Origin of the sequence: Pseudoxanthomonas sp. PXM02 (assembly GCF_014851805.1) — a bacterium.
Taxonomy (GTDB): Bacteria; Pseudomonadota; Gammaproteobacteria; order Xanthomonadales; family Xanthomonadaceae; genus Pseudoxanthomonas_A.
In genome coordinates this window covers 741349-856691 of record NZ_JACVAK010000002.1, presented here as the reverse complement: position 1 = coordinate 856691, position 115343 = coordinate 741349, and the positions used below count along the sequence as shown (strand labels likewise).

The window sequence follows — 115343 nt, the reverse complement described above, 5'->3', positions numbered from 1 at the left end:
TCCAAGCTGGTACTACAAATATGACCCAAGCCCTAACGATGTTGGGTTTAATGAGAGAGCCAAAGGAAAGATAGTAAAGACAGAGCTAGCCATACGGGATGTATGCGAAGGCTGCAACAGCGGAGCGCTATCAGACTTGGACTCGTATGGTAGAGATCTTTTCTTCTCCAGCCTAGTAAATTACGTCTATGTAGATAGCAAGACTGAACTTTCATATGACTACAGTCTACTTGTTCGCTGGCTCTTGAAGATCTCTTACAACTCAGCCAGAGCCCATAACAGCGACACTGAAATTCTCGGCCAGTACAAGAATGTTGTGCTTGGCAACCAAGCAATACCAGAACACCTAATTCTCAGACTCCGGACCATCGCACCAACTACTGGCGGCGTGTACGACATCGCCCCAGCAAAAAAACAATCACCGATTGTTGATCACCCCGACTGGTTTAGGGTTGGCGTCTTTAGACCCAGAAGCTTCGACAGCATGTACTGGTCATTCCGCCAGATAACCATAAACTCCTATAGCTTTCTGCTCTTCGTCCCTGACATATCCGAATCGTCAGAAGCTATTGAAGACATTGTCAGCATTCGCAGAGCGATAGATCAGGAAGCCGATGAATCAATTCTCGTCGACCATAGTGGAAGTATGGCAGTCCCGGAACCTATCACCAGCTCCATCAATTACAACTTGACCCATCTCGGCAACTTTCCATTCACGTACGACCTTGTCGAAAGTGACACGATCAAGGCTGCGCTGGAAGAAAAAGATAGACTTATCAACTACTGGATAGACCGCTCGGACATTGAAGCCCAGACCATTGGAGACACTCTATCTTTTCTCAATGACCTGGTTTCATCCAGAGAAGTTTGTATGGGGCTGGCTGAGCGGCTCGAAATATCGATCCACGGCTACAACGATGATCCGAGAGAGCTCTATGAGATTCCGGAAGTGGTTTCGTTCCTGCAAGCGCTCGACAGGGAGTGGTCATATTGGATGCTTTTTCAGCACCCGGAATGTCGGTGGATTCAGATGTTGTTCGTGTGCCTGAGCAATCCAGTTAAAACTGAAGCTGGACGGGTCGAACTGGATCCAGAGTTGATGAGACATCACATGGATCGCTGGTTCACTTCTCTCAACGAACTTAGCCATCAGTTTGCTATCAGCCTCACTGTCAACAAGCGCGTGTCCCTGAAAGCAGCCGAAATACTTATGAAGGGTTCCGAGGACTCTTTGTGATCGTCGCCAACTAAAGCCACGCTTCAAGCCAACACCAGCAGGAAGACCAATGGTCCGCAATGCCTGAATCCGTACCGGTGCATCGCCTTAAATGAGTAGCTGACACGCCTCGGCACTAAACGCGTTTACTAAACCCTGAACGCACTTGACGCCTATCACATTCGGGCGGAGGATCAGCTTGGGCGCTTGAGGGTGTGAAGGCGCAAATGTTGCTGGGGAGCAACCATGCAGTCAACTATTCCACAGTGGCTTTCTATTGCCCTGCTAACACTCTTAGCCGGAGGGTTCTGTTACCTGCTTTATCAGGGCAACACACTAATCGACGAATTACTTCGACTGAAGCAACGCAAGGTCTTCATGGAAGATCTGACGCTAACCCTTATTCATAAGGGAAAAGCTCTGTCACTTCAGCAAATTCAACAAGTCGCCGAAACGCGTGGCGTTACGCAGCATGACATTCAGCGCTGCCTGAAGATCTTACTGAGGGAAGTTCTGGCGCAACGTAACCTTAGCCTTCAAGAGCACCAACCGCACATAGAGGGACTCATCAAGGAGATGAAGATTCGCGAGCCATTCGATGGACTTCCTAATGAGCTTCGCATTCATCTAGAACGACTACGCGACGACCTGCACCAAACCCCGGAGCGGCTGGAACCGCTGACGATCCAGATTCGTGAGCTTGTAGCCGTCAAAAGCAGGGAGTATCGCGTCCAGAAGTACTACTCAGTCGGCGGTTTCGCACTAGGCGTTCTTGGCCTAGCTTTCGCAGCTTACGCCTACTGGGTTCCAGTCGGACATGACAAGGGCGTCGATGTCGAAAGACCCGTGGCTTCCACGAAAGCTCTGCCACCGAGCAGTTCGCCCTAAATTCGGCGAGAACGACCGCCTAAGTTCAAACACCACACTGGGCCCACCCCAACCCTGCCGCGCACACCATCATACGAGAAGAGGTTCTCGGCCACATCATGCTCTACACCTTTCCCATCGTTATCGCTGTCGCGATGTTCTTTGCCACGAACTGGATAGGAAAACATTCGATAAGTTCTGGCTATTTCCAACTTGGCCAGTTCTCGCAGATATCCGGGTCATATGCATTCAGCGCGATGTACCGGATATTTGCGCCAATCGCTTTTCTATGCGTCATAGCCATCATCCTGTACTGGACGAATCACGATGCATTCGTCCAGACCCTACCGTACGCCCTGTATCTATACTTTGCGCTCAGGCTTGTCTTCAATTTTGCGACAGATCGAATCGAACTAGTGAATTTTCCAGAGTTCATCCTTACATCGGTCGCCTCCGTCATCACGTATCTTGCTCTGCACGAACTTGTAGTTACAAAGAAAGATCTATTCATACCTGACCCTCAAGATGTCGGCACGGCGTTGTGGCTATCTCTTGCCGCTTTCATCTATAAGACGATCAACAGCATTGAAACATCCGAAGTCAAAGCACGCAGAAGGAGAGTACTGTACGTAACGAAGCAAGCCAGCAAGTACACAGAACGCTACGCGAAACAGATACGCCAGTACGCCATAGACGATGATGAATACAATCTGGTCATGGCCGTCCTCATCTACGAGGGCTTCAACAGACCCGCGATTGTTCGTCGATTGGAGCCAATCCTGCTCCTCTTCAAGACTCGCGTGACAATGGGCCCTATGCAAGTGGCGACAACCACGCCAATTAGCGATGAGACCAGTGTTTCTATCGGCGCAGAAAGACTACTCTCGTCGTACCGTGAATTCCTAGGGAGTCACGAGCAGTCATCGAGCTGGCAAGCCATCAACTACGCATTGAGTGAGTACAACGGACATCAATATGCGGCGGAGGTCGAAGACATCTTGGCTCTCATTCCCAGGAAAGCGGATAACTGATGCCTTGTCGCATGCCTGTATGGAGTGCCCCTACCCCGCCCTCCACTTCGGCTCGCTCGGAGCAGCGTTTCCAGCACAGTTCTAGGACTTCCATGCCCGTAATGCGGATAACCCGCATTGGGGTCGTGTCGGGGAGCGGCGCATTGACCATGCGTCGCCCCTGTGGCTGGGTCCGACACTGATCCCCTTGCGGATCAAGCACTACCGTAGCGACCCAGCGCCCCTGCCCGTCTTGGGTGACATCCCTTAAGCCGGGACCGACTTATCTCCACAGCTGCGAGGGACGCTGCCTGGCTGGCTCCCCGGTCAACCGCTAGGCTGACAGCGCAGAAGCGTCCGAGACTCACCAGGCGTCATTGAGAGCGCCTGGTGCACAGCCTACTTCTTCGCCTTAGCCACCGTAGCAATGGGCTTCCCTTCGTAGCTGCAATAGTGGTCCCGAGCAGCATCTCCCAATGACACGACACCCGCCTTGTCGATCTCCAGCAGCCCGCAGTCGTAGAGCGCATGCAGATCCTTCCGTAGCAGAAGACCGTCGCTGGCTTTGTTGTGCCCCTTGCGCCAATCCCTGCCCTTGATATGAGCGGCATCAAGAGCGCGCGGAATGCTGCACCCGCTGACCGTACACATGCCATTGCTGGCAAGGAAGACACGCTTCCGGAAAGCCACTTGTTCCGGGCGAACAGCCTGCCTAGAAAACTTGCTCGCACGCTGCCCTAGCGAATTGTCTTCGGGCTCAAGGTCGGTCATCGACGTATCTGGGGTTCGACGCCAGTACTGGTAAAGCCTTTGACGCTCAGCATCGTCGTCAACCACGCCAAACTCTCTTTCAAGGCCGGCAGAACAACGTCTTGTGGCCGCATTGACCACCAGCGCCGTAAGGATCGGCTCGCCCCTTCGATGCGCTTCGTGCCCAAGTGCGCCCAATGCCGCGCGAAGATTGAACCGATCCAGGGAGAAACCAGCCATCAAAGCACCATAGGTCGTTGTGTCGGCTACACGTGCAACTTCGATCAGCCACTGCCGCATCGCTGGGAGCTTCGCGTGATATGGCGCTATGGCATTCGGTTCAAGCAATTTACGTAGCTTCGGCATGACCCGAGGACCCACGTTGGCTTGAGGAGCGAGCCCCTTCAGCCACGGCCGACCCATATCAGATAGCACAGCGGATATGTTCTGCATCCTCCGCTCGAACGCGCCGGCATCACGCCCGAACGTAGCCCCCAAGTCTCTATAGACCTTGCTCTTGTTGTACGAGACGCCCGATGCATCAAGCTCCTGCATCTTTCGATAGGCAACAACAGCTGCAGCAAGCTCGCGGTCGTTCCAGCCAGTTCCCGCTTCTGCCATTACGTACCCCTCCAAGTGGACTCCAGAACGATACCGGGGGAGTTCCTCGTCGTCACCTTCAGCCCCCTTGTCGCAGTTAATGTGACTAGGCCACGTACGATGACCGCATGGACGAAGAACCCATGGGCTGGACCTACTTGGAACGGTACGACCAGCATTGGTTGAAGATCGACGGCCGCGAGGTAGCCCTGATATCCAAGCGTGTACCGGGAGACTGGCTGGTCCATGTGAATCGACACAGGGAATGGAAACCCGGGATGCGCTGTACTGGCGTATCCCCTACCGTTGCACACGGCAAGCGGATGATCGAGCGATGGGCCCGGATGAACTTGGATCGATTGCGGGCCGAGATAGCCGCATTGCCTCGACGAGCTGGATTGCCCGCGCTGCCTGTAGGCGAACCCAGGGTTTGGGTTGCTGAGCCACCGGAACCGCCCAAGCATCCCGGCAAGCCAAAGCGACGCAAGCGTCGCAGGTAAACTTTAGGACGTGACAGACAACGCCGCTTGTGTAAGGCGAAACACGGCCTAGCACTTCATACAGGACCGAGTGTTTCGGGCAGAGCTTGACCGGCTTGGCTGCCACAGCAAATGCTGCCGCATAGTCAAGTTGCAACGTTGCAGCATGCTTCCCGCAAGCATGGGGTTCCTTTGGGCTTGGTATGGGTATCCGTCAGGCTCAAAACCCGCCCGAGAACTTTATATCTAGAACGCAATATCCGGCCCTCTACGCGCGACACGAGAAAACGCGGACGCATTCAGCTTGAAAAGCCGCATTGAGCTCCTAGAGCTATTGGGTGCGTTTTTGACGGCATCCCGGAAGTAGACATCAAACTCGGAGCCGGCTGTGTTCCCAATTGATGTGATCCCGGGATATGGTTTTATCAGTTGCGGGGGCAAGGCCCCCGCATGCACAGCCGAGAGGTGTCGAAGGGGCCGAAGGCCCCGATGACACCGAAGGCTGTGCGCCCCCATTGTTTTGGGATGAGGTTATCTTTCTCATCACCGGTACCGGTATAAATACTTCGCGCCGAAGGCGCGAACACGGACCGAAGGGACGAGGGCCGAAGGCCCGAGAACCGATGGTCCGTGCCACGCTTTACGGAGCCTCGCCGTATAAGATTTATATCTTCTGCGAAGCAGAGGATGTAGATCTTGCTTGGTTTACGCTTTTAAGGGGTGCGTGACAGCACCGTTGCGAAGGCCTTCTCGACGCTTGCGTTGGCGCTCGCGATCCAACTGGCGACGGCGCTCAAGCCTTGGGTCACTGGTGCCGGTCTTCTTGCGCAGCGCGTGAGCTACTTTGATCTTGTAAGCCTTGCACTCATTGGTGACAGGACACTTCCCGCAGATATCGGGAAGTTCGGGGTTTCGGTTCCCGAAACACTTGGGGCGATATTCAACAACATCATCAGTCGGCTCAATCGGCGCCTTCACCAACTTTAGTGCCTCGTCGACGAGATCACCATTGTCAGCAAACACGCTGTGTGCACTCCAGGTGCTAAGTAGCCCGCGTTGACCTAGATACTTTGCAAGCCGATCTTTCGGCGAAGGTGCCATCAACACGTCGATCCGCAGTAGCTTCATGGCCGCCGCCTGCACGGGGTCGTCCTGATCCCTAGGATGGAAGAACCGCCGATCCCACGATGGACCTAGAAGGCGTTCAGAGACCTGCTGATGGTTAGGTAAGCAGCGAAGTCGCGGTTCCATCAACTTGTCGGACAGAAGCTGATTGGGCCGCGGCAGATGCAGTTCCTGCTTGGTACCTACTTTGCGAGCCATCAGTGCATCTAGGAACAGGTCATACGGTATTCCACGCTCATCGGCAGCCTGCCGCGCCTTCCAGAGGCAATTCATATCGCCAATATCGTTTCCCCCGAGGTTCGGATACAGAGGCTTCGCCTTCCTTGCTTGGTGAGGGTCTGTAAGCGCCCATTGGCGACGATAGGCCGCAATGTACTCTTGACCAAAGCGATGCGTGCGCTCCAGTGGCGTCATGTATCCGTATTCGGGCCAAACGGTCTGCTGTACGGACGGCTCCTTCGCCAGTAGGTCCTTATTGATGTAGGTTCGTTGGAACATTGCGTCTGCCAGCTGCCGTTCGGGGGAATCCGGCATCCACAGGATTGCCGAAAGTTCACCTGCCCGCTTGACGGCCGCCTTTATTTCCTGCGCGGACTTCCTACGTGGGCGACCTTGCTTCTTTGGCTTCTTTGGCTTGGTTACTTTGGTTTTCATCGATGTTCAATCTTTCATAGGCCCGCGATCAACGACGGACTCCGGTTGGTCCAGAGGAATGGGCGGGAAGAGAAGGAACCGATAGGCGCCTATCGGTCGTTTTCAGTTCGTAGCGATCTGCGCAAATCAGCTACGGACCCAATACAACGGGGTTAGCTACGACCTGCCCATTCACGGGCAACGTGGGCGATCACGTCACGGTGCATCAGCTGGGACAGGCGGGGAGCTCGCCCCTTGGGCTTGCCAACGTAAGCTGCTGCAGTAGCCACATAGAGCTCATAAGGCAGTCCGAGCAAGTCAATCAACTGACGCAACTTCCACAGATCGATGACAGTGCGTGTCGGCGCAAACTTCGGGTCATACTTGCCCTTGTATTCAACCGGCAGGTACTTTTCCAATGCCTCGCCCAGCACCTCGGCAGCTTGGAAGGGCGTCAGCGACTTTGAGTCGGGATGCGCGTCATGCCGACACTCTTGATCTTTCAGTACCAGATCGGCAGGAATTAGCTCGCGGGCAATCGTTTCTTCTGCCAGCATCCCAACAGCTGGAGCGATGGCGCGAGCGTCCATCAGGCACTTGAGACGGGTGATATCAAATTGTGTAGTCACTGGAAATTCCTCGTGGTGTGTGACGACGACCCTGTGGTCGCCGGTCCGGCCGCGTGATTGCTGCCGGCGAGGAAATGGTGCGCGCCTGAAATATGGTGGAATAGTTGAATTCAAACTATCATGCGAGCCATGACAGTCCGCGCCGAACACAGTGACCTCGAAAGCCTGTTCCTGTTCTACAACCGGCTGCACCGGGACATGGAACGCAGGCTCAAACCACTTGATCTGACCCTGACTGGGTTGCAGGCGCTGATTGGCATATCACGGGCCAAGCATCCGATAGAGCGCACCCGTGCTCGCCTTGGCGAGCAGCTGGGGCTCACCAATGGTTCGATGTCGGTACTGATGGGTCGACTGGTTCGAATCGGCTACGTCGAGCCAGATCAGGACCAGTTGGACAGCAAGGCGGTTGCCATGCACCTGACCAAACTAGGCACACAAGCGATGTATCAGGGTTTGGTCGGTTGGGATGACATCGCTGATGTCTGGTTCGGGACCGTGTCCAGCAAGCGGCGCGCTGACCTGTTCAGCGCGCTGGGGGCATTGAACGATAAGTTCGATCAGCGCGCCCTAGATGCAAGGGCCGAGCAGTATCTGAAGTCGCTGCGCCTGCACAAGACGCGTAGCTTGGCGATCAAGTATCGAGGTCAACCGGCGAAGTAGCGGCCCTACTTGCCTCGTGCGGCACGTTCCGCATCTTCCGCAGCCTTCGCCAGCGCCCTGTAGGAATACTTTCGGTCGCCCTGCCCGGCATCGTTGGCCGGGTAGTCTGGATCGGAATCTATTGGCTGCAGTTCGGCTCCACAGTGCTTGCAGACGACAGCAGCCACTCGCACGGATTCGGCACACTTGGGACATGTGCGGGTCGCAGGGGTAGCACCACCAGCTGCGAAGATGATGCCCAGCCCCAGCACCGCAGCGATGGAGCCTCCGATCATCCACAGCTTCATCGTGTCTTTGTCGTCGCGCAGGGATAGACCGAGCACCTGCTTCTCCATCCTGTCATACGGGTTGTTGGCGAGGATCGCGCCGACACTGGCGTACGTTGAGCGACCGTCCAGCCGCATCCAGTTCATGCCGGCACCGGCAGCGATGACGAATCCGACCAGGAACAACACCAAGCCGAGCTTTCCGAAGTTCACGGCATGTCCCCTTAGAAGCCCGTAGGCGTGATCTGGTACAAGCCCTGCTGCGTGATGGACAGGCGCATCTTGGCTTGGGTGGCAGCTTCGACCGTGTGGGCTATCTCACGGCGATGGGCTGCTTCGTTGCTCCACGAGCACATGCCACTACCCGACGGACCGGCTCCGATGACGTGCTGACCTGGTGTCAGGTGGACGGTCAGCACTTCGGAAGTCCGGAAGTGGGCTGCGATGACCCCGTCCACGTACAGGGCGATGGGACAAGGAGCACCGAATGCGCCCTGATCGCGCACGACGACCAGCTGTCCGCTGGGACCTTCGATGGGCTGCCCGTAGGCGAACACACGATCAGCTGGGACCGGCTTGGCATCGGTCAGGGCGACAGGGCTGGTGGCACAGGCTGCAACCAGCACAGGTATCAAGCAGAACACGGCGAAACGCTTCATAGGCAGACCCCCTTGGTCGACGGATCAAGGGCTTAGCCGGTCGTCGCAGCATCCCCTTGCGACCGGTTGCACCCCCATGGAATGCTATATACCGATACGGTAATGGATGTTACCAGCGGAGTACATGGGTCATGCTTTCGAAGGTTCATACACCGTTACCTCCGCTTGTCCCACCCCGACACGATCACGGCGACATTCGCCAAGCGCTTGAAGGAAGCCCGTGCAATGCGGGGCCTTTCGCAGCGCGCGCTGGGGGCTCTGGTGGATAAAGATCAGGCCAAGAACAAGGGTGCGGTTCGGGTCAATCGATACGAACAGCAGGTCAACCGTGCTGACATGGAATCAGCTGCCGAAATGGCAAAGGCGCTTGATGTGCCCGTGGCGTACTTGTTCGCTGATGACGATCAGCTGGCCAAGCTGATTCTCGACTATTGGAAGCTGCCAGCCGAACGGCGTGCTGTGCTGGGCAAGACGGCCGCAGCGCTGAACTTGGGGAAGGACGAGGATCTTCCTGACACGTCGAGTTCGTGACGCGGTGACTACTGGTGCCCTAACAAGGCAGTATTGATTCGTCACTGGAATGGCGACAGCTCTACTTACCTGATCGCTGAGTGCGTCCAAACGCCAGCGGTCAGATTCACTTATTTACCTGGCCGCAGTCGCAATCCCCGAGCGTTAGCCGGGTCGTGGGCCCTCGTTGAATCGACCAATCGCCGACTCCTTGGCGTCCACCTTGTACCCGGGAGGGGTGGACCATGGTTACAAACGTTGAAGTGCCCTTGGGCCTAACTGGCTACCTGAGCAAAGCAGAGCCAATCGGCTTCTGCATGGATGGTGTAACGCACCTAATCCACACGCTCACAGGAGCAACCAGGCTCAAACCGCGAAACAAACAGGCCGACGAACAACTCAAAGCATACGAAGACGGCAAGACACCGGTCACTGTAATGGGGATCACCGGCTGGGGGCCGGAGTGCATGCATCTCTCGGTATATAGCGTCGAGCCGGCAACTACGTATGTAACACAAGCCGGACCCATAGACAGTTGGCCTCGGTAGACCTTGAAGATCACGACTCAGAGGGAGAACGAAATGAAAACTGGCATTTCCGTTCCAAGCGGGGTATCTGGCTATCTAGCAAGGCTGGGAGAGCTCAGCTTCTGCATGGATGGAGCAACCCATCTTATCCATACAACGACTGGCGCCACTCGGCTTAAGGCCCGCAACAAAATGGCGGGAGGGCTCCTAGACCGCTATGACGACGGAAAGACAATGGTCACCGTTATGGGCGTAACTATCTGGGCGGGTGAATGCATGCATCTATCGGTGTACAGCGTGGAAGAGACGAACACAGTGATGGAGCTCGCCGGGCCCATCGACCATCTACCTTGGTAAGGGAGAAAACTCTATGGCAGCACGATATGTTCTTAGTCGGTCAGGCACGCAGTTCCGATTCGTCTTGAAAGCGGGAAACAACGAGACCATCCTCACCAGCGAGTTGTATACAACAAAGGCCGGAGCCCAAGGGGGCATCCAGTCCGTTAAGAACAACTCGCCGTACGACGAACGGTACGAACGCAAGAACGCGTCAAACGGCAGCCCGATGTTCAACCTGAAAGCAGCCAATGGTGAGCGGATCGGCACCAGCGAGACATACTCGACTACGGCGGCTCGCGAAGGTGGCATCGCGTCCGTCAAGGTGAATGGACCGACAGCACCAGTAGACGATCAGACCTAGCTGCACGCTGGACACTGGCTGACGGACTCCACTGTCAGCCAGTCTCTACGCAGCAAGCTTCTCGACCGCTGCTGCTAGATGTTCCGGCCCCAAATGGGCATAACGCAGGGTCATCGTGATGTCCGAATGGCCTAATAGCTCACGGACCGTGTTCAAGTCCACGCCAGCCATGACCAACTTGCTGGCGAAATGATGCCGCAGGTCATGGAACCGGAACCCCGTGATCTTGGCTGCTGTCAGCAAAGCACCCCAGCCCTTCTTGACGTCCTGCGGTTCGAACACCTGCCCCAGCCCTTCGCATTGCTCGCGCCACCGGGTCACGACACGTAATGCCTCGGCGTTCAGGGGGATATGACGCTGCTTGCCGCTTTTGGCTTTGCGGGCTTGTACCGTGATGATCTTAGCCCCAAGGTCGATATCAGACCATTCCAACGAAAGCAGTTCACCCCGACGCATGCCGGTGTTCATCGCAAGTAGTACTACAGGCGTCAGATGGTCCGTGTACCCGTTCTGGGGCAGATCGGGCAGTACTGCTTGTCCGTAGCGCCTACGGTCGGCATTTGCGTTCGCCCTGCCCTGCACACCCCGCTTATCGCGCGCTGTAAGCGCAGCCCGTAGCCGGGACTCTTCATCAGGCGACAGGAATCGGACCACCTTGCGGCCCTGTACCGACTTCTGGCGCATCCCCAGCAACGGGTTGCGATCCAACAAGCGCCATTCCACTGCGTATGACATTGCAGCCCGTAGCGTCGAAAAGTCCCGATGGGCCGTGATGCGTTCAACGGCACGCTTGCCGTCTACGGGCGTCAGGCGATCGGACCACCAGCGATTGATCGTCGCTACGTCGATGTCGGACATGGAGCGGTCCAATAGATCAGCAAAGTGCGTCTTGATCCGCATGACGTACTTGCTACCCCGGCGTAGCTCAGTAGCAGCCCAAGGGGCGTAGTGGTCGTCAAGGAACTCGCGCAGGGTGCAGGCCCGTTGCTTGATAGTCGCCAGGGCTGGCAAACGCTGCTGAACGGCCTCAGCGACGGCCTGAGCCGCGTGCGCCCGAGCTTGCTCCAGCGTGAGGTGTTCAATCGAACCGAGCGTACGGCGCTTGCCATGCTGCCAGGTGACGACCCACGCTTTGTGCCCACTGGGCTGGACACGCAGGATCAATCCCCTAACGAGGATGTCCCGCATCTCGTAGGGTTTGGGCTGGGGCTGCGCTTGGGCGACTAGACGCTTTGTCAGGGTGATACGCATACTGGGCACCGATGTAGGGTCGATGCCCAGAGCGTAGGATGGCCCGGCTTACGGTGATTGGATACGGATGGTCCGCATCCAGAAGCGGCCAAAATCAGTCGTAGCTGGGCGCCCTTGACTCCCAATGAGGAGCTTCCAGAAGAACCGCAATGTTTGCATCCTCCTTACCCCATATAGGCCGTTCTTTACGCCAATAGAAAAAATGGGCGTCTACTCCACTTTTCAACCTCTTTACGCTTGGGTTTCCGGCCCTTGTGTAAACAACAACCAAATCTCCCTTATTAATTGTAACGTCCGGAAACCAAAAGGCGCTCTTTGGACCTGAAGTCGCATCCCCACTCAGATTCTTTTTAGAGCGCATCAAAACATAGTCACCAATATCCACTTCATCATTGGCTCGTATAAGAATGCGCTCATTCTTCAAGTCCCCCTCACCCGTGAAGGATTCAATCGACAGGCTCATTTCCGGGACCTCCTTTTAGAACTGACGCTTCCAAGCACCAGTGCTCCGCCCAGAATCACTGCGAGCGAAGCATACAATTCATTCCCCCAGAGCGCAGGAAGAAAACCAACAATTAACGATCCGAACGCAAGCATTACCGATTGCAACAGATCTGCTTCCAGAAGGTGATCCACCCTCGCCTCTTCCTTAGCATGCTTAACGCGCAGATCATTGAAACCAACGGCTGTTTCCTCCAGCACCCTTATTCTCGACTCTGCCTTGTTAAGCCGATCAAGAACTAGCTTCTGTACGCCAAGGTGCTTCAAGTCCGTAAGCTTCACCTCAAGGTCGAGTGAAGACAACGCATCCTTCTTCGGCTTCTCGGCCGCATCGACTGGCTGTGCGCCCACATCGTCAGGCGCCTGATCTTCCTGAGTCATGTCCTTCCACCCACAGATTTGATAAAACAAGCACACGTACGTCCACATGCAATGCGATGAGCCGTATCTCCCAACGGAAGAAAACGCGATTGCCTTTCAGTCCGCCAGCATGACGAGGAAACTACAGCTAATCTTGTTTGCGCCAGAGCGCGGCAGCAACGGATGACGTCCTCTCCTAGGACAAAGTGAAACGGGACAGAAGCGCCATCCCATCCATCGCCACATGACTATGGGACCATCGATCCATAGACGTACGCTGCAAGCTGGTGGGCTGCCTCAAGGTTTGAAGCATCATAGTAGCCTTCCATACACTCGAACTTCTTGACCTCTATCACCTCGTATCGACGTGCGTACAAAGCTAGCACGCCCTCGATCTCGCCTTTAGTTCGCGCTGCGCATACGATGATGCGGCAACTATTCGACTCAAGTTCCGACATGAAGTCGTCAAGGTCCTCGGCAACATCTCCCCGACTTACAATACCAACACGGTTTCCTTTGAAATCTATGATGGTGGAGAAGTCCAGCTTGTGACCGTACTTCTGAAACTTCACGGTCTTTGCCGTTGGCTCTGACAGAAGCAGCCGATTCAAATTATGCAAAGCCGTGGTCTTCCCGACATTACTTTTCCCCCGCAATGCAATTAGGCGCTTTCTCATACTGGTTGCCTCTAGACTTTTATCCTGGGAACTTCGGAAACTTCTCGTTGGGATGCTTTGCCTTCCATTCCTTGTAGGCTGCCGTCCCTTCCCAAGCCGTGAACGCGCGGGGCGGACGTCCGCGTCCGGTCCATGTCTCCCCAGAGTGCGGCAGCCAGTACTTGGGCGCGACCTCCTTGGTCACAGCAGCCTTCTTGGGTCGACTTGGGCTGCTCGCACCGATGGCCGCAATGATCTCGGCCTTTTGCTTGGCTGTGAACAATGCCCCGTATTGGGCCAACAAGCCCATGATCTCGGTATACGCGTCAGCTGACTGTTGCTGCCGTAACTGCACTTCCTGTTCTTCCAGCTTGCGGAGTTCCTCCTCCAATTTGGCCTTAGCCGTTGCGATGGAGTCGAGGGTTGGTTTGGTCATTCAGCTGATACCTTGTGCTATTGCGAACTTGAAAGGTGACTCTCGGGCAGATTCTATCGGATCGCAAGCGCCAGCCACCGGCGTCCTAAGCGATAAGGCCTTGTCGGGTCCCGCCTCGGACGATTACGCCATGAGGCGCCAGCCAATGCTCCGCGCTTCCCTACTCCACCGCCGGCGCCAAGTGGCAGGACAGTCCTCGCACTCGAACACTTCAAGCACCGCCCCACTGTCATCCCGACCCGCGACAGTTCGATTCATATGCATAGGCGGCCAGTTCCGGCCGGGGTCGGTCTCGATGCTGTTGCAGCGATCACAATGTCCGTTAGCCATCGGGTCGACGCCTCCCCACCACTCAACGACAGAAGCGTTCCGCCTCGACACTCCCAGATCTGTTGGCTCGATCAGCTCGCCAATCGCCTGCGAGCCAGAAGCGGACATCAAGCATCGTCTGAGTTAAGCGGCGCCACGGAGTGGAGTCTGTTTGGACGAATTGTTAGACCAGTATTGCGTTAAGGGGCTCAAGGAGCAGATTCTGGAAGTCTGGATGATGAGCCGTGGCTGGCGTTAGTACGGCACAAACCTTATCTGCCAATTCGTTCTTCGTGTACGAAATGCCGTTCTTGGAAATTATGTCGCCAGAAATCTGTAGTTCGCCGCCTATGCCGTAAACGGACTCGATGATAGATGGCGGGTAGTAGTACTCAATGCCGTTGAGGGGCCACTTAACGACGTTGGCGCGCTCAATCCCCATTTGCTGTAATTGCTCGGGGAGTCCAGCCCCATGAACTGCATCAAGAACCACGAAGACGCGATCCTTGTACGGGCTCTTCTGCAGGTCTCCGAAAATTCCCTTCGCGATGTTAAGGACTTCCTTAATTCGCGAATCGGAGTTGGCCTGGATGACGCTGATCTGTGCAGTAGGAAACCTTAGGGCCGCAGTTCTCTCAATGAACTTGTGGTCAGTTTTTCCCTCGACGAGGACGATTGCCGAAGGCAAATACAGAGTCTCGAATCGGTTGCCGAGCAAAAAGAAGTGAATTTTGTTTAGTTCTGCCTGTGTCGCGACTCGATCAACGTCAATGATGTCGCCAACCTTCGAAACCATGTAGTTATTGCTCACGTTTCGACGGTCTAGGAAGACAGTAGAATGGGTGGCAAAGACAATCGTGCGGATGTGCGAGAAGAAGCGTTCACGGTGCTGGCGATCAAACAGGAAGTCGGCAAGCACGCCCTGTGCTTCTGGGCTAATGCCAAGTTCCGGTTCGTCAATGAGAAACGTGTCGTATTCCGTGTCAAGAAGACTCGTGAGTAGAGTAGCGATAAGTCGAAAGCCAGAGCTTGTGTACGAAAGATTGTGGCCGTTGCATGAGATGTACTGCTGGGACATCGAGTTGCCAGCGACGGTATGCAAGATCTCTAGCTTTGCCCCCAGCAAGAGGTCGACAATCTCTATTAGTTTGGCGCGTTGGACATCGGACAGCTCGGCAACTGCTTGCTGAAGGTTGATCGGCGAGTTGTCCATGTTCTGCTGTTGCTGCGTGAACATGTTCAAGAACTGGCTGTATCGCTCGTTCAACCGATTCCGGTTCGGCGCGTAGCTTCCGAGTACATTGAAATTCTGGTAGCGGGCCGGCCCTATGTACGACGCCTTGACTCCCCACTGCTGAGCCAGATTCTTGAGAAAGAACGATTTGCCGCAATTGTTGCGACCAACGAGCACCGAGTACTCCGACTCGCGAATTGCCTGAATGCTCGCCTGAGCGGCGTCAGAAAACTGGGTGTTCGGCTTCTGATCGTACGAGTACACACAATCTCCAATGTAGTGGTCCGACACCCGGATTAAGCCGAGCCCCTAAACGGGCTCGGCTTGAACTAATAGTTAGACCTACAACGAGTAGTCGAAGTATCCACTGCTGCCATAGTCGTAGAGTGATGTGGATGTGCCGTTGACTGTTCCGCTAAAGTGACACGACGATCCATAGTCATATCCCTCGTAGTTGTTGCCGCTGATCTGAAGATCGATATGGTGTGAGTGGCCATAGTCGTACAAGCTAAATCGGCCGCCGGACCCATTGCCGCCGAAATGCGCGCCGCGGCTGTAGTCGTATACGTCAACGTTTGTTGCTGTAATCGGCCCATCAATGCTGACGTACCCGGAGACAGAGTAGTCGTAGACAGCCGACGCGTCGCGGCCCGAGATCAGTCGCATTGCGACGTATGCGGCACAAGCTCTTACATCTGATCTCATGATCTCTCCTTGTAGGGCCACTACCTAATAGCCAGATCCCTGCGTCCGGTTGTGCGAGTTACCCTTAGCGCACCGTGTGATGGGCTATCCCCTTGATGCAGATCGATCTTAGGGCCGCTCGGTCCGACTAACAAGCCGATGTATAACCGGACCCCGCAGGGTGCAGAGCGTGCGCCCCCGACGGATGTCCGCTTTGGGGCCGGAAGCAGTCAAGTGGCCGAAGCCGGAACTAAGCCAACTTACGCCCCAAACGTCGATTCTGCGCTTGGACGCATATCATCCGTATTGACTGGAAACACCTGAAAAAACAAAGGCCCGCATTTGCGGGCCTTGTGCAATCTAGCAATTTTCGCCGATTCGGGTGTATTCCCGGAAGTGTTACGAATGCGCCGCTCTACCAACTGAGCTATTCCGGCGGAGCCGCGAATTTTAGGGGTTGGGGTGGGGGCGGGTCAATGCGGGGGTGTTGCGGATGGGGCGATAAGCCGTTGGGAAGCCCGGGGGTGGGAAAGCTGGGGTTTGGAGGGGACACCCCCACCCGCCTAAGAGTCGCCTTAGCAAGAACTCACAAACAAGCTTCACCCTCATCGTTGTCAATTCTCGCCGCACGACAAGTCGGGGTGAACGACGCAACCCCCGACATCGCATTTCTTCCGACGCCCCAACGTTGGAGTTCGCAGGCTCACTCCAACCCATGGTCCTAGATGGTTGGCGCGCAAAGTACATGAACACTATCCGCCGTGCGTTCGGACTTCACTATCACCGCGGTATTCATCAGTTCTCGGCATACGCCAAGCGGGACGAAAACGGAATATGCAGAGGCTCCATCGAATCCGAGCGAATATGAGTTGTTATAGCTATCCGTCGTTGCCCTGAGCAGCAAGTACCGCTGCGACGGGTCCACATCCGATCCGCTGCGCGGAAGCAACTTCACCAGCTCACGCCCCGTCAACGACAGCGACTGCCTGGACGTCAATAACTCAATGGCACGCAGCCTATCCGCATCGTCGACTCTTTTGATTGATTCAGCGTCAAGCCACTCCAACCGCATTTGAGCATGATCGCGCGCGAGAGGTTCCACCCAAGAGTCTTGGGGGCATGCGACTACCGGCGATAGAGAAAGAAACATGCAGAGAAGGGCCAACCTCATCATTCGATCCTCGTCACTTCTTTGGACATGCGCAGTTACAACCCACCGCCTCTGCAGACCATAGGTTGGGGTGAGCAAAGCGAACCCCAACATCGTCATCCTTCAGTCGACTGTAGAGCCTGATACAACCAAGCCACCCAGTCTCACGACGCCAGACCGAGCGCTACGCCGACACTCCGTGGCGCACCATCATCACGGCATGCTGGGATTCGCAGGCTCATCCCAACCTATGACCTGGGAAGTGCGTCCACCGACTCACGCGTCAACGCGTTACGGGAATCATCTCACCGTCCACGAAAATGCTGTTCGGCAGTTCCCCAGAACCAAAATCAATCAAGTCAAACCTGGTGTCGGAAGACTGGACGCGAACATGATTGCCAACAATGTCAATCTTCTTCGGCGCCGTCACTCGATACGAGCCCAAGTATCTGCCGCCCACGCGAAACACGACCAACCTGTCTAAACCTCGTTCGCCAGACCCGGCCACTGCCTTGTAATGGAAAACACAAACGCGTGGTCCGTTAGATTCAACGCCTCCTAACTCACTCCACTGGCCACCCTCGACCAGATTCCAGGAAGCGCTTTGAGAGATCGCCCTAGCAAGAGCATCCTTCGTCAGATGGCAGTCCCCACTTCCACCTTGCGCATCGCAGGCTGGCGCCAAGGAAATAGCGAATAGAAATAGCCATAACCTCATTCCATGCCCCCTCTCAACTCAGACCACAGGTTGGGGTGAGCAAAGCGAACCCCAACGTCCTCAGCCTTCACCTGCATGTAAAGCCTGATTCACCTGAGCCGCCCAATCCGCTGGCATCAGGCCACGCGCGATGTAGCGGTGGATCGAACTGTACGGCCAGTCCGATGCCTGCGCCATGCGCCCATGCTTCACCGGGTTGATGTGCACGTACATCATCGGCAACCAGGCGTTGCCAGAACCGGCCCGTGTGTTGGGGTTCGCTTCGCTCACCCCAACCTATGGCCTGATCCCGCGATCCGCCCGCCGCTTGCCACCCTACCGCGCCAACGCATGGCTCCGCCCACACGTGGCGCACTTCCGATACACACCAAACCGTCCCTGCCGTTCACTGCCCAGCAGTCCACCGCACAGGCAGATCAATGCATCGCCGGTTTCCCAGCGCAGCAGGCGGACGCTGGCGATGACGCCCAGCAGTGCGGCCAGTCCCAGCAGGCCATACGGGATCCAGCGCAGCGTGTCGCCGAGCGGTGCAAGGAACGTGGTCGGTGGCGCGCTGGTCAGCAGCCACGTCGACACGAACGCCAGCAGCAGACAGGCCAGCGTGGGCAGGTACATCCTGAAAGCCATCCAGTGCATGCGCGTCATCGGTGCTCCCCTCGGTCCGTGACGGACAGTGTGGTCGGGGGGCGTCGCGCGGGATGAGACGGAGCAGATCAGCGAACCGCTACGTGCGGTTTCCTGAGACCGGAAGACCGTGACCTGACGTCCCGGTCGACGCGCTCAGGTGAGATGACGAGGGGAAATCGCCGGGCACCCCACCTCTATTGTGAGATTCCGAACCAGAAAGGTGCGCGCGCAAGGTTTTTTTGTTCGATGGCGAAGTAAATAACCTCGATGCCAAGCCCCGGAGGCTCGACGCCGACCCTTTCTGCTTCGACCGCATCGCTTTCTGCTTCGACGTCGAAGAAAAAAGGTTCGCGCTCAAGGCCTCACCGGTCTGATGCCGAGGAAATCCGCCTCGGCGTCGACGCGTTACTGTGCGATGACGAAGCTATTTTCCTCGCGCGCGCACCAGTCTGGTTCGGCATCGAACTTATCTGCTTCGCAAGCGAGGAAATTTTCTTCGACCGGGCTATTCGCCGGAATCAGTGCGACGCAGACATCGTCGCCAGCGGACTCACTTTCAAATCACGCCAGGCGGCGCGAAGCACGCGCGCGGACGAGCGCAGGAACATCACCAGCAGCGCGGCCGCGATCAGCAGGTCGGGCCAGCCGGCCCCGAAGACCCACACCAGCGCCGCCGCCAGCAGCACCGCGCCGCCTTCGAAAATGTCGTTCCGCGAGCATTCCCAGGCCGAGGCCATGTTCACGTCGCCCGTGCGGTGCGGGGTCAGCAGCCACAGACAGACGGCATTGGCCGCCAGGTTGAGCGCGGCGGCGATGCCCATGCCTTCGAACAGCGGCACCGCGGGGTTGGCCAGCCGCCACGCGATCTGCACGCCCACCGCCACCGCCGCGCCCAGGATCAGCAGCCCCTTGAAGAAGGCGACCTTCGCCTTGGCCTGCAGCGACGCACCCACCACCGCCAGGCTGACGGCGTAGGTCAATGCATCGCCCAGGTTGTCCAGGCTGCCCGACAGCAGCGAGGACGAATGCGAGCGCCAGGCCGCGAACAGCATCATCGCGAACGTCACCAGGTTGATCGCCAGCACGATGCGCAGCACGCGGCGCTGCTTCGCCTGCAACGCGGCGACATCGACAACCTTCCCGCAGCCACAGCATTCGGACATGACGCCTCCTCCACCAGCCCCCTGATTCTATCCCTGCCGCCGTCAAACGACCGGACATCGCGACCCGGCCGGGGATCATGCATGATGGCGCCCGGGTAGCATTGCGGCCCATGCGGCCGCGACGCGCGCGCAACGCCACGTTCATCCACAAGGCACTCAAGGGGAGACACGCCATGGAACAGGCACAGGGGACTTCATGCATGCGCGTGTCACGCTTGCGATGGCTGGCACGTGGATTACTGGCCGGCATCGCCTGCCTTCCGTGGTCGTCCGTATACGCGGCCACGCCGATCATCACGACCATTGCTGGCGGCGGCAATCCCGCTTCAGGCAATGGCGATGGCGGTCCAGCAACACAGGCCCGACTGGTAGAGCCCATCGCCGTGGCGGCCGATCCGCTGGGCAATGTCTTCGTCGCTGAACGCTTCACCTTCAAGGTGCGCAGGATCGGCGCCAACGGGATCATCACCACGGTGGCCGGCAACGGCCAGCAGCTCTACGACGGCGACGGGAAGCCGACCATCTCCGCCGGCATCGATGTGAGTGGTCTAGCCGTAGACGCGGCAGGGAATCTGTACATCGCCGATCGTGGCAATCGCCGGATCCGCAAAGTGGCGCCCAATGGCGTCATCACCAGCGTGGTCGCCAGCGGGCTGGCATCTCCCACCCACCTGTCGGTGAGCCCCACTGGCGAGGTGTATGTCCTCGATCAGTTGCGGATATGGAAGGTCGTTACGTCCGGCCTCCAACTCGTGGCAGGCACAGGCGAGTATGGGTCGGCGGGCGATGGCGGCCCCGCTACCGCCGCCCAGTTGGCCAATCCCAGGGCCTTGGCCTTTGACCGTAGCGGTCGGCTGTACATCGTCGACAACACTGACCGCATCCGGCGCGTCGGTCTCGATGGCAGGATCTCGACCATCGCTGGCGCGGGACCCTTCCGGATCGACCCCGTGGCCCTCAGCTCCAGGATTCACATGGCCACGGGCGCCGCCGTGGATTCGCGAGGCAACACCTACATTGCCCTGAGCGGCAATCAGGTACGCGTCGTCAGCCCTGCCGGCATCATTGGCGATGCCGTGGTCAGGACCATCGACGAGGGCGGCATGGTGACCGGTGCCCCCGCCGGATTCAGGGGGGATGGTGGCCCCGCACTCGACGCCCTGCTCTACGAGCCGGAAGCCATCGCGATCGATGGGCAGGACAATCTTTACATCGCGGACACCCGCAACCACCGCATCCGGAAAGTCACGCGCATTCCGACGCCCCGGACACCCGCCGGCTTGAATGCCTTCGCACCACAAAAGATCTACGGTGTCGGCAGTTTCGTCAGGCACGTGGCCATCGGCGACATCACCGGCGATGGTCGCCAGGACGCACTGCTTACTACCTCAAGCTGGTCAGGGCCTTACGTCGAGCCCGACAAGGATCTCCGGGTCTGGCTGTTCGTGCAGCAACCCGATGGCACTCTGGCGTCTCCAAAAGGCTACCCGTTCGAAGGTGATGCGAACGGAGGACGGACTGGCAGCGGCCTGGATACCGGCGACTTCAACGGCGACGGATTCGAAGACGTGGTGGTCGGTACGCTGAGCGGGATTACCGTTTTTCTCGGCTCATCCTCCGGCTTGGGGCCCGGCTTGGCCTATCACTCGCAGACCGCTGGTGCGCAGGCCGTACAGAGTCTTACGGTACTGGATGTGGATCGCGACGGCCGCCTGGATGTGGTCACGCTGAGTGCAGGCAAGAGCGAAGGCGGCACCGGCCCGGACGACAAGGTAGGCATGCTGATCTACTTTGGAAATGGCAGGGGTGGCATTGCGCGCCAGAGCTTTCGTGCGCGTCCAGCGAACGTGAATTGGGGCCAGTTGCGTGCGACCGATGTCAACAATGATGGCTTGCTTGACCTGACGAGTCCCTGGAGCGACTTCGTCGGTGGTTACCCACGCGGCGGATTCGAGATAACGCCGCATGACACCGGATCGAACTTCGGGCCGGTCCAGCGCTGGCATCCCGCCGAGACGCTTTTCTGGGGGCCCGGCTATGCTCTGGGCGACTTCGACGGTGATGGCAGGAAGGACGTCGTGGTGGCGCATTCATACAATACGCCCTTGGCCAAGTATGCCCAGTTCAAACAGACGCCAGATGGCGGGTTCCTCGAAGTGGCGACGTGGCCCGGCTTCGATGTACCGGCAGAACTGTTGAGCGCCGACATGAACAACGACGGTCGCGATGATCTGCTGGTCATCCACGACGGCTGGAGTTCCATCGGCTATATGCAGCAATTGCCGACGGGCGGCCTGGATGTCGAGATCAAATACGAAGTGGAGCAATCCGGTAATTCAGCCATGCCCGCGCTGGCCGTAGGCGACCTCAATGGCGATGGTTGCCGCGACGTGGCGATGTCCGACCGGAATTACGGCCTGGTGGTGCTTGAGGGTCGCAACTGCATGATTCGCGCCAACGGTTCGCAGCCATTGATCTCCGGCGGCTGGGGATCACTAGCCGCGACGGGCATTGCCCGGCAAGCTTGGAACGGACAGGAAAACGGCTTGGTTCCACCGCTGGGAATGGGTAGCCGAGCCGGTGCTGCCTCCTTGGCAGACGCTCGACATGACGCCCGCTCGCGGGAAGATGCGGAAGTCAGCCCCGCGTTGCGACATCGCGTCTTACTCAAGCTACTAGCGCTGCTTGGCCTGCTTGGCGGCCTGAGCTGGTTCTTCGTGGTGCGCAAGGCGCTCTGACGCCTTGCGTGATGCCGCGGCCTCAGCTCACCAGCTGCAGCCGCAGTTCCTTCGGCAGGGCGAAGACCATGTTCTCGGGTTCGCCGTCGAGTTCGCTGATGCCGGCGGCGCCCAGGTCGCGCAGGCGCTGGATGACGCCGTCGATCAGCACGTCGGGGGCGGAGGCGCCGGCGGTGACGCCGATGCGCTGCTTGCCGTCGATCCAGCGCGGGTCGATCTCGTGTGCGCCGTCGATCAGGTACGACTCCACGCCATCGCGCTCGGCCAGCTCGCGCAGGCGGTTGGAGTTGGAGCTGTTGGGCGAGCCGACCACCAGCACCAGGTCGCACTGCTTGGCCAGATCACGCACGGCGTCCTGGCGGTTCTGCGTGGCGTAACAGATGTCGTCGTTCTTCGGCCCCTGGATGGCCGGGAAGCGCTGCTGCAACGCCTGGATGATGCCCACCGTGTCGTCGACCGACAGCGTGGTCTGGGTGGTGTAGAACAGGTTTTCCGGCTGGCTCACTTCCAGCGTGGCGACGCCGTCGATGTCTTCCACCAGGTAGATGTGCCCTTCCCCGCCCTCGCGGTTCCACTGGCCCATCGTGCCTTCCACTTCCGGATGCCCGGCGTGGCCGATCAGCACTACGTCGCGGCCGGCGCGGCAGTGGCGCGCCACTTCCAGGTGCACCTTGGTGACCAGCGGACAGGTGGCGTCGAACACTTTCAGGCCACGGCGGTCGGCCTCGTTGCGCACCGACTTGGCCACGCCGTGCGCGCTGAAGATGACGGTGGCGCCGTCCGGCACTTCGTCCAGTTCTTCCACGAACACCGCGCCGCGCTGCTTCAGGTCATCGACCACGAAGCGGTTGTGCACCACCTCGTGCCGCACGTAGATCGGCGCGCCCAGCGTTTCGATGGCGCGCTTGACGATCTCGATGGCGCGGTCGACACCGGCGCAGAAACCACGGGGATTGGCGAGCAGGACGTCCATAGGATCGAATTCTACCGAAGGCGGGAACGGAGGGAGATGAACCGGCATCCGGAGACAGACCCGCCTGACACCTTCGCCCCTCGCCCGCTTGCGGGAGAGGGGAACGGGGTGAGGGCTGGCCGCCGCGATGCCACCCGACTCAACCGCCTTTCTTCTTGCCGTCGAACAACCCGAACACCGCGATGCCGATGGCGCCGCCCACCACCGCGCAGTCGGCGATGTTGAACGCCGGCCAGTAGTAGTCGCGCCAGTGCCACTGGATGAAGTCGATCACGTGGCCGTGGATCTGGCGGTCGATGACGTTGCCCAGCGCGCCGCCGATCACCAGCGCGTACGGCAGCGCCTGGCGCCAGTCGCCGCGCGCGGTGCGCGACAGCCAGAAGCCCAGCAGGCCGCTGATGCCCACCGCCAGCGCGGTGAAGAACCAAAGCTGCCAGCCGCCGGCATCGGCCAGGAAGCTGAACGCCGCGCCGGTGTTGTAGGTGCGGAACCAGTTCCAGAAGCCCTCGATCACGGGGATGGCGGTGTACTCCGGCAGCGAGGCCAGCACCCATGCCTTCGACCACTGGTCCAGCGCGATGACGACGACCGACAGCAGCAGCCAGACCAGCGCGTTGGGTTTCGGCTTGGCGACCATCAGAACCACACCCGGTCTTCGCCGGCGCCGTCGATGTTGCTGACGCAGCGGCCGCACAGTTCCGGATGCGCGGCGTGCTGGCCGACATCGGCGCGGTAATGCCAGCAGCGCACGCACTTGGTCTTGGTGGTGGGCGTGGCCAGCACGAAGATCTCGTCGGCGCTGACTTCGCTGACGGTGACGTCGCCGCTGATGAAGAAGAAGCGCAGTTCCTCGGCCAGCGGCTGCCACTTGGCGGCGGTCAGCGCGTTCACCGACACGGCGATCTCCGCTTCCAGCGCGGCACCGATCAGGCCGTTGGCGCGCATCGGCTCCAGCACCTTGGCGACCTGCTCGCGCAGCGCCAGCAGCTGGTCGAAATCGGCGGCGTTCAGCGCGGCGCCTTCCGGCAGCGGCGCCAGGCCGTCGTACCAGGTGGCGAACAGCACGTTGCCCGTGCGCTCGCCCGGCAGGTAGCCCCACATTTCATCGGCGGTGAAGCTGAGCACCGGGGCGATCCAGCGCACGAAGGCTTCGGCGATGTGGAACATGGCGCTCTGCGCGCTGCGACGGCCGCGCGAATCCTCGCGCATGGTGTACAGGCGGTCCTTGGTGACGTCCAGGTACAGCGAGCCCAGGTCGACGCTGCAGAAATTCAGCAGCGCCTGCACGATCTCGGCGAAGTCGTAGCGGTCGTAGGCGGCCTTGATCTTCTCCTGCACCTCGTAGGCGCGGTGCACGATCCAGCGGTCCAGCGCGACCATGTCGCCCGGCGCCAGCAGGTCGCGCGAAGGATCGAAGCCGTTGAGGTTGCTGAGCAGGAAGCGAGCGGTGTTGCGCAGGCGACGGTAGGCGTCGGCATTGCGCTTCAGGATTTCCTGCGACAGCGACATCTCGTTGCTGTAGTCGGCGCTCGCGATCCACAGGCGCAGGATGTCCGCGCCGAGCGTCTTCATGATGTCCTGCGGCTCGATGCCGTTGCCCAGCGACTTGGACATCTTGCGGCCGTGCTCGTCCACGGTGAAACCGTGGGTGAGGCACTGCTTGTACGGTGCGGCCTTGTCGATCGCCACGCCGGTCAACAGCGAGGACTGGAACCAGCCGCGATGCTGGTCCGAACCTTCCAGGTACAGGTCGGCCGGCTTGCCCAGGCCGCGCTCCAGCAGCACGCCTTCATGCGTCACGCCGGAATCGAACCAGACATCGAGGATGTCGGTGATCTTGTCGTAGTCCTTGGCTTCGTCGCCCAGCAGTTCGGCGGCGTCCAGCGTGTACCAGACGTCGACGCCGCCCTGCTCCACGCGGTCGGCCACCGCGCGCATCAGCTCGACGCTGCGCGGATGCGGTTCGCCGGTTTCGCGGTGCACGAACAGCGCGATCGGCACGCCCCAGGTGCGCTGGCGCGAGATGGTCCAGTCCGGACGGCCATCGACCATGCCGGCGATGCGGGCTTCGCCCCACTGCGGGAACCAGCCAACGTGCTTGATCGCTTCCAGCGCATCGGCGCGCAGGTTGGCCTGCTCCATCGAGATGAACCACTGCGGCGTGGCGCGGAACGCGATGGGCGTCTTGTGGCGCCAGCAGTGCGGGTAGCTGTGTTCCAGCTTGCTGAAGGCGAGCAGCGCGCCGCTCTGCTTCAGCACCTCGATGATGGTGTCGTTGGCCTTCCAGATGTGCAGGCCGGCGAGTTCGACGCCATGCGCGGCCGGCGTGGACGGCAGGTACACGCCGCGGCCATCGACCGGATTGAGCTGGGCGGCGGTGTACTTGTCGAGCAGGCCGTACTGCTTGCTGACGACATAGTCCTCCTGGCCGTGGCCGGGCGCGGTGTGCACGGCACCGGTACCGTCCTCGGCCGACACGTGGTCGCCGAGCAGCACGGGGATGTCGCGTTCGTCGTAGAACGGATGCGCGAAATGCAGGCCTTCCAGCGCGGCGCCCTTCACGCGCGCATGCACGACGACATCGGTGACGCCGTAGCGCTGCAGCGCGCGTTCGGCCAGCGCATCGGCCACGACCAGCCAGCGGCGCTTGCCGTCATGCGCGGGACCGTCGACCAGCGCGTACTCCAGCTCGCCGCCCATCGAGATGGCCAGCGATGCGGGCAGCGTCCACGGGGTGGTGGTCCAGATCGGCACGGCGATCTCGACACCGTCAGGCACGGCCACGCCGAACGCCTTCGCCACCGCCTGCGCATCGCGCGCGGCGTAGGCGACGTCGACCGCCGGCGAGACCTTGTCGGCGTATTCGATCTCGGCTTCGGCCAGCGCCGAGCCGCAATCGAAGCACCAGTGCACTGGCTTCACGCCGCGCGTCAGGTGGCCGTTGGCGACGATCTTCGCCAGCGCGCGGATCTCGTTGGCTTCGAAGCGGAAGTCGAGCGTCTTGTACGGATTGTCCCAGTCGCCGATCACGCCCAGGCGCTTGAAGTCCTTGCGCTGGATGTCGATCTGCGACTCGGCGTATTCGCGGCACTTCTGCCGGAACTCGACGGCGTCGAGCTTCACGCCGACCTTGCCGAACTTCTTCTCGATGGCGATTTCGATGGGCAGGCCATGGCAATCCCAGCCCGGGATGTACGGCGCATCGAAGCCGGCCAGGTAGCGCGACTTGACGATGATGTCCTTGAGGATCTTGTTGACCGCGTGGCCCAGGTGGATCGCGCCGTTCGCATACGGCGGGCCGTCGTGCAGCACGAACAGCGGGCGGCCCTTGGCGTTGTCGCGCAGTTGCGCGTACAGGCCCTGGCTTTCCCAGCGCGCCAGCGTGTCCGGCTCGCGCTTGGGCAGGTCGCCGCGCATCGGGAATTCGGTGGCGGGCAGATGGAGGGTTGCTTTGTAGTCCTGGCTCACGCCGTCGCTCGTCGTTGGTGTTCGGAAAGGAGTGCGCGCGCCTCGGCGGCGTCGCGGTGCATCTGCTCGGTGAGGCTGGGCAGATCGGGGAATTTCAGTTCGTCACGCAGCTTGGCGACGAATTCGACATCGATGTGGCGCCCGTAGAGGTCGCCGGCGAAATCGAACAGGTGGGCTTCCAGCAGCGGCTCCACGCCATCGACCGTGGGACGCGTGCCGAAGCTGGACACCGACGGCCACGGCTGGTCGCCGACGCCGTGCACCCAGGTGGCGTAGATGCCGGAGAGCGCGGGCGTCTTGGGGAAACGCAGGTTGGCGGTGGGGAAACCCAGCGTGCGGCCGAGCTGCTTGCCGCGCACGACGCGGCCACCGATGGCGTACGGCCGGCCGAGCAGGCGCTCGACGGTGGCGAAGTCGCCGCCTTTCAGGGCTTCGCGGATGCGCGTGCTGGAGACGCGCTCGCCCTGCGTGTGCACGGGCTCGATCTCGCCGGCACTGAAGCCGAGGTCGGTGCCCATCGCCTGCAGCAGCGCGAGGTCGCCGCCACGCCGGTGGCCGAAGCGGAATTCCGGGCCGATCCACACTTCACGGGCGACCAGGCGACGGACCAGCAGCGCGCGGACGAAGTCCTCGGCGGAACGGGCGGACAGCCTGGCGTCGAAACGCAGCAGGCCGACGTGGTCGGCGCCCATCGCCAGCAGGCCTTCGACCTTGGCGCGGGCCAGGGTCAGCCGCGGCGGCGGATTGTCCCGGGCGAAGAACTCGCGCGGGAGGGGTTCGAAGGTGACCACCACGGCCGGCACGCCCAGCGCACGGGCACGCGCCACGGCATGCCGCACCAGCGCGCGGTGACCCGTATGCAGGCCATCGAAGGCGCCGATGCAGACCACGCTACCGTGCGGGCACAAAAGCCCGCCATCGACGTCACGGAACAGCCTGCTCATGAATCCTTGATGTGTGGGCCGGCGGGTGCCGCCGGCGCGGAACGACGGCGTCGCTCCGGAAACTTTCGTTAGAGTATAGCCGCCCGGCACATTCTCAATGCCCGCGTAGATCACGCGGCCGGATGCCCTGCAGGTACAGCAGGCCGCCATACAGCGCGCCGCCCGCACCGACCATCACCGCCAGGCGCCAGCCCCGCTCCCACCAGGCCCACGGGGTCCAGTCGACCCAGACGAAGCGGAACGCCAGCACCACCAGGATCATCGCCACCGTGGCCAGCAGGATCTGGCGAAGGAACCGCGCCCAGCCCGGCTGCCGGCGATAAACGCCGGCCTTGCGCAGCAGCCAGGCCAACTGCAGCGCGTTGACCCAGCCGGCGATCGCGATGGCCAGCGCCAGCAAGGCGTGCGCGCCCTGCACGGAGCCCAGGGCCACCTTCAGATCGCCGCCCGCGGCCTGCAGCGCCTGCCGGCCCGGTTCGGTGCCATAGAGCATCGCCGCGAAGAACAGCAGCGTGCACAGCGCATTGGTCAGCACCGCCACCACCGCCGCCTTGACCGGCGTGCGGGTGTCCTGGCGCGAATAGAACGCCGGCGCCAGCACCTTCACCAGAAGGAACGCGGGCACCGCGATCGACTGCGCCATCAGGCTCCAGCTGGCCATCTGCACGTCGGTGGCGCCGAAGCGGCCGTACTGGAACAGCGTGGCCAGCAGCGGCTGGGCGCACAGGATCAGCCCGGCGCAGGCCGGCAGGCCGATCAGCAGGCAGAGCCGGAAGCCCCAGTCCAATCCCTTCGAATAGCCGTCCGGGTCGGTTTCGGCATGGCGGCTGGACAGGTGCGGCAGGATCACCGTGCCGATGGCGACACCGAACATGCCCAGCGGAAATTCCAGCAGCCGGTCGCTGTAGTACAGCCAGCTGACGCTGCCGCTGACCAGCAGCGCGGCGACCCAGGTGTTCAGCAGCAGGTTGAACTGGGTGACCGACGAGCCGAACAGCGTGGGCACCATCAGGGTGAGGATCTTGCGCACGCCGGCGTGGGCGACATCGAGCTTCGGCCGCGGCAGCAGGCCCAGCCGGAACAGCGACGGCAACTGGAAGGCCAACTGCAGGACGCCGGCGACGAACACGCCCCAGCCCAGCACCATGACGGAGCTGTCGAACCAGGTGTTGGCGGCCAGTGCGGCGGAGATCATCGCCACGTTCAACAGGACCGGCGACAGCGCCGGGATGGCGAAACGCTGGTAGCTGTTGAGGATGGCGCCGACCAGCGAGGCCAGCGAGATGAACAGCGCGTAGGGGAAGGTGACCCGCAGCAGGTCGGTCAGCATCGCCATCTGCGCGGCGTCGAAGTTCGGCGCGATCAGCCCGGCGATCGGCCGGGCCAGCAGGATGACGAGGGCCGTCAGCACCAGCAGCACCGCGGCCAGGGTGCCCGCGACGCGATCCACCAGGGCCTTGACCTCCTGGGCGCTGCGGGTGGCCTTGTACTCGGCCAGCACCGGCACGAAGGCCATCGAGAACGAGCCCTCGGCCGACAGGCGCCGCATGAAGTTCGGGATGCGGAACGCCACGAAGAAGGCGTCCATCATGCCGCCCGCGCCGAAGACGTGGGCGTAGACCTGGTCCCGGACCAGACCGGAGACCCGGGACAGGAAGGTCATGGAGCTGAAAACCGCGGCGGACCGCAGGAGCCGGCCGCTCATCGCCACCCCTTTGCCCGGGACGGACCCAGGTTGACGCAACCCATTGAATGCCCCATAATTTCCGGCTCAATTACCCGTCTTCCGTTCACCGCCTGAATTCTCTCAGGTATTCACCAGGAATCCCACCGTGGCCAATATCAAGTCCGCCAAGAAGCGCGCCAAGCAGACCGTCGTGCGCAATGCGCGCAATGCCGGTCAGCGTTCGATGCTGCGCACCGCTGTCAAGAAAGTCCTGAAGGCGCTCGACGCCAATGACGCCGCTGGCGCCCAGGCCGCGTTCGTGTCGGCCCAGCCGATCCTCGACCGCCTGAGCTCGCGCGGCCTGATCCACAAGAACAAGGCTGCCCGCCACAAGAGCCGCCTGAACGCCCGTATCAAGGCCCTGCAAGCGGCCTGATTCACGGCGGCACGCAACGCGAAGACACTGGAACCCGCCGAAAGGCGGGTTTCTTTTTGCGCTCACCCCATTGACGCATGCTCCCCGCCCCGGTTCTGATGCGCACGCCTCGCCAACCGGCGAGGCAGGGGGAATTCAACAAAAGGGGACATCATGAAGTTGCTTCGCGCGACGGCGCTCGCCGTCCTGTTGGTCACCGCGTCGATGTCGGCACACGCCGGCAAGATGGCCAAATCCAATGAACCGCTGACGCTGGAACCGGACAAGGCCGCGATCGTCTTCATGCGGCCAGGCAAGTTCGTCGGCGCCGCCGTCGCCGTGCCGCTGTTCGACGTGACCGGCGACGACACCCGCTTCATCGGCATCCTCGATGCCGGCAGCAAGGTGGCCTACCAGGTGCCGGCCGGCGAGCATGTCTTCATGACCACGGTCTTCGGCGGCGATGGCGGTGTGCGCTTCTACAAGGCCAACGTGGAAGCCGGAAAGACCTATTACTTCCGCGCCCATATCATCGACGGCATCTGGGGGATGTCGCCGGTGCACCAGGAGGCGTTCGCCGGCAAGGACTTCGCCGGATGGGACAAGGGCACCCAGCTGACGATCAACAGCCCCAAGTCGCTGGAATGGGGCCAGGCCAATCTGGAAAGCGCCACCCAGCGCCACAAGAACCTGGAGCCGCAGGTGATCGCCGATTCCGCGTCGCTGCGCGTGGAGGACGGCCGCTGAGGTACCGCTGCTTCCGGTAACGGAAAAACCCGCCGACCGGCGGGTTTTTCTTGCCTCAGCCCTCGCGTGCCGCCTCGTCCGCCTCTTCCTTCTGGCGATCGAAGAAGGCCATCACGTCCTTCATGATCGGCCAGGTGCCTTCGCGTGAAATGGCGGAGACCTGGAACCACGGCTGGGTCCAGCCGAGGCTGGCGATGATCTGCTCTGCGCGCTCCTTGGCCTCGTCCTCGAACATCAGGTCGGCCTTGTTGAGCACCAGCCAGCGCGGCTTCTGCAGCAGCTCGGGGTCGTGCTTCTCCAGCTCGCGCTCGATGGCGCGGACCTGCTCGACCGGATCGACGTCCTCCACGCCGCCTTCCATCGGCGCCATGTCCACCAGGTGCAGCAGGATGCGGGTGCGCTGCAGGTGGCGCAGGAACGTCGCGCCGAGACCGGCGCCATCGGCCGCGCCTTCGATCAGGCCGGGGATGTCCGCGATCACGAAGCTGCGGTGCGCTTCCACGCTGACCACGCCCAGGTTCGGATACAGGGTGGTGAACGGATAGTCCGCGACCTTCGGCGTGGCCGCCGACACGGCACGGATGAAGGTGCTCTTGCCGGCATTCGGGAAGCCGAGCAGGCCGACGTCGGCCAGCAGCTTCAGCTCCAGCTTCAGCAGACGCTCCTCACCCTCGTCGCCCGGTGTCGCCTTGCGCGGCGCACGGGTGATCGAGCTCTTGAAGTGCATGTTGCCCAGGCCCCCCTTGCCGCCCTTGGCCACCAGCAGGCGATCGCCATGCTGGGTGAGGTCGCCGATGACTTCGTCGGTGCTGACATTGGTCACCACGGTGCCGACCGGCACGGTGATGGTCAGGTCGTCGCCCGCCTTGCCGTACATCTGCCGGCCCATGCCGTTCTCGCCGCGCTGCGCGCGGAACGTGGTCTGGTGGCGGAAGTCGACCAGCGTATTGAGGTTCTCGTCGGCCAGCAGCCAGACGCTGCCGCCGTTGCCGCCGTCACCACCGTCGGGGCCACCCAGCGGAATGAACTTCTCGCGACGGAAGCCCACGCAGCCGTTGCCGCCATTGCCAGCGGTGACCAGGATTTCAGCTTCGTCTACGAGTTTCATGGCGGGGATTCAATTCAATCGGTGGATTTGCGGAACGCGGAGCCACGAAGGTCTCCGCAAACGAAAAGCCCCGCACGCGGCGGGGCCCTTCGCTCAGCGTGTGCGAAAGCCTCAGGCTTCCGTCACCACGCTCACGGTGCGGCGCTTCTTGGCGCCCTTGATCGAGAACTCGACCTTGCCGTCGACCAGCGCGAACAGCGTGTGGTCGCGACCCAGGCCGACGCCCGGACCCGGATGGAACTGGGTGCCGCGCTGGCGGATGATGATGTTGCCCGCATCGATCGCCTGACCACCAAAGACCTTGACGCCCAGCATCTTCGGATTGGAGTCGCGGCCGTTGCGCGAGGAACCTACGCCTTTTTTGTGTGCCATGACTTCTTCTCCTTACTTCGTGATGCCGGTGATTTCGATTTCGGTGTAGTGCTGCCGGTGACCCTGGCGCTTCATGTGGTGCTTGCGGCGGCGGAACTTGATGATGCGCACCTTGTCGGCGCGGCCATGGCCGACGACCTTCGCGGTGACGCTGGCGCCCTTCAGGGCGTCGCCCAGGCTGATGGTCTCGCCATCGCCCAGCATCAGAATGTTATCGAAGGTGATCTCGTTGCCGGCTTCGGCCTCGAGCTTCTCGACGCGGAGCGTCTCGCCCTTCATCACGCGGTACTGCTTACCGCCCGTGACTACGACTGCGTACATGTGGATTCCTTGGTTTCTGTAGTTATTTTCTGGAGCCTGCCCGCCATCGAGGGCGAACAGAAGCGGAATTGTAGTGGATTCATGGAGTTAGGGTCAACCCTGCCCTGACTCGCCCTTCCCGGGCGTCAGCGCCCCCGCGCCTTTACGGACAGGTTTCGTCCGCATTGCGGCGCAGACTGTCCTCGATGGCGCCCCTCGTCGGCGCTTCCCACCGGGGCGCTCCATTGTAAATCAATGACTTGACCGGGCTCTTGGGGGCTACGTCCCGCCTGGACGATGTCCCCGACGACCCGTCTCCGGGACTGACCGCCCGCCTACCAGACCCCGCTGCTTCGCTGGCAATGGCGCTATTTGCCCCCACCTAGGCAGATCGCTACGCTTCCTTGTTCGCTTTCCGGATCCCCCACCCGATGGCCATGGACTTCATCCGCATCCGCGGAGCCCGTACCCACAACCTCAAGAACATCGATCTCGACCTGCCGCGCGACAAGCTGATCGTGATCACCGGCCTGTCCGGTTCCGGCAAGTCGTCGCTGGCGTTCGACACCATCTATGCCGAAGGCCAGCGCCGCTATGTCGAGTCGCTGTCGGCATACGCGCGGCAGTTCCTGTCGGTGATGGAAAAGCCGGATGTCGACCACATCGAAGGCCTGTCGCCGGCGATCTCGATCGAGCAGAAGTCGACCAGCCACAACCCGCGCTCGACCGTCGGCACGATCACCGAGATCTACGACTACCTGCGCCTGCTGTACGCCCGCGTCGGCCTGCCGCGCTGCCCGGACCACGGCTATCCGCTGGAAGCGCAGACGGTCAGCCAGATGGTCGACCAGGTGCTCGCGCTCGACGGCGAGCAGCGCTACATGCTGCTGGCGCCGGTGATCCGTGAGCGCAAGGGTGAGCACGCGCAGGTGTTCGATCAATTGCGCGCGCAGGGCTTCGTGCGCGTGCGCGTCGATGGGGAGCTGTACGAGATCGATGCGGTGCCGCCGCTGGCCCTGCGCCAGAAGCACACCATCGAAGCAGTGATCGACCGTTTCCGTCCGCGCGAGGATCTCAAGCAGCGCCTGGCCGAAAGCTTCGAGACCGCGCTGAAGCTCGGCGATGGCATGGCCCAGGTGATGTCGCTGGACCAGCCCGACGCCGCGCCGCTGCTGTTCTCGTCGAAGTACTCGTGCCCGGTCTGCGACTACTCGCTGCCGGAACTCGAACCGCGCCTGTTCTCGTTCAACTCGCCGGTCGGCGCCTGCCCGACCTGCGATGGCCTGGGCGTGGCGCAGTTCTTCGACCCGGCACGCGTGGTGGTGCATCCGGAACTGTCACTGGCCGCCGGTGCCGTGCGCGGCTGGGATCGCCGCAATGCCTACTACTTCCAGCTGATCGCCTCGCTGGCCAAGCACTACCAGTTCGACACCGATGCGCCGTGGCAGTCGCTGCCCGAAAAGGTGCAGCAGGCCGTGCTGTACGGCAGCGGCGAGGAGGTCATCACCTTCACCTATCTCACCGAGTCGGGCGGCCGCACGCAGCGCAAGCATCGCTTCGAAGGCATCGTGCCGAACCTGGAGCGCCGCTACCGCGAGACCGAATCGCCGGCGGTGCGCGAAGAACTGGCCAAGTACATCAGCGACCGTCCCTGCCCCGACTGCCAGGGCGCGCGCCTCAATAAGTCGGCGCGCAACGTGTTCGTCGCCGACCGTCCGCTGCCGTCGCTGGTCGTGCTGCCGGTGGACGAAGCGCTGGCGTTCTTCCGTGGCCTCGACCTGCCCGGCTGGCGCGGCGAGATCGCCGCGAAGATCGTCAAGGAAATCGCCGAGCGCCTCGGCTTCCTGGTCGATGTCGGCTTGGACTACCTGACGCTGGAACGCAAGGCCGACACGCTGTCCGGCGGCGAAGCGCAGCGCATCCGCCTGGCGTCGCAGATCGGCGCCGGCCTGGTCGGCGTGATGTACGTGCTGGACGAACCCAGCATCGGCCTCCACCAGCGCGACAACGAGCGCCTGCTCGGCACACTGACGCGGCTGCGCGATCTCGGCAACACGGTGATCGTGGTCGAGCACGACGAGGACGCGATCCGTCTGGCGGACTATGTGCTCGACATCGGTCCCGGTGCTGGCGTGCATGGCGGCGAGATCGTCGGCCAGGGCACCTTGCAGGACCTGCTCGACGCGCCGCGCTCGCTGACCGGCCAGTACCTTTCGGGCAAGCGCCAGATCGAAGTGCCGAAGTCGCGCCACAAGGCCAACCCGAAGATGACGCTGCACCTGCGCGGCGCCACCGGCAACAACCTCAAGGATGTGGATCTCGATATCCCGTCCGGCCTGTTCACCTGCATCACCGGCGTGTCCGGTTCCGGCAAGTCGACGTTGATCAACGACACGTTGTATTCGCTGGCCGCCAACGAGATCAACGGCGCGTCGCACAAGCCGGCGCCGTACCGCGAAGTCACCGGCCTGGACCTGTTCGACAAGGTCGTCGACATCGACCAGTCGCCGATCGGGCGCACACCACGCTCCAATCCGGCGACCTACACGGGCCTGTTCACGCCGTTGCGCGAGTTGTATGCGCAGGTGCCGGAAGCGCGAGCGCGCGGCTATTCGCCGGGCCGTTTCAGCTTCAACGTGCGCGGCGGTCGCTGCGAGGCCTGCCAGGGCGATGGTCTGATCAAGGTGGAGATGCACTTCCTGCCTGACGTCTACGTTCCTTGCGACGTCTGCCATGGCAAGCGCTACAACCGCGAGACGCTGGAGATCCTCTACAAGGGTTACAACATCAACGACGTGCTGGAGATGACGGTCGAGGATGCGCTGGCCCTGTTCGAACCGGTGCCATCGATCGCACGCAAGCTGGAAACGCTGGTGGATGTCGGCCTGAGCTACGTCAAGCTGGGCCAGAGCGCGACCACGCTGTCCGGCGGCGAAGCGCAGCGCGTGAAGCTGTCGAAGGAACTCTCGCGCCGCGATACCGGCCGCACGCTGTACATCCTCGACGAGCCGACCACGGGCCTGCACTTCCACGACATCGAGCATCTGCTCGCCGTGCTGCACAAGCTGCGCGACGATGGCAACACCATCGTGGTGATCGAGCACAACCTGGACGTCATCAAGACGGCGGACTGGGTGGTGGACCTGGGCCCGGAAGGCGGACATCGCGGCGGCCAGATCCTGGCGACCGGCACGCCGGAGGACATCGCGGCGCATCCGGATTCGCATACGGGTCGCTTCCTCGCCAAGCTGTTGCCTGCCACGAAGACGCCCAAGCCCACCAAGCCGGCCGCCGTCGCCAAGCCGGACGTGCTGCCGCCGCGCAAGTCCGCCACGAAGGCGACCAAGACCACCACGCCCACGACCAAGAAGGCCGCACGATGAGCGACACCCCCGATACCGGCCGCAAGCTGCTGGCGAAAGTGCCGATCAGCGTGCGCTGGCGCGACATGGACAGCATGGGCCACGTCAACAACGCCAAGTACATCTCGTACCTGGAAGAAGCGCGCGTGCGCTGGATGCTGACCGTGCCGGACGTGTCGATGACCGACCGCATCGCACCGGTCGTCGCCGCCAACAACATCAACTACAAGCGTCCGCTGACCTGGCCCAACGACGTGGTGGTGGAGCTCTATGTGGACCGCTTGGGCACCAGCAGCGTGACGATCGGCCATCGCATCGTGTCGGCCAAGGACGACAGCGTGCTGTATTCGGATGGCAACGTAGTGGTCGTCTGGATGGACACGCAGACCGGCCACAGCGCACCGCTGCCGGCGGCGATCCGCGCGGTATCGGAGTAACCACAGATAGCGTTGTGAGGTTGTGGGAGCGACGTAAGTCGCGAGTTCTTCTTTCAGCCTCGGGAAAGCTCGCGACTTACGTCGCTCCCACACCACAGTCCGCGGACATCAGGGGGCGCTCTTGCGCACCTCGAACACCACCGGCAGCGAGCGGCCATCGGCCAGCTTCAGGGTGATCACCGGCTTCTCGCCCGCGACCAGCGGCTGGTAGGGGCCATGCAGCATCAGGTGCAGGCCACCCGGCTTCAGCTCTGCGGCCTTCCCCGGCGCGATGGGCAGCGCGTTCACTTCGCGCATGCGGCTGACGCCGTTCTCCTCGCGGGTCTCGTGCAGCGACACATCGTCGAAGGCGAGGCTCTCCGCGCCCACGATGCTGACCGCCACCTTGCACGGATTCTCGATGCGGGCGAAGCCGGCCATCATTGGCATGGCGACCGGCGGCAGGCGCACCCACGCGGCCTTGGCAACGGGCACGCACTCGGCGGCGCTGGCAGTGCAGGCACCCGACATCAGCAGAGCGGACAGGCAGAGCGTTTCGATGCGACGGTTCATGCGCCTATGATACCGGTCTGACCTCATGGAGCGGATGAATGACCGGACTCATCGAAACCACCGACCACGGCGACATCCGCGAGATCCGGCTGGCGCGCGCGCCGGTCAACGCCCTCAACACCGAACTGTGCCGCGCACTGATCGACGCGCTCAATGCCGCACTCGACCACGGTGCACGCGGCATCGTGCTGGCCGGCAACGAGAAGATCTTCTCCGCCGGCATGGACGTGCCCTATCTGCTGTCGCTCGGCGACGATCGTCACGCGCTGCTCGATGCCTGGCAGGCGTTCTTCGGCGCGGCGCGTACGCTGGCCGAATCGCGCGTACCGGTCGTCGCTGCGATCACCGGCCATGCGCCCGCGGGCGGCTGCGTGCTGGCGCTGTGCTGCGACTACCGCGTGATGGCGCGCAGCGCGGATCCGGCGCGCCCCTTCGCGCTGGGCCTCAATGAAACCCAGGTGGGGCTGGTGGTGCCGGAAGGCATCCAGCGCCTGATGCGCCGCGTCGTCGGCCCCTACCGTGCCGAGCGCCTGCTGGTAGCCGGCGAGATGGTGCCTGCAGAGCGCGCGCTCGACATCGGACTGGTCGATGAACTCGTCGACCAGGACAACGTCACCGCGCGTTCCATTACCTGGCTGCAACAGCTGCTGCGCCTGCCGCACCATCCGATGCTGCAGACGCGCACCCTTGCCCGCCGCGATCTGGTGGAGGCACTCGATCCGGCGCTGATCCAGTTGGAGCGCTTCGTCGATGCCTGGCATGCGCCCGATACGCAGACCGCGTTGCGGGCGCTGGTGGACAAGCTGAAGAAGTAGGCCGCGTCAGCGCAGCCAGACTTCCACACGCTCGTTGCGCGCCCGCGCATCGATACCGCCCGCCGCGGCCAGCGGACGCGCATCACCCAAACCCAGCGACCGCGCGACCGGAATGCCCTGCCGGACCAGGTGATCGGCCACGATGTCCGCGCGCTCGTTGCTGAGCATGGTCGGCAGCAGGCGATTGCCCGGTGCATGGTCCGCAAAGCCCACGACGACCAGCGACCGGCCCTTGTTCTCCGGCAACCGCATGAAGGCGACCAGCCGATCCATGTCCGACGCGCTGCGGCTTTCGAACAGCGAACTCAGCGACCCCATGTTGAAGCGCACACCGAGCGGAATGCGCGTCGCGCCTGCGACGGCGTCGCGGTAATCCGCTCCGCCCTGGACCTGCCCCGGCTGGACCGCGGGACGCAGCATCATCGACTGCAGACCCGTCGAATCCACGGCGCGCTGGCCGTCGCGTCCTATCGCGTACAGGGCCAGGCTTCGACCCAGCGCGGACATCATCGGCGCGCCGTACAGGCGGTAACGGCGCAACAGCGGGTAGTCCTCGCTGGCGACGTTGAGCCGCGTCGGCTGCACGGCCACGCCGCCATCGGAAACGGCCAGCGTGCGCGTCCCCGGAGGAATGCGCGTAGACAGCTCCACGATCGCAAGTGCGCCACGATCCTCCGCCACCGCGTGCGCCGCTTGCCACAGGCGCGGGTGCGCGAGGGCGGCTGTCGCGGGCTGCCCGGCCATCACGCGCTGTTCGATGAATTCGCGACTGCCACCGCGCGCGGGGCCCGCATGCACCCGGATCGGCGCATCGGCACCGCCGAGTTGCGCCCAGTTGCGGATGCGTCCGGCCGCGATGTCGCGCAACTGCGCCACGCTGATCGCACGCACCGGATTGCGTGCGTCGACCACCACCGCCAGTCCATCCAGCGCAATGGAGAACTCCTGCTCGGGCGACGACAGGTCGCCCAGTTGCCAGCCGGCATTGCGTTCGGCAGCCGTCGGCGCGCGCGTCATCATCGCGAGTTCGGTGTCGCCCTCCACCAGCGCCTGGAAACCGGCCGCGGATCCGCGGCGATCGATGTCCACGACAAGCGGTTCGCCATCGCGGACGGCGGCGATCTCGGTGCGGTCCGCACGGATGTTGCGCTGCTCGATGCGCGTGTAGCCGATGGAACGCAGCCATGCCGTGACGATGCGGGGCATGACCTCCGCACCAACCGTATTGGAGCCATGGATGCGCAGCCGTTCGGCCTCCGCTTCCTGGGCATCCGCGGAAGCCGTCATGCAGGACAAGAGCGCCGCCATGGAGGCAGCGCTGATCAGACGTTGGAACACGTGTCACCCCCTGAAGAAACCGCGGGAGCGTGACGTGTGGCGATGACAGGGCCATGACGGCCCGGCCGGATCAGTCGCCGCGTGCGACCGGGCGCGATGGATCGCTGATCCAGCCACTCCACGAATCGGCGTAGACGCGTGCGCCGTGCAGGCCGGCGCGCTCGAACGCCAGCAGCAGATGGCAGGCCGTGACGCCCGATCCGCACATCAGTACGGTATCGACCGCAGAGCGGTTCCCCAGCAGTTGCGACAACTCGGCATGCAGTTCGTCGGCCGGCTTGAAGCGACCGTCGCGCAGGTTCAGCGCGAACGGTCGGTTGACTGCACCGGGCACATGTCCGGCCACCGGATCGATGGGTTCAACATCGCCCCGGAAGCGCTCGGTCGCCCGTGCATCGACCAGCCAGCCACTGTCGTTGCCGAGACGCGCGCTGATGCTTGCCGCATCGACAACCTGGCCGGCATCGAAGTGCGACGGATATGCCGGGAGGGATGGCAACGACGGGACTTCTCCCGTTTCCACGCCACCCATTGCGCGCCATGCCGCCAGTCCACCGTCGAGGACAGCCACGCGGGAGTGCCCGAGCAGCTTCAACAACCACCACAGGCGCGCGGCTGCCATGCTGCCGTCGCCGGCGTCGTAGACCACCACCTGATGCGACGGCCCGATACCCCACTCGCCCAGCCTGCGTGCGAACACATCGCTGTCCGGTAGCGGATGCCTACCCTGTCCGGCCTTCGACAGGTCAGAGAGGTCGAGATTGAGATCGGCATATACCGCGCCAGGCAGATGCGACTCGGCATAGGCCTGGCGACCCGCGTCCGGCGGCGCATTGAGCATCACGAAGCGCGCATCGACCACGCGCAACGCCGGATCGCCCAACGCAGCGGACAACGCGGTGGTGTCGACGAGGGTGGTCCAGTTCATGCAAGCCGCTCCAGCCGTTCCCGCAGGTTGAACAGAATGGCCGCCGTCGCGCCCCAGATGCGCTGGCCCGGCCATGCGTACTCGAGCACCACCCGCCGCCGCCCGCGATAGTCGACCTCGACACGACGCAGGTTGTCCGGCGAGAGCAGGTAGTCGAGCGGAACTTCGAACACATCCGCCACTTCGTTCGGCTCGGGCACCGGCACGAACGCGGGATCGATCAGTGCGACCACCGGCACCACGCGGAATCCGCTGATGGTGGTGAAGGGGTCGAGAAAACCCAGCGGCGTGACCTGCGATGCGGGCAGCGCGATTTCCTCATGGCTCTCGCGCAATGCCGCGGCGACCGCGTCGGCATCCGTCGGCTCGATGCGGCCGCCAGGGAAACTCACCTGTCCTGCGTGGTGGCGCAGGCCATCGGTCCGGCGCGTCAGCAGCACCTGCGTGCCTTCCTCGCGCGGCACCAGGCCCGCCAGCACGGCCGCCTCGGCCAGCGGACCGGGCGGCAGCAGATCGATCAGGTCGTCATGGTTCCAACCCGCATCGACGGGCATCGAGCTCAGCGGATGCAACGCGCGGCGCAGGGCGCCGCCTTCGCGCAACCGCAGTTCCAGTGGAACGCGCGCGTGTTCGCGCGCAGGCAGCACGTGCTCCATCAGGCGCAGACGTTCGTCATCGTTCATCTGGGACCAGCGCGCGATTTCGGAAGTGGTGCGGAGACAGCCTTCGCACAGCCCGTCGTCGTCCAGCGTGCAGACGCCGATGCACGGGCTGAGCACGGCGCGGAATGCGGTATTCATTTCTTCAGGCACCTGCGGAGGGTAGCGCGGAAGCACTGCCCTGCGCCGGAAAGCACTGCGCCGGCACTAGGCCGGCGCAGGGTGGAACGATTGCGGGAGTTACTTGACGCTGACCAGCTTGATCTCGAACACCACCGCCACGTTCGGCGGGAAGCCGGTGCGCGGGTCGGCGCCGTAAGCCTGGGCCGGCGGCAGCGCCACTTCCCACTTGGAACCGGCCGGCATCTGCAGCAGCGCTTCGCGCATGGCCTGCATTTCCACGGCGCTGATCTTCAGATCCTTCATCGACTGCGCCGGACGGGCTTCCGCCGGACGCTGGCCGAACGGATACGGACCGGACACCAGCAGTTCGACGGTGCTGGCCTGGGTCGGCTTCGCACCGGTGCCGTTCTCCATCACCTTGTAGGGCACACCGCTGGCGAGCGTCTTCACGCCGGCCTGGCCCTTGAACTGGGCGATGAACTGGTCGCTCTTGGTCTTGTTCTCGGCCGCGACCTTGTCGTACTCGGCCTTGGCCTGCTGGGCGCGGGTCTGCTCGCGCTTCTGGAAGGCTTCCAGCGCCGGCTTCAGCTGATCGGCGGTCAGGGCGGGCTGCTTCTTGCCATAGGCATCCTGCAGGCCCTTCACCACGGAATTGATGTCCAGCTGCTCACCACGTGCGGTCAGCTCGGCAAGGTTGTTGCCGTAGTCGTAACCGAAGTAGTAGCTCAGCTTGCCTTTCTCGGACGAGACGTCCTGGGCCAGGGCGCTACCGGCCATGGCGAATGCCGCAACAGCGACCGCAATCGAACGCAACTTCATCAACACACTCTCCGAAGATATGGCGACGGCGGCATACCGCCTGGAATGGACGCGCTAGGATAGCCGCCGTAGCGCTTAACCGCCACTGACGACAGGCGGGTCTGACCGGACCTTGCCCGAAGAGTTCCGATTTCACTCAAAATTTACAAAATCCCGCGAAAAACGCCATGCCCGAACCTCTTGTCCTTGTCGCCGATGACGCCGGCATCCGTCGCCTCACCGTCAACCGCCCCGACAAACTGAACGCCCTCAATGCCGCCACGCTGGACGCCCTGCAGGTGGCCTTCGATGACGCCGCTGCCGATGCGAACGTTCGGGTCGTCGTGCTCACCGGTGCCGGTCCGAAGGCCTTCGTGGCGGGCGCCGACATCGCCGAAATGGCGGACCTGCGTGCCACCGACGGGCGCGACTTCTCGTTGCGCGGGCAGAAGCTGATGCGCACCATCGAGACGCTGCCCAAGCCGGTGATCGCGATGGTCAACGGCTTCGCGCTGGGCGGCGGGCTGGAACTGGCCATGGGCTGCCACCTGCGCATCGCCGCGGACAGCGCCAAGGTCGGCCAGCCCGAGATCAACCTGGGGCTGATTCCGGGATTCGGCGGCAGCCAGCGGCTGCTGCGCCTGGCCGGGCGCTCCGCCACGCTGGAGCTGTGCCTGCTCGGCGCGCCGATCACCGCCGAACGCGCGCTGCAGCTGGGCATCGTCACGCGCGTGGTCCCGGCAGCGGAGCTGGACGCGGAAACGATGAAGATCGCCGCCCAACTGGCGGGATCGGCACCGCTCGCGCTGCGGGCGACGCTCGATGTCATCAACATCGGCGGTGAGTGCGGCATCGAAGAAGGCCTCCAGTACGAGAGCGCGCAGTTCGGCCTGATGTTCGCGACCGACGACATGCGCGAAGGCACGCGCGCGTTCACCGAACGTCGCAAGCCTGCGTTTACCGGTCGCTGAGGCACGGCGCTCCGCGTGTCCTCGCTGCCCTGCCCCTGCTGTGACCAGGCGTGCGCACTGCATGCGCGACTGACGGCCGACGACCTTGATGGCGCCATCGACGCGGGCCTGATGACCTTCCAGCCTTGCGCCTGCGCAGACGAGAGCACTGTTGCCCTGGTGCTGCAGGCCCAACAGCGCCTGCGCACGGCGTGGGACGCGCGTGAGCGTTACCGGCAGCGCGAGGCACGGCTGGCACGCCGCGCCGCGGAACGCGACGCGCGCCGGCTGAAAGCACCCACCGTCGCCACCACCGAAACCGCGCGCCCCGCCCTGCCATCCAGCGCCGCGGAGATCCTGGCGCGCGCCAAGGCCAAGGCTGCGGAGAGGATGAAGCGATGACGCCTGCTCCCAGGCGCAGCGCCACGCTGACCCGCGCCGACGTCGTCGAACTGTTCTCGCGTCTGCGCGAACTCAATCCGAAGCCGACCACCGAACTGGAGTACAGCACCCCGTTTGAACTGCTGGTCGCGGTGACGCTGTCGGCACAGGCAACCGATGTGGGCGTCAACAAGGCGACGCGGCGGTTGTTCCCCGTAGCCAACACGCCCGCCGCCATCCTCGCGCTGGGCGAGGACGGGCTGAAGAAATACATCGCGACGATCGGCCTGTTCAACGCGAAGGCCAAGAATGTCATCGCCACCTGCCGCATCTTGATCGACGAGCACGATGGTGAAGTGCCGCGCTCACGCGAAGCGCTGGAAGCGCTGCCCGGCGTCGGCCGCAAGACCGCGAACGTGGTGATGAACACCGCCTTCGGCGAACCGACCATCGCCGTGGACACGCATATCTTCCGCGTCGCCAACCGCACGGGGCTGGCGCCGGGCAAGGATGTGCGAGCAGTGGAAGACAGACTGCTGAAGGTGGTGCCGGCGGAGTTCATGCAGGATGCACATCACTGGCTGATCCTGCATGGCCGCTACGTGTGCAAGGCGCGCAAGCCGGACTGTCCGCAGTGCGTGATACGTGATCTCTGCCGATTCAAGGAAAAGACAGCCGCTTGATGCGGCATGACCATCTGCCGCCGGCGCGGCCTCATTGCAAAAGGCGCCAACCGGCTGTTGCGGGCCGGCTCATCCTGCACGGCCGCTACGTCTGCGAAGCCCGCAAGCCGGATTGCCCGCAATGCGTGATCCGTGATCTCTGCCGATACAAGGAAAAGACGGCGGCCTGACGCCGCCGTCGTCCTGCGCGCGAGCGCTTACTGCGCGTCGCGTTCGATGAAGGGCTTGCGCGGCAGCCGCTCCTCGCGCATCGCGGCGTGGTAGGCGAACGAGGCGATGATCGCCGCGGCCTGCTTCAGGTCTTCCGGCACCACGTGGTCGTAAGTGTCTAGGTGCGTGTGGTGGACGTGGGTGAAGTAGTCCGCCGGATCCTGCACGAACTGGAAGCCCGGCAGGCCGACGCGATCGAACGAGATGTGGTCGGTGCTGCCGGTGTTGCGCGTGGTGACGATGGTCGCGCCGATGTCGTTGAACGGCTCCAGCCACGCCTTGAAGATCGGCACGGCGGCGTGGTTTTCCTGCGCGTAAATACCGCGGATGCGGCCGGTGCCGTTGTCGAAGTTGAAGTAGGTGGAGAACCGGTCGTAGCCGCGCTGGCGCTGCAGCGGGCCGGTGCCGCGCTGGTATGCGCGCGGCAGCGCCTTCTGCTCGGGATCGGTCGGCGCGGGATAGTCCGCCAGGTGTTTGGCGACGTAGCCTGCCGAGCCGTGCAGGCCTTGCTCTTCGCCGCCCCACAACGCCAGCCGGATCGTGCGACGCGGTTTCGCACCGACCGCCTTGAGGATGCGCATGGCTTCCATCATTACGACCACGCCCGCGCCGTTGTCGCTGGCGCCGGTGCCGGTGTGCCACGAATCGAGGTGCGCGCCGATGATGACCACGTCGTCCGCCTTGCCGCTGCCGGGAAGCTCGGCGAAGGTGTTGGTCGCAGGCAGGTCCTGTTCGCTGGTGAACGCGGAATCCACGTCGATGCGCAGGCGCACCGGCTGCTTGCCCTGCACGGCGCGCACCAGCGGGTTGTAGTGCTCGGCCGGCAACACGAGTTCGGTCACGCCCACCGGCTCGCCGGCCTTGCGTGCACCACCGCCCGTCACGCGGATGATGCCGTTGTCCCAGGAGCTGATCGACAGCGTGGCCAGCACGCCCTCCTCCGCGAGGAACGTGTTCAGCGCCTTGCTCAGTTCGGTCCGCTTGCGGTACTCGTCCAGGCGCTTCTGCTGGGCATCGGGCGCGGCGTCTTCCGGCATCGGGAACGTCTGCAGTTCGCCCAGCTCCGCCTCGCTGTAACGGCGGAAGTCGGTCTTCTCCGAGGGCTTGTTGGCGCGCACCTCGTCCACCAGCACGATGCGCCCGCGCAGCTTGCCGCGCTGCTTTTCGATGTCTTCCAGCGTCTTGAACGACGCAAGTACCACCTCGCCCTCGACCGGGCCATCGGTGCCGCGGGTCCAGGCCTTCGGCAACGCATGCACCGGCTGCTGGCGCGGCGACAGCATTTCCACGCGCGATGCACGAAACGCCCAGCCACGCCCGAAGGCCGGGTCGTACACCTCGTCATGGACGTTGGACAGGCCCCAGCCGGACAGCTTGCCGCGCGCCCAGGCGCTGGCCTGCGTGTAGTTAGGCGAGTTGGTCAGGCGTGGCCCGACGGTTTCGGTCAGTTCCTTCAGGTTGGCGGCCGCCTGGGAGCGGTGGAAGGCCTCGCTCCGGATCTTCGCCACCATGTCCAGGTCGACCGGTTCGGCGGCCCGCGCCGGCCCCGCCATCGACATTCCCACCCACAACGCAACGCCTGCCACAAACGCCGAATGCTTCACCACGCCCCCTGGTTCTGAAAGGATCCCCGTCCCTGCGCCACCGGGACAGGTCCCGGGGCCGCCTTCCAGTGTCTCTGCGTGGCGCGCGACGGACCCCTGCCAATCGTCATGGTCGCCGGGACCCGGGTTCCGGAAACGACAGGGCCCGGGAGACGATCCCGGGCCCTGCGTTCACGCGATGGCGGCACGCGGCCGCGCGTCGTGGATTACCAGCTGAACTGCGTACGCAGCGCGTACTGCGCGGTTTCGTCGCCGGTGACTTCGTTGTCGCCCTGCGTGTAGTTGAACATGAAGCGCAGGTTCGGGTTGACGTAGTAGTTCATGCCGAGGATCCAGCTGGTGACCTCGCGGTTCAGCGTCTCGTTCTCGACGTAGTCGTAGCGACCGGTCAGCTCCCACAGGCCCTTGTCGGCGACCTTCGGCGAACCGAACACGCCGGTGCCGCCCTTGTACGGCTTGTGACCGCCGTTGAGCATGAAGCTGCCCTGCACGTAGTACGTCTTGACGTCCTGGTCGCGACCCAGCGGCTGGCCGTAGGTGGCGTCGGCGTACTCGGCCTGGAAGAAGGCCGGGCCGAACGAGCCGGCGGCTTCCACCGCCATCACGTCGACGGTGTTGCGGCTGGCGCCGGTGGTGGTGGCGATGACCTGCGACGGACCGCGACGACCGGCGTAGTTCGAGGTGGCGACCAGGTCGGCCGAACCCAGGTTGTTGTCTTCGAAGCTGTACCACGCGCCGAAGTGCAGGGTGTTGTTGTCGGTGTTGATCGGCGCGAAGGTCACGCGACCGGCGGCACCCATGCCTTCGTTGCGCGTGCCGGCGGCACCGCGCAGGTTGAACACGCTCAGGCCGGCGGTGTAGTTCTCGCCGGCGCGCAGGTAGCCCACGCCCTGCTGGAACTGGCGACCGGAGAACAGACCGGTCGCCGAAGCGAACGGACGCTCCATGGTCAGCAGTTCGTTGGAGCTGGTCAGTTCTTCCATCGCGCGGTAGGGCTTGAAGTGACCGATGGTGAACTTGCCGCCCAGCGCGGACTTGGCGATGTAGACGTCACGGAAGCCGTCCAGGCCGCCGCCGGCGCCGAAATCGTTCTCCATCTTGTATTCCCAGCCGTAGGCCTTGCCCTGCAGGGTCAGGCGTGCGCGACGGAACTCGGTGGTGCCGGTGGTGCTGGCCAGGTCGCGGTCGAAGGCATAGGTGTCGAAGTGGATGCGGCCACCGACGCTGGCTTCGAATTTGCCGTCGGCCGACGTGATCTTCAGGCCGCCCTTGGTGTCGACCTTCGGCGAGCCGGTGGTGATCTTGTCCAGCTGCGCGGCGGTGTCGATGTTGACGTCGGACTGCGCGTCGCTGCGCTCTTCCAGCTCGGCCACCTTGGCCGACAGCGCTTCCAGCTGCGCCTTCAGTTCGGCGATCGTCTGATCGCGGGAGTCGGCGGCGGACGCCGAGAAGCTGGTGCTGCCCATGGCGACGGCAAGCGCGGCGGCCAGGAGGGAATAACGCATGGTGACTCTCCGAGTGGAAAATGGGTAAAAGCGCAGGCTTCGCGGACGCGGCGTTTCCCTTCGGAAATCATTAAGCGCCCGTCAAAGATGCGCTAAAGGATGGGAGTGAAATCTTTCAGTCACATGTGAGTTTCATGACCGACATGTGACAGCGCATCGAGGAATACGGCGCGGACGGGCCGAGCACGCAAGACGCGCTCTATATGTATGTGCCGAACGACGGCCAGCCGGATCCGTCACAGGCAACCCGAGGCGTCCACCCTCTTTCTTCTTCGCCATGCGGCCACGGACTGCCGGCGCGCATGCGCGCCCGGCGTCACGGGACTGTCGCAATGCCGACACGGGGCTGTCACACAAACGTCGTGGAATGGCCACCCAACGGGCATGCCCCGTCCTTCCACCCTGCCTTCTCCCAGGAGATTTCCGTGCTCAACTCGATCAAATCCCGCGTCGCGCTGCTCGCGCTCGCCTCGGCCTTCTCGGCGCAGGCGTTCGCCGCCGACGTGACCGGCGCCGGCGCGTCGTTCGTGTATCCGGTGATGACCAAGTGGTCCGCCGACTACGCCAAGTCGACCAACAACCGCGTCAACTACCAGTCGATCGGTTCGGGCGGCGGCATCGCGCAGATCAAGGCCGGCACGGTGGATTTCGGTTCGTCCGACGCCCCGCTGAAGCCGGAAGAGCTGGCCAAGTACGGACTGGCGCAGTTCCCGTCGGTGATCGGCGGCGTGGTGCCGGTGCTGAACGTGGCCGGCCTGAAGCCGGGCCAGCTGAAGCTGGACGGCCCGACGCTGGCGAACATCTTCCTGGGCACCATCAAGACCTGGAACGACCCGGCCATCGCCGCCCTGAACCCGGGCGTGACCCTGCCGGCGCAGCGCATCACCGTCGTGCGCCGTTCGGACGGTTCGGGCACCACCTTCAACTTCGTCAACTACCTGTCCAAGGTCAGCCCGGAGTGGAAGACCAAGGTCGGTGAAGGCACCACCGTGCAGTGGCCGACCGGCGTGGGCGGCAAGGGCAACGAAGGCGTTGCCGCGTACGTGAAGCAGATCAAGGGCGGCATCGGCTACGTCGAACTGTCCTACGCGCTGCAGAACAAGATGGCCTATGCCAGCCTGAAGAATGCCGCTGGCCAGTTCGTGCAGCCGAGCGAAGAGAGCTTCGCCGCCGCGGCCGCCAGCGCCGAGTGGGGCAAGTCGAAGGACTTCTACCTGGTGATGACCAACGCCCCGGGCGCGCAGTCCTGGCCGATCACCGCCACCAACTTCATCCTGATGTACAAGGCGCCGAAGAAGGGCAACAAGGACGCACGCGACTTCTTCCGCTGGGTCTACGCCAATGGCGACGCCCAGGCCAAGTCGCTGGACTACGTCCCGCTGCCGCCGGCCCTGGTCCAGCAGATCGAGACCTACTGGAAGGCCAACCTGAAGTACTGATCGGACCCGCCGGCTCGGTCTCTCCCCGTGCCGGCACCGGGGTGGCGCTCCCTCCCGCGCCGCTCCACCCCTGGCGGGCCTTCGGGCCCGCTTTCTTTTTGCCTGTCGCCCGCCACCGCGTCGCATGACAGCGCGAGACCGTGATGTCATCACGCTGTAACAAAAACATCATTTCATAGCGTGGATCACAAACGACCCGTCTGGAGAGTCCATGCACATCCGCTCCGCCCGCCTGGCCACGCTGGCCCTGGCCACCGCCTTCTTCGCCGCCGCCTGCGGCGGAAAGACCGACGCCCCGGCCGCCACCCCGGCCGGTGACGCCGCCGCCCCGGCCGCTGCCGGCGCGCAGCAGATCTCCGCCGAACTCACCGGCGCAGGCGCATCGTTCATCTATCCGCTGATGGCCCGCTGGTCCACGGACTACAACAAGTCCACCGGCGCCAAGATCAACTACCAGTCCATCGGCTCCGGTGGCGGCATCGCCCAGATCAAGGCCGCGACGGTCGATTTCGGTTCGTCCGACAAGCCGCTGTCGTCGGAAGAGCTGGCGCAGGCCGGCCTGGCCCAGTTCCCGTCGGTTATCGGCGGCGTGGTGCCGGTCATCAACGTTGAAGGCCTGCAGCCGGGCCAGCTGAAGCTCAACGGCACCGTGCTGGCCGACATCTTCCTGCACAAGATCACCACCTGGAACGACCCGGCCATCGTCGCGCTGAACCCGGGCGTGACCCTGCCTTCCGGCAAGATCAACACCGTGCACCGCTCCGACGGGTCGGGCACCACCTTCAACTTCGTCAACTACCTGTCCAAGGTCAGCCAGGACTGGAAGGCGAAGGTCGGCGAAGGCACCTCGGTCAACTGGCCGGGCGGCGTGGGCGGCAAGGGCAACGAAGGCGTCGCCGCCTACGTGCGCCAGCTGAAGGGTTCGATCGGCTACGTCGAACTGGCCTACGCCGAACAGAACAACATGTCGTACGCCTCGCTGCAGAACGCGGCCGGCCAGTTCGTGAAGCCGACTCCCGAGAGCTTCGCCGCCGCCGCGGCCAGCGCCGACTGGGCAAACGCGAAGGACTTCAACCTGGTCATCACCAACGCGCCGGGCGAGCAGGCGTGGCCGATCACCGCGACCAACTTCATCCTGGTTTACAAGCAGCCCAAGGATGCGACCAAGGCGAAGCACACGCTGGAGTTCTTCAAGTGGGCCTACGAGCAGGGCCAGGCGCAGGCCAACGAACTGGATTACGTGCCGCTGCCGCCTGAACTGGTCGGCCAGATCGAGCAGTACTGGAGCACCGAGATCAAGCTCTGATCCCGACGCCACCGCGCGGGCCGTCCATCCGGGCGGCCCGCTGTCATCACGCGGTAACCGCACCACCGTGCACTAGCTCTTCACGCGCCAACCGCCCCTCCCCCACCTCCCGGGTTGCATGAACGCCACCGCCCTCCCCGCTTCCCTGACGGACGTGCGCACTGCGAAAGACGCGCGCGCCGACCGGTTGTTCCGGCTCGCGCTCACCGGCGCCGGCCTGTTCGTCCTGATTTCGCTGATCGCCGCCGCCCTGTCGATGCTGTGGGGCGGCCGCGAGGCCCTGCAGACCTTCGGCCTGGGTTTCTTCACCAGCACCGACTGGAATGTCGGTACGCGCGAGTTCGGCGCGCTGGTGCCGATCTTCGGCACGCTGGTCAGCGCCGGCATCGCCATGCTGATCGCGGTGCCGGTGAGCTTCGGCATCGCGGTGTTCCTGACCGAAGTCGCACCGGCCTGGATGCGCGGTCCGGTCGGCATGGCCATCGAACTGCTGGCCGGCATCCCCTCGATCATCTACGGCATGTGGGGCCTGTTCGTACTGGCGCCGCAGCTGAGCGAACACGTCTACCCCTGGATCAACGACAACCTCGGCCAGCTGCCGCTGGTCGGCGTGCTGCTGTCGGGCCCGCCGTTGGGCATCGGCATGATGACCGCCGGCCTGGTGCTGGCGATCATGGTGATCCCCTTCATCTCCTCGGTGATGCGCGAAGTCTTCCTGACCGTGCCGGGCCGTCTGAAGGAATCGGCCTACGCACTGGGCTCGACCAAGTGGGAAGTGGTCTGGGACATCGTGCTGCCCTACACCCGCTCGGCGGTGATCGGCGGCGTGTTCCTCGGCCTGGGCCGCGCGCTGGGCGAGACGATGGCGGTGACCTTCGTCATCGGCAACGCCTACGCGATCAGTCTGGCGCTGCTGGAACCCGGCACCTCGATCGCGGCGACCATCGCCAATGAGTTCGCCGAAGCCACCGATCCGCTGCACAAGGGCTCGCTGCTGCTGCTCGGCTTCACCCTGTTCGTGCTGACCTTCATCGTGCTGGCGATCGCCCGCCTGATGCTGCGCCAGCTCGCCAAGCGGGAGGGCAACTGATGTCCGCTTCGCTCTATACGTGGCGCAAGGTCAAGAACGTCGCCGCGCTGTCGCTGTCCATCGCCGCGGCGATGTTCGGCCTGATGTGGCTGGTGTGGATCCTCTGGACCACGATCACCAAGGGCATGGGCAGCCTGAACCTGGACCTGTTCACCCAGATGACGCCGCCGCCGAACGAACCCGGCGGCCTGGCCAACGCGCTGTTCGGCAGCGTGGTGATCAGCCTGCTGGCCATCGTGCTGGGCACGCCGATCGGCATCGCCGCCGGCACCTACCTGGCCGAGTACGCCAACAAGCACTGGCTGGGCGAGACCGTCCGCTTCGTCAACGACATCCTGCTGTCGGCGCCGTCCATCGTGCTGGGCCTCTTCATCTACACCGTGATGGTGGCGCAGATGGGCCACTACTCGGCGTGGGCCGGTGCGGTGGCGCTGGCGTTCATCGCGCTGCCGGTGATCGTGCGCACCACCGACGAGATGCTGCGGCTGGTGCCGCAGCAGATGCGCGAGGCCGCGCTGTCGCTGGGCGTGCCGCAATGGAAGGTCACCACCCAGGTGCTGATGCGATCGGCGCTGCCGGGCATCGTCACCGGCATCCTGCTGGCGCTGGCGCGCATCAGCGGCGAAACCGCCCCGCTGCTGTTCACCGCCTTCAACAACCAGTTCTGGAGCACGGACCTCAACCAGTCCATGGCCAACCTGCCCATGGTGATCTTCCAGTACGCGATGAGCCCGTACGACTCCTGGAACTCGCTGGCCTGGGCCGGCGCCTTCCTCGTCACCGGCATGGTGCTGGTGCTCAGCCTGATTGCGCGAACCATCCTTCTTCGAAACAAGGTGACCCATGAATGACGCCGCCCGCATTGCCGTGGTGACGCCGCAGCGCCACGACGACCTGTCCGCGCCGGCCAGCGTGAAGCTGGCGGCGAAGGGCCTGGACTTCTACTACGGCGACTTCCACGCGCTGAAGAACATCAACCTGGAGATTCCGGAAAAGCGCGTCACCGCGCTGATCGGTCCTTCCGGTTGCGGCAAGTCCACCCTGCTGCGCATCTTCAACCGCATCTACTCGCTGTACCCGAAGCTGCATGCCAAGGGCGAGGTGCTGCTGGACGGCGACAACATCCTCGACGCCAAGTACCCGATGAACCGCCTGCGCAGCAAGGTCGGCATGGTGTTCCAGAAGCCGGTGCCGTTCCCGATGACGATCTATGAAAACGTCGCGTACGGCATCCGCCACCACGAGCGCCTCAACAAGGCCGACATGGACGTGCGCGTCGAGCAGGCGCTGCGCCAGGCCGCCCTGTGGGAAGAGGCCAAGGACAAGCTGAAGCAGAGCGCGCTGGGCCTGTCCGGCGGCCAGCAGCAGCGCCTGTGCATCGCGCGCGCGGTCGCGCTGCGTCCGGACGTGATCCTGCTGGACGAGCCGACCTCGGCGCTGGATCCCATCTCGACCAGCAAGATCGAGCAGTTGATCGAAGAGCTGAAGCACCAGTACACGATCGCCATCGTCACGCACAACATGCAGCAGGCGGCGCGCGTGTCCGACTACACGGCCTTCATGTACCTGGGCGAGCTGGTCGAGCACGACGCCACGTCGACGATCTTCTCCAACCCCGGCAAGCAGCAGACCGAAGACTACATCACCGGCCGGTTCGGCTAAGGATGCCATCCATGAATACCCAACCACACGAGCACATCGTGAAGAGCTACGACGAAGAACAGCGCCGCGTGGTCGCGGAAATCGTGCGCATGGGCGAAACCGCCGTCGCGCAGCTGGAGGCCGCGATGGACGTGGTCGAACGCCGCGACGACAAGGCCGCGCAGCGGATCATCGCCAACGACGAAGCCATCGACGCGATCGAACACCAGGTCAGCCATGACCTGATGCAACTCGCACTGCGCGGCCCGATGGCGCGCGACTTGCGGGTGATCCTCGCCGGCCTGCGCATCCCGGCCGACATCGAACGCATCGGCGACTACGCCGCCAACGTGGCCAAGCGTTCGATCGCGCTGAACCTGGCGCCGCCGATGCCGCAGATCACCGGCCTGCGCGCGCTCGGCAAGCTGGCGGCGCGCCAGGTACGCGATGCACTGGCGGCCTACCAGACCAGCGACGCCGAGCAGGCGGTGCAGGTGCGCGCACGCGATGCGGAACTCGACGCGCATTACACCGCACTGTTCCGCGAGCTGCTGACCTACATGATGGAAGATCCGCGCAACATCACGCCGTGCACGCACCTGCTGTTCATGGCGAAGAACCTGGAGCGCATCGGCGACCACGCCACCAACATCGCCGAGAACGTCTGGTTCCTGGTGCATGGCGAGCAGCCGCTGCCGCCGCGCGACAAGCGCGACGAGACCAGCACCACGGCGGTCTGACCGCGGATCTTCCGCATTGCAGCACCGCAGACGCCCCGCTTCCACGCGGGGCGTCTGCATTCAGTGGGCCGCATACGGCCGCCTAACGCACAACGTCTACACTGTCGCCACTTCCCGTGCGGCCCCCGTCGCACCCCATTGGAGAGCATGACGATGTCCAAGACGAACAAGCCCGCCGCTGTCGCCATCGCCCTGGTCGGCGGCCTCGCCCTGACCGGTTCCGCGTTCGCGATGGAACCGCTGGCACAGGGTTACCTGCTCGCGGCCGGCGAAACCGCCAAGGCCGGCGAAGGCAAATGCGGTGAAGGCAAGTGTGGTCTGGCCAAGGCCGACACCGACAAGGACGGCAAGGTCTCGGAGGCCGAGTTCACCGCCGCGCATCCGGACAAGGCGGCCAAGTTCGCCGAGATCGACACCAACAAGGACGGCTTCATCGACGCGGCCGAACACAAGGCCCATGCCGGCGCCAAGGGTGCCGAGGGCAAGTGTGGCGAGGGCAAGTGCGGCGGCGACAAGAAGACCGAAGGCACCAAGTAAGCCCTTCCGTGCGGGTCCCGGTAATGCGCCGGGACCCGCAGGCTCATCCACATGAGTGTTCCGCTTCCTTCCGACACCGCCGGCCTTGGCCTGCGACGCGTCCTGCTGGATGACCTGCTGGAGGCGCCGGCGGGCACGTTCGACTTCCTCGAATGCGCGCCCGACAACTGGATCGGCGTCGGCGGCCGCTACGGCGAAGCCCTGCAGACGCTGTCTTCCCGTCATCCGCTGACCTGCCACGGGCTGTCGCTGTCGCTCGGCGGCGTCTCGCCGCTGGACGATACCTTTCTCGCGCGTACGCGGCGGTTCCTCGACCAGCACGACGTCGCGCTGTACAGCGAACACCTGAGCTACTGCAGCGACGACGGTCATCTGTACGACCTGATGCCGATCCCGTTCACCGACGAGGCCGTGCATCACGTGGCGGCCCGCATCCGCCAGGCGCAGGACGCACTGGGCCGGCGCATCGCGGTGGAGAACGTCTCCTACTATGCCGCGCCCTACCAGGCGATGTCGGAAATCGACTTCGTCACCGCGATCCTCGACGAAGCCGATTGCGACCTGCTGCTGGACGTCAACAACATCTACGTCAACGCGATCAACCACGGCTACGACGCACGCACCTTCCTTGCGCGCATGCCGTCGGCGCGGATCGCGTCCTACCACGTCGCCGGTCATTACGACGAAGCCGACGATCTGAAGGTCGATACGCACGGCGCGCCGGTAAAGGACGACGTGTGGTCGCTGCTGTCGATGGCCTACGCCACCCACGGCGTACGTCCCACGCTGCTGGAGCGCGACTTCAACTTCCCGCCGATGGCCGAACTGGCTGCGGAAGCGCGACGCATCCGCGAGCTCCAGTCTGCGCACGCAGGCGCAGCTGCGCGTACAACACATGGCTGAGACCCTGCACGACCAGCAGTTCTCGCTGTCGCGCCATCTGCGCGATCCGTCGTCGCATCCGCCGCCGCCCGGCATCGAAGACCGCCGCCTCGCCATCTACCGCGACCTGTTCTTCAACAACATCGAAGGCCTGCTGTCCGGCAATTTCCCAGTGATCCGCAAGACGCTGGGCGATGAGGCGTGGCGCGCACTCGTGCGCCAGTTCTATGCCACGCATCGCAGCCACACACCGCTGTTCCCGGAGATAGCACGCGAGTTCATCCGCTACCTGGAAACGCGCGACGACAACGCGCTGCCGCCGTGGTTGCGCGAACTGGCGCACTACGAGTGGGTCGAGCTTGCGCTGCAGATCGCGGACGACGTGGTGCCTGCCCATGTCGCCGACGGCAACCTGCTGGCCGGCGAACCGGTGCCATCGCCTTTCGCCTGGGCGCTGGCCTACCAGTGGCCCGTGCATCGCATCGGCCCGGACTTCCAGCCCGATGTGCCTCCGACCGAGCCGACACTGCTGCTGGTGCGTCGCGATGCCGGCTACCAGGTGCGGTTCGCGGCGATCTCGCCGCTGGTGTACCGACTGGTCGAACTCTTGGGCGAAGGCGGCCGCACAGGGGCCGACGCCCTGCGTCAGCTGGCCGCGGAGGCCGGCGTGGACGACGTACCCGCTTTCGTCGAGCAGGGCGCCGCGATGCTCACCCGCATGCGCGAGGAAGGCACGGTGTTGGGGACGATCCCCCGTATCTGATCTGTGGGAGCGACGTCAGTCGCGATTGCCTGCCAGCCTGCAGTCCGCGTATCGCGACGGACGTCGCTCCCACAGGAATGAAACCCGGGTCGCGGTTGGGCTCCCAGCCAAGGAAGCGTCCCTGCCCTCTGCTACCCTTTCCCGCATGGAAAACACCCCCGAAGCCGCCCGCATCACCCCCATGGCCCAACGCTTCCGCGGCTACCTGCCCGTGGTGGTGGACGTGGAGACCGGCGGCTTCGACTGGAACAAGCACGCCCTGCTGGAACTGGCGGCGGTGCCGCTGGACCTGGACGAGAACGGCCTGCTGGTCTGCGGCACGACGTCGAGCGTCCACCTGCATCCTGCGCCGGGCACCGAGATCGATCCGAAGTCGCTGGAAGTCACCGGCATCGACCTGGATCATCCGTTCCGTTTCGCCAAGCACGAGAAGGATGCGCTGGACCATGTCTTCGCGCCGGTCCGCGCCGCGGTGAAGAAGCACGGTTGCCAGCGCGCGATCCTGGTCGGCCACAACGCGCACTTCGACCTCAACTTCCTCAACGCCGCGGTCGCGCGCGTGGCGCACAAGCGCAATCCGTTCCATCCCTTCAGCGTGTTCGACACGGTGACGCTGGCGGGCGTGGCCTACGGCCAGACGGTCCTCGCCCGCGCGGTACAGGCGGCCGGCTTCGACTGGAACGCGGAGGATGCGCATTCGGCCGTCTACGACGCCGAACAGACCGCGCGCCTGTTCTGCAACATCGTGAACATGTGGCCGAAGCCATTGGGCTGACACCTCGCTTCGGGACGGCGTCATGCGATTGACCGCGATCCAGGCCAACATCACCACGCTCGACGTCGACGCCATCGTCAACGCGGCGAACAGTTCGCTGCTCGGTGGCGGCGGCGTGGATGGTGCGATCCATCGCGCGGCCGGCCCAGACCTGATGCACGAATGCCGGCTGCTCGGTGGCTGCAAGACCGGCGAGGCGAAGATCACCAAGGGGTATCGCCTGCCGGCGCGTCATGTGATCCATACCGTCGGCCCGGTCTGGCGTGGCGGTGACCAGGGCGAGCCGGCACTGCTCGCCGCGTGCTATCGCAACAGCCTGGCGCTGGCGGAGAAGCACGGCCTGCACAGCATCGCGTTTCCGTGCATCAGCACCGGCATCTTCGGTTATCCCGCGGACGCTGCCGCGCGTGTCGCGGTCGACACAGTGCGCGCGACATTGTCGGCAGCGTCCGAACCGCCGGACGTGACCTTCTGCTGCTTCTCCGGCGACGACCTGGCGATCTACCAGGCCTTGCTCGCCTGACTACGCTTCACCGTTGGCCGCCGTCTGCACGGGCGGGCGCGAGGTCATCGCCGCGCCAGCGGACGCGATGATGATCGCCGCGATCGCCAGCCACTGCAGCATCGACAGGCGCTCGTGCAGGAACAGCAGGCCACAAAGGGCGGCGATAGCCGGCTCCAGGCTCATCAGCATGCCGAAGGTGCGCGTCGGCATCTTCGTCAGCGCCACCATCTCCAGGCTGTACGGAATCGCGGTGGACAGCAGCGCCACCGCCAGCGCGACCGGCAGCAATGCGGGCGCCAGCAGCGCGGCACCGGCATGCGCCACGCCGAACGGCACCGCGACCGCGGCCGCGATGCAGCTGCCTATCGCGACCGTCTGCGGCCCGTGTGCGTTGCCCGCCTTCTGGCCGAACACGATGTACATCGCCCAGCAAGCGCCGGCGCCGAGCGCGTAGGCCGCACCGACAGGATCCAGCGCCTCGGCGCCCTGCTCCGGCACCAGCAGCACCAGGCCGACGACCGCGAGCACCACCCAGATCACGTCACGCAGGTGGCGCGAACCGAACAGCGCGACTGCCAGCGGGCCGGTGAATTCCAGCGCGACCGCGATGCCCAGCGGCACGGTTTCCAGCGACTTGTAGAACAGCAGGTTCATCAGGCCCAGTGAAGCGCCATAGAACAGCAACAGCGGCCACTGCTCCCGCGTCACGCGCATGCGCCATGGCCGGAACACGATCACCAGGATCAGCGTGGCCAGTGCCAGTCGCAGCGCCGTCGCGCCGGTGGCACCCACCGCCGGAAACAGACTCTTCGCCATCGAGGCGCCCGCCTGGATGGAGAGCATGGCGACGAGCAGCAGCGCGATCGGCTGCCAATGGACGGGAGCATGGGAATTCGGGGACGACATGACGGCACTGCCTGCGGGCGCCGTTGCGCCGGCTTGAAGGGGGAATGGATTGCGCACTATATTGCGCAGACCGAAGCTTACCGGATGCGCAATATAGTGCGCAACCCCTGCCCATGAGTGTGCTGGAACACGTTGCCGAGAATATTCGCCGCCTGCGGACAGATGCAGGCCTCAGCCAGCAGGCCCTGTCGGTCGCCGCGGACGTCTCCCGCCGCATGCTGGTCGGGATCGAGTCCGGCGATGCGAACGTCAGCCTCAACACGCTGGACCGCATCGCCGAAGCGCTGAAGGTGACGTTTGCGGACCTGGTGAAACCGCCAAGTGCGCCGGGCCTGGACCGCATCGAGGCGCTGGCCTGGAGCGGTCGCACGCCGGGGTCGCAGGGCGTGCTGCTGGCGACCGCGCCGGCCACGCACGATGTCGAGCTGTGGGCGTGGACGCTGATGCCCGGCGACCGCTACACCTCGGCGGCCGATCCGGCCGGCTGGCACGAGATGTTCTTCGTCATCGAGGGCAACCTGGTGATCGAACTGCCGGACGGCGAGCAGATCGTCGCGGCTGGCGACTTCTTCGTCTTCCCCAGCGATCGCGACTACGCCTACCGCAACGACGGCGACACGCCGCTGCGCTTTATCCGCAACGTCGTGCACTGAAACGCTGAAGACCTACTTCGCCGGCGGAGTGATGCCGTGCCGGCGCAGGATCTCGCGCAGGCGATCCAGCGGGATCGCCTCGACGGTCTCGCCATTGCCGCTGACCGTGGTCGCCATGAACAGCGAGTTGTAGATCGCCTCTTCCACCGCGTCGACGCTGGCCTGGAAGACGGCGCTCGTCTGCTCGTTGGCCAGTTCCGAGGTCTCAAGACGCGGGGCGTCGAACGTGCGGCGGACCGACTCCGCCGTCGAAAACGCCAGCACATAGTCGCCGCTTCCGTTGGACGCGGAACTGCCGGTGCGACCCAGTCCCATCATGCCGCGCGAAGCGAGGCGACGGAGATTGCGGTCGCTGAGCGGCGCATCGGTGGCGATGACGATGATGATCGAGCCGTCGCCGCGGTCATCCGCAAGTCCATGACGGTCGTCGGCCTGCAGGGCGACCGCATTCTGGAACGCGTAGCGATCCAGTTCGCGTCCGACCGGTGCGCCCGATACCTGCAGCACGCCACCGAAATTGCTCTGCACCAGCACGCCGACCGTCCAGCCGCCCAGCGACGCGGGCAGCCTGCGCGACGACGTGCCGATGCCGCCCTTCCAGCCGAACGCCACCGTGCCGGTACCGGCGCCGACGCTGCCTTCCTGCACGGCGCCTTCTTTCGCGGATTCCAGCGCGTGGCGCACCGCATCGGCCGTAACCGGGCGTGCGCGGATGTCGTTGAGGCCGCCGTCGTTGGTTTCGCCGACCACCACGTTGAGCGAGCGCACCTGCTGCATGTCGGGCTGGGCCAGCATCCAGTCGGCCATCGCATCGGCGGCCTTCCACACGCACAGTGTGCAGGTCAGCAGGATCGGCGTTTCCAGTTCGCCCAGTTCGTTGACCTGGGTGCTGCCGATGAACTTGCCGAAGCCGTTGCCGACATGCAGCGCCGCGGGCACCCGCGAGCGGTAGACGTTGCCGGGATGCGGCAGGATCGCGGTGACACCGGTACGGACGGTGTCGCCTTCCTTCAGCGTCACCTGCCCGACGCGCACGCCGGCGACATCGGTGATGGCGTTGTGCGTACCCGGGGCGAAGATGCCGGGAGCGACCCCGAGGTCGCGTGCACGGACGCGCGCGTCGTCGCGAGCGACCGCAGAGAAGGAACACGCCACCAGCGACAAGGCGATCAGGCAGCGGAGGATCGTGCAGCGTTCCTTGCTCATGCGGGGTTCCTTGCTTACTGGCGCTGGCGGACAGCCTCGAACAGCGTGATGCCGGCCGCGACCGAGACGTTGAGGCTTTCGATGTCGCCGGGCATGGGGATCTTCACCAGCCCGTCGCAGTGTTCACGCGTCAGGCGGCGCAGGCCATCGGCTTCGCCACCCAGCGCCAGCGCCACGTTGCCTCTCAGGTCGATGGAATACAGCGACGCGTCCGCTTCGCCGGCCAGGCCGTAGATCCACACGCCGAGCTGCTGCAGGTCGCGCAGGCAGCGCGACAGGTTGGTCACCTGCACGACCGGGATACGGTCGGCGGCACCGGCCGAGGTCTTGCGCACGGTGGCGTTGACGCCGACCGACTTGTCCTTGGGGATGATCACCGCGGTGACACCCGCGGCCGCGGCGCTGCGCAGGCAGGCGCCCAGGTTGTGCGGGTCCTGCACGCCGTCCAGCACCAGCAGCAGCGCCTTGCCCTCGGCGGCTTCCACCAGGCCCTGCAGTTCGTCTTCGTCCCAGGTCCTTGCAGCGGCATAGCGCGCCGCCACGCCCTGGTGGCGCAGCGAGCCGGCCACGCCATCCAGCGCCTGCCCGGTAACGCGGCGCACGTCGATGCCCTTGCGGCGCGCGTTCTCTTCAATCTCGGTCAGGCGCGCGTTCTTGCTGCCGCCTTCGACCAGCACCTCGCGCACGTTGTCGGCATCGTTCTCGATGGCCGAGGCCACCGCGTTGACGCCGACGATCCACTGGTTCTGCTTGCTCATGCGCTGTACGGCCGCGTTGGAAAGGCCGGCATTATCGCACCGACCGCCGGCTCAGCGCGGCGGCCAGGCGGTCGTGTCATGGTCCGGGTGCTGGAAGGACACCACGCCCGCGAGGAACACAGCCGCCGCCTCATCCTCTTCGGTCAGCCGCTGCGGCAAGGCCGGCAGGGCATCCACATACGGCAGCTTGGCCTCGACGCCGTACTGCACCCAAGGCGCCAGTCCCACCGGATCGTCGAACGCCCCCGCCGCCAGTGCCACGCCATCCGGTGCCTCATAGGTCAGCGGCGTCCCGCAGTCGGCGCAGAAGCCGCGACGGACGACATTCGAGGACTGGAATCGCTTCGGCTCGCCGCGCGTCCATTCCAGCAGCGCGCCACGCGTGGACACCAGCGGTGCGTAGTACGCACCGAACGCCTTCTGGCACATGCGGCAATGGCAGATCGACGCGTCCGTCAGTTCGCCGGTGACGCGAAAGCGCACCGCGCCGCACTGGCAACCACCGGTACGGACCGCGCCGCCCATGCGTCAGTACGCCTGCTTCTTGCGCTTCGCCGGCTGACCGCGCGGTGCCGGCGGCGGCAGACCGCTGTCCTTGGTCTTGTCCTCGACCAGTCGGAAGTCGATCTTGCGTTCCTCCAGGCTGGCCTTCAGCACGATGATGCGTACGCGGTCGCCCAGCCGGAACGACAGGCCACGGCGTTCACCGGACAGCGTCTTCCGTACCGGATCGAAGTGGTAGTAGTCCTGCGGCAGTTGGGTCACGTGGACCAGGCCGTTGACCTTGGACTCGTCCAGTTCGACGAACAGGCCGAAGCTGGTGACGCCGCTGATGACGCCATCGAACTGGCCGCCGACATGCTTCTCCATCCACGCGGCGCGGAAGCGCTCGTCGACCTCGCGTTCGGCCTCGTCGGCACGACGCTCGCGCTCGGAGCACTGCAGCGCCAGCGCGGCCATGTCGCGTGCCGAATACTGGAACGCGTCCGGCGACTTCTTCGTCAGCCCGTGCTTGATCGCGCGGTGCACCAGCAGATCGGGATAGCGGCGGATCGGCGAGGTGAAGTGCGCGTACGCCTCCAGCGCCAGGCCGAAATGGCCGACGTTGTCCGGCGAGTACACCGCCAGGCTCTGGCTGCGCAGCAGCACCGATTCCAGCAGCGCCGCGTCGGGACGCTCGCGCACCTTCTTCAGCAGGTTGGTGAAATCCTTGGGCTGCACCTTGCCCCACGACGGCATCGACAGCTTGAATTCCTTCAGGAACTCCAGCAGGTCCATGTACTTGGTCTCCGGCGGCTTCTCGTGGATGCGGTACGGCGCCGGGATATGCGCCTTCAACAGGAACAGGGCCGCCTGGACGTTGGCCGCGATCATGCATTCCTCGATCAGCTTGTGCGCGTCGTTGCGCACCAGCATGCCGGCCTGCGTGACTTCGCCGCGGTTGTCGAGGACGAAGCGCACCTCGGAGCTTTCGAACTCGATGGCGCCACGCTGCGTACGCGCCTTCGCCAGCACGTGGTAGAGCTGGTACAGACGCTCCACGTGCGGCAGCACCGGCGCGATCTGCGTGCGGACCTCGTCGTCGTTTTCGCCGACCGCCTTCCACACCTGGGTGTAGGTCAGGCGTGCGTGCGAATTCATCACCGCTTCGTAGAACCTGGAGCTGGTCACCTCGCCGTCGCGGTTGACCTGCATGTCGCAGACGAAGGTCATGCGGTCGACCTTCGGGTTCAGCGAACAGATGCCGTTGGACAGCGTCTCCGGCAGCATCGGCACCACGTAGCCGGGGAAGTACACGGAGGTGGCGCGCTTCTGCGCCTCGTCGTCCAGCGGCGCACCGGGACGGACATAGTGCGAGACATCGGCGATGGCAACGATCAGGCGGAAGCCATCGCGCGTCGGCTCGCAGTAGACCGCATCGTCGAAGTCCTTCGCGTCCTCGCCATCGATGGTCACCAGCGGCGTGGACCGCAGGTCGACGCGATCGCCGATCATCGCCGGCTCGACCACCAGCGGCACCGCGGTGGCTTCGTCCAGTACTTCCTGCGGGAACTCATGCGGCAGGTTGTGGCCGTGGATCGCGGCTTCGACCACCAGCGATGGCGTCAGGCTGTCGCCGAGCACCGCGATGACCTTGCCGATGGGAGGCCGGCGTGCGTCCGGCGCCTGCGTCAGTTCGACGACGACGAGCTGCCCATCGCGCGCACCGCCGGTCGCGTCCTGGGGAATCTGCACGTTGCGCTGGATGCGTTTGTCGTCCGGTGCAACATAGGCGATGCCGACCTCGAAGCCGAAGCGGCCGATCAGGCGGGTGACGCCACGCTCCAGCACGCGCGCGATGCTGCCTTCGCGGCGACCGCGGCGGTCGATGCCGGTGACATTGGCCAGCGCGCGATCACCATGCATGACCTTGCGCATTTCATAGGGCGGCAGGAACAGATCGTCGCCGCCGCCCGTGTCCGGACGCAGGAAGCCGAAGCCGTCCGGGTTGGCGATCACCGTGCCCGCGATGAGGTCGGTCTGCTGCACCGGCGCGAAGCCGCCGCGGCGGTTCTGCACCAGTTGTCCGTCCCGGACCATCGCCCCCAGCCGCTTGGACAGGGCATCGAACCGGTCGGGTGCATCCAGCCCGAGCGGACCGGCGATCTCTTCCGCCGTCTGCGGACCTTCCGCCGCTTCGAGGAAACCGAGGATGGCCTCGCGGCTGGCGATGGGCTGCTCATAGCGCTGGGCTTCGCGCTGCGCATGCGGATCGACGAAGCGGCCTGCCCCGCGTGGACCGGGTCCGGCCGCCGGGCGCCGTGCCTGCGACGCAGGCGCCGGGCGGGACGGCGCACGGGCCATCGCTTCGGGCATCCAGGGTGGCAGGCTCTTCTTGGCAGGTTTGCCGGTCTTTGTCGGCTTGCCGGATTTGCCGGCCGTACGCGACGCGGCTGCGCCGCCCTGCTTGCTTCCTTTCCCGGCGGGCGTCTTGCCGCCGCTTTTCGATGTTTTCTTGGTCATGGCGGGATGGTACACCTCGCCTGAACCACGTCATGCGAACGAACCGTTGACATTCCCCCGGCCTGTCCTCAAAATGCGCGCCTCGCTTACCTGCCCAGGTGGCGGAATTGGTAGACGCACTAGTTTCAGGTACTAGCGGGTAAAACCGTGGAGGTTCGAGTCCTCTCCTGGGCACCACGCACAACGAAGACCCTCGCGAAAGCGGGGGTTTTTCGTTTCCGACTTCGTGCAACGGCGACACGCATGCACCAACCCGACCTCACGCGTCCTCACGGCGACCCGCAGTAGGCTGCCGGCCACGCACGACGACGCAACGCCAGGGGGCGCGCATGGAGTTCCAGCAGATCCTGTTCCTCGCCATCCTGGCGATCACCCTGGGTCTGTTCGTCAGCGAAAGACTGCGCGTCGATCTGGTGGCGCTGCTCGCCCTGCTCGCCCTGCTCGCGCTGACGCTGACCGGCATCCTTGGTCCCAAGGAAGCGCTGTCCGGTTTTGCGAGCGAACCGGCCATCATCGTCGCCGCCGTGTTCGTGCTGTCCGCCGGCCTGTCGGCCACCGGCATCACCGAGCGCATCGGTGCGGGCATCGGTCGCGCCGCCGGCGGCAGCGAATGGCGCACCATTGCGGTGGTGATGCCGGCGACCGCGGCGCTGGCCGCGTTCTCGCACCATGTGATGGTCACCGCGATGATGCTGCCGATCCTGATGCGCATCGCGCGGGACCAGAAACTCGCCGCGTCGCGCCTGCTGATGCCGATGTCGCTCGCCGCCTCGCTCGGCACCACGCTGACGCTGTTCAGCGCGCCCGCCTTCCTACTGTCGAACGACCTGATCAAGCGTGCCGGCCTGCCGTCGCTGGACATCTTCGCCATCACGCCGATCGGCATCGCGCTGGTGGTACTGGGCACGGTGTACATGCTGCTCGGGCGCTGGCTGGTGCCCAAGCGCGAAAGCGATGCGCCGCAGGGCGACTACCTGAAACTGGATCGCTACTACACCGAGTTGCTGGTGGAAGAGGATTCACCCTGGATCGGCAAGCCCCGGGGCGAGTTCGCCAAGACCTTCGACGACCGCCTGCAGGTGGTGGACTGGCTGCGCCACGGCATGCGCCGCCGCAACCAGCGCCTGGACAGCGTCCTGGCCGCCGGCGACGTACTGCTGGTACGCGCGTCTCCCGACGAGATCGCCTCGATCCGCGACGAGCCCGGCCTGGCGCTGCATGCGGTGGCCAAGTACGGCGACAAGCGCGAGGAAGGCAAGAGCGAGGCCCTGGGCGAGGAGCAACTGGTGCAGGCGGTGGTCGCGCCGCACTCCGAGTTCATCGGCCGCAGCGTGTCCGACATCGACTTCCTGCGGAACCTGGGCGTGGTCGTCGTCGGCCTGTGGCGTCGCGAAGGCTGGCTGCATGGCGAACTCTCGGAAATGGTGCTGCAGGAAGGCGACCTGCTGGTGCTGTGGGGTCAACAGCAGAACTTCGAACCGCTGGCGGCGCACCACGGCTTCCTGATGCTGGTGCCGTTCGGCGGGCAGAAGAAGCCACGACGGCGCGCGCCGGTCGCGCTGGCGATCATGGTCGCCGCGGTGGCGGCCGCGGCCACCGAGACGCTGGCGCCGCATATCGCGTTCCTCGCGGGTGCGGTGGCGATGGTGCTGACGCGCTGCGTGGATATCGAACGCGCCTACCAGGAAATCGACGTCCGCATCTTCGTGATGATCGGCGGCGTGATCCCGCTGGGCATCGCCATGGAGAAGACCGGCACCGCGGCGCTCGTGGCCGACCTGCTGCTCAACCACACCGCGCACTGGTCTCCGCTGCTGCTGCTGCTGGTGATGTTCGGCACCGCCGCCCTGCTGACGCAGATCCTCTCCGATGCCGCGACCACGGTGCTGCTGGCGCCGATCGCACTGGCACTGGCCACCGGCCTGGAACTGAACCCGGTGCCGTTCGTGGTGTGCACGGCGATGGGGGCGGTGGCCTCGTTCCTGACCCCCATCGGCCATCACGGCAACCTGCTGATCCTCAATCCGGGGCGCTACACCTTCGGCGACTTCCTGCGCGTGGGCATCCCGCTGACGGCGGCCATCGCCATCACCACCGCCTGGCTGGCGCGCTGGCTGTGGCTGGGCGGCCCGCTGGTGCCCGGTAGCAGCGGCTGAGACGGGGCGGCGGGTAGAATGGCCGGGCTTTCCGCCCTGCAGACCGCACACCCGCAATGACCGAAACGATCCGCCCCACCTTCCACGGCTTCGAACAGATCCCGCTGCGCGAGTATGCCGAGCGCGCCTACCTCGACTACTCCATGTATGTCGTGCTGGACCGTGCCCTGCCCTTCATCGGCGACGGACTGAAGCCGGTGCAGCGTCGCATCGTCTACTCGATGAGCGAGCTGGGCCTCAATGCCGGCGCCAAGCCGAAGAAGTCCGCGCGCACCGTCGGCGACGTGATCGGCAAGTACCACCCGCATGGTGACAGCGCGTGCTACGAAGCGCTGGTGCTGATGGCGCAGCCGTTCTCGTACCGCTACCCGCTGATCGAAGGCCAGGGTAACTTCGGTTCGCCGGACGACCCGAAGTCGTTCGCCGCGATGCGCTATACCGAATCCAAGCTCACGCCGATCGCCGAAGTGCTGCTGGGCGAACTGGGCCAGGGCACGGTGGACTGGACACCGAACTTCGACGGCACGCTGGAAGAGCCCACGTGGCTGCCGGCGCGCCTGCCCCACCTGCTGCTCAACGGCACCACTGGCATCGCGGTCGGCATGGCGACCGACGTACCGCCGCACAACCTCAACGAGATCGTCAGCGCCTGCATCCGCCTGATCGACGATCCGGATGCGACCGTCGCCGACCTGTGCGAGCACGTCCGCGGCCCGGATTACCCGACCAAGGCCGAGATCATCACCGCGGCGTCCGACCTGCGCACGATGTACGAGAACGGCACCGGCAGCGTCCGCGCGCGCGCCGTGTGGCGCAAGGACAACGCCAACATCGTCATCGACGCCCTGCCCTACCAGGTGTCGCCGTCGAAGGTGATCGAGCAGATCGCCGCGCAGATGCGCGCCAAGAAGCTGCCATGGCTGGAAGACATCCGCGACGAATCCGACCACGCCAATCCGGTGCGCGTGGTGCTGATCCCGCGCTCCAACCGCGTGGACGCCGAACAGCTGATGGGCCACCTGTTCGCCACCACGGACCTGGAGAAGAGCTACCGGGTCAACCTCAACATCATCGGATTGGACGGGCGTCCGCAGGTCAAGAACCTGAAGATGTTCCTGACCGAATGGCTGGCGTTCCGCAGCGATACCGTCACCCGCCGCCTGAAGCACCGGTTGGACAAGGTCGATCGCCGTCTGCACCTGTTGGAAGGTTTGCTGGTCGCATTCCTCAACCTGGATGAGGTCATCCGCATCATCCGCACCGAGGACGAGCCGAAGGCCGCGCTGATCGCGCGCTTCAAGCTGAGCGAGGAACAGGCGGACTACATCCTCGAGACCAAGCTGAAACAGCTGGCCCGCCTCGAGGAAATGAAGATCCGCGGCGAGCAGGACGAACTGAAGGCCGAGCGCGAGAAGATCGCCGGCATCCTGGAGTCGAAGGCCAAGCTGAAGAAGCTGATCAAGGACGAACTGACCGCCGACGCGAAGAAGTTCGGCGATGCGCGCCTGTCGCCGCTGGTGCAGCGCGACGCCGCGCAGGCGCTGGACGAAACCGAACTGGTCGCCAGCGAACCGATGACCGTGGTGCTGTCGGAAAAGGGATGGATCCGCGCGGCCAAGGGCCATGACGTGGATGCGTCCACACTGTCCTACCGCGATGGCGACGGCCTGCTCGGCGCAGTGCGTTCGCGCAGCACGCAGCAGGTGGCCTTCCTCGATTCGGAAGGCCGCAGCTATTCGACCGCCGTGCACACCCTACCGTCGGCGCGCGGCAACGGCGAACCGCTGACCGGCCGTTTCTCACCGGCGGCGGGTGCGTCGTTCCAGGCCTTGGCCAGTGGCGACAACGACAACCGCTTCGTGCTGGCGTCGTCGCACGGCTATGGCTTCGTCACCCGCTTCGAGAACCTCACCGGCCGTCAGAAGGCCGGCAAGGCGATGCTCAACTTGACCGTCGGCGCGAACGTGCTGCAGCCGGCGCAGGTGCCCAACACCGAAACCGACCGCATCGTCGCCGTCACCAGCGCCGGCCACCTGCTCGCCTTCCCGGTCAGCGAACTACCGGAACTGGACAAGGGCAAAGGCAACAAGATCATCGAGATCCCCAAGGCGAAGCTCGGTACCGAGCGCGTGGTCGCGATCGCCGCGGTGTCGCCGGGTGCCACGCTGCTGGTCAAGAGCGGCCAGCGCACTATGAGCCTGTCGTTCAAGGACCTGGATGAGTATGTCGGCGCGCGTGCGACGCGGGGCGGGTTGTTGCCGCGCGGGTGGCAGAAGGTCGATGGACTGGACGTCCAGTAGTTCGCCATACGGGCGCGCTGCGGCGCGTTCGTCATTTCCGTCACGCGTTTTTCAGGTAGTGCAGTACAAGGTCGGCCTGTTGGATATGCAGTAGTTCGCCGAGACACGACGACTGAGGAGTTCTGCGATGGAGGCCGATTTCTGGTTGCAACGTTGGCAGGAAGGCCAGATCGGTTTTCACCGTCACGACGTGATGCCTCTGCTGCAGAAGCACTGGCCCTCGCTGCAGTTGCCGGAAGGGTCGCGGGTGCTGGTGCCGCTGTGCGGCAAGTCACTGGACATGCACTGGCTGGCGGCGCAGGGCCATCGCGTGCTGGGCGTGGAGCTGTCACCGCTGGCGGTGATGCAGTTCTTCGAGGAAGCGAAGCTCGAGCCGGTACGGACGACGAGCCGCTACGGCGAGCACTTCAGTGCCGGCACCGTCGAGATCATCCTGGGCGATGCCTTCGGCCTGGATCCGGCCTTGCTGGCGGATGTCGCCGGCGTCTACGATCGCGCTGCATTGATCGCCCTGCCCCCGGACATGCGTCTGCGCTATCGCGACATGGTCTACGCGGCGCTGCCTACCGGCTGCCAGGGACTGCTGATCACGGTGGAATATCCGCAGAGCGAGAAGGCCGGACCGCCGTTCTCGGTGGTGCAGAGCGAAGTGGAAGGGCTGTTCGCCGCGCCGTGGCGCCACACACTACTGGAGCGGCGCGACATCCTCGATCAGGAGCCGCGCTTCCGCGAAGAAGGCCTGAGTGCGCTGGAAACGGCGGTCTACCGTCTCCGTCGTTCGTAGAGCGGAGCTTGCTCCGCTGCCTTTCAGTCATCACCCTCGCGTGGACAGATGGCGGAGCCGAGCATGCTCGGCTCTACGCGGAACGCTTACTCGGCGGCCGGCGCGCCGTCGAGCTTGGATGTCAGGTACAGCTCGATACCGAGGCGCTTGATCAGGCCCAGTTGCTGTTCCAGCCAGTGCGCGTGGTCTTCCTCGGTGTCCTTCAACTGGGTCAGCAGGATCTCGCGGCTGACGTAGTCGCCATGCTGTTCGCATAGCGCCACGCCCTTGGCCAGATGGGCACGCACCGCATACTCGACCTCGAGATCACGCTGGAGCATCTCCTCCACCGTCTTGCCGGCCACGAACGTCTCCGGACGCATGTCCGGATCGCCTTCCAGGAACAGGATGCGGCGCAGCAGCGCGTCGGCGTGCTCGGTCTCTTCCTGCATCTCGTGGTCGATGCGGTGGAACAGGGCCATCAGCCCCTGGTCCTCGTAGCGGCGCGAATGGATGAAGTACTGGTCGCGCGCGGCGAGTTCGCCACGCAGCAGGAACTTGAGGTAGTCGACGACGTCGGGGTGGCCTTTCATGGGGGCGGCTCCTGTAACGAGGCGCACAGGATGCCCCATCCCGCCGGCCGATGACCGAATCGGAATCAGTCTCGTTCGTCGTTGCGGCGCGGCAGTGTCCGCCATGGCTTCCGTGGAATAATCCGGCCATCCCGCCAAGCCTCCTTACCTCAAGGATTCCGCAATGCTGAAGTGGACCCGGCGCATCGCGCTGCTGCTGTTGGCCCTGGTTGTCGTGGCGTTGCTGGTGGCGTGGTGGTCGATGCGGGGCAGCCTGGCCCGGCTCGACGGCGAGCAGCCACTGCCCGGACTGTCCGCGCCCGTCACCGTCGAACGCGATGCGCTGGGCGTGGTGACCATCGAGGCGGCCAGCGAGACCGACGCGGTGCGCGCGCTCGGCTTCGTGCATGCGCAGGAACGCTACTTCGAGATGGACCTGATGCGGCGCAGTTCGGCGGGTGAACTGTCCGAACTGTTCGGCCCTATCGCGGTGGACATGGACCGGTCACGTCGGATGCACCGCATGCGTGCCCGCGCCACGGCGTCCCTGGACGACTTCGCCGGCGGTCGCATGCCGCAGCTCAAGGCGTACGCCAACGGGGTGAACGATGGCCTGGCCGCATTGAAGACGCGCCCTTGGCCTTACCTGCTGCTACGGCAGTCGCCGCGCGCCTGGGAGGTCGCGGACTCTGCGCTGGCCGGCTATGCCATGTACTTCGATCTGCAGGACGCGGACAACATGCGCGAGCTTGGCCTGTGGAAGATCCGCCGCCAGGTGCCGTCTGCGCTGTACGACCTGCTCGCCCATGACGGCACGGAATGGGACGCCCCGCTGCAGGGCGAGCCGCGCGGCAACGCCGCGCTGCCGACCGTGGACCAGGTCGACCTGCGCACGTTGCCGATGCCCGCGACCGGTACGCACCAGCGCCTCGCCGACAAGGGCACCCCGGGCAGCAACAACTGGGCGGTGGCCGGTGCACTGACGGCCGACGGCCGCGCCATCGTCGCCGACGACATGCACCTGGGCCTGCGCGCGCCGAACATCTGGTTCCGTGTGCGCCTGCGCTATCCCGACCCGCGCGCACCGGGCGGCAAGGTCGATGTCTCCGGTTTCAGCCTGCCGGGCCTGCCGGCGATCATCGTGGGCAGCAATGGCCATGTGGCGTGGGGCTTCACCAACAGCTACGCGGACACGGCGGACTGGTACCCGGTGAAGCCCTGCGGCAAGGACGATGCGGCGGGCACCTGCGACGCCGTCGAACACCACGCCGAGACGATCCGCGTGGCAGGCGCAGACCCGGTGACGCTGGACGTTCCGGAAACCCGCTACGGTCCCGTCATCCATCCGGCCCAGGGCAAGCAACCGGCACTCGCACTGCGCTGGGTCGCCCACCAGCCGGGCGCACTGAACTTCGGCCTGTCGGACTTCGCCACGGCCGGCGACCTCTCTGCCGCGCTGTCCGTCGCGCAACGCACGGCAACACCGGCGCAGAACCTGGTGATCGCCGACCACAATGGCCGCATCGCCTGGCGCATCCTCGGCCCGCTGCCGTCGCGCGCGGCGTCGTGTCCGCACACGCTGGAGCTGGCGCCGGCCGCACCGGCGGACGATGTCGCGCCCCAGCTGCCCGACACCTGCCGGCCCTGGGTCATCTCCAGCCAGTTGTCGCCGGTGCTGACATCGCAGACCAGCCATCGCCTGTGGACGGCGAACTCGCGCGTCCTGGACGGCGCCGCGCTCGCCCGCGTCGGCGACGGCGGTTATGCGCTGGGCGCACGCGCTAAGCAGATCCGCGACAGCCTGCAGGCGAAGGAACAATTCACCGAGAAAGACCTGCTCGCGATCCAGCTCGACGACCGCGCCCTGTTCCTGCAGCGCTGGTGGCAACTGCTGCAGGACGAAGCGAAGCGACTGCCGGCGGACTCGTCAGTGAAGGCGCTCGCGGATGCCGGCAAGACCTGGGAAGGCGTCGCCAGCGTCGATTCGGTCAGCTATCGCCTCGTGCGCGCCTGGCGCCTGGCCGTGCATGCGCGCATCGCCGACGGCCTGACGGCGCCTGCGCAGGCGGCACTCGGCGACGACTTCATCATGCCCGACCTGCCGCAACTGGAAGGCGCGGTGTGGCCCTTGCTGGAGCAGCGCCCCGCGCACCTGCTGTCGCGCCGCTACAAGACCTGGGATGCGCTGTTGGAAGATGCAGCGAAGGAAGTCCGCGACGATCTCGCCGGCCAGGGACCGCTGGCAGAGCGTCGCTGGGGCGAACGCAATACCGCGAAGATCTGCCACCCGCTGGCCAATGCCCTGCCCGCCTTCCTCAAACCGAAGCTGTGCATGCCGGGCGAAGCGCTTCCCGGCGACGGCGCCATGCCGCGCGTGCAGGGGCCGGCGTTCGGCGCTTCGGAACGCATGGTGGTGTCACCGGGTCATGAAGCCGACGGCATCATCCACATGCCGGGCGGCCAGAGCGGCCACCCGATGTCGCCGTTCTGGGGCGCCGGCCACGACGACTGGGTGCACGGCCGGCCGACGCCGTTCCTGCCCGGCGCCGCGACCCATACGCTGACCCTGCGCCCGACGAACGCTCAGCCGAGGTAATGCGAAGGAACCGGCAGCCCCTGCTGCCGGAAGAAGCTGAGCTGGTCGAAGTAGCCGCGCTGGAACACGATCCGCCCGTCGCGCACATGGAAGAACCCGCAGCCGCGTAGGCCGAGCGGATCCCGCCACTCGAGGATGGCCCACTCGCCATCCTCGAGCAGGTTTTCCACCTCGCACACCATCGTGGCGCGACCGAACTCGGTACGGAACATCGCCGCGATCGCCTCGCGGCCGTGCAGCGGATCAGTCACCACCTGGTGATTCACCGCGTCTTCCGCATACAGCGCCGCCAGGCCGTCGATATCCGCCGCGTTGAAGTGGCGGACCCACTCCCGCACGAGCTCGGACGGCGTCATGTCGACACGGACGCGTGCGCGGCCGCGTGCACGCCTGCGACGGCGCGGCCCGAGGGATCGGCCATCTTCGCGAAGCTCGCATCCCACGCGATGGCGGCCGGCGACGAACACGCGATCGACTTGCCACCCGGCACCGTCTCCGCGCAAGCCTGGCCGGGATAGTGCTGCTCGAACAGCGTGCGGTAGTAGTACGCCTCCTTGGTCTGCGGCGGATTGACCGGGAAGCGCTTGTCCGCGGCGGCCAGCTCACGGTCGCTGACCTGCGCTTCGGCATGCGCCTTCAGGCCGTCGATCCAGCCGTAGCCGACGCCGTCGCTGAACTGCTCCTTCTGCCGCCACAGGATCGATTCCGGCAGATAGCCGTCGAACGCCTCACGCAGCACGCCCTTCTCCATCCGCTGCGCACCCGCACTCGTCTTGTCGATCATCTTGTGGGCCGCATCCATCTTCATTGCGACCTCCAGGAACTCGACATCGAGGAACGGCACGCGCGGCTCCACGCCCCAGGCCATCATCGACTTGTTCGCGCGCAGGCAGTCGTAGTTGTGCAGGGCGTCGAGCTTGCGCACCAGCTCTTCGTGGAACTCGCGCGCGTTCGGCGCCTTGTGGAAGTACAGGTAGCCGCCGAAGATCTCGTCGCTGCCCTCGCCCGACAGCACCATCTTCACGCCCATCGCCTTGATACGCCGCGCCAGCAGGTACATCGGCGTGGACGCGCGGATGGTGGTTACGTCGTAGGTCTCGATGTGGCGGATGACCTCGGGAATCGCATCCAGGCCTTCCTGGAAGGTGTAGGTGAACCCGTGATGCACCGTGCCCAGCGCTTTCGCCGCGACCTCGGCGGCCGCCAGATCAGGCGATCCCTCAAGGCCGATGGCGAAGGAATGCAGGCGCGGCCACCAGGCTTCGGTCTTGTCGTTGTCCTCGATGCGATGGCGCGCATAGCGCGCGGCGACGGCAGCGACCAGCGACGAATCCAGACCGCCAGACAGCAGCACGCCGTACGGCACGTCGGTCATCAACTGGCGATGCACGGCCTGTTCGAACGCCTCGCGCAGTTCCTCCTTCTGCACCTGCACGCCTTCGACCGCGGCGTAGTCGCGCCAGGCGGTGTCGTAGTACTTCACCAGCGCGCGCGTGGCGGTGTCGTAGTAGTGGCCGGGCGGGAACTGCGCCACGTCCGCGCAGATCGGCGACAGCGCCTTCATCTCCGAGGCGACGCACAGGCGGCCTTCGCGGTCGTGACCCCAGTACAGCGGACACACGCCGATCGGATCGCGCGCGATCAACGCGCGCCCTTTCGCCCTGTCCCACAACGCAAACGCGAAGATGCCGTTAAGGCGGTTGAGGAACGACGCCGGCTCGTCTTCGCGGTACAGCGCGTTGATCACTTCGCAATCCGAGCCGGTCTGGAACGCGTAGTCCTGCGCCAGTTCCGCCTTCAGTTCGCGATGGTTGTAGATCTCGCCATTGACGGCCAGCACCAGCTCGCCATCGGCCGAGCGCAGCGGCTGGGAGCCGCCGGCAGGATCGACGATGGCCAGCCGCTCATGCACCAGGATGGCGCCATCGTCGTGATACACGCCGCTCCAGTCCGGACCGCGATGGCGCTGCTTCTGCGAAAGCTCGAGCGACTGCCGTCGCAGGGCCTGGACGTCGTCGCCGGGCTGCAGCCCGAAGATGCCGAAAATCGAACACATGGAAGGAAGCTCCTGGTGGGGTTCGGAAACAGGGGCCGGAAACGAAAAAACCCGCATCTCGCGATGCGGGTTTCTGGAATCCGGCAGGTCTTTCTTTGCCTAGTCGCAGAGCCGCATCGCCCGCGTCCCGTTATTCGGGCGCAGGTTATTGCGGTTGTTATTGATGGCGGTGCGGCAGGGCATGGAGCGACCGTAACCGCTCCCGCGGGGGCTTGGCAACTGTTTCATCCGAAAGCGAAGCAATCCCGAGCGTCCCGCCTCAGGCAGGGCGGGCCGGCAACATCAGCCGCTCGATCAGCTTCTGGTACAAGCCCGGCAGTGCTTCGAGGTCGGTCACGCGGATGTTTTCGTCGACCTTGTGGATGCTGGCATTGACCGGCCCCACTTCGATGCACTCCGCGCCCAGCGGCGCGATGAAGCGCGCATCCGACGTACCGCCGGCCGTGCTCTCTTCCGGCGGCGCGCCGGCGAACTCGCCCAGCACCGCGCGCGCGGTCGCCCGCAGGTGGCCTTCAGGCGTGTAGAACGGTTCGCCGCCGCGCAGCCACGTGATGCTGTAGTCCAGCCCGTGCCTGCGGAAGATGGCTTCGATCTCCTGCTCCAGCCTTTCCGCCGCCCAGCTGGGGTTGAAGCGCAGGTTGAACACCACCTGCAATTCGCCCGGGATGACGTTGCTGGCACCGGTGCCGGCATGGATGTTGGAAATCTGGAGACTCGTCGGCGGGAAGGTCTCGTAGCCGTCATCCCACTGGCGCGATGCGAGTTCGTCCAGCGCCGGCAGCGCCTTGTGGATCGGGTTCAGCGCCTTGTGCGGATACGCCACGTGACCCTGCACGCCGTGTACGTTCAAGGTGCCGGTCAGCGTGCCGCGACGCCCAACGCGTAGCAGATCGCCGAGCACCTCCTTCGACGACGGCTCTCCGGTGACGCACCAGTCGATCTTCTGACCGCGCTCGCGGAACAGTGCGGCGACCTTTTTGACGCCGTCGTGCGCGTCGCCCTCCTCGTCCGAGGTCACCAGCAACGCGACCGTACCCGGATGATCGGGATGGGCATCGACGAAGCGCTCCAGCGCGATCGTGCACGCCGCCACGCTGCACTTCATGTCGGCGGTGCCGCGTCCGTACAGCACGCCGTCGCGCACGGTGGGGACGAAGGGATCGCTCGTCCAGGCGGACAGCGGTCCAGGCGGCACCACGTCCGTATGACCGAGCAGCACCAGCACGGGCGAACCACTGCCATGCGTCGCCCACAGGTTGTCGGTCTCGCCGAAACGCAGGCGCTCGCAGTGGAAACCCCACTGCTCCAGCCGCGTCGCCAGCACTTGCTGGCAACCGGCGTCATCGGGCGTCACCGAGTGGCGACGGATCAGTTCGCTGGAGAGTTCGACGACATCGCTCACGGACCGGCTCCGAACTGCTTCTTGAAGCCATTGTCGCTGAAGCCCTGTGAAAAGCCCGCCACGCCACCGATCACCACGGGGCGACGGATGAGCTGCGGATACTCCTTCAGCAGCAGCTTCCACTCCGCGTCGGAGCCGGGCGTCTTGCGGTTCTCGGGCAACTGGCGCCAGGTCGTCGACGACTTGTTGATCAGCGCATCCCAGCCGCCAGCCTTGTCTGCCCATTCCTTCAGCGTTTCGGGCGACTGCCGGTTGTCTCGGTAGTCGACGAACGTGTAAGCGACGCCGAAGCGGTCCAGCCACTTCGTCGCCTTCTTGCAGGTGTCGCAGTTCTTGAGTCCGTAGAGCGTGGTCGTCATCAATCAGTCCGCCAGACCGCGCAGGAGTTCGTTGACGCTGGTCTTGCTGCGGGTCTTCTCGTCGACCTGCTTGACGATCACCGCGCAGTACAGCGAGTGCGAACCGTCGGCGGCCGGCAACGAACCCGACACGACCACGCTGCCCGGCGGCACGTAGCCGTAGGTGATTTCCTTGGTCATGCGGTTGTAGATGCGCGTGGACTGGCCGATGAACACGCCCATGCCGATCACGCTGTGGTGGCCGACGACGACACCCTCGACGACTTCCGAACGCGCACCGATGAAGCAATGGTCCTCGATGATGGTCGGGCTGGCCTGCAGCGGCTCCAGCACGCCACCGATGCCGGCACCGCCGGACAGATGGCAGTGCTTGCCGATCTGCGCGCACGAGCCGACGGTCGCCCACGTGTCGACCATCGTGCCTTCGCCGACGTAGGCGCCGATGTTGACGAAGCTCGGCATCAGCACCACGTCCTTGCCGAAGTACGTGCCGCGACGCGCGATGGCGCCTGGCACCACGCGCACCCCGAGCTTGCGGAAGTCGTTTTCGTCGAACGCACCAAAGCGCGCTTCCACCTTGTCCCAGAACGGCGCGGGATAGGCCTCGACCAGTTCCATTTCGTTGACGCGGAAGTACAGCAGCACGGCTTTCTTCAGCCACTCGTTGACCTTCCAGCCGCCCTTGCCGTCGGGCTCGGCCACGCGCAGTTTGCCCGCTTCCAGGCCCTCGATGGCCAGTTCGACGGCGGCGCGGGTGGAGCCTTCGATTTCGTGCGGCGTCAGTTCGGCGCGACGCTCGAACGCGCTTTCGATGGTGGACTTCAGTTCTTCGGTCTTGCTGGCTTTGCGGGTCATCAAACGGTCTGCCGGATACGTGTCAGGGGGGAGTCTCGAGGCCGGCGCGCAGCGCATCGCGCAGCGCGTCCTGCTGGGGAAGGTCGATGAGCGGCTGGTCGTGCTCGTCGGTGATCTGGAACACGTCCTCCGCACGCTCGCCGAAGGTCGCGATGCGCGCGTCGTGCACGCGCAGCCCTTGCCGGCGCAGCACCTGGGCCACGTCCGACAGCAGGCCGGGGCGGTCGGGCGCGACCAGGCCGAGGATGGTGCGCCGCCCGTCGGGCGTGGTACCGAACTCGATGCGTGGCGCGAAGCGGAAATGCCGCAGTTGGCGCGGCACGGCGCGACGCGATGTGCGGACGCTGTCCAGCGGGCGGGCCAGCGCGTCGCCGAGCGTGCGCTCGATGTCGGCGGGATCGCGCGGTGCGTACGCGTCGGCCGGCAGTACTTCGAAGGCATCGAAGACCGCACCCTGCGGCCCCACCAGTACGCGCGCCTGGTGGATGGCGAAACCCATGCGGTCGAGCGTGGCCAGGATGGCGGCGAACAGGCCATCGCGGTCGGGCGAGTGCACGAATACTTCCATCGCGTCCGCGTCATCGGCGATGCGACGCGCGCGTACCCGCGTCTCGCCTGGCGTGGCGCCACGGATGGCATGCACCTGCCACGCGAGCTGCTCGGGACGGAAACGCAGGAAACTCTCTTCCGGCATCGCCTCGAACACGGCATCCGCCTGTGCCGCCGACATGCCCTGCACTTCCAGCAGCGCGCGCACACTGCCGCGCGCTTCGTACAGGCGCTCGTGCGCCGCCACCGGATTCTCCAGGCCTTCGCGCAGCACGCGACGCGCGGCGAAGTACAGGTCGGCGAGCAGCCGGTCCTTCCATGCATTCCACAGTTTGGGACTGGTGCCGGCAATGTCCGCGCAGGTCAGCAGGTACAGGTAGTCCAGGCGCTCGCGCTCCTCGACCAGCGCGGCGAAGGCATGGATGACGTCCGGATCGGAGATGTCCTGCTTCTGTGCCGTCACCGACATGCGCAGGTGCTGCTCCACCAGCCAGGCCACCAGCGCGGTGTCGCCGGCGCTGAGCGCATGGGCCGCACAGAACTCGCGGGCATCCACCGCGCCCAGTTCCGAATGGTCGCCACCGCGCCCCTTGGCGATGTCGTGGAACAGGCCAGCCAGCAGCAGCAGTTCCGGCTTGCGCAGGCGCGGCCAGACTTCGTGGGCGATGGAGAAGCGCTCGTCGGCGCGGCCGGCGGCGAACGCCGCGATGTTCCGCAGCACCATCAGCGTGTGCTGGTCGACGGTGTAGACATGGAACAGGTCGAACTGCATGCGCCCGGATACCCGCGCGAATGCCGGAATCCATTGGCCCAGCACGCCCAGGCGCGCCATGCGGGTCAGGGTTTCGACCGCACGCGGTCCGCGCAGCAGGGCCATGAACGCATCCCGCTGCGCGCGGGTCGCGGCCGGATACGCGGACAGCTTCGGCAGCGATTCCGCCAGTGCACGCGCAGTGCGGGAATGCAGGCCGCGCACCTGCGGATGGGCGGCCCAGATCGCGAACAGCGCGAACACCTGTCCGACATCGTTCGCCGGCCACGCGCTGTCGCGCGCGGCCAGGTAGCCGCGACGGAGGGCGAAGTGTTCGTCCAGGGGTTCGGGCAGCGCCTCGCCGTCGAACTGTTCTTCGAAACGCTGCAGCAGGCGATCGCTGATGCGCCGCACGATCGCGGCACTGCGATAGAAGCCCTGCATCATCTTCTCGACACCAAGATTCTCGGCGTCGTCGGCGAAGCCGAGCCGCTGCGCCAGCGTCTTCTGGTAGTCGAACCGCAGGCGTTCTTCCGGTCGTCCCGCGACCCGGTGCAGACCGTAGCGCAGGCGACCCAACGCACGGCGCTCGCGCGCCAGCGCGGCGGCCTCGTCCGGCCCCAGATGGCCCAGCCCGACCAGCGGCTCCAGATCGCGCACGCCGAACGTGCGCAAGGCCATCCAGCCGAGCGTGTGCAGGTCACGTAGACCGCCCGGCCCTTCCTTGATGTTGGGTTCCAGGTTGTCCGAGGTGTCGCCGAACCGCGCGTGGCGGATGCGCAGTTCCTCGCGCTTGGCGACGAAGAAGTCCCGTGGCGGCCAGACCCTGGCCGGGCCGATCGCATCGATCAGCAGGCCTTCGTCGACCGGCTCGCCGACGATCAGCCGCTCTTCGATCAGTGCGGTCAGCACGCTCTGTTCGGCGGCGGCCGCCGCCGTGCATTCGCCGGCCGAACGCACGCTGTGGCTGATCGGCAGGCCGGCGTCCCACAGCAGCGCGAACAGGCGCGCCACGGCGCCGTGATAGGCCTGCTGCACGTCGGAGGCAGCCAGCACCAGCACGTCGACATCGGAATGGGGAAACAGTTCGCCGCGACCGTAGCCGCCTACCGCGAACAGTGCCATCGGCGCATCCGCAGGGATGCAGCGTTGCCACGCGTCCTTCAGCAGATGGTCGACCGCCCGCGCGCGCAGCGCGAGGATGCGGTCCATACCGTCGTCCTGGTCGAAGCGCTTGTCCAGCCGGGCATCGGTGTGGGCCAGCGAGGTACGGGCCGCCGCTGACCAGGCCGCATCATCGGCGACGTCCGGGCCGATGTCCGGAAGCCGCGTCACCTGTCCGTTCGCGGCTGCGGGCGTGCTCACAGGTCGTTGTCGTCGCCCGGCACGCGGGTCAGGATCTCGACGCCGTCCTCGGTCACCGCCACGGTGTGTTCCCACTGCGCGGACAGCTTGCGGTCCTTGGTCACTACGGTCCAGCCATCCGGCAGGACCTTGGTGTGGCGCGCGCCCTCGTTGATCATCGGCTCGATGGTGAAGGTCATGCCGGGCTTCAGCACCACGCCCTCGCCGGGGCGCCCGTAATGCAGCACCTGCGGTTCGTCGTGGTAGACCTTGCCGATGCCGTGACCGCAGTACTCGCGCACCACAGTGAAGCGTTCGCCTTCGGCGTACTGCTGGATCGCATGGCCCACGTCACCCAGCGTTGCACCCGGCTTGACCGCGCGGATGCCGCGGAACATGGCTTCACGGGTCGTGTCGACCAGCCGCTTGGCCATGACCGACGGCGTGCCGACGATGTACATGCGACTGGTGTCGCCGTGCCAGCCGTCCTTGATGACGGTGACGTCGATGTTGAGGATGTCGCCATCCTTCAGCACCTTCCCCTCGCTGGGGATGCCGTGGCAGATGACGTTGTTGACCGAGGTGCAGACCGTCGCCGGGAAGCCCTTGTAGCCCACGTTCGCCGGGATCGCCTTTTGCACGTTGACGATGTGATCGTGGCAGATGCGGTCCAGTTCGGCGGTGGTCACGCCCGGCTTCACGTGTGGGGCGACCACCTGCAGCACCTCGGCGGCGAGCCGGCCGGCGATGCGCATCTGGGCGAGGTCTTCGGGGGTCTTGAGCTGGATGGCCATTGGCCGATTATCCCCCATTTGGCGCCTGGGCTGAACGGCCTGCTCCCGGGCGGCCTCGCCTCCGCCCCTGGCCGGGTTTGCGGCCATGGGGGCAACACCGCTATACTCCCGCGGCTTCGCGCCCGGGTCAGCCCGGCCGGACCGCCCACGTCGGGCGACACCGACGAATCCACACCTGCTGCCCCAACCCGTGCCGGGGTGCCCTTCGCTGAAGGGTTCGGTCACGGAAGCCGCAGGGAGGCCCAACCCCGGAACCCCCGCCTTCACCGGCGCCGTCCTCCATTGAACCGGACGGTGGGTTCCCCATCGATGGAGTTACTGCAATGCCCCAAGTCACCATGCGCCAGATGCTGGAAGCCGGCGTCCATTTCGGCCACCAGACCCGCTACTGGAACCCCAAGATGGCGCCGTACATCTTCGGTGCCCGCGGCAAGATCCACATCATCAACCTCGAGAAGACCGTTCCGCTGTTCAACGACGCGATGAATTTCATCTCGGGCGTCGCCCAGAAGCGCGGCACCATCCTGTTCCTGGGCACCAAGCGCAGCGCGCGCGAGGCCGTGAAGGAAGAAGCCGAGCGTTGCGGCATGCCGTTCATGACCCAGCGCTGGCTGGGCGGCACGCTGACCAACTTCGCCACCGTGAAGAAGTCGGTCGCCCGCCTGAAGGAACTGGAAGCCGCCGAAACCGACGGCACGTTCGAGAAGCTGGTCAAGCACGAAGTGCTGGGCCTGCGTCGCGAGCGCGAGAAGCTGCTGGCCTCGCTGGGCGGCATCAAGGAAATGAACCGTCTGCCCGACGCCCTGTTCGTCATCGACATCGGCCATGAAGACATCGCCATCAAGGAAGCCAAGAAGCTCGGCATCCCGGTGATCGCGGTCGTCGACTCGAACTACGACCCGGCCCTGGTCGACTACGCCATCCCCGGCAATGACGACGCCATCCGCGCCGTGCAGCTGTACGCCCGTGCCGCCGCCGACGCCGTGCTGGAAGGCAAGGCTGCGTCGCCGAACGCCGCCACCGTGCGCGAGGAAGAGTTCGCCGAAGGTGGCGACGACAAGGGTGCCCGTCGCGCCCCGGCCAAGAAGGCCGCCGGCAAGAAGTCCGACGAAGCCGCTGCCGAGTAATCCGGCTGCAATGCCGCCGCGCCATGCTGCGCGGCGGCTTCCTTCCCCGCCGCGTGACTGCGTCGCCGGCCGGGAGACGACAGGACGGAACCCGTTCCGTCCACCGAATTCGCTAACCGAGGTAATCCCGTGGAAATCACCGCTTCCCTGGTCAAGGAACTGCGCGAGCGCACCGGCGCCGGCATGATGGAGTGCAAGAAGGCGCTCACCGAAAACAACGCCGACATCGACGCGGCGGCCGAATGGCTGCGCAAGTCGGGTCTGGCCAAGGCCGACAAGAAGGCCGATCGCGTCACCGCCGAAGGCCGCGTGGCCGTGGCCCAGGACGGCGGCAAGGCCGTGCTGGTCGAGATCAACTCCGAGACCGACTTCGTCGCCAAGGACGCCAACTTCATCGCCTTCACTGACGCCATCGCGCAGGCCGCGCTGACCTCGGGTGCCGCTGACGTCGAAGCCCTCAAGAGCGCCAAGCTGGCCTCGGGCGAGACCGTCGAGGAAGCCCGCGCCGCTGCCATCGCCAAGCTGGGCGAGAACATGCAGATCCGTCGCCTGGTCGCCATCGACAGCGCCAACAACGTGGCCGCCTACGTCCACGGCGGCAAGATCGGCGTGCTGGTCGAGGTCAAGGGCGGCGACGCCGAACTGGCCCGCGGCCTGGCAATGCACATCGCCGCGATGAACCCGCCGCACAACAAGGCGGCCGACGTGCCGGCCGAGTTCGTGGCGAAGGAAAAGGAAATCGAACTGGCGAAGATGTCCGACAAGGACAAGTCCAAGCCGGCCGACATCCTGGAGAAGATCATCTCCGGCAAGATCAACAAGATCGTCAACGAAGTGACCCTGTACGGCCAGCCGTACGTGCTGGACAGCGACAAGTCGGTCGAGCAGGTCGTGAAGGCCGCCGGCGCCGACGTGATCGGCTTCCAGCGTCTGGTGGTCGGCGAAGGCATCGAGAAGGTGGTGGAAGACTACGCCGCCGAAGTGATGAAGCAGGCGGGCCTGGCGTAAGCCGACGTCCATCGCTTCACCGGAAAAGCCGCGGGAAACCGCGGCTTTTTTTGTTGCCTGCAGCGAAGACCTGCAAACGCGCGACCACTCGTCGTACACCACTAAAGTTTGTCGCTGCTTTGCCGAAATTGTGTACAAAGGTGACATTCCGTCACGCTTTGCTGGCATGCTGCCTGCAACTTTCCTTTCAACGTAGTGCGCACCCGGATGCGTCCCGAACTCGAATCCCAGCTGTCGAACTGCCGCAACCTGCCCAGCCCGCCGGGCGTGGCGTTGCGCATCATCGAACTGGCGCAGGATCCCGAGGTGGTGATGGCGACGGCAGCCGATGCGATCGGCCTGGACGCCGCGTTGAGCGCGCGCATGCTGCGCATCGCCAATTCCCCGCTCTACGCCAGCCGTCGCCGGGTGGAGAACCTGTCGCAGGCGCTGACCGTACTGGGACTCAACGCGACGCTGACGCTGGCACTGGGCTTTTCGCTGGCGCGCTGCGGCAGCGGCACCCATCCGGTCGCGCAGGAGCGCGTCTGGCGGCGCAGCGTGATTGCCGCACTGGCGTGCCGCCTGCTGGGCCAGCACGCCGGCCTGCGCAAGGCCGAAGAGCTGATGCTGGCCGGCCTGCTGCAGGACATCGGTGTACTTGCCCTGCTGGAAGTCCTGGGCGACGAGTACGCGCAACTGGTCGAACGCTCCGAGGACAACGCGGCGCTGCTGGCGGCCGAACGCGAGTGGCTGGGCTGCGACCACGCCGTCGTCGGTGGCTGGCTGGCGCGGCAATGGAACCTGCCGGCGCTGCTGCGTGAAGCGATCATGGAGAGCGAAACGCCCGCCTCCGACACCACCTTCAATGCCTGCGTCGCAGTGTCCGGCCATGTCGCCGACATCTGGATTGCCGGCATGGACGAAGCCCGCACCGAGGAAGCCCACCGGCACGCCGCGTTGCAGGCCGCGACGCGGCTCGGGCTGGACTATGCCGCCTTCCTCGCGCTGACCGAGGACATGATTGCCGCCCTGCCCGAAGTCTGCGCGATGTTCGACGTGCCGCCTGCACCGCCGGCGCGTATCCAGGCGTTGCTGGAACAGGCGCGCGAACTGCTGGTGGTGCGCAACCTGCGCGAGATCCAGGAAGCCGCGCGTGCGCGCAAGGAAGCCGACGAGCATGAGGACCGGGCGCGACGCCTGGCCGAGGAAGTCCGCCGCGATCCGCTGACCGGCGCCTACAACCGCAGCCAGCTGGAAGAAGTGCTGGAGAAGGAGTTCGATGCCGCCACGCGCCACGGCTGGCCGCTGTCGATCGCCTTCATCGACCTGGACGACTTCAAGCAGGTCAACGACCGCTGGGGCCACCTGGTCGGCGACGAAGTGCTGCGCAATTTCGCCAAGTCGCTGATGCGGCACGTGCGCAGCAGCGACATCGTCGCCCGCTACGGCGGCGAAGAGTTCCTGGTCGTCCTGCCCGGCATCAACGAAGAGGCCGCCGCCCATGTGGTACGGCGCATCCTGTCGGAAGTCGCCGGCGCCGCCATGGCCCACGTCAACGGCCAGCCGCTACACATCACCTTCTCGGCAGGACTCGCCACACAGGGTGCGCTGGAGCAGTTCCGCCACGTCGACGACCTGTTGCGGGCCGCCGACGAGGCGCTGTACGGCGCGAAACGCGAGGGGCGCAACCGCGTCTCGGTGGGCGCCAGCGCCTGAGTCCCCGGCGGCAGCCTGCGGTTATTGCCGCGGCTGCAGCGCCACTTCTTCGTAGGGCTGCACGACCACCCAGCCCTCGCCCGCGAACCGCAGCTGGATACTTTCGCCCGACCCGCGACCCAGCAGCGTGCCGAACGAGATGTCGGTGATGATTTCCGGCGTCAGGCCACCTGACCACGCCACCGTGGCGTTGGGGTCGGTGAACACCGGACCGGTCTGCGCGTTGACCGGCAGCGTCAGCGGCTCGTAGTGCGAGGTGATCGCCACGATGCCGTGGCCGCTCAGGCGTACGTTGAACAGCCCGCCCGACAGCATGCCGGCCACCTTGCGCATCATCGTGATGCGGCTTTCGATGCCCGACTCGACCGCCAGCACGTCGTTGCCGTTGACGAAGATGGCCTCGCCCGCCAATCGAAGCAGGGTGATGCGCTTGCCGGCATCCGCCAGGTAGACGCGCCCCTCCCCCTCGATCTTCATCAGCTGCATGCCTTCGCCGCTGACCGCCTTCTTCAGCAGGTTGCCCAAGCCCTGCTCCAGGACGCCCTGGCGGGTGAACTTCACCGCCCCCTTGCGCGCGACCATCGCGCCGGCCTTGGCCCAGACCAGCCCGTTCAGCCGTACCTCCAGCAGGTGCGGGCTCTCCAGTTCGAAGGCCTCTGGGCTGGCGTCCTTTTCGCGGGACGAAGCGATGAATTCCTGCAGGGTGCGCACGGCCATGGTCGTTCCTTGATGACAGTGAAAAGAGGACGCCATCATAGCCACCCCGCCCTCCAGGTAGCGCCCATGACCCGCATCGTTCCCGTACCGCACACACCGGATGAAGCCAGTCGCGCGCCAATCGCCCCCGAACGCCTGGTGGCAGGCCAGCCGCAGCAGGCCGTCGGCAACGCCTACTCGTCGCAGGACGAACGGTTCCACTGCGGTGTGTGGGAAGGCGAGGTGGGTGCCTGGCGCGTGCAGTACTCCGAGCATGAGTTCTGCCACCTGCTCAGCGGGCGCGTCCGCCTGCGCAGCGACGACGGTGAAGAGGTGGTGACGCTGGAGGCGGGCCAGAGTTTCGTGGTGCCGGCGGGCTTCACCGGTATCTGGGAAGTGCTGGAAACCGCGCGCAAGCTCTACGCGATCTATGAACCCGGCGACTGAGGGCCGGGCACTCGGCTAGAATTACAACGTTTGCCCCCACGCCGAGAATCCCATGCCCGCTCCCCTCGTTTATCGCCGCATCCTGCTCAAACTGTCCGGTGAGGCGCTGATGGGGGCCGAGGACTACGGCATCGATCCGGCCGTCATCACCCGCATCGCCCGCGAGATCATCGAAGCGCGCGATGCCGGCGCCGAAGTGGGCCTGGTGATCGGCGGCGGCAACATCTTCCGCGGCGCCGGCTTGGCCGCCGGCGGCATGGACCGCGTCACCGGCGACCAGATGGGCATGCTGGCCACGGTCATCAACGCACTGGCCATGCAGGATGCGCTGGAAAAGCTGGGCGCCAAGTGCCGCGTGATGAGCGCCATCAAGATCAACGACGTGTGCGAGGACTACATCCGCCGCCGCGCCATCCGCCACCTGGAAAAGGGCCGCATCGCGATCTTCGCCGCGGGCACCGGCAACCCGTTCTTCACAACCGACTCCGGCGCGGCACTGCGCGCGATCGAGATCGGCGCCGACCTGCTGCTGAAGGCCACCAAGGTGGACGGCGTCTACGACAAGGACCCGAGCAAGCACACCGACGCCGTCCGCTACGACCAGCTGACCTACGACGACGTGATCGCCCGCGACCTGCAGGTGATGGACACCGCCGCGTTCGCCCTGTGCCGCGACAGCGACGTGCCGCTGCGCATCTACGATCTGTCGGTCCCCGGCAACCTGATGCGGATCCTGCGCGGCGAACACATCGGCACGCTGGTGAAGGGCCGCAACTGAGGCCTCCGGGCGCCCGATCAGGCGCCTCGCTGTAATAGTGTCCGGCCGCGCCAGGCCGGCACCCTAGTTCCCCATGGGACACGGACACCACCACGGCCATGGCGCGCACGCCCATCCACAGGCATCGGCCACGCGGACCTTCGCCTGGGTCACGCTGATCAACCTGGCCTACACCGTCCTCGAAGCCGGTTACGGCTTCCACACCAATTCGCTGGCGTTGCTGTCCGACGCCCTGCACAACCTTGGTGACGTCCTCGGCCTCGCGCTGGCCTGGGGCGCCGCCGCCCTCGCCGGCCGCCGGCCGAGCGGCCGACACACCTACGGCTGGCGGCGCGCGACCCTGCTGTCGCCGCTGGCCAATGCCGTGCTGCTGGTGGTGTTTTCCGGCGCACTGGGCTGGGAGGCGGTCCGGCGCTTCAGCGCACCGCCCGAGATTCCCGCCACGCCGGTCATCGTGATCGCTTCGCTGGGCATCCTGGTCAACCTGGGCGCCGCCTGGCTGGTGAAGGACGGTCATGCGCACGACCTGAACAAGCGCGGTGCCTTCCTGCATCTGATGGCCGATGCCGCGGTGTCGCTCGCCGCGGTGATGGCAGGTGTGGGCATGGCGACGCTGGGCTGGGCCTGGCTGGATCCGGCCACGGCGCTGCTGATCGCACTGGTGGTCGCGATCGGTTCGTGGGGGCTGCTGCGCGATAGTTTCGACGCCGCCATGGATGCGGTGCCGGGCAGCGTGGACCCGGACGAAGTCCGCACCTTCCTGTTGGAACAGGCCGGCGTGTCGGCCGTGCATCACCTGCACATCTGGTCGCTGGGCGCCAACGAGATCGCCCTGACCGCGCATCTGGTACGCGCACGCGAGGACGACCATGACGCCTTCATCGACGCCACCGTGCACGCGCTGGACGACCGTTTCGGCATCAATCACGCCACGCTGCAGATCGAACGGGGCGCCGGCTGTGGTCACGACCTGCACGATGCGGCGCCGCATCATTCGCACTGAACGGCCCGCCGGCGGTCGGCAACGGCCCCGAATCGCCCTATAATCGGTCGTTTACAGGCTTTGCAACGGAAAGGGCGATGCTCAACGACATCAAGAAAGACGCGCAGGCGCGCATGACCAAGAGCATCGAGGCGCTCCGCCACACGCTGGTGAAGGTCCGCACCGGTCGTGCGTCCACCGCCCTGGTGGAGCACCTGAAGGTCAATTACTACGGCTCGGACATGCCGCTGAGCCAGGTCGCCACGGTGACCATCTCCGACTCCCGCTCGCTGACCATCACCCCGTGGGAAAAACAGATGGTCGGTGCGGTCGAAAAGGCCATCCTGGCGTCCGACCTGGGCCTGACCCCAAACACCGCCGGCACCACCATCCGCTTGAACCTGCCCGCCCTCACCGAGGAGCGCCGCAAGGAGCTGTCCAAGGTCGTCCACAGTGAGGGTGAAGACGCCAAGGTCGCGATCCGCAACATCCGCCGCGACGCCAACCAGCAGGTCAAGGACCTGCTGAAGGACAAGCAGATCACCGAAGACGAAGAGCGCCGGACCGAAGACGAGATCCAGAAGCTCACCGACAAGTCCATCAAGGACGTCGATGACGTCGTCAAGGCCAAGGAACAGGAACTGATGGCGGTCTGAGGACTGCCATGTCCCCTGCCGTTCCCGCGTCCGTACCCCGCCACCTGGCCGTCATCATGGACGGCAACGGGCGCTGGGCGGAGCGCCGCCGCCGCCCGCGCGTCATCGGCCATCGCGCCGGCGCGCGAGCGGTCAACGTCTGCATCGACTTCTGCCTGGAGCGCGGCATCGGCGCGCTGACCCTGTTCGCGTTCTCCAGCGAAAACTGGGGCAGGCCCGAAGAGGAAGTCGGCGCACTGATGAAGCTGTTCCTCAACGCGCTGGACCGCGAGGTCGACGAACTGCACCGGCGCGAAGTGCGCGTGCGCTTCATCGGTGACCGCGCCCGCTTCTCGCCCGATATCCGTGCCCGCATGGATGCCGCCGAAGCCTTGACCCGCGGCAACGCACGCCTGCACCTGGTTATCGCCGCCAGTTACGGCGGTCGCCAGGACATCGCGCAGGCAGCCCGTGCGCTGGCCGCCGACGTCGCGGCCGGCCGGCTGCGGCCGGAAGACATCGACGAAGCCGCGCTGGGCGCCCACATCGCACTGGCCGACCTGCCACCGCCGGACCTCTTCATCCGCACCGGTGGCGACCACCGCATCAGCAATTTCCTGCTGTGGCAGCTGGCGTATACCGAACTTTGGTTCACCGATGTGCTGTGGCCCGACCTGGATGCCGCGCTGCTGCAGCGCGCACTGGACGACTTCGCACAGCGCGAGCGCCGCTTCGGCCTGACCAGTGCCCAGGTCGCCGGCAGCGCCACCGAGGACTCCCCTGCATGAGTGCGACCCGTACCCGTGTCATCGCCGCGCTGGTGATGGCGCCATTCGCCATCGGCGCGATCCTGCTGCTGCCCACGTCCTGGCTGGCCATGCTGGCCGCGCTGGTGTTCCTGGTGGGCCTGTGGGAGTGGTTCAAGCTCGCCGAGATCGACGACACCCTGCAACGCACCGTGCTGCTGACCGCCAATCTGCTGGTAATGGTCGCGCTGGTCTGGGCGTCACGGGGCTCCGGCGACGCCACGGATCTGGTGCCACTGCGCCTGATGGCCCTGGTCGGCGTCGTCTGGTGGCTGCTTGCGCTGCTGTGGCTGCGCTTCTTCAGCTTCGCCTCCGATCACGAAACCTGGGCCCGCGTATTCAAGCTGGCCGCCGGCACACTGGCCGTGGTGCCTGCGTGGTGTGCGCTGGGCCTGATCCACTCATCGCAGCCAAACGGGCACATCTGGCTGTTCGTGGCGCTGGCCATCGTGTGGGCGGCCGACAGTGGCGCCTACTTCGCCGGGCGCCACTTCGGTGGCCGCTGGTTCAACGGCCGCAAGCTGGCGCCGCGGATCAGCCCCAACAAGACACTGGAAGGTCTGGTGGGCGGACTGGCCGCGGGCATGCTGGTCGCGGCAGTCGGCGCATTGATTGCCGGCGCAGGCGTCAGCCAGCTCGCCGGCGTCCTGGTCGTAGCGGTGTTCACCGTGCTGTTCTCGGTGGTCGGCGATCTGTTCGAAAGCCTGCTCAAGCGGCACGTCGGCGCGAAGGACTCGGGTGATCTGATCCCGGGCCATGGCGGCGTGCTGGACCGTATCGATGGCGTGCTGGCCGCCCTGCCCATCTTCGTGCTGGGCAAGGAAGTCTTCGGATTCTGAGCATGGCCATGCAGGCTCCCCGCAACGTGGCGATCCTGGGCGCGACGGGCTCGATTGGCGCGTCCGCGCTGGACGTCATCGCGCGCCACCCGGAACGCTACCGCGCCAGCGTACTCGCGGCCGGATGCAACGTGGACGCGCTGCTCGCGCTGTGCATCGTGCACCGGCCCGACCATGCCGTGATCGCCGACGAAACCCTGCATGCGCGCCTGCGCGATGGTCTGTCCGAAGCCGGTCTGTCCACGGAAGCGCATGCGGGCATGCGTGCCCTGGATGCCCTGGTCGCCGACGCAGGCTGCGACACCGTGGTCGCCGCGATCGTCGGCGCTGCCGGCCTGTCGTCCACCTTGGCCGCCGCCCGCGCAGGCAAGCGCCTGCTGCTGGCCAACAAGGAATCGCTGGTGCTCGCCGGCGAACTGGTCACCGCCGCGGCGGACGCCGCGGGCGCCGAGATCATCCCGATCGACAGCGAGCACAACGCCATCTTCCAATGCCTGCGTTCACGACAGGCTCAGCGCGACGTCAGCCGCATCGTGCTGACCGCGTCGGGTGGGCCGTTCCGCGGGCGCAGCCGCGCCGAACTGGCACGGGTCACGCGCGAGCAGGCCGTGGCCCATCCGAAATGGTCGATGGGTCCCAAGATCTCCGTGGACTCGGCCACACTGATGAACAAGGGCCTCGAACTGATCGAAGCCCACCACCTGTTCGGTGTCGGACGCGAGCGTCTGGACGTGCTGGTGCACCCGCAAAGCCTGGTGCACTCGCTGGTGGAATTCGTCGACGGCTCCACGCTCGCGCAGCTCGGGCTGCCCGACATGCGCACCTCGCTGGCGGTGGGCCTCGGATGGCCCGATCGCATCGACTCGGGCGTGGGCGGACTGGACCTGCTGAAGCACCCGCGGCTCGATTTCGAGGCGCCGGACACCGATGCCTTCCCGTGCCTGCGCCTGGCCTGGGAGGCCATGGCGGCGGGCGGCACCGCGCCTGCGGTGCTGAACGCTGCGAACGAAGTCGCAGTTTCAGCCTTTCTTCAGGGCCGGATCGGTTTCCTATCCATCCCCGCGCTGGTCGAGGACGCCCTCGCTGCGCTGCCTGCGGCGCCGGCGGATTCGCTGGAGGTCCTGCTGGCGGCCGATGCACAGGCGCGCCACCTGACCGAACGCAACCTCGCAGGCCACCTCTCCCCATGAGCGCCGACATCCGATGAGTGAAGTGCTGGGCTCAATCTGGTGGATGATCGTGGCGCTGGGCGTGCTGGTCACGTTCCACGAGTTCGGCCACTACTGGGTGGCGCGCCGCTGCGGCGTGAAGGTGCTGCGTTTCTCCGTGGGCTTCGGCAAGCCGCTGTGGTCGCGCCGCGATCGCCATGGCACCGAGTTCGCGGTCGCCGCGATCCCGCTGGGCGGATACGTCAAGATGCTGGACGAAGCCGAGGGCGATGTCCCGGCGGCCCAGCTCGACCAGGCCTTCAACCGCAAGTCCGTCTGGCAGCGCATCGCCGTGGTCGCCGCCGGGCCGGTGGCGAACATCCTGCTGTGCGTGATCCTGCTATGGGCGATGTTCGTACTCGGCAAGCAGGATTACTCCGCCACGCTGGGCAGCGTCTCGGGCATTGCCGCCGACGCCGGCTTCGAGCGGGGCGATCGTATCGTCCGGGCCGGCGACCGCACGATCGACACCTGGACCGACGCGTCCATCGTGCTGACCAAGGCGGCCATCGATGGCGACGACCTTCCCCTCGAGGTCGAAACGGCCTCCGGCTCGATCGTGACGCGCACCCTCCCGCTCTCCCGGCTGCCTGCCGGTTTCGACCAGGAAAACGCCGTCGGCCTGAGCGGCCTGACCTGGCAGCACGCAGTCCAGCCGGCCATCATCGGCAAGGTCACGCCGAACTCGGCCGCCGATGGCGTGCTGAAGGTGGACGACGTGGTGACCGCGATCGATGGCCAGCCCGTGTACGGCTTCAGCGATGTCGCCCGCCAGGTCGACGCCCTGGGCAAGCGTGGCGGCGCCGCCATGGTCGAAGTGGACCGCGCCGGTGAACGGCTGGCCTTCGAAATGGAGCCGCGCTGGACCAAGCACCCCGACGCCGGCAAGGGACACTACTGGGCGCTGGGCCTGGCACCCCCCGAAAAGATGCAGATGCCCGCCTACGACGCCCGACTTCACTTCGGTCCGCTGGCGGCGGTCCCGGCGGCGCTGCGCGAGACCGGCAAGTTGACCTCAGACTCGCTGGGCATGATCCGCCGCATGCTGACCGGCGATGCCTCGCTGAAGAACGTGTCCGGGCCGATCACCATCGCCCAGGTCGCCAATGTCTCGGCCCAGCGTGGGCCGGATTGGTTCCTCTGGTTCCTGGCAGCGATGTCCCTGAGCCTGGCCATCATCAACCTGCTGCCGATCCCCGTCTTGGACGGCGGGCACCTGCTGTATTACCTTATTGAATTGGTCAAGGGCAGCCCCTTGAGCGAGCGCCACATGGTGGCCGGACAATACGTGGGCCTGGCGGCACTGGCAGGCCTGATGGGATTGGCGTTCTACAACGACATCCTGCGTCTGATGACGCGTCTGGTGACCTGATGCCCCTGAACTTCCATGGGCCGGCCCGCTCCAAGGTCGCCGCCCCTCTCCTGGCGACACCCCGGACTGCTGCCCCGCAGTCCACTCCTGCACCGCAGGAACCACCCCAACCGGATGTGATGATGACGCGACTGCCTTCCCGCCGCCTGCTTGCCCTCGCCCTGGCTTCGGCCATCGCCATGCCGGCACTGGCCCAGACGACGGAACCCGCTGCCGCGCCCGTGGCCTCCGCGCCGCTGAGCAACGCTTCGTTCACCGCGGCCGACATCCGCATCGATGGCCTGCAGCGCATCTCGACGGGTACCGTACTGACCTACCTGCCGATCGAGCGCGGCGACCTGGTCACGTCGACCAGCATCAGCGAGTCGATCCGCGCGCTGTACAAGACCGGCTTCTTCGAGGACGTGAAGCTCGACCGCCAGGGCGACATCCTGGTTGTGACGGTCACCGAGCGTCCGGCCATCAATAAGCTGACGCTGACCGGCAACAAGGACATCAAGACCGAAGACCTGACCTCCGGCCTCAAGGACATCGGCCTGGCCGAAGGCGAAACCTTCGACCGGCTGAGCCTCGACCGCGTGACGCAGGAGCTGGTGCGCCAGTACAACAACCGCGGCAAATACAACGTCGAGATCACGCCGACCGTCAGTCCGCTGGACCGCAATCGCGTGGACGTCACCATTGCGGTCAAGGAAGGCAAGGCCGCCAAGATCAAGCACGTCAACGTCGTCGGTGCCGACAAGTTCGAGACGGAAGACCTGCTGGAGAACTGGGAATCCAAGGAGACCAGCTGGCTGTCGTGGTATCGCCGCGACGACCAGTACTCGAAGGAGAAGCTGTCCGGCGACATGGAGCGCCTGAACTCCTGGTACCTGGACCGCGGTTACGTCGACTTCGCCATCGACTCCACCCAGGTGTCGATCAGCCCCGACAAGCGCGACATGTTCATCACCGCCGGCATCACCGAAGGCGAGCAGTACAAGATCTCCGACGTCAAGGTTACCGGCGACACGGTGCTGCCGAAGGAAGAGATCGAGAAGCTGGTGATCGTGAAGCCCGAGCAGACATTCTCCCGCATCCTGCTGGAGATGACGGCGGACTCCATCACCGCCACGCTGGGCAACATCGGCCACGCGTTCGCGCAGGTGAATCCGATCCCGACCGTTGACCGCGAGAACCGTACCGTCGCGATCAACCTGCAGGTGGTACCGGGCCCGCGCGTCAACGTGCGCCGCATCGTCTTCAAGGGCAATTCGCGCACGTCCGACGAAGTGATGCGTCGCGAAATGCGTCAATTCGAAGGCAGCTGGTTCTCGCAGGTGGCCGTGGACCGCTCGCGCGTGCGCCTGCGCCGCCTGGGCTATTTCGAAACGGTCGACGTCGAGACCACGCCGGTCCCGGGAACGAACGACCAGGTCGACGTGGTCTTCAATGTCAAGGAAACCACGTCAGGCAGCTTCGTGTTCGGCCTGGGTTATTCGCAGCTGTCCGGCCTGACCACGTCCATCCAGCTGTCCCAGAACAACTTCCTGGGCGGCGGCAACCGCGTGGCTGTCGAGGCGCAGCGCAGCGATTACCTGCAGCGGTACTCGTTCTCGTACACCAACCCGTTCTTCACCGACGAAGGCATGTCACTGGGCTACAACCTGTGGTGGCGCGAGTTCGACTATTCGGACTTCAACACCGCCCAGTACTCGACCACCAGCGCCGCCGCGCAGGGCATCCTTGGCTTGCCGATCACCGAGAACGACACCGTCTCGCTGCTGTTCGGCATCGACAGCAATGAGATCCTGACCTTCGGCGGCTCGACCCCGCGCTCGATCATCAACTACATCGACGCCGTGGGCCAGCGCACGTTCCATGCGTGGCGTACCGAACTGGGCTGGGCGCGCGATACGCGCAACGACTACTTCATGCCCACGGGCGGCACTTACCAGCGCGTGTCGGCAGAAATCGCACTACCCGGCTCGACCGTCCAGTACTACAAGCTCAATTACGAGTTCTCCAAGTATTGGTCGCTCAGCCCATCGTTCGTACTGAATACCCGTGCGGAGATCGGCTACGGCGACAGCTATGGCGACGACACCTACCGCTACCTGTGCCGCGTGAGCGGCTCCGATCCGCAGATCCCGGGCCAAACCAACGCCACCACTACCACCCCGTCGGCAGATGGCACCTGCGCGGATGGCGGCGAGTTGGTGACCACCCTGGTCGCCACGGGCCTGCCGTTCTTCGAGAACTTCTACGCCGGCGGTACGCGTTCGGTCCGCGGCTTCCGCGACAACACGCTGGGTCCGCGCTCGGAAGTCATCTCGGGTTACCGTGGGCAGCCGCTGGGCGGTTCGCTGAAGACCACCGGTTCGGTCGAGCTGATCTTCCCGAAGCTGTTCGACTCCAACGCGGCGCGCGTCTCTGCGTTCTTCGACTTCGGCAACGTGTTCGATGGCGTCGACAACTTCGATGCCGGCGAGCTTCGCGCCTCCACCGGTGTGGCCCTGCTGTGGCGCGCCCCGGTCGGACCGATCTCGATCAGTTACGCCTTCCCGCTCAAAAAGGAAGACGGCGACGAACTCGAGCGCCTGCAGTTCACCTTCGGTGGCGCGTTCTGACCGCGCCGGCAAGCGACGCAAGGGTCACGAAGGGGGGCGAAAGCCCCCCTTCTGCTGTCCACCATACGCCACCGTGAAAGCGGTTCGCCGGCGGCAGGGGCTAAACTACGCGCCCTATGAATCCTCCTTCCTTCACCTCCGGTGACCTGGCCGCCCGTTTTGGCCTGGAGCTGCGCGGCGCAACCGACCTGCGCATCGACGGCGTGGCCACGCTGGCACGAGCCGAACCGGGGCAACTCGCCTTCCTGGCCAACAGCCGCTATCGCGGCCAGCTGGCAGACTCCCGGGCCAGCCTGGTCGTGTTGCGCGCGGATGACGCCGGCGAGGCGGCCGGTGCCGTGCTGGTCGCCAAGGATCCCTACACCGCGTTCGCGAAGATGGCCGCGCTGTTCGAGCGCAAGCCGGCGCGCGAGCCCGGCATACATCCCAGTGCCGTCATTGATCCGACCGCCCGCGTTGCGCCCGGCGCGCACGTGGGTCCTTTCACCGTGATCGGTGCGCGCAGCATCGTCGGTGACGGGAGTGTGCTTGGCCCCGGCTGCATGATCGGCGACGACTGCGTGGTAGGCGACGGCTGCGAGCTGATCGCCCGCGTCACCCTGGTCACACGTGTACGCCTGGGCCAGCGCGTGCTGATCCATCCTGGCGCGGTGATCGGCGCCGACGGATTCGGCCTGGCCATGGACAGCGGGCACTGGATCAAGGTGCCGCAGCTCGGTGGCGTGGTGGTCGGCGACGACTGCGAGATCGGTGCCAACACCACCATCGACCGTGGTGCGCTGGACGACACGGTGCTGGAAGAAGACGTCCGCCTCGACAACCAGATCCAGATCGGCCACAACGTCCGCATCGGCGCGCACACCGCGATGGCCGGCTGCAGCGCCGCCGCCGGCAGTGCACGCATCGGCCGTTACTGCCTGATCGGCGGCGCCGCCGGCGTGCTGGGGCACCTGGAGATCTGCGACCGCGTGGTGGTCACCGCCATGTCGCTGGTCACCAGTTCGATCACCGAGCCCGGCGAATACTCCAGCGGCACGCCGCTCACCGACAACCGTACCTGGCGCAAGAACGCCGCCCGATTCAAGCAACTGGACGCCCTCGCACGACGGGTGCTGGCAGCCGACAAGGAAACCTGATGACTCTAGATCTGCAACTACCCATCGACGCGACCACCATCCGCAAGCTGCTGCCGCACCGCTATCCGTTCCTGCTGGTGGACCGCGTGGTGGAGTTCGAGAAGGACAAGCGCGTGCTGGCGTACAAGAACATCACCCAGAACGAGCCCTTCTTCACCGGCCACTTCCCGGACCGCCCGATCATGCCAGGCGTGCTGATCATCGAGGCGCTGGCGCAGGCCGGCGGCCTGCTGACGCAGCTCTCGCACCAGGGCGATACCGCGGGCCGCATGTTCTACATGGTGAAGGTCGAGAATGCGCGTTTCACCCGCATGGTCGTGCCCGGCGATCGCCTGGACCTGGACGTGACCCTGAAGCGGCTGATCCGCAACATGGCCTTCTACACCGGCGTGGCCTCGGTCAACGGCGAACAGGTCGCCTGCGCCGACGTGCTGTGCGCCGAGGACACCCGCTGAGATGAGCGCCCCCACCGCCATCCATCCCAGCGCGGTCGTCGATCCCGGTGCGGTGCTCGGCGAAGGCGTGCGTGTCGGTCCGTTCGCCTACATCGGCCCCGAGGTCGAGATCGGCGACGGCACGGTGATCGGCCCGCACTGCACGGTCACCGGCCCGACGCGCATCGGTCGTGACAACCACTTCGTCGGCCATGCCGCGATCGGCGGCGATCCGCAGGACAAGAAGTTCAAGGGCGAGCGCGTGGAACTGGTGGTCGGCGACCGCAACGAGGTGCGCGAGTTCGTCACGCTGAACCGTGGCACCGGTACCGGCGGCGGCATCACCCGCATCGGCAGCGACAACATGCTGCTCGCCTACACGCACGTGGCGCACGACTGCATCGTCGGCAACCACTGCGTGTTCTCCAACAATTCCACGCTCGCCGGCCACGTGACGGTCGAGGACTGGGTGATCATGAGCGGCTTCGCCGGCGTACACCAGTTCTGCCGCGTCGGCGCGCACGCCTTCATCGGCATGGGCGTGCTGCTCAGCGGTGATGTGCCGCCGTTCACCATGGTGGCGGGCGAAGCGTCCGGTCGCCCGCGCGGCATCAACAGCGAAGGTCTCAAGCGTCGCGGCTTCGACGCCGACCGCATCGCGGCGATCAAGCGCGCCTACCGCACGCTGTACGTCGCCGGCCTGCCGCTGGCGGAAGCCAAGCAGCAACTGGCGGAACAGGCCCAGGCCAGCGACGACGTGAAGGCGCTGCTGCAGTTCATCGAAAGCGGCGACCGGCCGCTGCAACGCTGATGGACCCGCGACGGGAGCCCGGCGACGCGACTCCCGCCGCTTCTCCGCTGCGCATCGCACTGTGTGCGGGCGAAGCGTCAGGCGATGGCCTCGGCGCCGGCCTGATCGCAGCTTTGAAGGCACGCTTTCCCAATGCGGAGTTCGTCGGCATCGGCGGCGATGCGATGCGCGCTGCCGGCTGCGAGACGTGGTTCGACGCGAACGAACTGGCGGTGATGGGGCTGGCCGAAGTGCTGCGCCACCTGCCGCGCCTGCTGCGCCTGCGCAAGGCCTTCCGCCAGCGCGTGCTCGACTGGAAACCCGATGTCTACGTCGGTATCGATGCCCCCGACTTCAATCTCGGCATCGAGCGCTGGCTGAAGGAGCGCGGCGTACGCACCGTGCACTACGTCAGTCCGTCGGTCTGGGCCTGGCGCGAGAAGCGTGCCGAGAAGATCGGCCACAGCACGGACCGCGTGCTCTGCCTGTTCCCGATGGAACCGCCTATCTATGCGAAGCATGGCGTGGATGCGCGCTTCGTCGGCCATCCGATGGCGGACGACATTCCGTTGGCACCGGATCGTGCCGCCGCACGCGCCGCGCTCGGTCTGCCTGGTGATGCCCCGGTGCTCGCCGTGCTGCCGGGCAGCCGCCTCGGCGAGATCGGCCGCCTCGCACCCGCGTTCTTCGAGGCAGCGCGCCAGGTGGCTTCACAGATCCCCGGTCTGCAGATCGTCGTGCCGGCCGCCAACGCAGCCTGCCGCCAGGCGCTGGAAGCGCAGTTCGCCGCACACGGCGCCGAAGCTGCGTGGCGCCTGCTTGACGGACACGCCCGCGACGCGATGATCGCCAGCAATGTCGTGCTGCTGGCCTCCGGTACGGCGACGCTGGAAGCGATGCTGTGCAAGCGGCCGATGGTCGTGGGCTATCGCATCGCGCCTTTGACCTACCGCATCGTCAAGGGTCTGGGGCTGCTGAGGGTCGAGCGCTATGCGCTGCCGAACGTGCTGGCGGGCGAGGACATCGCGCCGGAGCTGATGCAGGACGACTGCACGCCCGAGCAGCTGTCGGCAGCGATCATGCGCTGGTTCAACGAGCCGGAGGCGGTCGCCGCCTTGCAGCCGATCTACGTGCGTCTGCATGACCAATTGCGGCAGGATGCCTCGGCGAGCGCGGCCGCGGCGGTGGCAACATTGATCGTCTCCCCTGTAGGAGCGACGTAAGTCGCGACCACTATCCATGAGTGCTGCGAAGCCGTCATCGCCCGCTACACAAGACACCTTGCCATTCGCTCTTGTCAGAAGAAGGCACTACGTCGACGTCATTCTCGCGGTCGCGACTCACGTCGCTCCTACAGAAAGCCTTTGCTGATGACCGGCTCTTCGCTGTTTCCGGATACCATCGTCCGACTGATCGCCGGCGTGGATGAAGCCGGTCGCGGGCCACTGGCCGGGCCGGTCGCCGTTTCCGCGGTGATCCTGGACGACGCGCGCCCGATCGCCGGCCTGAACGACTCCAAGCAGCTCAGCCAAGCGAAGCGCGAAGCGCTGTTCCCGCTGATCCAGGAACGCGCGCTCGCCTGGCAGGTCATCTTCGTCGAGCCCGAGGAAATCGACCGCCTCAACATCCTGCAGGCAACGATGGAGGGCATGCGTCGCGCCATCGCCGCGCTGCAGCCGCTGCCGGAGCTGGTCCGCATCGACGGCAACCGTGCACCGAAGGGGTTGAACTGCATCGCCGAGACACTGGTCGGTGGCGACGCCATCGAACCGGCGATCATGGCGGCCTCGATCCTGGCGAAGGTGTCGCGCGACCGCATGATGGTGCAGTTGCATGCGTCGTTTCCGCAGTACGGCTTCGACGTGCACAAGGGCTATCCCACGCCCGCACATCTCGCCGCGCTGGCGCAGCATGGGCCGTGTGCGCATCACCGGCAAAGCTTCGCGCCTGTGCGCAGGGCACTGATCCGCAGCTGATTTCGCGCACGTCGGAAGCGCGTGACCATCGGCACGGTGCCCATGGTCACGATGGCTTCCAGCAGGCGCGCACGACACGCTCGATACGCAACATGGCATGGCATCCCGCGTTCCCTGCGCCGGGAGCCCTCTTCCCCCACGAGGTGCGCCATGACCGTGTTGCATGCCGTTGTTTCTTCCCCCCATCCGTCGCGTCCGGTCGATGACGCGCGCGTGCAGTTGCTGCGCAGCCTGCTGGCCGATCGCGACTGGTCCCAGGACGTCGCCCTGCGCACGCGGCTGCTCCAGGCCGCGGCCTCGCTCCGCGATGGCGTTGCGTTGCTCGACGAAGCCACCTGGCTGCTGGTCGCCGACGAAACCGCCCACTACCTGGATTTCCGTCGCCTGCGCACGCTCGAAGCGGAGCTGCGTGGCTGTCCGCCCGACGCCGTGACCTACACCCGTGCCGACTGGCTGGCCGCACGCAACGCCGAAGCGGCGCTCGCCTCCCACCTGCGCCACGTCCGGTTCAGCAGCTACGTCCCTGAACCGGTCCCGATGTTCCGCATCCACTGATCCATACCTGCAGACACCCGGCACGGCCTGACCGCCGTGCCCACAGCACCCCGAGCCCTCGGGTTTCCCCCTGGCCGCCTTTCCCCGGGCGGCCTCTTTTTTTGTCTTTCCAGACCCCTTCCGCGACGCCGGAATGTCAAGCCTTGCCCCACCCCACCCCCGCCGGTACGCTGCCCCGACAGCACTCCGAGCCGGCATGTCTTCCCGTTTCGTCCACCTCCACCTGCACACCGAGTTCTCGCTCGCGGATTCGATCATCCGCGTGCCCGAGAAACCGGATCACGCCGATCCCAAGAAAGCCAAGCAGGCCAATCTGCTGAGCCGGGCGGTGGAACTGGGCATGCCCGCGCTGGCGGTCACCGACCGCAACAACCTGTTCGCGCTGGTGAAGTTCTACAAGGCCGCCGAGGGCGTGGGCATCAAGCCCATCGCCGGTGCCGACCTGCTGGTGGCCGATGGCACGGATGCGCCGTGGCCGGTGACGCTGCTGTGCCGCGATCGCGAAGGCTACCTGTCGCTGTCGCGGCTGCTGTCGCGCGCGTGGATGGAAGGCCACCGCACCGATGGCGTCGCCATCGATCCCGAATGGCTGCGCGCCGACCACCAAGGCCTGTTCGCCATCATGGGCCGGCAGAGCCAGGCCGGCCGGCTGGCGCTGACCGGTCGCCATGACCTGGCCGAACAGCAACTCGCCGACTGGCAGCGCGCGTTCGGCGACGACCTGCACCTGGAACTGACGCGCACGCAGCGCGACGGTGAGGAGGCGTTCAACGCGTTCGCCCTGCACGCTGCCGGATCGCGCGGCCTGCCGGTGATCGCCAGCAATGATGTGCGCTTCCTGTCGCCGGACGATTTCGACGCGCACGAAGCGCGCGTCTGCATCGCGTCCGGCCGCGTGCTGGACGATCCCAAGCGCCCGCGCGACTACAGCGCCGAGCAGTACATGAAGTCGGCCGAACAGATGGCCGAGCTGTTCGCCGACGTGCCCGACGCGATCGACAACACGCTGGCGCTGGCGCAGCGCTGCAACATCGAGATGCGGCTGGGCACCTACTTCCTGCCCGCCTATCCGGTGCCGGAAGAGGAAACGCTGGACAGCTGGATCCGCAGCCAGTCGCACGATGGCCTGAAGGCGCGCCTGGAGAAGAATCCGCTGGCGCCCGGCCATACGCGCGAGGACTACGAGCAGCGACTCGACTTCGAGCTGGACACCATCTGCAAGATGGGCTTCCCCGGCTACTTCCTGATCGTGGCGGACTTCATCCAGTGGGGCAAGAACCACGGCATCCCGATCGGCCCCGGTCGTGGCTCGGGTGCCGGTTCGCTGGTGGCGTGGGCGCTGCAGATCACCGACCTGGACCCGTTGCCGTACGGGCTGCTGTTCGAGCGCTTCCTCAACCCGGAACGCGTGTCGATGCCCGACTTCGACATCGACTTCTGCATGGACCGGCGCGACGAAGTCATCGACTACGTCGCACGCAAGTACGGCCGCGACCGCGTCAGCCAGATCATCACCTACGGCACGATGGCGGCGAAGGCCGTGGTGCGCGACGCCGGCCGCGTGCTCGGTTTCCCGTATGGCCTGGTCGACAGCGTCGCCAAGCTGATCCCGAACATCCTCGGCGTATCGCTGAAGGACGCGATGGGCGAAGGCAGCAGCGAAGCCGCCTCGCAGGAACTGATCGACCGCTACCGCGACGAGGACGACGTCCGCGACCTGATCGATCTTGCGCGCCAGTTGGAAGACCTCACCCGCAATGCCGGCAAGCACGCCGGCGGCGTGGTGATCGCGCCGTCGCCGCTGTCGGATTTCTGCCCGCTGTTCGCCGAACACGACGAAGGCGGGCGCGGCAAGAATCCGGTCACCCAGTTCGACAAGGACGACGTGGAAGCGGTCGGCCTGGTGAAGTTCGACTTCCTGGGCCTGCGCACGCTGACGATCATCGACTGGGCGGTGAAGGCGATCAACGTGCGCCATGCGCGCGCGGGCGTGCCGCCCGTGGACATCGCGACCATCCCGCTCGACGACGCCAGCGTCTACCGCGACGTGTTCGCCAACGGCAATACCGGCTCGGTGTTCCAGTTCGAATCCACCGGCATGCGGCGTGCGCTTAAGGAAGCCAAGCCCGACCGCTTCGAGGACCTGATCGCGCTGAACGCGCTGTACCGTCCCGGCCCGATGGACATGATTCCGTCGTTCGTCGAACGCAAGCACGGACGCGAGGAATTCGAGTACCCCGACCCGCGCACGCGGACCATGCTGGAAGAGACCTACGGCATCATGGTCTACCAGGAGCAGGTCATGCAGATGGCGCAGATCGTCGGCGGCTATTCGCTGGGCGGCGCCGACCTGCTGCGTCGCGCGATGGGCAAGAAGGTGCCGGCCGAAATGGCCAAGCACCGCGAGATCTTCCGCGAAGGCGCCGCGAAGGGCGGCGTGGTCGAGCGCAAGGCCGATGAAATCTTCGACCTGATGGAGAAGTTCGCCGGCTACGGCTTCAACAAGTCGCATGCCGCCGCGTACTCGCTGGTCGCTTACCAGACGGCCTGGCTGAAGAAGCATTACCCGTCCGAGTTCATGGCGGCCACGCTGTCTTCGGACATGGACAAGACCGACAAGGTGGTCGGCTTCCTCGACGAGGCACGCGGCCTCGGCCTGAACGTGCAGCATCCCGACGTGAACCACTCGGACTTCATGTTCGTGGCGACCGATGCGAACACCATCCGCTATGGCCTCGGCGCAGTGAAGGGCGTCGGCCAGGGCGTGTGCGAGAGCATCGTCGAGGCGCGACGCGAGGGCGGCGAGTTCCGCGACCTGTTCGATTTCTGCAAGCGCGTCGACTCGTCCAAGCTCAACAAGCGTGCGCTGGAAGCACTGATCAACGCCGGTGCGCTGGATGCACTGGGCCGCAACCGCGCCTCGCTGGCGCTGCAGTTGCCGGAAGTGCTGAAGGCCATCGACCAGATCAGCAAGAACCGCAGCGCCGGCATCGTCGACATGTTCGGTTCCAGCAGTGGCGGCGACGACATCCACGTCGAACTGCAGGTCACCGACGAATGGCCGCTGATGCAGGTACTGCATGGCGAGCGCGAGACGCTGGGGCATTACCTCAGCGGCCATCCGATGGATCCGTACCGCGACGACCTGCGCTCGCTGGTCGGCAGCGACCTCAGCGAACTGGACCGCATCTGGTCCAGCTCGTCCGGCGGCGACAAGAAAGGCTGGCGGCCGGAAGTCAACGCGCTCGTCGCCGGCCAGGTCGTCGGCATCCGCCGCAAGGGCGACAGCCAGGTTTTCGTGCAACTTGAAGACGGCCGTGGCCGCATCGAATGCAGCGCGTTCTCCGACGCGCTGGCCGAGTTCGGCGCGCTGATGACGCGCGACCGCGTGCTGGTCATCAAGGGCGGCCTGCGCGAAGACGAGTTCAGTGGTGGCTACAGCCTGCGCATCCGCCAGGTGTGGGACTACGCCCAGCTGTGCCAGCAGCATGCGCATCGCCTGCAGCTGCGCCTGGACCTGCGCGTGCCCGGCCTGTGGGAGCGCGTCGACGCGCTGCTGTCGCGCCATCGCCCGGGCGGCACGCCCTTGCGCCTGGACCTGCTGATGGCGACCAGCGACGCCGCCATCGCCGGCATGCTGGACCTCAACGGCCAGAAAGCAGTGCGCGTGGACGCGGAGCTGCTCGATGCCCTCCGCTCGATGCCGGGTGTGCGCGCCGCCAAGCCCGCGTTCAACCGGCCGTGGGCGAACTGACGCGCCACGTGCGCGCCATCACGGCCCTACCCCCCCGTACGTGACCGCCGGACCGCTTCGGCTACACTTCCCCCCTTTCCGGCCCATGGCCCGCAGATGAATCCGAACTACCTCGATTTCGAACAGCCCATCGCCGACCTGGAAGCCAAGATCCAGGACCTGCGCGCCGCCAGTACCGGCCCGGCGGTGAATGTCGATGCCGAGGTGCACGCCCTGCAGGACAAGCTGCGCGTGCGTACGGCGCAGATCTTCCGCGACCTGTCGCCGTGGCAGGTGTCGCAACTGGCGCGCCATCCGGCGCGGCCGTACACGCTGGACTACATCAAGGTCTTCTGCGACGAATTCCAGGAGCTGGCCGGCGACCGTGCGTTCGCCGACGACAGCGCCATCGTCGGCGGCCTGGGCCGCATCGACGGTCGCAGCGTGATGATCATCGGCCACCAGAAGGGTCGCGACACCAAGAGCAAGATCGCCCGCAACTTCGGCATGCCGCGCCCCGAGGGCTACCGCAAGGCGCTACGCCTGATGAAGATGGCCGAGCGCTTCAAGCTGCCGCTGCTGACCTTCATCGACACGCCGGGCGCCTACCCGGGCGTCGGCGCGGAAGAACGCGGCCAGTCCGAAGCCATCGCGCGCAACCTGATGGAAATGGCCGAGCTGAAGATCCCGATCATCTGCACGGTGATCGGTGAAGGCGGCAGCGGCGGCGCGCTGGCGATCGGCGTCGGCGACCGCACCCTGATGCTGGAGTACGGCACCTATTCGGTGATCTCGCCGGAAGGCTGCGCCTCTATCCTGTGGAAGGACGCCGCCAAGGCCAAGGACGCCGCCGAGCAGCTCGGCCTGACCGCCAAGCGCCTGCATGGCCTGGGCCTGGTCGACAAGGTCGTGCGCGAACCCATCGGCGGTGCGCACCGCAATCCGCGACAGATGGCGGTACGCCTGAAGGCCGTGCTGCTCAATGAACTGGACGCGCTGGAACAACTCCCGGTCGACCAACTGCTGCAGAAGCGCTACGCGCGCCTGCGCGGCTACGGCGCTTACGAAGCCGCCTGAGTCGCCACCGGGGATGGCCTGGATCAAAGCCCTCCTCGGTACCCTGCTGGTCCTCGCCACGCTGGTCGTCGGGCTGTGCTTCGGTCTGTACGCGGTCGGCGCGTCCGCGTTGCCTGAGGACGCCGAGCCGACCGACTATCGCGCCCCGCCCGACCTGCGTGCGCTGTACCTCAAGGTCGAGGCCGGCGGCATCGAAGAAGTGCCGCGCCTGAATCCCGTGAGCCTCCCGGGCTACTGGCTGTGGCACCTCTCCGGCGAGCAACGCGAACCCCCCGGCTCCCAGCTGAGGCTGCTCGGCTATGCGAGCCGCGCACTGACATTGCGGCGATCGCCACCGCCCGGGTCGACGCGGCGACATCTCGTTGGCCTGGCGGCCACCCTCCACGTCAGCCGTCAGTGGGGTCTCGACCGGATGGTCGATACGGTACTGGCGGAAGGCGGATTCGGCCGCGGTGCCACGGGCATCGAACAAGCAGCACAAGTCTGGTACGGCCACCCGCTGGACGACCTGATCGCCGAGGAGCGGCTCCTGCTGATCGCCCTGATGAAAGGCCCGGCCTACTACGATCCTGACTGCCATCCGGAGCGGTTCGCCCAGCGATATCGCTGGGCCGCTGCGCAGGCCGGCCTGGCCGATCCGGACGTCGCACCTGCCCTCGCGCGGTTGCGGTCGCAGCCCTGCCCCGCACCGGTCCGGACGCCCTCGATCCCGTAGACTCGCGACAGGGGCGTCGATAGGGAAAGCGCGTGGTAGAGACTCAGGAAAACGGACGGCGGCTGGAGCCGCTCGCATACCACGTGTGCGTGGTCGACTATCTGAAACGCCATGAACCCGACGTCTGGGCGTGGGCCAGTTCGCAACGCGCCAGGGACGAGCACCTGCAGAAGGCGCGCGACAGCCTGCTGCGCGACACCTATCGACTCGAGGCCGGCGCACACACCGGCATCCATGCCGAGTTGCAGCAGGCCATGCAGCGCCTCGGCATCCACGCGCCGGCCACGCTGTACCAGGCAGGCAGCGCGCAGATGAATGCGGCGCTGATGTTCATGCCCGGCGAAGTCCATATCGTGCTGGAAGGGCCGATCCTCGAACGCTTGTCGGACGCGGAGCGGCTTGCGCTGTTCGGCCACGAACTGGCGCACTACCTGCTGTGGTCGCGCGACGACGGCAACTTCCTGGTCGCCGACCGCATCCTCAACGACGCGCTTGGTTCGTCGCAGGCCACTGCGAGCCATCACGAGACCTTCCGTCGCTACGCGCTGCATACCGAACTGTTCGCCGACCGCGGCGGCGCCATCGCCGCTGATGCCTTGGAACCGGCGGTCAACCTGCTGATCAAGACCCAGACCGGCATCACCGATCCCGACCCGATGGCCTATCTGCGCCAGGCGACGGAAATCGATGCGCGCGACACCGGCGCCAGCGGCGGCTCCACCCATCCTGAGACCTTCCTGCGTGCGCGGGCACTGGATCTGTGGTGGCGACACGCCGACGAACTGGAAGACTGGCTGGAACGCAGGCTGTGCGGTGCGCTGGCGCTTCCGTCGCTGGACCTGGCCGGACAGTCGCGCCTGCAGGCGATGACGCGTGGCTTCCTGGCGTTCTTTCTTGGCGATACGACGCTTCGCAGCGATCCCGTCATCCATCAGGTCCGTGAACTGTTTCCCGACTGGTCGGCCGACGAGACCGCCCTGCCGCCGTCCGCGTTCGCGGCACCGGCCGTGGATGCGAGCGTGCGCGAATACCTCAATGCCCTGATGCTCGACCTGGCGCTGGCCGATGACGATGTCCAGGATGCCGCGCTGCGGCGCGCGGTCCGCACCGCGCACGAGCTGGGCAGCCTCGATCCGATGCTCGCCGCGCTACGACGCGATGCCCGCCTGGGCAAGCGCGAGATCGACAAGCTGAAGAAGGCCGCGGCGGTGCAGGCATGAGCCACGACACCACGACGCAAACCACCACACTACCCGCCCTGATCGACGCACAGGCCGGCGCCGCACTCGCGACCGACGATGTCCTGGTGCTGGTGCTGCCGCTGTTCGAACAGGTGGCGGCCCTGCATGCAGCCGGACGCGTCACCACGCTGGACCCCGCCACGCTCGTGCTCGATCAAGGAGGCAACGCCCTGCGACTGATGCACGCGGAGGGCCGTGCACCCACGGTCGAGCTCGCCGCGATCCACCGCGTGCAACCGCATCCCGTGTCGACCCTCAGCATCGTCGGTGAACTGCGCCGCTCGCATACCGCCGACGGCTGGGAAGAACTGCATGCGCTGGACGTGCAGGCCGATCCGGAAGCCGCCATCGAGCGTCCGGTGTTCCTGCCCGGATTCGGCAGCTGGGAACTGCGGCTGGGGCACCACGACGAGATCACCGACGTGTTCCGCCTGGGCCTGGTGCTGGCGGCGCTCGCCTGCGGCCTGGACTTCGACGACATCGACGACGTGCAGCGGTTCGCCGCGCACCGTCGCAATCTCTTCCAGCTCGCCGACCGCCTGCACCCGATCGTCGCGGCCGTCATCGTCGAGATGACCGCGCTCAACCGGCACGAGCGCGCGACCGATCTCGGCGCGCTGGCCACGCGGCTGCGCACCTGGCGCGACCAGCCCGCCGTGCTGGACGTCGAGCGCGCCCTCTCCGGCGCGCAGGGCGCGGCACCGCGGCGCACGGCGGTGCTCGCACACCTGCGCGACCGTCTGTTCGATCTCTCGCGCCGTAACCGTCTGCTGTACTTCAAGCCGACCGCGAGCAGCGTCAACCTGACCGTGTCCAGCGTGCCGCTGGTGCTGCAACTGGAGAGCATCCGACCGGAACACATCTGCACCTGGGGCGGCCCGTTCGCCGCGGATGTCGTCGCCGGTCGCACGATCGACCTGCAACGCTGGCTGCGGTTCGAAGACCAACCGTATCTTCCCGTCGCGCTGGACAAGCTGATCCAGGAGACGCGCCGCGACCGCGCCGAATACGGCTTTAGCAACCTGCGCCTGGTCGTCGCGTTCCTGCGCTGGCACAACCTGAAAGAGACGCCGGAAGAGCGCATCGTTACCCCGCTGTTGTGGCTGCCCGTGGAACTGTCGCGACGCAAGGGCGTGCGCGACCAGTACGTCCTGCAGGCCGCGGACGGCGAGGCGGAGTTCAATCCCGTCCTGCGCCACCAGTTGCGCCAGCTCTACGACATCCGCCTGCCCGAGACAGTCGACCTGCAGAAGACGTCGATCGCCGACATCCATGCCGACCTGCTTGCGCAGATCCAGCGCACTGAGCCTTCCGTGCAACTGCGTCTGGTCGACAAGCCGCAGATCCGGCTGGTCCGGCAGAAGGCCCTGCAACGCCTGCAGCAGTACCAGCGGCGACGCGGTGCCACGCGCGTGCCGCGCGCCGCGACGCTGGGCCTTCCCGACTACAGCTACGAGCGCAACGATTACCGTCCGCTGGGACGCGCGCTGTTCGAACGCTGGGTCCGCCCCAGTCCGTTGCCGCAGCGGTTCGAAGCGGGCGCGGCACCTGTCGCCGGCCCGCGCCATCCGCAGATGATGCCGGGCGATGCCACTCAGGAAACCGAACGCGTCGGTTTCGACCTGCAGGAATCCGAAGGCCACCGCTATGCGTGGGACCTGGATCTGACGCAGGTCAGCCTGGTCAACTTCAACTACAAGAAGATGTCGCTGGTCCGCGACTACACCCAGCTGATCGATACGCCGGATGCGAACCCGGCATTCGACCGCGTGTTCTCGATCGAGCCACGCGCCGTCGAGACCGCGCCGCCGGCCGCGCTGCCGGTGCGCCAGCGCTGGAACGTCGTGGCGGCCGATGCCACCCAGGACGCCGCGGTCGGACTGGCGCGCGATGGACGCAGTTTCATCATCCAGGGCCCTCCGGGCACGGGCAAGTCGCAGACCATCACCAACCTGATCGCCGACTACGCAGGCCAGGGCAAGCGGGTGCTGTTCGTCTGCGAAAAGCGCGCGGCCCTCGACGTGGTCTTCCACCGTCTCAAGCAGAGCGGGCTGGACTCGCTGTGCTGTCTTATCCATGACTCGCAGGCCGACAAGAAGGCCTTCATCGCGGATCTGCGGGCCTGCTACGAACACTGGGTGGCGCAGCCGCACGGCAGCGATGCGCTTCAACAGCAGCGCGATGCGCTGCTGCAGGGGCTGGAGCGCCAGCAGCAACGGATCGCCGCGTTCGAGACGCGCATGTCGACGGTCCCACCCGCCCTCGGCACGCCGTTGCGCAGGCTCGTACGCCGACTGCTCGAACTGCCCGCGACGACGACGCTCGACGCGGCCACCAACGAACGTCTGCCCGATCTTGCGGCCTGGGATGCCGAGCGACCGCTGGCCAACCGCGTGCACCGGGAAATGCGCGAGCGCTTCGGCCGCGACGGGCTGGCCGGCCATCCGTTCGCCCGCCTGCGTGGCGCGCTGCTGGCCGACGAGCGTGCCTATGCGCGGCTGCAGGATGCACTCGATGATGCCCAGGCCCAGTTCGACCGCCTGGATCCGCTCTTCGAAGATGCGCACACCCTGATCGATGACGCGCTCGGCCTGGATGCTGCGACGGCCCTGGCCGATGCCGCCCATGGCCTGCTGCAAGACGGTCTTGCAGGCCACCTGGAACTGCTCGACGAGAGCGGCGACGGTGCGGCCGCCCTGCGCCAGACGCGCGAGTCGTTGGCAGCGTTGCAAGCGGATCTGGCGAAGACGGCGAGCGCGACCACCCATTGGATGCAGAAGCTGACGCCGACCGACACGCAGGCCGCGCTGGCGCTGGCCGGGGCGATGGAAGGTTCCGCACTGCGCTGGCTGCAGCCCGCCTGGTGGCGGCTGCGTGGGGAGTTGCGCCGCCGCTATGCGTTTGGCCAACACGCCGTACACCCCGGCTATACCCGCGTCGTGCAGGCGCTCGCAGACGAACAGGCCGCCGCACAGCGGATCGACGATGCCGAAGTGGCGGCACGCACGCGTTACGGCGTGGCCGACATCCAGGCATTCCTGACGGCGGCGGCAACGCTGCGCGAGCGGCTGCCGACGGACGCGGTGCTGCGTCGACTGGTCGCCCACCTGAAGCAGTCGCCCGACGCCGTTGCCGCTGCACGCCGGGAGGCCTCGGCACGCGACGCCCTGGCTGCCCTCGCCGCGCACGCGCGCGATGTAGTGGACGCGCCCAGCGACACGCTCGGCACGCTGGCCGAGCTGCTGCGCGATCTACGCGAAGGCATGGACGACCTGCCGGATCTTCTGCCCCTGCTGCGGGCGGTCCACGGCGCCAATGCCGCGGTCGGCTGGGCGCTGCGGACGCTGCCGGGAACGCCCGACGCGACCGAGGCCGCAATCACCGCAGAAGCCTTGCGGCGTGCCGAGCGTGAATCGCCCGAACTGGCGCGCTTCGATGGCGTGGCGCTGGCGCGCAGCGTGCATGCCATCGGTCGAGCGCAGGGCGAGCTGCTCGCCGCCAATTCGCGCGTGGTCCGCGCCACGCTGCATCGCCTGTTCGCCGAGAACCTGCGCCGCACTGCCCTGTCCGCCACCCAGCTCGACGCTGCCGGCAAGGAATTCAAGAAGCAGTACTCGACGGGTAGGCGCGAACTGGAACACGAGTTCGGCAAGAGCATGCGCCACCGCTCCATCCGCGACCTGGCCGACGACGAGACGGGGCTGGTCATCAACGACCTGAAGCCGATCTGGCTGATGAGTCCGCTGTCGGTGTCCGACACGCTGCCGCTGGCCAGCGACCTGTTCGACGTGGTGATCTTCGACGAAGCCAGCCAGATCCCCACCGAGGAAGCCGTGCCGGCCCTGAGCCGCGCGCGCCAGATCGTGGTCGTCGGCGACGAGATGCAGCTGCCGCCCACCAGCTTCTTCTCCGCCAGCGGTGACGGCGAGGAGGAAATCCTCGTCGAAGAGGACGGCGAGCGCATCGCCATCAACATGGATTCGGACAGCCTGCTCAACCAGGCCGCGCGCAATCTTCCGGCGACGCTGCTGGCGTGGCATTACCGCAGCCGGCACGAGGCGTTGATCAGCTTCTCCAATGCCGCGTTCTACGACGGCAGGCTGGTCACCATCCCGGACCGCCGGATCGAAGCGCCCGACCCGCAGTCGCGTGCGGTGCGGTCGGATCAGGAGGACGCTGGCGTACTGGGCGTGGAAACGCTGCTCGATCGCGCCGTCAGCTTCCACCCGGTGGCCGATGGCGTCTACGAGGGTCGTCGCAATGCCCCCGAAGCGCGCTACATCGCGCAGATGGTCCGCGAACTGCTGGCCCGCGAAACCGGCATGAGCATCGGCGTGGTCGCCTTCTCCGAAGCACAGCAGGACGAGATCGAGTCCGCACTCGATGCGCTGGCCGCGCAGGACGAAGCCTTCGCGTTGCGGCTGGACCGCGAGTACGTCCGTGAGGACGCCGACCAGTTCAATGGTCTGTTCATCAAGAACCTGGAGAACGTGCAGGGCGACGAGCGCGACATCATCATCCTCAGCATCTGCTACGCGCCGGGACCGGACGGCCGGATGCTGATGAACTTCGGCCCGATCAACCAGCGGGGCGGCGAGAAGCGGCTCAACGTCATCTTCAGCCGCGCGCGCCATCGCATGGCGGTGGTGTCCACGATCCAGGCCGACGCGATCACCAACACCCACAACGATGGCGCCGCTGCATTGCGGGCCTTCCTGCAGTTCGCCCAGGCCAGCGCACGCGGCGACCAGCCGCGCGCACAGCAGGTGCTGGGTGCGTTGAACGCAGGCGCTCAGGAAGCCTTCGCCCGGCCCGCCACCCACGACGCGGTGCGCCAGGCGCTGGCCGCTGCGCTGCGCGCACGCGGCCATACGGTCGACGAAAACGTGGGGCGTTCGCAGTTCCGCTGCGACCTGGCCGTGGTCGATCCCGACGGCGGCGATTACCTGCTGGCGATCCTCATCGACGATCCGTCGATGGCCGCGATGGATGCCGGTGAGCGCTATGTGTTCCGCCCCGGCATCCTGCGCAGCTTCGGCTGGCGCACGCTCGACGTGCCCGGCAGGGACTGGCTGCGCGCGCCGGAGGCGGTGGTCGCACGCATCGAAGCGGCACTGGCGGGCGAGGAACCGACGTTCGACGACGCCGATCTCGACGATGGCTTCATCGCACCGCAGTCCACTCCGACCACCGACACTGCTGCCCCTGCCCCGACCGTTGGTACGCCCGCGCCAAGTGAAGCGCCGGACGTGGTGACGCGCCGCTTCCATTTCGAACAGGGAAACTCGCGCAAGTTCTGGCAGGCCTCGCTCACCGGCACCGAACTGGCGGTGAGCTACGGCCGCATCGGCAGCCAGGGCCAGTCGGTGGTCAAGGTCTTCGAAACGCCGGAGCGCGCGCAGCGCGAGATGGACAAGCTGATCGCCGAGAAGCTGGGCAAGGGCTACCAGGAAGCGTGATGCACGGTGGTCGTCCGTGGCATCGCCCGGTCAACACGGGCGATGCCAACCGTCGGACGTTCAGAGCGACTTGAGGAAATCGACCAGCGCGCGCCGGTCATCGGCATTCATCGCCTCGAAGCGCTGCTTCGCCGCCGTGCCCTGCCCGCCGTGCCACAGCACCGCTTCCTCCAGCGTCGCGGCACGACCATCGTGCAGATAACGCACGTTCGGATCGATCGATGCCGCCAGGCCAAGCCCCCACAGCGGCGCCGTACGCCATTCGCGCGCGGTCGCGCGTCCTTCAACATAGGTGTCGGCCAGGTCCGGACCCATGTCGTGCAGCAACAGGTCGCTGTACGGACGGATCGTCTGGTAGCGCAGTTCGGCGAAGCGATGGTGCCCGGTCTTCAGCGTGGGTGTGTGGCAGGTGCTGCATCGCGCCGCTTCGAACAGCTGCGCGCCGCGCTTCACGCGTAGCTGCCGGGCACGCGCCTGTGCATCCTGCTCCAGCGGATTGTCGAAGTCGCGCCGGGGCGGCACGCCCAACAGGCTCAGGTAGAGCGCGGTCTGGTGGATGTCGGCGGCGGTCAGTTTCGCGCTGCCGTTGTTGACCTGCGCGCAGGCCGTGCCCTGGCTGCCGCGTGCGCACTCCAGCGAGGCCATCAGCGGCGAGGTGACGCCCATGTCGGTGTTGAAGGCGATTGATGCCTGCTGTTCCAGCGTGGCGGCGGCGGCCTTCCAGCCGAACCGCCCCACGCGGCTGACGCCGGCATCGCGTGCGTCGGCAACGATCTGCAGGCGACCGGCCACGCCATCGGGATCGCCCTGCTGCGCGAGTGCCAGGCGTTCCAACTGCTGCTCGGGCACGGCTTCCAGCAAGCCCAGGCCGATCAGCGACGGCGCCACGCGTACCGACAAGGCGGTCGGCATCGCGAGCGGTTGGCCGGCTCGATCACGCAGCGCGTAGTTCGGCCGGCGCAGCACGTAACCGGTGCCGTCGGCATAGCGTCCAGGAAGCTCGGTGTAGCCCGTCAGCACCAGCTCGGCTTCGCGACCATCGACGTTGGCGCCGGCCTCGCGATATCGACCCTGCTGCAGGCGAAGACCGAACCGTGCGTCCGGCGCCTGCGTACCGGCACCCGCTATGCCGACGAACACGCCCAGCCGATCGAGCGGCGCGCCGACCACCGGCGAACTGCGGCCATTGCCCGTGTGGCAGTCCACGCAGCGCGTCTGCGAGAAGCGTGGCGCCGTCTTGCCCGCATGCGCGGTGAAGACGGTATTGCTCTCCTCGGAATGGCGACCGCTGGCGAACGAGGTGTGGATCAGCCGGCGCCCTTCCGCCCACGGCTGCATGTTGTAGCCGGCGATGTTGTGCGACGCCTGCTGCAGCATGCGGAACGGCTCGCTGGAAGTGTCCTCGTGCAAGGTCATCCACGGTCCGGCGGACAGCGCCTCGGCCGGCATCGCCAGCGAGTCCAATGGCCGCTGCACGCCATAGCCCGGCCCGCGGAACCACGACACGATGCCGTGCGCGCCGGCACGGTAGACCAGCGCTTCGGCGTAGTAGTTGAAGCGGCCGATGACGTCCGGATTACCGGCCAGGAAGATGCCCAGCTCGAACTCCACCAGGTCGCCCTTCCGCAGCGGCCGGTGCGCCTCGTTGGCGGCGGTGCGGATTTCCTTCACCAGCACGAAGGCGTTGCCCGGTGCGCCGGCCGGCGGCGTGTAGTTGCTGTTGGGATCTTGGCCGAGCTGCGCGTAGTTGGCGATCGGTGTCTGTGCGGCCACGCCACCAGGCAGCAGCTTCATGCCGCCGTTGTCGGCGTACAGCGCGACCGATGTCGGTTCCAGCGGATCCTCGCTGCGCCGGCCGATGTAGCCGTGGCGGAAGTTGGTGCCGTACCAGTAGTGCTGGGGTTTGACGACGATGGTGAGGACGCGCTGCTCGCCTGACGTGCCCGGCACCGCATCGTCGTGGATGACGATCTCGTGCGTGCGCCGTTCGAAGTAGTGCGGCGGAAAGACCTGGTAGCTGTCGTCGACGATGGGCTCGCGCGCATGACGGTCGCGCACGCGGCCACCCACATGCGTTACCAGCGTGCCGTCGTCCTGGGTGTAATGGACCGGTGCCGCGTCATCCGGCCACAGCAGCGGCTGGTAGTTCGCCGAAGGCGGGACCGGCGGCGGCGGCGGCAGCAGCGGCGCCGATCCGTGCTCGCGCACCGGCGCGGGTTCGCCCGCCCCCAGGCGGAACTGCTGCGCGGGCACGACCGCGCAGGTGATCTGTTCGACCGAAGCGCCGGTCGCTGTCGCCGCGCCGACGATGCCCAGGCACTTGCCGCTGTTGACGTTGACGATGCGATAGCGGTCGCTGGTGTCGACACGCTGCAGGCGGAAGCGCTGCGCGCCGCTGCCGTTGTCGTCCCACTGCTGCACGATGGCGTGGTCGGCACCGGATCCGGCCGGGATGTCGGCCGACTTCTGCGTGGCCAGGTTGCGCAGCCGGTACTGCCCGGTGGCGGTCTCGGCGATATCGAAGAACTGGCGGTGCAGCGTGGCATCGCACGCCGATTGCACCAGCGGGGTGCCGTTGGCCGTGCTGCCGTCGCGGATTTCGATGCAGAGGTCGCTCAACACACTGGCGATGCGATAGCGACCGGACGGGACAGGATCGACGTTGATGTTCTGTGGAGGCGCGACCAGAGGTTGCGCAGCCGCTGCGGTTGCAGCGGCCCCCGCCATGGCGGAACCCGACGATGCGCCCCCGGACGCGGACACAGGACGGGCGCTGCTCCAGAACGGCGCATCGCGCGACTCGTCGGTCTGCACGGAGCAGGCCGCCAACGATATGGCGGCCAACAGGGAAAGCACGACCGGCGCGCACCGGCACCGGACAATGGCAGGGGGATACATCGGGCACCGACTCCGTGGGGGACGCGTGGGGAACGCCGGCAATGTCTTCGTTCCCTTCCCCGGGAACAAGACACGCCATCCGATGGCGGGACGCGGCATCGTCGCAGAGCGGGGGCCGGCGTCGCTGTGACCGCCGCCGCACAACCCGCCGCTGCGCACGCGTCTACCGGCCGCCGCTGGCGAGGCCATGCTAGCGCCGGTCACACGGATGGACCATGCTTGGCGCTCCGCCGGCACGCCCGTTCCCGCATGAGTCCACTCCTGATCCTGTCCTTCGCGCTGCAGATCGCCTGCTGCGTGCACGTGGTACGTACCGGACGCCCGTTGTACTGGGTCTTCATCCTGCTGGTGTTCTCGTTCCTCGCGGTGATCATCTACTTCATCGCCGAAATCCTGCCCGATCTGCGCCACAACCCGTCCGCACGACGCACGGTGCGGAACGTGCGCAACCGCATCGATCCGGATCGCGACCGCCGCGACGCCGCCAAACTGCTGAAAGCCTCGGACACACCGGAGAACCGCCGGCGCCTGGCTGAAGAAAGCCTGCGCAGCGGCGACTACGCGCAGGCCTCTGAACTCTTTGAGCAGGCCTTGAAAGGTCTGTACGCCACCGACCCGGACCTGATGCTGGGCATGGCGAAGGCCCAGTTCGGCCTGGGCGAATCGGCGAAGGCGCGCGCGACGCTGGATGCGCTGATCGCGGCGAATCCCGGCTTCCGGTCGGCCGATGGCCATCTGCTCTACGCGCGTGCGGTCGAAGACACCGCCGACGCGGCCGCGGCCATCCATGAGTACGAAGCCGTAGTGCAGGGCTACCCGGGCGAGGAAGCGCGCGCCCGTTTCGGCCTGCTGTTGAAGCGCCAGGGCGAGCACGCCCGCGCGCGCAGCGTGTTCCAGGAAATCCTCGACCGCTCCGATGCCGCGCCCAAGTACTACCAGCGCGAACAGCGCGACTGGATCGACGTGGCCAAGCGCGAACTGGCGGCGCTGCCGCGCACCTGAGTCGCCTCAGCGCAGCCGCGCCACGACCTTGCCCGTGATGTCTTCGCGTCGCGTCATCGACTGCAGCCGGCTGTCGAGGCTGTTGTCACGATTGTCGCCCATCATGAAGTAGTGCCCTTCAGGCACCCGGACCGGCGCGAACGTCAGCGCGTAGTCCGTGCGGACGTTCTCCCGCGCGACGTAGGGCTCCTCCAACGCGACGCCGTCGATGTACACCCTTCCCTCGATGATGCCCACGGTTTCGCCCGGCAGACCGACGATGCGTTGCAGCCACACATCCCCTTCGCGTTCCGGCGGAAGCAGGGACACGACATCGCCGCGCTGTGGCGCGTGCCGGGTGTAGTAACCCGCACGCGTCACCAGCACCTGGCCGGGCACGATGCCCGGCAACATGCTGGACGAAGGAACGCGATACAGGCCGTGTCCCAGCACACGCTGCCGAGGGTCCATCGAGCGAACGCCGAACGGATTGGACGCATACATCACCACCAGAACGGTGGGAACAAGGAAGACCAGCACCATCAGCACGCGGACGAGGGAACGACGCAGACGGGACATAGTTCCCCGGTGACAGGATGGAGGTGGCGGGCAGCATGCCGCAGATGCGCTCGTCCCGCATCCG

At 65.4% G+C, this 115343-nt stretch carries 101 protein-coding genes, 1 tRNA gene and 1 pseudogene (1 of these 103 running past the window's edge); 57 read left to right on the top strand and 46 right to left on the bottom strand.

Annotated elements, in window-relative coordinates:
* The 3 genes from IB225_RS12740 to IB225_RS12730 all read left to right on the top strand — a co-directional run.
* Window positions 1-1237: the 3' portion of a hypothetical protein gene (locus tag IB225_RS12740; RefSeq protein ID WP_192311590.1), read on the top strand. It extends 56 nt beyond the left edge of the window; 1237 of the gene's 1293 nt are visible here — the last part of the coding sequence; the start codon falls outside the window, past its left edge; its stop codon occupies window positions 1235-1237.
* A 225-nt stretch (window positions 1238-1462) separates the two neighbouring features.
* Window positions 1463-2104 carry a hypothetical protein gene (locus IB225_RS12735; protein ID WP_192311589.1) on the top strand — a complete coding sequence of 214 codons (642 nt, stop codon included), beginning with the start codon at window positions 1463-1465 and terminating at the stop codon, window positions 2102-2104.
* Between the two features lie 98 nt (window positions 2105-2202).
* Window positions 2203-3114: a hypothetical protein gene (locus IB225_RS12730; protein ID WP_192311588.1), complete on the top strand. Its 912-nt coding sequence runs from the start codon at window positions 2203-2205 to the stop codon at window positions 3112-3114.
* A gap of 378 nt (window positions 3115-3492) precedes the next feature.
* Here the strand turns inward: IB225_RS12730 and IB225_RS12725 are convergent, their stop codons facing one another.
* The 3 genes from IB225_RS12725 to IB225_RS12715 all read right to left on the bottom strand — a co-directional run bounded on the left by IB225_RS12725 (window position 3493) and on the right by IB225_RS12715 (window position 7309).
* Window positions 3493-4464 (bottom strand): HNH endonuclease signature motif containing protein, encoded by a 972-nt coding sequence (locus IB225_RS12725; RefSeq protein ID WP_192311587.1) that lies wholly within the window; start codon window positions 4462-4464, stop codon window positions 3493-3495.
* 1163 nt (window positions 4465-5627) lie between these two features.
* The gene (locus tag IB225_RS12720) at window positions 5628-6701 is read right to left on the bottom strand and encodes a hypothetical protein (RefSeq protein WP_192311586.1); all 1074 of its coding nucleotides are present in this window, start codon (window positions 6699-6701) and stop codon (window positions 5628-5630) included.
* A 152-nt stretch (window positions 6702-6853) separates the two neighbouring features.
* Complete coding sequence (locus IB225_RS12715; protein WP_192311585.1) at window positions 6854-7309, bottom strand: hypothetical protein; 456 nt, start codon at window positions 7307-7309, stop codon at window positions 6854-6856.
* A gap of 129 nt (window positions 7310-7438) precedes the next feature.
* On the opposite strand from IB225_RS12715, the gene IB225_RS12710 reads away from it, so the two are divergent.
* Window positions 7439-7972: a MarR family winged helix-turn-helix transcriptional regulator gene (locus tag IB225_RS12710; RefSeq protein WP_192311584.1), complete on the top strand. Its 534-nt coding sequence runs from the start codon at window positions 7439-7441 to the stop codon at window positions 7970-7972.
* A gap of 5 nt (window positions 7973-7977) precedes the next feature.
* Here IB225_RS12710 and IB225_RS12705 read toward each other — a convergent pair whose 3' ends face one another.
* Together IB225_RS12705 and IB225_RS12700 are read right to left on the bottom strand one after the other, a co-directional pair.
* Complete coding sequence (locus IB225_RS12705) at window positions 7978-8451, bottom strand: hypothetical protein (protein ID WP_192311583.1); 474 nt, start codon at window positions 8449-8451, stop codon at window positions 7978-7980.
* Window positions 8452-8462: 11 nt separating this feature from the next.
* Complete coding sequence (locus tag IB225_RS12700) at window positions 8463-8897, bottom strand: hypothetical protein (protein WP_192311582.1); 435 nt, start codon at window positions 8895-8897, stop codon at window positions 8463-8465.
* Between the two features lie 165 nt (window positions 8898-9062).
* Between IB225_RS12700 and IB225_RS12695 the strand changes: the two genes are divergently transcribed.
* Window positions 9063-9428, top strand: coding sequence for a helix-turn-helix transcriptional regulator (locus tag IB225_RS12695; protein ID WP_225583730.1), 366 nt, complete (start codon window positions 9063-9065; stop codon window positions 9426-9428).
* A gap of 876 nt (window positions 9429-10304) precedes the next feature.
* Window positions 10305-10634: a YegP family protein gene (locus tag IB225_RS12690; RefSeq protein WP_192311581.1), complete on the top strand. Its 330-nt coding sequence runs from the start codon at window positions 10305-10307 to the stop codon at window positions 10632-10634.
* A gap of 45 nt (window positions 10635-10679) precedes the next feature.
* Here IB225_RS12690 and IB225_RS12685 read toward each other — a convergent pair whose 3' ends face one another.
* The 10 genes from IB225_RS12685 to IB225_RS12640 all read right to left on the bottom strand — a co-directional run bounded on the left by IB225_RS12685 (window position 10680) and on the right by IB225_RS12640 (window position 19723).
* On the bottom strand, window positions 10680-11885 hold the full coding sequence (locus IB225_RS12685) for a site-specific integrase (protein ID WP_192311580.1): 1206 nt from the start codon (window positions 11883-11885) through the stop codon (window positions 10680-10682).
* Between the two features lie 94 nt (window positions 11886-11979).
* A complete protein-coding gene (locus tag IB225_RS12680) occupies window positions 11980-12348 on the bottom strand; it encodes a hypothetical protein (RefSeq protein ID WP_192311579.1) in 369 nt (122 codons plus the stop codon).
* Entirely contained in the window at window positions 12345-12767 is a 423-nt protein-coding gene (locus tag IB225_RS12675) for a hypothetical protein (RefSeq protein ID WP_192311578.1), read from the bottom strand. The genes IB225_RS12680 and IB225_RS12675 overlap by 4 nt, the downstream gene beginning before the upstream one ends.
* A 227-nt stretch (window positions 12768-12994) precedes the next feature.
* Window positions 12995-13318, bottom strand: a complete 324-nt coding sequence (locus tag IB225_RS12670; protein ID WP_192311577.1) for a hypothetical protein — start codon at window positions 13316-13318, stop codon at window positions 12995-12997.
* A 124-nt stretch (window positions 13319-13442) separates the two neighbouring features.
* Window positions 13443-13838 carry an H-NS family nucleoid-associated regulatory protein gene (locus tag IB225_RS12665; RefSeq protein WP_192311576.1) on the bottom strand — a complete coding sequence of 132 codons (396 nt, stop codon included), beginning with the start codon at window positions 13836-13838 and terminating at the stop codon, window positions 13443-13445.
* Window positions 13839-14331: 493 nt separating this feature from the next.
* Window positions 14332-15645, bottom strand: a complete 1314-nt coding sequence (locus IB225_RS12660; RefSeq protein ID WP_192311575.1) for an AAA family ATPase — start codon at window positions 15643-15645, stop codon at window positions 14332-14334.
* 78 nt (window positions 15646-15723) lie between these two features.
* Window positions 15724-16047, bottom strand: a complete 324-nt coding sequence (locus tag IB225_RS12655) for a hypothetical protein (protein WP_225583728.1) — start codon at window positions 16045-16047, stop codon at window positions 15724-15726.
* A gap of 1946 nt (window positions 16048-17993) precedes the next feature.
* Complete coding sequence (locus tag IB225_RS12650; protein ID WP_305076411.1) at window positions 17994-18203, bottom strand: hypothetical protein; 210 nt, start codon at window positions 18201-18203, stop codon at window positions 17994-17996.
* A gap of 45 nt (window positions 18204-18248) precedes the next feature.
* Window positions 18249-18578 (bottom strand): hypothetical protein, encoded by a 330-nt coding sequence (locus tag IB225_RS12645; RefSeq protein WP_192311573.1) that lies wholly within the window; start codon window positions 18576-18578, stop codon window positions 18249-18251.
* A 500-nt stretch (window positions 18579-19078) separates the two neighbouring features.
* Entirely contained in the window at window positions 19079-19723 is a 645-nt protein-coding gene (locus IB225_RS12640; protein ID WP_192311572.1) for a cation transporter, read from the bottom strand.
* A 173-nt stretch (window positions 19724-19896) separates the two neighbouring features.
* Between IB225_RS12640 and IB225_RS12635 the strand changes: the two genes are divergently transcribed.
* Window positions 19897-22461 (top strand): FG-GAP-like repeat-containing protein, encoded by a 2565-nt coding sequence (locus tag IB225_RS12635; RefSeq protein ID WP_192311571.1) that lies wholly within the window; start codon window positions 19897-19899, stop codon window positions 22459-22461.
* Window positions 22462-22483: 22 nt separating this feature from the next.
* Here IB225_RS12635 and ispH read toward each other — a convergent pair whose 3' ends face one another.
* From ispH to murJ, 5 genes are all read right to left on the bottom strand, one after another.
* Entirely contained in the window at window positions 22484-23434 is a 951-nt protein-coding gene (gene ispH, locus IB225_RS12630) for a 4-hydroxy-3-methylbut-2-enyl diphosphate reductase (RefSeq protein WP_192311570.1), read from the bottom strand.
* A gap of 139 nt (window positions 23435-23573) precedes the next feature.
* Entirely contained in the window at window positions 23574-24071 is a 498-nt protein-coding gene (gene lspA / locus IB225_RS12625; protein WP_192311569.1) for a signal peptidase II, read from the bottom strand.
* The gene (gene ileS, locus IB225_RS12620) at window positions 24071-26902 is read right to left on the bottom strand and encodes an isoleucine--tRNA ligase (RefSeq protein WP_192311568.1); all 2832 of its coding nucleotides are present in this window, start codon (window positions 26900-26902) and stop codon (window positions 24071-24073) included. The genes lspA and ileS overlap by 1 nt, the downstream gene beginning before the upstream one ends.
* Window positions 26899-27846: a bifunctional riboflavin kinase/FAD synthetase gene (locus IB225_RS12615; protein WP_192311567.1), complete on the bottom strand. Its 948-nt coding sequence runs from the start codon at window positions 27844-27846 to the stop codon at window positions 26899-26901. Before IB225_RS12615 ends, ileS begins: the two co-directional genes overlap by 4 nt.
* A 94-nt stretch (window positions 27847-27940) precedes the next feature.
* The gene (gene murJ, locus IB225_RS12610) at window positions 27941-29551 is read right to left on the bottom strand and encodes a murein biosynthesis integral membrane protein MurJ (RefSeq protein WP_192311566.1); all 1611 of its coding nucleotides are present in this window, start codon (window positions 29549-29551) and stop codon (window positions 27941-27943) included.
* A 127-nt stretch (window positions 29552-29678) separates the two neighbouring features.
* Here murJ and rpsT point away from each other — a divergent pair, with 127 nt between their 5' ends.
* Window positions 29679-29948 carry a 30S ribosomal protein S20 gene (rpsT, locus tag IB225_RS12605; protein WP_062355047.1) on the top strand — a complete coding sequence of 90 codons (270 nt, stop codon included), beginning with the start codon at window positions 29679-29681 and terminating at the stop codon, window positions 29946-29948.
* A gap of 153 nt (window positions 29949-30101) precedes the next feature.
* Window positions 30102-30674 (top strand): hypothetical protein, encoded by a 573-nt coding sequence (locus tag IB225_RS12600; protein ID WP_192311565.1) that lies wholly within the window; start codon window positions 30102-30104, stop codon window positions 30672-30674.
* A gap of 55 nt (window positions 30675-30729) precedes the next feature.
* Here the strand turns inward: IB225_RS12600 and cgtA are convergent, their stop codons facing one another.
* The 3 genes from cgtA to rplU form a co-directional block, all read right to left on the bottom strand.
* A complete protein-coding gene (cgtA, locus tag IB225_RS12595) occupies window positions 30730-31782 on the bottom strand; it encodes an Obg family GTPase CgtA (RefSeq protein ID WP_192311564.1) in 1053 nt (350 codons plus the stop codon).
* Between the two features lie 111 nt (window positions 31783-31893).
* Window positions 31894-32154, bottom strand: a complete 261-nt coding sequence (gene rpmA, locus IB225_RS12590) for a 50S ribosomal protein L27 (RefSeq protein ID WP_142123858.1) — start codon at window positions 32152-32154, stop codon at window positions 31894-31896.
* Between the two features lie 12 nt (window positions 32155-32166).
* Window positions 32167-32475, bottom strand: a complete 309-nt coding sequence (gene rplU / locus IB225_RS12585; RefSeq protein ID WP_062355039.1) for a 50S ribosomal protein L21 — start codon at window positions 32473-32475, stop codon at window positions 32167-32169.
* Between the two features lie 410 nt (window positions 32476-32885).
* Here rplU and uvrA point away from each other — a divergent pair, with 410 nt between their 5' ends.
* Both uvrA and IB225_RS12575 read left to right on the top strand, forming a co-directional pair.
* Window positions 32886-35837 carry an excinuclease ABC subunit UvrA gene (gene uvrA, locus IB225_RS12580; protein ID WP_192311563.1) on the top strand — a complete coding sequence of 984 codons (2952 nt, stop codon included), beginning with the start codon at window positions 32886-32888 and terminating at the stop codon, window positions 35835-35837.
* Window positions 35834-36253 carry a thioesterase family protein gene (locus IB225_RS12575; RefSeq protein ID WP_192311562.1) on the top strand — a complete coding sequence of 140 codons (420 nt, stop codon included), beginning with the start codon at window positions 35834-35836 and terminating at the stop codon, window positions 36251-36253. The genes uvrA and IB225_RS12575 overlap by 4 nt, the downstream gene beginning before the upstream one ends.
* A 108-nt stretch (window positions 36254-36361) precedes the next feature.
* Here IB225_RS12575 and IB225_RS12570 read toward each other — a convergent pair whose 3' ends face one another.
* Complete coding sequence (locus IB225_RS12570) at window positions 36362-36805, bottom strand: copper chaperone PCu(A)C (protein WP_192311561.1); 444 nt, start codon at window positions 36803-36805, stop codon at window positions 36362-36364.
* Between the two features lie 38 nt (window positions 36806-36843).
* On the opposite strand from IB225_RS12570, the gene IB225_RS12565 reads away from it, so the two are divergent.
* Window positions 36844-37620, top strand: a complete 777-nt coding sequence (locus IB225_RS12565) for an enoyl-CoA hydratase/isomerase family protein (protein ID WP_192311560.1) — start codon at window positions 36844-36846, stop codon at window positions 37618-37620.
* A 6-nt stretch (window positions 37621-37626) separates the two neighbouring features.
* Here IB225_RS12565 and IB225_RS12560 read toward each other — a convergent pair whose 3' ends face one another.
* From IB225_RS12560 to IB225_RS12545, 4 genes are all read right to left on the bottom strand, one after another.
* Complete coding sequence (locus IB225_RS12560; protein ID WP_225583725.1) at window positions 37627-38907, bottom strand: substrate-binding domain-containing protein; 1281 nt, start codon at window positions 38905-38907, stop codon at window positions 37627-37629.
* A 121-nt stretch (window positions 38908-39028) separates the two neighbouring features.
* Window positions 39029-39886: a sulfurtransferase gene (locus tag IB225_RS12555; protein WP_225583724.1), complete on the bottom strand. Its 858-nt coding sequence runs from the start codon at window positions 39884-39886 to the stop codon at window positions 39029-39031.
* Entirely contained in the window at window positions 39883-40686 is an 804-nt protein-coding gene (locus tag IB225_RS12550) for a CoA pyrophosphatase (protein ID WP_192311558.1), read from the bottom strand. Before IB225_RS12550 ends, IB225_RS12555 begins: the two co-directional genes overlap by 4 nt.
* Before the next feature lie 99 nt (window positions 40687-40785).
* A complete protein-coding gene (locus IB225_RS12545) occupies window positions 40786-41487 on the bottom strand; it encodes an FKBP-type peptidyl-prolyl cis-trans isomerase N-terminal domain-containing protein (protein ID WP_192311557.1) in 702 nt (233 codons plus the stop codon).
* Between the two features lie 167 nt (window positions 41488-41654).
* Between IB225_RS12545 and IB225_RS12540 the strand changes: the two genes are divergently transcribed.
* The 4 genes and pseudogenes from IB225_RS12540 to IB225_RS20385 form a co-directional block, all read left to right on the top strand.
* Window positions 41655-42437 carry an enoyl-CoA hydratase-related protein gene (locus IB225_RS12540; RefSeq protein ID WP_192311556.1) on the top strand — a complete coding sequence of 261 codons (783 nt, stop codon included), beginning with the start codon at window positions 41655-41657 and terminating at the stop codon, window positions 42435-42437.
* 15 nt (window positions 42438-42452) lie between these two features.
* On the top strand, window positions 42453-42818 hold the full coding sequence (locus tag IB225_RS12535) for a hypothetical protein (RefSeq protein WP_192311555.1): 366 nt from the start codon (window positions 42453-42455) through the stop codon (window positions 42816-42818).
* Window positions 42815-43480 (top strand): endonuclease III, encoded by a 666-nt coding sequence (nth, locus tag IB225_RS12530; protein WP_192311554.1) that lies wholly within the window; start codon window positions 42815-42817, stop codon window positions 43478-43480. Before IB225_RS12535 ends, nth begins: the two co-directional genes overlap by 4 nt.
* Window positions 43481-43548: 68 nt before the next feature.
* Window positions 43549-43650: pseudogene (locus tag IB225_RS20385) on the top strand (endonuclease III); the annotation flags it as partial.
* Window positions 43651-43677: 27 nt separating this feature from the next.
* On the opposite strand, the gene IB225_RS12525 reads toward IB225_RS20385, so the two are convergent.
* Together IB225_RS12525 and IB225_RS12520 are read right to left on the bottom strand one after the other, a co-directional pair.
* Window positions 43678-45249 (bottom strand): M28 family metallopeptidase, encoded by a 1572-nt coding sequence (locus IB225_RS12525; RefSeq protein ID WP_192311896.1) that lies wholly within the window; start codon window positions 45247-45249, stop codon window positions 43678-43680.
* Between the two features lie 251 nt (window positions 45250-45500).
* Window positions 45501-46799 (bottom strand): porin, encoded by a 1299-nt coding sequence (locus tag IB225_RS12520; RefSeq protein ID WP_192311553.1) that lies wholly within the window; start codon window positions 46797-46799, stop codon window positions 45501-45503.
* Window positions 46800-47224: 425 nt separating this feature from the next.
* On the opposite strand from IB225_RS12520, the gene pstS (IB225_RS12515) reads away from it, so the two are divergent.
* The 11 genes from pstS (IB225_RS12515) to IB225_RS12465 all read left to right on the top strand — a co-directional run bounded on the left by pstS (IB225_RS12515) (window position 47225) and on the right by IB225_RS12465 (window position 56495).
* Complete coding sequence (pstS, locus tag IB225_RS12515) at window positions 47225-48238, top strand: phosphate ABC transporter substrate-binding protein PstS (RefSeq protein ID WP_192311552.1); 1014 nt, start codon at window positions 47225-47227, stop codon at window positions 48236-48238.
* Between the two features lie 211 nt (window positions 48239-48449).
* Complete coding sequence (pstS, locus tag IB225_RS12510) at window positions 48450-49544, top strand: phosphate ABC transporter substrate-binding protein PstS (RefSeq protein WP_192311551.1); 1095 nt, start codon at window positions 48450-48452, stop codon at window positions 49542-49544.
* 118 nt (window positions 49545-49662) lie between these two features.
* Window positions 49663-50634 (top strand): phosphate ABC transporter permease subunit PstC, encoded by a 972-nt coding sequence (pstC, locus tag IB225_RS12505; RefSeq protein WP_192311550.1) that lies wholly within the window; start codon window positions 49663-49665, stop codon window positions 50632-50634.
* Window positions 50634-51485, top strand: a complete 852-nt coding sequence (gene pstA, locus IB225_RS12500; protein ID WP_192311549.1) for a phosphate ABC transporter permease PstA — start codon at window positions 50634-50636, stop codon at window positions 51483-51485. Before pstC ends, pstA begins: the two co-directional genes overlap by 1 nt.
* On the top strand, window positions 51478-52296 hold the full coding sequence (gene pstB / locus IB225_RS12495; RefSeq protein WP_192311548.1) for a phosphate ABC transporter ATP-binding protein PstB: 819 nt from the start codon (window positions 51478-51480) through the stop codon (window positions 52294-52296). Before pstA ends, pstB begins: the two co-directional genes overlap by 8 nt.
* Window positions 52297-52307: 11 nt before the next feature.
* The gene (gene phoU / locus IB225_RS12490) at window positions 52308-53015 is read left to right on the top strand and encodes a phosphate signaling complex protein PhoU (RefSeq protein WP_192311547.1); all 708 of its coding nucleotides are present in this window, start codon (window positions 52308-52310) and stop codon (window positions 53013-53015) included.
* Between the two features lie 153 nt (window positions 53016-53168).
* Entirely contained in the window at window positions 53169-53552 is a 384-nt protein-coding gene (locus tag IB225_RS12485) for a hypothetical protein (RefSeq protein ID WP_225583722.1), read from the top strand.
* 51 nt (window positions 53553-53603) lie between these two features.
* Complete coding sequence (locus tag IB225_RS12480; RefSeq protein ID WP_192311545.1) at window positions 53604-54455, top strand: DUF692 domain-containing protein; 852 nt, start codon at window positions 53604-53606, stop codon at window positions 54453-54455.
* On the top strand, window positions 54448-55197 hold the full coding sequence (locus IB225_RS12475; protein ID WP_192311544.1) for a putative DNA-binding domain-containing protein: 750 nt from the start codon (window positions 54448-54450) through the stop codon (window positions 55195-55197). Before IB225_RS12480 ends, IB225_RS12475 begins: the two co-directional genes overlap by 8 nt.
* A gap of 145 nt (window positions 55198-55342) precedes the next feature.
* Window positions 55343-55972, top strand: coding sequence for a ribonuclease T (rnt, locus tag IB225_RS12470; protein WP_192311543.1), 630 nt, complete (start codon window positions 55343-55345; stop codon window positions 55970-55972).
* Window positions 55973-55994: 22 nt separating this feature from the next.
* The gene (locus IB225_RS12465; protein ID WP_192311542.1) at window positions 55995-56495 is read left to right on the top strand and encodes an O-acetyl-ADP-ribose deacetylase; all 501 of its coding nucleotides are present in this window, start codon (window positions 55995-55997) and stop codon (window positions 56493-56495) included.
* Here the strand turns inward: IB225_RS12465 and rhtA are convergent, their stop codons facing one another.
* Window positions 56496-57383 carry a threonine/homoserine exporter RhtA gene (rhtA, locus tag IB225_RS12460; RefSeq protein WP_192311541.1) on the bottom strand — a complete coding sequence of 296 codons (888 nt, stop codon included), beginning with the start codon at window positions 57381-57383 and terminating at the stop codon, window positions 56496-56498.
* Window positions 57384-57496: 113 nt separating this feature from the next.
* On the opposite strand from rhtA, the gene IB225_RS12455 reads away from it, so the two are divergent.
* Window positions 57497-58036 carry an XRE family transcriptional regulator gene (locus IB225_RS12455; protein ID WP_225583718.1) on the top strand — a complete coding sequence of 180 codons (540 nt, stop codon included), beginning with the start codon at window positions 57497-57499 and terminating at the stop codon, window positions 58034-58036.
* A 12-nt stretch (window positions 58037-58048) separates the two neighbouring features.
* Here the strand turns inward: IB225_RS12455 and IB225_RS12450 are convergent, their stop codons facing one another.
* The 4 genes from IB225_RS12450 to rnr are packed head-to-tail and all read right to left on the bottom strand — an operon-like array spanning window position 58049 to window position 63003.
* Window positions 58049-59242: a P1 family peptidase gene (locus IB225_RS12450; protein ID WP_192311539.1), complete on the bottom strand. Its 1194-nt coding sequence runs from the start codon at window positions 59240-59242 to the stop codon at window positions 58049-58051.
* 14 nt (window positions 59243-59256) lie between these two features.
* Window positions 59257-60000 (bottom strand): 23S rRNA (guanosine(2251)-2'-O)-methyltransferase RlmB, encoded by a 744-nt coding sequence (gene rlmB / locus IB225_RS12445; protein ID WP_192311538.1) that lies wholly within the window; start codon window positions 59998-60000, stop codon window positions 59257-59259.
* Between the two features lie 51 nt (window positions 60001-60051).
* Entirely contained in the window at window positions 60052-60525 is a 474-nt protein-coding gene (locus IB225_RS12440; RefSeq protein WP_192311537.1) for a GFA family protein, read from the bottom strand.
* Between the two features lie 3 nt (window positions 60526-60528).
* The gene (rnr, locus tag IB225_RS12435) at window positions 60529-63003 is read right to left on the bottom strand and encodes a ribonuclease R (RefSeq protein WP_192311536.1); all 2475 of its coding nucleotides are present in this window, start codon (window positions 63001-63003) and stop codon (window positions 60529-60531) included.
* 92 nt (window positions 63004-63095) lie between these two features.
* Between rnr and IB225_RS12430 the strand changes: the two genes are divergently transcribed.
* The 4 genes from IB225_RS12430 to IB225_RS12415 all read left to right on the top strand — a co-directional run bounded on the left by IB225_RS12430 (window position 63096) and on the right by IB225_RS12415 (window position 68243).
* Window positions 63096-63180: transfer RNA gene (locus IB225_RS12430), tRNA-Leu, on the top strand.
* A 152-nt stretch (window positions 63181-63332) separates the two neighbouring features.
* On the top strand, window positions 63333-65159 hold the full coding sequence (locus tag IB225_RS12425) for an SLC13 family permease (RefSeq protein ID WP_192311535.1): 1827 nt from the start codon (window positions 63333-63335) through the stop codon (window positions 65157-65159).
* A 56-nt stretch (window positions 65160-65215) separates the two neighbouring features.
* The gene (gene parC, locus IB225_RS12420) at window positions 65216-67459 is read left to right on the top strand and encodes a DNA topoisomerase IV subunit A (protein ID WP_192311534.1); all 2244 of its coding nucleotides are present in this window, start codon (window positions 65216-65218) and stop codon (window positions 67457-67459) included.
* A gap of 127 nt (window positions 67460-67586) precedes the next feature.
* Window positions 67587-68243 carry a thiopurine S-methyltransferase gene (locus IB225_RS12415; RefSeq protein WP_192311533.1) on the top strand — a complete coding sequence of 219 codons (657 nt, stop codon included), beginning with the start codon at window positions 67587-67589 and terminating at the stop codon, window positions 68241-68243.
* A gap of 86 nt (window positions 68244-68329) precedes the next feature.
* Here IB225_RS12415 and bfr read toward each other — a convergent pair whose 3' ends face one another.
* A complete protein-coding gene (gene bfr, locus IB225_RS12410; RefSeq protein ID WP_192311532.1) occupies window positions 68330-68815 on the bottom strand; it encodes a bacterioferritin in 486 nt (161 codons plus the stop codon).
* A gap of 163 nt (window positions 68816-68978) precedes the next feature.
* On the opposite strand from bfr, the gene IB225_RS12405 reads away from it, so the two are divergent.
* Window positions 68979-71390, top strand: a complete 2412-nt coding sequence (locus IB225_RS12405; protein WP_192311531.1) for a penicillin acylase family protein — start codon at window positions 68979-68981, stop codon at window positions 71388-71390.
* On the opposite strand, the gene IB225_RS12400 is transcribed toward IB225_RS12405, so the two are convergent.
* The 7 genes from IB225_RS12400 to map form a co-directional block, all read right to left on the bottom strand.
* A complete protein-coding gene (locus IB225_RS12400; RefSeq protein ID WP_192311530.1) occupies window positions 71378-71746 on the bottom strand; it encodes a nuclear transport factor 2 family protein in 369 nt (122 codons plus the stop codon). The two genes, IB225_RS12405 and IB225_RS12400, sit on opposite strands and share 13 nt — an antisense overlap.
* Window positions 71743-73446: an asparagine synthase B gene (asnB, locus tag IB225_RS12395; protein WP_192311529.1), complete on the bottom strand. Its 1704-nt coding sequence runs from the start codon at window positions 73444-73446 to the stop codon at window positions 71743-71745. Before asnB ends, IB225_RS12400 begins: the two co-directional genes overlap by 4 nt.
* Before the next feature lie 259 nt (window positions 73447-73705).
* Entirely contained in the window at window positions 73706-74848 is a 1143-nt protein-coding gene (dapE, locus tag IB225_RS12390) for a succinyl-diaminopimelate desuccinylase (protein WP_192311528.1), read from the bottom strand.
* Window positions 74845-75207 carry a Spx/MgsR family RNA polymerase-binding regulatory protein gene (locus IB225_RS12385; RefSeq protein ID WP_192311527.1) on the bottom strand — a complete coding sequence of 121 codons (363 nt, stop codon included), beginning with the start codon at window positions 75205-75207 and terminating at the stop codon, window positions 74845-74847. Before IB225_RS12385 ends, dapE begins: the two co-directional genes overlap by 4 nt.
* A gap of 3 nt (window positions 75208-75210) precedes the next feature.
* The gene (dapD, locus tag IB225_RS12380) at window positions 75211-76197 is read right to left on the bottom strand and encodes a 2,3,4,5-tetrahydropyridine-2,6-dicarboxylate N-succinyltransferase (protein ID WP_345776615.1); all 987 of its coding nucleotides are present in this window, start codon (window positions 76195-76197) and stop codon (window positions 75211-75213) included.
* The gene (gene glnD, locus IB225_RS12375; RefSeq protein WP_345776621.1) at window positions 76085-78697 is read right to left on the bottom strand and encodes a [protein-PII] uridylyltransferase; all 2613 of its coding nucleotides are present in this window, start codon (window positions 78695-78697) and stop codon (window positions 76085-76087) included. The genes dapD and glnD overlap by 113 nt, the downstream gene beginning before the upstream one ends.
* A gap of 26 nt (window positions 78698-78723) precedes the next feature.
* Window positions 78724-79500 carry a type I methionyl aminopeptidase gene (map, locus tag IB225_RS12370; RefSeq protein WP_192311525.1) on the bottom strand — a complete coding sequence of 259 codons (777 nt, stop codon included), beginning with the start codon at window positions 79498-79500 and terminating at the stop codon, window positions 78724-78726.
* 323 nt (window positions 79501-79823) lie between these two features.
* On the opposite strand from map, the gene rpsB reads away from it, so the two are divergent.
* The 3 genes from rpsB to IB225_RS12355 all read left to right on the top strand — a co-directional run bounded on the left by rpsB (window position 79824) and on the right by IB225_RS12355 (window position 83333).
* A complete protein-coding gene (gene rpsB, locus IB225_RS12365; RefSeq protein ID WP_192269570.1) occupies window positions 79824-80627 on the top strand; it encodes a 30S ribosomal protein S2 in 804 nt (267 codons plus the stop codon).
* Window positions 80628-80756: 129 nt separating this feature from the next.
* Window positions 80757-81635 (top strand): translation elongation factor Ts, encoded by an 879-nt coding sequence (tsf, locus tag IB225_RS12360; RefSeq protein WP_192311524.1) that lies wholly within the window; start codon window positions 80757-80759, stop codon window positions 81633-81635.
* Window positions 81636-81842: 207 nt separating this feature from the next.
* Entirely contained in the window at window positions 81843-83333 is a 1491-nt protein-coding gene (locus IB225_RS12355) for a GGDEF domain-containing protein (protein WP_192311523.1), read from the top strand.
* Between the two features lie 21 nt (window positions 83334-83354).
* Here the strand turns inward: IB225_RS12355 and IB225_RS12350 are convergent, their stop codons facing one another.
* Window positions 83355-84050, bottom strand: a complete 696-nt coding sequence (locus IB225_RS12350) for an AIM24 family protein (RefSeq protein WP_192311522.1) — start codon at window positions 84048-84050, stop codon at window positions 83355-83357.
* Between the two features lie 66 nt (window positions 84051-84116).
* On the opposite strand from IB225_RS12350, the gene IB225_RS12345 reads away from it, so the two are divergent.
* From IB225_RS12345 to IB225_RS12250, 20 genes are all read left to right on the top strand, one after another.
* A complete protein-coding gene (locus IB225_RS12345; protein WP_192311521.1) occupies window positions 84117-84476 on the top strand; it encodes a cupin domain-containing protein in 360 nt (119 codons plus the stop codon).
* 52 nt (window positions 84477-84528) lie between these two features.
* Window positions 84529-85254, top strand: coding sequence for a UMP kinase (pyrH, locus tag IB225_RS12340; protein ID WP_192311520.1), 726 nt, complete (start codon window positions 84529-84531; stop codon window positions 85252-85254).
* Between the two features lie 73 nt (window positions 85255-85327).
* Window positions 85328-86257 carry a cation diffusion facilitator family transporter gene (locus tag IB225_RS12335; RefSeq protein WP_192311519.1) on the top strand — a complete coding sequence of 310 codons (930 nt, stop codon included), beginning with the start codon at window positions 85328-85330 and terminating at the stop codon, window positions 86255-86257.
* A gap of 77 nt (window positions 86258-86334) precedes the next feature.
* The gene (gene frr / locus IB225_RS12330) at window positions 86335-86892 is read left to right on the top strand and encodes a ribosome recycling factor (RefSeq protein WP_192311518.1); all 558 of its coding nucleotides are present in this window, start codon (window positions 86335-86337) and stop codon (window positions 86890-86892) included.
* 8 nt (window positions 86893-86900) lie between these two features.
* Window positions 86901-87659: a polyprenyl diphosphate synthase gene (uppS, locus tag IB225_RS12325; RefSeq protein WP_192311517.1), complete on the top strand. Its 759-nt coding sequence runs from the start codon at window positions 86901-86903 to the stop codon at window positions 87657-87659.
* A complete protein-coding gene (locus IB225_RS12320; RefSeq protein ID WP_192311516.1) occupies window positions 87656-88516 on the top strand; it encodes a phosphatidate cytidylyltransferase in 861 nt (286 codons plus the stop codon). The genes uppS and IB225_RS12320 overlap by 4 nt, the downstream gene beginning before the upstream one ends.
* A 2-nt stretch (window positions 88517-88518) precedes the next feature.
* Entirely contained in the window at window positions 88519-89706 is a 1188-nt protein-coding gene (locus IB225_RS12315; protein ID WP_192311515.1) for a 1-deoxy-D-xylulose-5-phosphate reductoisomerase, read from the top strand.
* 13 nt (window positions 89707-89719) lie between these two features.
* The gene (rseP, locus tag IB225_RS12310) at window positions 89720-91096 is read left to right on the top strand and encodes an RIP metalloprotease RseP (protein ID WP_192311514.1); all 1377 of its coding nucleotides are present in this window, start codon (window positions 89720-89722) and stop codon (window positions 91094-91096) included.
* 122 nt (window positions 91097-91218) lie between these two features.
* Entirely contained in the window at window positions 91219-93705 is a 2487-nt protein-coding gene (gene bamA, locus IB225_RS12305) for an outer membrane protein assembly factor BamA (protein ID WP_192311513.1), read from the top strand.
* Window positions 93706-93821: 116 nt separating this feature from the next.
* A complete protein-coding gene (lpxD, locus tag IB225_RS12300) occupies window positions 93822-94841 on the top strand; it encodes a UDP-3-O-(3-hydroxymyristoyl)glucosamine N-acyltransferase (protein WP_192311512.1) in 1020 nt (339 codons plus the stop codon).
* On the top strand, window positions 94841-95296 hold the full coding sequence (gene fabZ, locus IB225_RS12295) for a 3-hydroxyacyl-ACP dehydratase FabZ (protein WP_192311511.1): 456 nt from the start codon (window positions 94841-94843) through the stop codon (window positions 95294-95296). Before lpxD ends, fabZ begins: the two co-directional genes overlap by 1 nt.
* A gap of 1 nt (window position 95297) precedes the next feature.
* A complete protein-coding gene (lpxA, locus tag IB225_RS12290) occupies window positions 95298-96086 on the top strand; it encodes an acyl-ACP--UDP-N-acetylglucosamine O-acyltransferase (protein WP_192311510.1) in 789 nt (262 codons plus the stop codon).
* Window positions 96086-97288 carry a lipid-A-disaccharide synthase gene (lpxB, locus tag IB225_RS12285; RefSeq protein WP_192311509.1) on the top strand — a complete coding sequence of 401 codons (1203 nt, stop codon included), beginning with the start codon at window positions 96086-96088 and terminating at the stop codon, window positions 97286-97288. The genes lpxA and lpxB overlap by 1 nt, the downstream gene beginning before the upstream one ends.
* A 147-nt stretch (window positions 97289-97435) precedes the next feature.
* The gene (gene rnhB, locus IB225_RS12280) at window positions 97436-98041 is read left to right on the top strand and encodes a ribonuclease HII (protein WP_192311508.1); all 606 of its coding nucleotides are present in this window, start codon (window positions 97436-97438) and stop codon (window positions 98039-98041) included.
* A 150-nt stretch (window positions 98042-98191) separates the two neighbouring features.
* Entirely contained in the window at window positions 98192-98596 is a 405-nt protein-coding gene (locus IB225_RS12275; RefSeq protein ID WP_192311507.1) for a hypothetical protein, read from the top strand.
* Window positions 98597-98792: 196 nt separating this feature from the next.
* On the top strand, window positions 98793-102350 hold the full coding sequence (dnaE, locus tag IB225_RS12270) for a DNA polymerase III subunit alpha (RefSeq protein WP_192311506.1): 3558 nt from the start codon (window positions 98793-98795) through the stop codon (window positions 102348-102350).
* Window positions 102351-102446: 96 nt separating this feature from the next.
* On the top strand, window positions 102447-103406 hold the full coding sequence (locus IB225_RS12265) for an acetyl-CoA carboxylase carboxyltransferase subunit alpha (RefSeq protein ID WP_192311505.1): 960 nt from the start codon (window positions 102447-102449) through the stop codon (window positions 103404-103406).
* Window positions 103407-103419: 13 nt separating this feature from the next.
* Window positions 103420-104121, top strand: coding sequence for a transglycosylase domain-containing protein (locus tag IB225_RS12260; protein ID WP_192311504.1), 702 nt, complete (start codon window positions 103420-103422; stop codon window positions 104119-104121).
* Between the two features lie 32 nt (window positions 104122-104153).
* Entirely contained in the window at window positions 104154-105341 is a 1188-nt protein-coding gene (locus tag IB225_RS12255; RefSeq protein ID WP_192311503.1) for a M48 family metalloprotease, read from the top strand.
* Window positions 105338-110821: an AAA domain-containing protein gene (locus IB225_RS12250; protein ID WP_192311502.1), complete on the top strand. Its 5484-nt coding sequence runs from the start codon at window positions 105338-105340 to the stop codon at window positions 110819-110821. Before IB225_RS12255 ends, IB225_RS12250 begins: the two co-directional genes overlap by 4 nt.
* A gap of 60 nt (window positions 110822-110881) precedes the next feature.
* Here the strand turns inward: IB225_RS12250 and IB225_RS12245 are convergent, their stop codons facing one another.
* Window positions 110882-113548, bottom strand: a complete 2667-nt coding sequence (locus tag IB225_RS12245) for a di-heme oxidoredictase family protein (protein ID WP_192311501.1) — start codon at window positions 113546-113548, stop codon at window positions 110882-110884.
* Window positions 113549-113968: 420 nt separating this feature from the next.
* Between IB225_RS12245 and IB225_RS12240 the strand changes: the two genes are divergently transcribed.
* Window positions 113969-114721, top strand: a complete 753-nt coding sequence (locus IB225_RS12240; RefSeq protein ID WP_192311500.1) for a tetratricopeptide repeat protein — start codon at window positions 113969-113971, stop codon at window positions 114719-114721.
* A gap of 6 nt (window positions 114722-114727) precedes the next feature.
* On the opposite strand, the gene lepB is transcribed toward IB225_RS12240, so the two are convergent.
* Window positions 114728-115279 carry a signal peptidase I gene (gene lepB / locus IB225_RS12235; RefSeq protein ID WP_192311499.1) on the bottom strand — a complete coding sequence of 184 codons (552 nt, stop codon included), beginning with the start codon at window positions 115277-115279 and terminating at the stop codon, window positions 114728-114730.
* Window positions 115280-115343: the final 64 nt, after the last annotated feature.

Coding starts and splice junctions, on each gene's coding strand:
- IB225_RS12735 (WP_192311589.1), top strand. CDS start 1,463: ATGCAGTCAACTATTCCACAGTGGCTTTCTATTGCCCTGCTAACACTC.
- IB225_RS12730 (WP_192311588.1), top strand. CDS start 2,203: ATGCTCTACACCTTTCCCATCGTTATCGCTGTCGCGATGTTCTTTGCC.
- IB225_RS12725 (WP_192311587.1), bottom strand. CDS start 4,464: ATGGCAGAAGCGGGAACTGGCTGGAACGACCGCGAGCTTGCTGCAGCT.
- IB225_RS12720 (WP_192311586.1), bottom strand. CDS start 6,701: ATGAAAACCAAAGTAACCAAGCCAAAGAAGCCAAAGAAGCAAGGTCGC.
- IB225_RS12710 (WP_192311584.1), top strand. CDS start 7,439: ATGACAGTCCGCGCCGAACACAGTGACCTCGAAAGCCTGTTCCTGTTC.
- IB225_RS12700 (WP_192311582.1), bottom strand. CDS start 8,897: ATGAAGCGTTTCGCCGTGTTCTGCTTGATACCTGTGCTGGTTGCAGCC.
- IB225_RS12690 (WP_192311581.1), top strand. CDS start 10,305: ATGGCAGCACGATATGTTCTTAGTCGGTCAGGCACGCAGTTCCGATTC.
- IB225_RS12685 (WP_192311580.1), bottom strand. CDS start 11,885: ATGCGTATCACCCTGACAAAGCGTCTAGTCGCCCAAGCGCAGCCCCAG.
- IB225_RS12680 (WP_192311579.1), bottom strand. CDS start 12,348: ATGAGCCTGTCGATTGAATCCTTCACGGGTGAGGGGGACTTGAAGAAT.
- IB225_RS12675 (WP_192311578.1), bottom strand. CDS start 12,767: ATGACTCAGGAAGATCAGGCGCCTGACGATGTGGGCGCACAGCCAGTC.
- IB225_RS12665 (WP_192311576.1), bottom strand. CDS start 13,838: ATGACCAAACCAACCCTCGACTCCATCGCAACGGCTAAGGCCAAATTG.
- IB225_RS12655 (WP_225583728.1), bottom strand. CDS start 16,047: ATGCGACTGATCTCGGGCCGCGACGCGTCGGCTGTCTACGACTACTCT.
- IB225_RS12645 (WP_192311573.1), bottom strand. CDS start 18,578: ATGACGCGCATGCACTGGATGGCTTTCAGGATGTACCTGCCCACGCTG.
- IB225_RS12640 (WP_192311572.1), bottom strand. CDS start 19,723: ATGTCCGAATGCTGTGGCTGCGGGAAGGTTGTCGATGTCGCCGCGTTG.
- IB225_RS12635 (WP_192311571.1), top strand. CDS start 19,897: ATGGAACAGGCACAGGGGACTTCATGCATGCGCGTGTCACGCTTGCGA.
- ispH (WP_192311570.1), bottom strand. CDS start 23,434: ATGGACGTCCTGCTCGCCAATCCCCGTGGTTTCTGCGCCGGTGTCGAC.
- lspA (WP_192311569.1), bottom strand. CDS start 24,071: ATGGTCGCCAAGCCGAAACCCAACGCGCTGGTCTGGCTGCTGCTGTCG.
- IB225_RS12615 (WP_192311567.1), bottom strand. CDS start 27,846: ATGAGCAGGCTGTTCCGTGACGTCGATGGCGGGCTTTTGTGCCCGCAC.
- murJ (WP_192311566.1), bottom strand. CDS start 29,551: ATGAGCGGCCGGCTCCTGCGGTCCGCCGCGGTTTTCAGCTCCATGACC.
- IB225_RS12600 (WP_192311565.1), top strand. CDS start 30,102: ATGAAGTTGCTTCGCGCGACGGCGCTCGCCGTCCTGTTGGTCACCGCG.
- cgtA (WP_192311564.1), bottom strand. CDS start 31,782: ATGAAACTCGTAGACGAAGCTGAAATCCTGGTCACCGCTGGCAATGGC.
- rpmA (WP_142123858.1), bottom strand. CDS start 32,154: ATGGCACACAAAAAAGGCGTAGGTTCCTCGCGCAACGGCCGCGACTCC.
- rplU (WP_062355039.1), bottom strand. CDS start 32,475: ATGTACGCAGTCGTAGTCACGGGCGGTAAGCAGTACCGCGTGATGAAG.
- uvrA (WP_192311563.1), top strand. CDS start 32,886: ATGGCCATGGACTTCATCCGCATCCGCGGAGCCCGTACCCACAACCTC.
- IB225_RS12575 (WP_192311562.1), top strand. CDS start 35,834: ATGAGCGACACCCCCGATACCGGCCGCAAGCTGCTGGCGAAAGTGCCG.
- IB225_RS12570 (WP_192311561.1), bottom strand. CDS start 36,805: ATGAACCGTCGCATCGAAACGCTCTGCCTGTCCGCTCTGCTGATGTCG.
- IB225_RS12565 (WP_192311560.1), top strand. CDS start 36,844: ATGACCGGACTCATCGAAACCACCGACCACGGCGACATCCGCGAGATC.
- IB225_RS12560 (WP_225583725.1), bottom strand. CDS start 38,907: ATGACGGCTTCCGCGGATGCCCAGGAAGCGGAGGCCGAACGGCTGCGC.
- IB225_RS12555 (WP_225583724.1), bottom strand. CDS start 39,886: ATGAACTGGACCACCCTCGTCGACACCACCGCGTTGTCCGCTGCGTTG.
- IB225_RS12550 (WP_192311558.1), bottom strand. CDS start 40,686: ATGAATACCGCATTCCGCGCCGTGCTCAGCCCGTGCATCGGCGTCTGC.
- IB225_RS12545 (WP_192311557.1), bottom strand. CDS start 41,487: ATGAAGTTGCGTTCGATTGCGGTCGCTGTTGCGGCATTCGCCATGGCC.
- IB225_RS12540 (WP_192311556.1), top strand. CDS start 41,655: ATGCCCGAACCTCTTGTCCTTGTCGCCGATGACGCCGGCATCCGTCGC.
- nth (WP_192311554.1), top strand. CDS start 42,815: ATGACGCCTGCTCCCAGGCGCAGCGCCACGCTGACCCGCGCCGACGTC.
- IB225_RS12525 (WP_192311896.1), bottom strand. CDS start 45,249: ATGTCGATGGCGGGGCCGGCGCGGGCCGCCGAACCGGTCGACCTGGAC.
- IB225_RS12520 (WP_192311553.1), bottom strand. CDS start 46,799: ATGCGTTATTCCCTCCTGGCCGCCGCGCTTGCCGTCGCCATGGGCAGC.
- pstS (WP_192311551.1), top strand. CDS start 48,450: ATGCACATCCGCTCCGCCCGCCTGGCCACGCTGGCCCTGGCCACCGCC.
- pstC (WP_192311550.1), top strand. CDS start 49,663: ATGAACGCCACCGCCCTCCCCGCTTCCCTGACGGACGTGCGCACTGCG.
- pstA (WP_192311549.1), top strand. CDS start 50,634: ATGTCCGCTTCGCTCTATACGTGGCGCAAGGTCAAGAACGTCGCCGCG.
- pstB (WP_192311548.1), top strand. CDS start 51,478: ATGAATGACGCCGCCCGCATTGCCGTGGTGACGCCGCAGCGCCACGAC.
- phoU (WP_192311547.1), top strand. CDS start 52,308: ATGAATACCCAACCACACGAGCACATCGTGAAGAGCTACGACGAAGAA.
- IB225_RS12485 (WP_225583722.1), top strand. CDS start 53,169: ATGTCCAAGACGAACAAGCCCGCCGCTGTCGCCATCGCCCTGGTCGGC.
- IB225_RS12480 (WP_192311545.1), top strand. CDS start 53,604: ATGAGTGTTCCGCTTCCTTCCGACACCGCCGGCCTTGGCCTGCGACGC.
- IB225_RS12475 (WP_192311544.1), top strand. CDS start 54,448: ATGGCTGAGACCCTGCACGACCAGCAGTTCTCGCTGTCGCGCCATCTG.
- rnt (WP_192311543.1), top strand. CDS start 55,343: ATGGAAAACACCCCCGAAGCCGCCCGCATCACCCCCATGGCCCAACGC.
- IB225_RS12465 (WP_192311542.1), top strand. CDS start 55,995: ATGCGATTGACCGCGATCCAGGCCAACATCACCACGCTCGACGTCGAC.
- rhtA (WP_192311541.1), bottom strand. CDS start 57,383: ATGTCGTCCCCGAATTCCCATGCTCCCGTCCATTGGCAGCCGATCGCG.
- IB225_RS12455 (WP_225583718.1), top strand. CDS start 57,497: ATGAGTGTGCTGGAACACGTTGCCGAGAATATTCGCCGCCTGCGGACA.
- IB225_RS12450 (WP_192311539.1), bottom strand. CDS start 59,242: ATGAGCAAGGAACGCTGCACGATCCTCCGCTGCCTGATCGCCTTGTCG.
- rlmB (WP_192311538.1), bottom strand. CDS start 60,000: ATGAGCAAGCAGAACCAGTGGATCGTCGGCGTCAACGCGGTGGCCTCG.
- IB225_RS12440 (WP_192311537.1), bottom strand. CDS start 60,525: ATGGGCGGCGCGGTCCGTACCGGTGGTTGCCAGTGCGGCGCGGTGCGC.
- rnr (WP_192311536.1), bottom strand. CDS start 63,003: ATGACCAAGAAAACATCGAAAAGCGGCGGCAAGACGCCCGCCGGGAAA.
- IB225_RS12425 (WP_192311535.1), top strand. CDS start 63,333: ATGGAGTTCCAGCAGATCCTGTTCCTCGCCATCCTGGCGATCACCCTG.
- parC (WP_192311534.1), top strand. CDS start 65,216: ATGACCGAAACGATCCGCCCCACCTTCCACGGCTTCGAACAGATCCCG.
- IB225_RS12415 (WP_192311533.1), top strand. CDS start 67,587: ATGGAGGCCGATTTCTGGTTGCAACGTTGGCAGGAAGGCCAGATCGGT.
- bfr (WP_192311532.1), bottom strand. CDS start 68,815: ATGAAAGGCCACCCCGACGTCGTCGACTACCTCAAGTTCCTGCTGCGT.
- IB225_RS12405 (WP_192311531.1), top strand. CDS start 68,979: ATGCTGAAGTGGACCCGGCGCATCGCGCTGCTGCTGTTGGCCCTGGTT.
- IB225_RS12400 (WP_192311530.1), bottom strand. CDS start 71,746: ATGACGCCGTCCGAGCTCGTGCGGGAGTGGGTCCGCCACTTCAACGCG.
- asnB (WP_192311529.1), bottom strand. CDS start 73,446: ATGTGTTCGATTTTCGGCATCTTCGGGCTGCAGCCCGGCGACGACGTC.
- IB225_RS12385 (WP_192311527.1), bottom strand. CDS start 75,207: ATGACGACCACGCTCTACGGACTCAAGAACTGCGACACCTGCAAGAAG.
- map (WP_192311525.1), bottom strand. CDS start 79,500: ATGGCCATCCAGCTCAAGACCCCCGAAGACCTCGCCCAGATGCGCATC.
- rpsB (WP_192269570.1), top strand. CDS start 79,824: ATGCCCCAAGTCACCATGCGCCAGATGCTGGAAGCCGGCGTCCATTTC.
- IB225_RS12355 (WP_192311523.1), top strand. CDS start 81,843: ATGCGTCCCGAACTCGAATCCCAGCTGTCGAACTGCCGCAACCTGCCC.
- IB225_RS12350 (WP_192311522.1), bottom strand. CDS start 84,050: ATGGCCGTGCGCACCCTGCAGGAATTCATCGCTTCGTCCCGCGAAAAG.
- IB225_RS12345 (WP_192311521.1), top strand. CDS start 84,117: ATGACCCGCATCGTTCCCGTACCGCACACACCGGATGAAGCCAGTCGC.
- pyrH (WP_192311520.1), top strand. CDS start 84,529: ATGCCCGCTCCCCTCGTTTATCGCCGCATCCTGCTCAAACTGTCCGGT.
- IB225_RS12335 (WP_192311519.1), top strand. CDS start 85,328: ATGGGACACGGACACCACCACGGCCATGGCGCGCACGCCCATCCACAG.
- frr (WP_192311518.1), top strand. CDS start 86,335: ATGCTCAACGACATCAAGAAAGACGCGCAGGCGCGCATGACCAAGAGC.
- uppS (WP_192311517.1), top strand. CDS start 86,901: ATGTCCCCTGCCGTTCCCGCGTCCGTACCCCGCCACCTGGCCGTCATC.
- IB225_RS12320 (WP_192311516.1), top strand. CDS start 87,656: ATGAGTGCGACCCGTACCCGTGTCATCGCCGCGCTGGTGATGGCGCCA.
- IB225_RS12315 (WP_192311515.1), top strand. CDS start 88,519: ATGGCCATGCAGGCTCCCCGCAACGTGGCGATCCTGGGCGCGACGGGC.
- rseP (WP_192311514.1), top strand. CDS start 89,720: ATGAGTGAAGTGCTGGGCTCAATCTGGTGGATGATCGTGGCGCTGGGC.
- bamA (WP_192311513.1), top strand. CDS start 91,219: ATGACGCGACTGCCTTCCCGCCGCCTGCTTGCCCTCGCCCTGGCTTCG.
- lpxD (WP_192311512.1), top strand. CDS start 93,822: ATGAATCCTCCTTCCTTCACCTCCGGTGACCTGGCCGCCCGTTTTGGC.
- fabZ (WP_192311511.1), top strand. CDS start 94,841: ATGACTCTAGATCTGCAACTACCCATCGACGCGACCACCATCCGCAAG.
- lpxA (WP_192311510.1), top strand. CDS start 95,298: ATGAGCGCCCCCACCGCCATCCATCCCAGCGCGGTCGTCGATCCCGGT.
- lpxB (WP_192311509.1), top strand. CDS start 96,086: ATGGACCCGCGACGGGAGCCCGGCGACGCGACTCCCGCCGCTTCTCCG.
- rnhB (WP_192311508.1), top strand. CDS start 97,436: ATGACCGGCTCTTCGCTGTTTCCGGATACCATCGTCCGACTGATCGCC.
- IB225_RS12275 (WP_192311507.1), top strand. CDS start 98,192: ATGACCGTGTTGCATGCCGTTGTTTCTTCCCCCCATCCGTCGCGTCCG.
- dnaE (WP_192311506.1), top strand. CDS start 98,793: ATGTCTTCCCGTTTCGTCCACCTCCACCTGCACACCGAGTTCTCGCTC.
- IB225_RS12265 (WP_192311505.1), top strand. CDS start 102,447: ATGAATCCGAACTACCTCGATTTCGAACAGCCCATCGCCGACCTGGAA.
- IB225_RS12260 (WP_192311504.1), top strand. CDS start 103,420: ATGGCCTGGATCAAAGCCCTCCTCGGTACCCTGCTGGTCCTCGCCACG.
- IB225_RS12250 (WP_192311502.1), top strand. CDS start 105,338: ATGAGCCACGACACCACGACGCAAACCACCACACTACCCGCCCTGATC.
- IB225_RS12245 (WP_192311501.1), bottom strand. CDS start 113,548: ATGGCGGGGGCCGCTGCAACCGCAGCGGCTGCGCAACCTCTGGTCGCG.
- IB225_RS12240 (WP_192311500.1), top strand. CDS start 113,969: ATGAGTCCACTCCTGATCCTGTCCTTCGCGCTGCAGATCGCCTGCTGC.
- lepB (WP_192311499.1), bottom strand. CDS start 115,279: ATGTCCCGTCTGCGTCGTTCCCTCGTCCGCGTGCTGATGGTGCTGGTC.